General features: G+C 71.1%; 100 protein-coding genes, 1 pseudogene and 1 riboswitch (1 of these 102 running past the window's edge). Of the genes and pseudogenes, 47 read left to right on the top strand and 54 right to left on the bottom strand.

Features of this window, described 5'->3' with window-relative positions; genetic code table 11:
* The 11 genes from ACFYSH_RS18490 to ACFYSH_RS18440 all read left to right on the top strand — a co-directional run.
* On the top strand, positions 1-199 hold the 3' portion of the coding sequence (locus ACFYSH_RS18490; RefSeq protein WP_359478846.1) for an acyl carrier protein. The gene continues 83 nt to the left of window position 1, outside the view; 199 of the gene's 282 nt are visible here — the last part of the coding sequence; its start codon lies off the left edge, out of view; it ends in the stop codon at positions 197-199.
* A gap of 123 nt (positions 200-322) precedes the next feature.
* Complete coding sequence (gene fabG, locus ACFYSH_RS18485; RefSeq protein ID WP_359478843.1) at positions 323-1,108, top strand: 3-oxoacyl-ACP reductase FabG; 786 nt, start codon at positions 323-325, stop codon at positions 1,106-1,108.
* A gap of 45 nt (positions 1,109-1,153) precedes the next feature.
* Positions 1,154-2,098 (top strand): aromatase/cyclase, encoded by a 945-nt coding sequence (locus ACFYSH_RS18480; protein ID WP_359478840.1) that lies wholly within the window; start codon positions 1,154-1,156, stop codon positions 2,096-2,098.
* 2 nt (positions 2,099-2,100) lie between these two features.
* The gene (locus tag ACFYSH_RS18475; protein WP_359478838.1) at positions 2,101-4,461 is read left to right on the top strand and encodes an SDR family oxidoreductase; all 2,361 of its coding nucleotides are present in this window, start codon (positions 2,101-2,103) and stop codon (positions 4,459-4,461) included.
* A 132-nt stretch (positions 4,462-4,593) separates the two neighbouring features.
* Positions 4,594-6,006, top strand: coding sequence for an MFS transporter (locus tag ACFYSH_RS18470; protein ID WP_359478835.1), 1,413 nt, complete (start codon positions 4,594-4,596; stop codon positions 6,004-6,006).
* Between the two features lie 146 nt (positions 6,007-6,152).
* Positions 6,153-6,737, top strand: a complete 585-nt coding sequence (locus ACFYSH_RS18465; protein ID WP_388753634.1) for an NADPH-dependent FMN reductase — start codon at positions 6,153-6,155, stop codon at positions 6,735-6,737.
* Between the two features lie 9 nt (positions 6,738-6,746).
* Positions 6,747-7,544, top strand: a complete 798-nt coding sequence (locus ACFYSH_RS18460) for a 4'-phosphopantetheinyl transferase family protein (RefSeq protein WP_388753631.1) — start codon at positions 6,747-6,749, stop codon at positions 7,542-7,544.
* Between the two features lie 73 nt (positions 7,545-7,617).
* The gene (locus ACFYSH_RS18455; RefSeq protein WP_388753628.1) at positions 7,618-9,183 is read left to right on the top strand and encodes an acyl-CoA carboxylase subunit beta; all 1,566 of its coding nucleotides are present in this window, start codon (positions 7,618-7,620) and stop codon (positions 9,181-9,183) included.
* Between the two features lie 56 nt (positions 9,184-9,239).
* Positions 9,240-9,455, top strand: a complete 216-nt coding sequence (locus ACFYSH_RS18450) for an acyl-CoA carboxylase epsilon subunit (protein ID WP_388753626.1) — start codon at positions 9,240-9,242, stop codon at positions 9,453-9,455.
* Positions 9,452-10,036: a nuclear transport factor 2 family protein gene (locus tag ACFYSH_RS18445; protein WP_359478704.1), complete on the top strand. Its 585-nt coding sequence runs from the start codon at positions 9,452-9,454 to the stop codon at positions 10,034-10,036. Before ACFYSH_RS18450 ends, ACFYSH_RS18445 begins: the two co-directional genes overlap by 4 nt.
* A gap of 62 nt (positions 10,037-10,098) precedes the next feature.
* On the top strand, positions 10,099-10,977 hold the full coding sequence (locus ACFYSH_RS18440) for a hypothetical protein (RefSeq protein ID WP_359478707.1): 879 nt from the start codon (positions 10,099-10,101) through the stop codon (positions 10,975-10,977).
* Positions 10,978-11,040: 63 nt separating this feature from the next.
* Here ACFYSH_RS18440 and ACFYSH_RS18435 read toward each other — a convergent pair whose 3' ends face one another.
* Positions 11,041-11,712, bottom strand: a complete 672-nt coding sequence (locus tag ACFYSH_RS18435) for a hypothetical protein (RefSeq protein ID WP_388753623.1) — start codon at positions 11,710-11,712, stop codon at positions 11,041-11,043.
* Positions 11,713-11,907: 195 nt separating this feature from the next.
* Between ACFYSH_RS18435 and ACFYSH_RS18430 the strand changes: the two genes are divergently transcribed.
* The 13 genes from ACFYSH_RS18430 to ACFYSH_RS18370 all read left to right on the top strand — a co-directional run bounded on the left by ACFYSH_RS18430 (position 11,908) and on the right by ACFYSH_RS18370 (position 26,820).
* Entirely contained in the window at positions 11,908-13,404 is a 1,497-nt protein-coding gene (locus ACFYSH_RS18430) for an FAD-dependent monooxygenase (protein WP_359478713.1), read from the top strand.
* Positions 13,405-13,517: 113 nt separating this feature from the next.
* Positions 13,518-15,098: an MFS transporter gene (locus ACFYSH_RS18425; protein WP_359478716.1), complete on the top strand. Its 1,581-nt coding sequence runs from the start codon at positions 13,518-13,520 to the stop codon at positions 15,096-15,098.
* 82 nt (positions 15,099-15,180) lie between these two features.
* Positions 15,181-16,461 (top strand): nucleotide disphospho-sugar-binding domain-containing protein, encoded by a 1,281-nt coding sequence (locus tag ACFYSH_RS18420; protein ID WP_359478719.1) that lies wholly within the window; start codon positions 15,181-15,183, stop codon positions 16,459-16,461.
* Between the two features lie 57 nt (positions 16,462-16,518).
* The gene (locus ACFYSH_RS18415) at positions 16,519-17,196 is read left to right on the top strand and encodes a monooxygenase (RefSeq protein WP_388753620.1); all 678 of its coding nucleotides are present in this window, start codon (positions 16,519-16,521) and stop codon (positions 17,194-17,196) included.
* 189 nt (positions 17,197-17,385) lie between these two features.
* Positions 17,386-18,522, top strand: a complete 1,137-nt coding sequence (locus ACFYSH_RS18410) for a DegT/DnrJ/EryC1/StrS family aminotransferase (RefSeq protein WP_359478725.1) — start codon at positions 17,386-17,388, stop codon at positions 18,520-18,522.
* A gap of 76 nt (positions 18,523-18,598) precedes the next feature.
* Positions 18,599-19,666: a glucose-1-phosphate thymidylyltransferase gene (locus tag ACFYSH_RS18405; RefSeq protein WP_359478728.1), complete on the top strand. Its 1,068-nt coding sequence runs from the start codon at positions 18,599-18,601 to the stop codon at positions 19,664-19,666.
* On the top strand, positions 19,663-20,667 hold the full coding sequence (gene rfbB, locus ACFYSH_RS18400; protein WP_388753616.1) for a dTDP-glucose 4,6-dehydratase: 1,005 nt from the start codon (positions 19,663-19,665) through the stop codon (positions 20,665-20,667). The genes ACFYSH_RS18405 and rfbB overlap by 4 nt, the downstream gene beginning before the upstream one ends.
* A 17-nt stretch (positions 20,668-20,684) precedes the next feature.
* Positions 20,685-21,968 carry a lipopolysaccharide biosynthesis protein RfbH gene (gene rfbH, locus ACFYSH_RS18395; RefSeq protein ID WP_388753672.1) on the top strand — a complete coding sequence of 428 codons (1,284 nt, stop codon included), beginning with the start codon at positions 20,685-20,687 and terminating at the stop codon, positions 21,966-21,968.
* Positions 21,965-23,374, top strand: coding sequence for an NDP-hexose 2,3-dehydratase family protein (locus ACFYSH_RS18390; protein WP_388753613.1), 1,410 nt, complete (start codon positions 21,965-21,967; stop codon positions 23,372-23,374). Before rfbH ends, ACFYSH_RS18390 begins: the two co-directional genes overlap by 4 nt.
* On the top strand, positions 23,374-24,336 hold the full coding sequence (locus tag ACFYSH_RS18385; protein WP_359478739.1) for a Gfo/Idh/MocA family oxidoreductase: 963 nt from the start codon (positions 23,374-23,376) through the stop codon (positions 24,334-24,336). Before ACFYSH_RS18390 ends, ACFYSH_RS18385 begins: the two co-directional genes overlap by 1 nt.
* A gap of 59 nt (positions 24,337-24,395) precedes the next feature.
* Positions 24,396-25,307 carry an alpha/beta hydrolase gene (locus ACFYSH_RS18380; RefSeq protein ID WP_359478741.1) on the top strand — a complete coding sequence of 304 codons (912 nt, stop codon included), beginning with the start codon at positions 24,396-24,398 and terminating at the stop codon, positions 25,305-25,307.
* 38 nt (positions 25,308-25,345) lie between these two features.
* On the top strand, positions 25,346-25,825 hold the full coding sequence (locus tag ACFYSH_RS18375; protein WP_359478744.1) for a nuclear transport factor 2 family protein: 480 nt from the start codon (positions 25,346-25,348) through the stop codon (positions 25,823-25,825).
* 155 nt (positions 25,826-25,980) lie between these two features.
* Positions 25,981-26,820: an NAD(P)H-binding protein gene (locus tag ACFYSH_RS18370; RefSeq protein ID WP_359478747.1), complete on the top strand. Its 840-nt coding sequence runs from the start codon at positions 25,981-25,983 to the stop codon at positions 26,818-26,820.
* A gap of 67 nt (positions 26,821-26,887) precedes the next feature.
* On the opposite strand, the gene ACFYSH_RS18365 is transcribed toward ACFYSH_RS18370, so the two are convergent.
* Positions 26,888-27,562, bottom strand: coding sequence for a ScbR family autoregulator-binding transcription factor (locus ACFYSH_RS18365; RefSeq protein ID WP_359478750.1), 675 nt, complete (start codon positions 27,560-27,562; stop codon positions 26,888-26,890).
* A gap of 109 nt (positions 27,563-27,671) precedes the next feature.
* Here ACFYSH_RS18365 and ACFYSH_RS18360 point away from each other — a divergent pair, with 109 nt between their 5' ends.
* Positions 27,672-28,583, top strand: coding sequence for a ScbA/BarX family gamma-butyrolactone biosynthesis protein (locus ACFYSH_RS18360; protein ID WP_388753609.1), 912 nt, complete (start codon positions 27,672-27,674; stop codon positions 28,581-28,583).
* A gap of 93 nt (positions 28,584-28,676) precedes the next feature.
* On the opposite strand, the gene ACFYSH_RS18355 is transcribed toward ACFYSH_RS18360, so the two are convergent.
* The 8 genes from ACFYSH_RS18355 to ACFYSH_RS18320 all read right to left on the bottom strand — a co-directional run bounded on the left by ACFYSH_RS18355 (position 28,677) and on the right by ACFYSH_RS18320 (position 39,518).
* Positions 28,677-29,447, bottom strand: coding sequence for a glucose 1-dehydrogenase (locus ACFYSH_RS18355; protein WP_359478756.1), 771 nt, complete (start codon positions 29,445-29,447; stop codon positions 28,677-28,679).
* A gap of 390 nt (positions 29,448-29,837) precedes the next feature.
* A complete protein-coding gene (locus ACFYSH_RS18350) occupies positions 29,838-32,636 on the bottom strand; it encodes a hypothetical protein (protein ID WP_388753605.1) in 2,799 nt (932 codons plus the stop codon).
* On the bottom strand, positions 32,633-33,745 hold the full coding sequence (locus tag ACFYSH_RS18345) for an AAA family ATPase (RefSeq protein WP_359478762.1): 1,113 nt from the start codon (positions 33,743-33,745) through the stop codon (positions 32,633-32,635). Before ACFYSH_RS18345 ends, ACFYSH_RS18350 begins: the two co-directional genes overlap by 4 nt.
* Before the next feature lie 229 nt (positions 33,746-33,974).
* Positions 33,975-35,405, bottom strand: coding sequence for a VWA domain-containing protein (locus ACFYSH_RS18340; protein WP_388753602.1), 1,431 nt, complete (start codon positions 35,403-35,405; stop codon positions 33,975-33,977).
* Positions 35,402-36,793, bottom strand: a complete 1,392-nt coding sequence (locus ACFYSH_RS18335; protein WP_359475301.1) for a hypothetical protein — start codon at positions 36,791-36,793, stop codon at positions 35,402-35,404. The genes ACFYSH_RS18340 and ACFYSH_RS18335 overlap by 4 nt, the downstream gene beginning before the upstream one ends.
* Complete coding sequence (locus ACFYSH_RS18330) at positions 36,793-37,311, bottom strand: hypothetical protein (protein ID WP_388753599.1); 519 nt, start codon at positions 37,309-37,311, stop codon at positions 36,793-36,795. Before ACFYSH_RS18330 ends, ACFYSH_RS18335 begins: the two co-directional genes overlap by 1 nt.
* Before the next feature lie 139 nt (positions 37,312-37,450).
* Positions 37,451-37,960 carry a methylated-DNA--[protein]-cysteine S-methyltransferase gene (locus tag ACFYSH_RS18325; RefSeq protein WP_359475295.1) on the bottom strand — a complete coding sequence of 170 codons (510 nt, stop codon included), beginning with the start codon at positions 37,958-37,960 and terminating at the stop codon, positions 37,451-37,453.
* Between the two features lie 73 nt (positions 37,961-38,033).
* Positions 38,034-39,518, bottom strand: a complete 1,485-nt coding sequence (locus tag ACFYSH_RS18320; protein ID WP_388753595.1) for an AlkA N-terminal domain-containing protein — start codon at positions 39,516-39,518, stop codon at positions 38,034-38,036.
* A gap of 192 nt (positions 39,519-39,710) precedes the next feature.
* On the opposite strand from ACFYSH_RS18320, the gene ACFYSH_RS18315 reads away from it, so the two are divergent.
* Together ACFYSH_RS18315 and ACFYSH_RS18310 are read left to right on the top strand one after the other, a co-directional pair.
* Positions 39,711-39,899: a hypothetical protein gene (locus ACFYSH_RS18315; RefSeq protein ID WP_359475313.1), complete on the top strand. Its 189-nt coding sequence runs from the start codon at positions 39,711-39,713 to the stop codon at positions 39,897-39,899.
* Positions 39,892-41,364: a catalase gene (locus ACFYSH_RS18310; protein ID WP_359475310.1), complete on the top strand. Its 1,473-nt coding sequence runs from the start codon at positions 39,892-39,894 to the stop codon at positions 41,362-41,364. The genes ACFYSH_RS18315 and ACFYSH_RS18310 overlap by 8 nt, the downstream gene beginning before the upstream one ends.
* Before the next feature lie 84 nt (positions 41,365-41,448).
* On the opposite strand, the gene ACFYSH_RS18305 is transcribed toward ACFYSH_RS18310, so the two are convergent.
* Positions 41,449-41,826 carry an ankyrin repeat domain-containing protein gene (locus ACFYSH_RS18305; RefSeq protein ID WP_359475289.1) on the bottom strand — a complete coding sequence of 126 codons (378 nt, stop codon included), beginning with the start codon at positions 41,824-41,826 and terminating at the stop codon, positions 41,449-41,451.
* Positions 41,827-42,021: 195 nt separating this feature from the next.
* On the opposite strand from ACFYSH_RS18305, the gene ACFYSH_RS18300 reads away from it, so the two are divergent.
* The gene (locus tag ACFYSH_RS18300; RefSeq protein WP_388753592.1) at positions 42,022-43,569 is read left to right on the top strand and encodes a sugar transferase; all 1,548 of its coding nucleotides are present in this window, start codon (positions 42,022-42,024) and stop codon (positions 43,567-43,569) included.
* An 84-nt stretch (positions 43,570-43,653) separates the two neighbouring features.
* Here the strand turns inward: ACFYSH_RS18300 and ACFYSH_RS18295 are convergent, their stop codons facing one another.
* Entirely contained in the window at positions 43,654-44,637 is a 984-nt protein-coding gene (locus ACFYSH_RS18295; protein WP_359475283.1) for a GDP-L-fucose synthase, read from the bottom strand.
* 115 nt (positions 44,638-44,752) lie between these two features.
* Here ACFYSH_RS18295 and gmd point away from each other — a divergent pair, with 115 nt between their 5' ends.
* From gmd to ACFYSH_RS18270, 5 genes are read left to right on the top strand one after another with little or no spacing between them, the layout of a single operon-like run.
* Positions 44,753-45,766 carry a GDP-mannose 4,6-dehydratase gene (gene gmd / locus ACFYSH_RS18290; RefSeq protein WP_359475280.1) on the top strand — a complete coding sequence of 338 codons (1,014 nt, stop codon included), beginning with the start codon at positions 44,753-44,755 and terminating at the stop codon, positions 45,764-45,766.
* A gap of 35 nt (positions 45,767-45,801) precedes the next feature.
* Entirely contained in the window at positions 45,802-48,537 is a 2,736-nt protein-coding gene (locus ACFYSH_RS18285) for a DNRLRE domain-containing protein (protein ID WP_388753588.1), read from the top strand.
* Positions 48,534-50,789 carry a LamG-like jellyroll fold domain-containing protein gene (locus ACFYSH_RS18280; protein WP_388753585.1) on the top strand — a complete coding sequence of 752 codons (2,256 nt, stop codon included), beginning with the start codon at positions 48,534-48,536 and terminating at the stop codon, positions 50,787-50,789. Before ACFYSH_RS18285 ends, ACFYSH_RS18280 begins: the two co-directional genes overlap by 4 nt.
* Entirely contained in the window at positions 50,786-51,487 is a 702-nt protein-coding gene (locus ACFYSH_RS18275) for a hypothetical protein (protein ID WP_388753582.1), read from the top strand. Before ACFYSH_RS18280 ends, ACFYSH_RS18275 begins: the two co-directional genes overlap by 4 nt.
* Entirely contained in the window at positions 51,487-52,314 is an 828-nt protein-coding gene (locus tag ACFYSH_RS18270) for a glycosyltransferase family 2 protein (protein WP_359475270.1), read from the top strand. The genes ACFYSH_RS18275 and ACFYSH_RS18270 overlap by 1 nt, the downstream gene beginning before the upstream one ends.
* Before the next feature lie 4 nt (positions 52,315-52,318).
* Here the strand turns inward: ACFYSH_RS18270 and ACFYSH_RS18265 are convergent, their stop codons facing one another.
* Positions 52,319-53,479, bottom strand: a complete 1,161-nt coding sequence (locus tag ACFYSH_RS18265) for a glycosyltransferase (protein WP_388753579.1) — start codon at positions 53,477-53,479, stop codon at positions 52,319-52,321.
* A 107-nt stretch (positions 53,480-53,586) separates the two neighbouring features.
* Here ACFYSH_RS18265 and ACFYSH_RS18260 point away from each other — a divergent pair, with 107 nt between their 5' ends.
* Positions 53,587-55,128: a hypothetical protein gene (locus ACFYSH_RS18260; RefSeq protein ID WP_388753576.1), complete on the top strand. Its 1,542-nt coding sequence runs from the start codon at positions 53,587-53,589 to the stop codon at positions 55,126-55,128.
* Here ACFYSH_RS18260 and ACFYSH_RS18255 read toward each other — a convergent pair.
* From ACFYSH_RS18255 to ACFYSH_RS18245, 3 genes are read right to left on the bottom strand one after another with little or no spacing between them, the layout of a single operon-like run.
* Positions 55,097-56,338, bottom strand: coding sequence for a hypothetical protein (locus ACFYSH_RS18255; protein WP_388753573.1), 1,242 nt, complete (start codon positions 56,336-56,338; stop codon positions 55,097-55,099). The genes ACFYSH_RS18260 and ACFYSH_RS18255 overlap by 32 nt on opposite strands.
* Positions 56,335-58,023: a lipopolysaccharide biosynthesis protein gene (locus ACFYSH_RS18250; protein WP_388753571.1), complete on the bottom strand. Its 1,689-nt coding sequence runs from the start codon at positions 58,021-58,023 to the stop codon at positions 56,335-56,337. The genes ACFYSH_RS18255 and ACFYSH_RS18250 overlap by 4 nt, the downstream gene beginning before the upstream one ends.
* Positions 58,020-59,264: a glycosyltransferase gene (locus ACFYSH_RS18245; protein ID WP_388753568.1), complete on the bottom strand. Its 1,245-nt coding sequence runs from the start codon at positions 59,262-59,264 to the stop codon at positions 58,020-58,022. Before ACFYSH_RS18245 ends, ACFYSH_RS18250 begins: the two co-directional genes overlap by 4 nt.
* A 163-nt stretch (positions 59,265-59,427) precedes the next feature.
* Here ACFYSH_RS18245 and ACFYSH_RS18240 point away from each other — a divergent pair, with 163 nt between their 5' ends.
* Complete coding sequence (locus tag ACFYSH_RS18240) at positions 59,428-59,877, top strand: adenylyltransferase/cytidyltransferase family protein (protein WP_327113451.1); 450 nt, start codon at positions 59,428-59,430, stop codon at positions 59,875-59,877.
* Here ACFYSH_RS18240 and ACFYSH_RS18235 read toward each other — a convergent pair.
* From ACFYSH_RS18235 to ACFYSH_RS18205, 7 genes are all read right to left on the bottom strand, one after another.
* A complete protein-coding gene (locus ACFYSH_RS18235; protein ID WP_388753565.1) occupies positions 59,846-60,577 on the bottom strand; it encodes a CDP-alcohol phosphatidyltransferase family protein in 732 nt (243 codons plus the stop codon). The genes ACFYSH_RS18240 and ACFYSH_RS18235 overlap by 32 nt on opposite strands.
* Before the next feature lie 93 nt (positions 60,578-60,670).
* A complete protein-coding gene (gene mnhG, locus ACFYSH_RS18230) occupies positions 60,671-61,072 on the bottom strand; it encodes a monovalent cation/H(+) antiporter subunit G (protein WP_388753562.1) in 402 nt (133 codons plus the stop codon).
* Entirely contained in the window at positions 61,069-61,392 is a 324-nt protein-coding gene (locus tag ACFYSH_RS18225; protein ID WP_388753559.1) for a monovalent cation/H+ antiporter complex subunit F, read from the bottom strand. Before ACFYSH_RS18225 ends, mnhG begins: the two co-directional genes overlap by 4 nt.
* Positions 61,389-62,069, bottom strand: coding sequence for a Na+/H+ antiporter subunit E (locus tag ACFYSH_RS18220; protein WP_388753556.1), 681 nt, complete (start codon positions 62,067-62,069; stop codon positions 61,389-61,391). Before ACFYSH_RS18220 ends, ACFYSH_RS18225 begins: the two co-directional genes overlap by 4 nt.
* Positions 62,066-63,715, bottom strand: coding sequence for a Na+/H+ antiporter subunit D (locus ACFYSH_RS18215; protein WP_359475239.1), 1,650 nt, complete (start codon positions 63,713-63,715; stop codon positions 62,066-62,068). Before ACFYSH_RS18215 ends, ACFYSH_RS18220 begins: the two co-directional genes overlap by 4 nt.
* A complete protein-coding gene (locus tag ACFYSH_RS18210) occupies positions 63,712-64,305 on the bottom strand; it encodes a Na(+)/H(+) antiporter subunit C (protein WP_359475236.1) in 594 nt (197 codons plus the stop codon). Before ACFYSH_RS18210 ends, ACFYSH_RS18215 begins: the two co-directional genes overlap by 4 nt.
* Complete coding sequence (locus tag ACFYSH_RS18205; protein ID WP_388753553.1) at positions 64,302-67,205, bottom strand: Na+/H+ antiporter subunit A; 2,904 nt, start codon at positions 67,203-67,205, stop codon at positions 64,302-64,304. The genes ACFYSH_RS18210 and ACFYSH_RS18205 overlap by 4 nt, the downstream gene beginning before the upstream one ends.
* Before the next feature lie 510 nt (positions 67,206-67,715).
* On the opposite strand from ACFYSH_RS18205, the gene ACFYSH_RS18200 reads away from it, so the two are divergent.
* Genes ACFYSH_RS18200 through ACFYSH_RS18190 form a run of 3 tightly spaced genes read left to right on the top strand, consistent with a single transcriptional unit; the run spans position 67,716 to position 69,404 of the window.
* Positions 67,716-68,066 carry a PaaX family transcriptional regulator C-terminal domain-containing protein gene (locus ACFYSH_RS18200; protein WP_359475230.1) on the top strand — a complete coding sequence of 117 codons (351 nt, stop codon included), beginning with the start codon at positions 67,716-67,718 and terminating at the stop codon, positions 68,064-68,066.
* A 52-nt stretch (positions 68,067-68,118) separates the two neighbouring features.
* The gene (locus ACFYSH_RS18195; RefSeq protein WP_359475227.1) at positions 68,119-68,940 is read left to right on the top strand and encodes a GNAT family N-acetyltransferase; all 822 of its coding nucleotides are present in this window, start codon (positions 68,119-68,121) and stop codon (positions 68,938-68,940) included.
* On the top strand, positions 68,937-69,404 hold the full coding sequence (locus tag ACFYSH_RS18190) for a hypothetical protein (protein ID WP_359475224.1): 468 nt from the start codon (positions 68,937-68,939) through the stop codon (positions 69,402-69,404). Before ACFYSH_RS18195 ends, ACFYSH_RS18190 begins: the two co-directional genes overlap by 4 nt.
* A 70-nt stretch (positions 69,405-69,474) precedes the next feature.
* On the opposite strand, the pseudogene ACFYSH_RS18185 reads toward ACFYSH_RS18190, so the two are convergent.
* Positions 69,475-69,824, bottom strand: a pseudogene (locus tag ACFYSH_RS18185) (enoyl-CoA hydratase-related protein); the annotation flags it as partial.
* 289 nt (positions 69,825-70,113) lie between these two features.
* Here ACFYSH_RS18185 and ACFYSH_RS18180 point away from each other — a divergent pair.
* Positions 70,114-70,572 carry an ATP-binding protein gene (locus ACFYSH_RS18180; protein WP_359475221.1) on the top strand — a complete coding sequence of 153 codons (459 nt, stop codon included), beginning with the start codon at positions 70,114-70,116 and terminating at the stop codon, positions 70,570-70,572.
* Here the strand turns inward: ACFYSH_RS18180 and ACFYSH_RS18175 are convergent.
* The 16 genes from ACFYSH_RS18175 to ACFYSH_RS18100 all read right to left on the bottom strand — a co-directional run bounded on the left by ACFYSH_RS18175 (position 70,520) and on the right by ACFYSH_RS18100 (position 87,501).
* Entirely contained in the window at positions 70,520-71,998 is a 1,479-nt protein-coding gene (locus ACFYSH_RS18175; protein ID WP_388753549.1) for an amino acid permease, read from the bottom strand. The genes ACFYSH_RS18180 and ACFYSH_RS18175 overlap by 53 nt on opposite strands.
* Positions 71,999-72,183: 185 nt before the next feature.
* The gene (argF, locus tag ACFYSH_RS18170; RefSeq protein ID WP_359475218.1) at positions 72,184-73,200 is read right to left on the bottom strand and encodes an ornithine carbamoyltransferase; all 1,017 of its coding nucleotides are present in this window, start codon (positions 73,198-73,200) and stop codon (positions 72,184-72,186) included.
* Positions 73,201-73,306: 106 nt separating this feature from the next.
* Positions 73,307-74,539, bottom strand: a complete 1,233-nt coding sequence (locus ACFYSH_RS18165; RefSeq protein ID WP_359475215.1) for an arginine deiminase — start codon at positions 74,537-74,539, stop codon at positions 73,307-73,309.
* A gap of 80 nt (positions 74,540-74,619) precedes the next feature.
* Positions 74,620-77,163, bottom strand: a complete 2,544-nt coding sequence (locus ACFYSH_RS18160) for a polynucleotide kinase-phosphatase (protein WP_359475212.1) — start codon at positions 77,161-77,163, stop codon at positions 74,620-74,622.
* Positions 77,160-78,635 carry a 3' terminal RNA ribose 2'-O-methyltransferase Hen1 gene (locus ACFYSH_RS18155; RefSeq protein ID WP_359475209.1) on the bottom strand — a complete coding sequence of 492 codons (1,476 nt, stop codon included), beginning with the start codon at positions 78,633-78,635 and terminating at the stop codon, positions 77,160-77,162. Before ACFYSH_RS18155 ends, ACFYSH_RS18160 begins: the two co-directional genes overlap by 4 nt.
* Before the next feature lie 43 nt (positions 78,636-78,678).
* Positions 78,679-79,614: a homocysteine S-methyltransferase gene (gene mmuM / locus ACFYSH_RS18150; protein ID WP_388753544.1), complete on the bottom strand. Its 936-nt coding sequence runs from the start codon at positions 79,612-79,614 to the stop codon at positions 78,679-78,681.
* 110 nt (positions 79,615-79,724) lie between these two features.
* Complete coding sequence (locus tag ACFYSH_RS18145; protein WP_388753542.1) at positions 79,725-80,648, bottom strand: LLM class F420-dependent oxidoreductase; 924 nt, start codon at positions 80,646-80,648, stop codon at positions 79,725-79,727.
* Positions 80,649-80,741: 93 nt separating this feature from the next.
* The gene (locus ACFYSH_RS18140) at positions 80,742-81,266 is read right to left on the bottom strand and encodes a DUF6099 family protein (RefSeq protein WP_388753540.1); all 525 of its coding nucleotides are present in this window, start codon (positions 81,264-81,266) and stop codon (positions 80,742-80,744) included.
* Positions 81,267-81,401: 135 nt separating this feature from the next.
* Positions 81,402-81,761: a nucleotide pyrophosphohydrolase gene (locus tag ACFYSH_RS18135; protein ID WP_388753537.1), complete on the bottom strand. Its 360-nt coding sequence runs from the start codon at positions 81,759-81,761 to the stop codon at positions 81,402-81,404.
* The gene (locus tag ACFYSH_RS18130) at positions 81,758-82,966 is read right to left on the bottom strand and encodes an AAA family ATPase (protein ID WP_388753535.1); all 1,209 of its coding nucleotides are present in this window, start codon (positions 82,964-82,966) and stop codon (positions 81,758-81,760) included. The genes ACFYSH_RS18135 and ACFYSH_RS18130 overlap by 4 nt, the downstream gene beginning before the upstream one ends.
* Positions 82,967-82,973: 7 nt before the next feature.
* Entirely contained in the window at positions 82,974-83,381 is a 408-nt protein-coding gene (locus ACFYSH_RS18125; protein WP_359475191.1) for a cell division protein SepF, read from the bottom strand.
* Positions 83,382-83,456: 75 nt separating this feature from the next.
* Entirely contained in the window at positions 83,457-84,764 is a 1,308-nt protein-coding gene (locus ACFYSH_RS18120) for a cytochrome P450 (RefSeq protein WP_388753532.1), read from the bottom strand.
* Positions 84,761-85,375, bottom strand: a complete 615-nt coding sequence (locus ACFYSH_RS18115) for an ATP/GTP-binding protein (RefSeq protein ID WP_359475185.1) — start codon at positions 85,373-85,375, stop codon at positions 84,761-84,763. The genes ACFYSH_RS18120 and ACFYSH_RS18115 overlap by 4 nt, the downstream gene beginning before the upstream one ends.
* Positions 85,353-85,706 (bottom strand): DUF742 domain-containing protein, encoded by a 354-nt coding sequence (locus tag ACFYSH_RS18110; RefSeq protein WP_359475182.1) that lies wholly within the window; start codon positions 85,704-85,706, stop codon positions 85,353-85,355. The genes ACFYSH_RS18115 and ACFYSH_RS18110 overlap by 23 nt, the downstream gene beginning before the upstream one ends.
* Complete coding sequence (locus tag ACFYSH_RS18105; RefSeq protein ID WP_359475179.1) at positions 85,703-86,125, bottom strand: roadblock/LC7 domain-containing protein; 423 nt, start codon at positions 86,123-86,125, stop codon at positions 85,703-85,705. The genes ACFYSH_RS18110 and ACFYSH_RS18105 overlap by 4 nt, the downstream gene beginning before the upstream one ends.
* Positions 86,122-87,501, bottom strand: a complete 1,380-nt coding sequence (locus tag ACFYSH_RS18100) for an ATP-binding protein (protein ID WP_359475176.1) — start codon at positions 87,499-87,501, stop codon at positions 86,122-86,124. Before ACFYSH_RS18100 ends, ACFYSH_RS18105 begins: the two co-directional genes overlap by 4 nt.
* Positions 87,502-88,057: 556 nt before the next feature.
* Between ACFYSH_RS18100 and ACFYSH_RS18095 the strand changes: the two genes are divergently transcribed.
* The gene (locus tag ACFYSH_RS18095; protein WP_388753527.1) at positions 88,058-88,951 is read left to right on the top strand and encodes an SIS domain-containing protein; all 894 of its coding nucleotides are present in this window, start codon (positions 88,058-88,060) and stop codon (positions 88,949-88,951) included.
* Between the two features lie 69 nt (positions 88,952-89,020).
* Here the strand turns inward: ACFYSH_RS18095 and ACFYSH_RS18090 are convergent, their stop codons facing one another.
* Both ACFYSH_RS18090 and ACFYSH_RS18085 read right to left on the bottom strand, forming a co-directional pair.
* Positions 89,021-89,569: a hypothetical protein gene (locus ACFYSH_RS18090; protein WP_359475170.1), complete on the bottom strand. Its 549-nt coding sequence runs from the start codon at positions 89,567-89,569 to the stop codon at positions 89,021-89,023.
* A 217-nt stretch (positions 89,570-89,786) separates the two neighbouring features.
* Positions 89,787-90,644, bottom strand: a complete 858-nt coding sequence (locus tag ACFYSH_RS18085; RefSeq protein WP_359475167.1) for a transglycosylase SLT domain-containing protein — start codon at positions 90,642-90,644, stop codon at positions 89,787-89,789.
* 4 nt (positions 90,645-90,648) lie between these two features.
* A riboswitch (cyclic di-AMP (ydaO/yuaA leader) is annotated at positions 90,649-90,835 on the bottom strand.
* A gap of 355 nt (positions 90,836-91,190) precedes the next feature.
* Here ACFYSH_RS18085 and ACFYSH_RS18080 point away from each other — a divergent pair.
* Entirely contained in the window at positions 91,191-91,421 is a 231-nt protein-coding gene (locus ACFYSH_RS18080; RefSeq protein WP_359475164.1) for a hypothetical protein, read from the top strand.
* Between the two features lie 79 nt (positions 91,422-91,500).
* On the opposite strand, the gene ACFYSH_RS18075 is transcribed toward ACFYSH_RS18080, so the two are convergent.
* The 4 genes from ACFYSH_RS18075 to ACFYSH_RS18060 all read right to left on the bottom strand — a co-directional run bounded on the left by ACFYSH_RS18075 (position 91,501) and on the right by ACFYSH_RS18060 (position 94,946).
* Positions 91,501-91,692: a ferredoxin gene (locus ACFYSH_RS18075; RefSeq protein WP_359475161.1), complete on the bottom strand. Its 192-nt coding sequence runs from the start codon at positions 91,690-91,692 to the stop codon at positions 91,501-91,503.
* Positions 91,693-91,744: 52 nt separating this feature from the next.
* Positions 91,745-92,968: a cytochrome P450 gene (locus tag ACFYSH_RS18070; RefSeq protein WP_388753523.1), complete on the bottom strand. Its 1,224-nt coding sequence runs from the start codon at positions 92,966-92,968 to the stop codon at positions 91,745-91,747.
* Positions 92,969-93,018: 50 nt separating this feature from the next.
* Entirely contained in the window at positions 93,019-94,206 is a 1,188-nt protein-coding gene (locus tag ACFYSH_RS18065) for an NAD(P)/FAD-dependent oxidoreductase (RefSeq protein ID WP_388753520.1), read from the bottom strand.
* A gap of 92 nt (positions 94,207-94,298) precedes the next feature.
* Complete coding sequence (locus ACFYSH_RS18060; RefSeq protein WP_359475152.1) at positions 94,299-94,946, bottom strand: TetR family transcriptional regulator; 648 nt, start codon at positions 94,944-94,946, stop codon at positions 94,299-94,301.
* Positions 94,947-95,330: 384 nt separating this feature from the next.
* Here ACFYSH_RS18060 and ACFYSH_RS18055 point away from each other — a divergent pair, with 384 nt between their 5' ends.
* The 3 genes from ACFYSH_RS18055 to ACFYSH_RS18045 are packed head-to-tail and all read left to right on the top strand — an operon-like array spanning position 95,331 to position 98,529.
* The gene (locus ACFYSH_RS18055) at positions 95,331-95,726 is read left to right on the top strand and encodes a helix-turn-helix transcriptional regulator (protein ID WP_359475149.1); all 396 of its coding nucleotides are present in this window, start codon (positions 95,331-95,333) and stop codon (positions 95,724-95,726) included.
* A gap of 48 nt (positions 95,727-95,774) precedes the next feature.
* Positions 95,775-96,557, top strand: coding sequence for a molybdate ABC transporter substrate-binding protein (gene modA / locus ACFYSH_RS18050; RefSeq protein WP_388753516.1), 783 nt, complete (start codon positions 95,775-95,777; stop codon positions 96,555-96,557).
* A gap of 25 nt (positions 96,558-96,582) precedes the next feature.
* Complete coding sequence (locus ACFYSH_RS18045) at positions 96,583-98,529, top strand: ABC transporter permease (protein ID WP_388753513.1); 1,947 nt, start codon at positions 96,583-96,585, stop codon at positions 98,527-98,529.
* Positions 98,530-98,535: 6 nt separating this feature from the next.
* On the opposite strand, the gene ACFYSH_RS18040 is transcribed toward ACFYSH_RS18045, so the two are convergent.
* Together ACFYSH_RS18040 and ACFYSH_RS18035 are read right to left on the bottom strand one after the other, a co-directional pair.
* Positions 98,536-98,988, bottom strand: coding sequence for an NAD(P)H-dependent oxidoreductase (locus ACFYSH_RS18040; RefSeq protein ID WP_359475140.1), 453 nt, complete (start codon positions 98,986-98,988; stop codon positions 98,536-98,538).
* Positions 98,989-99,150: 162 nt separating this feature from the next.
* A complete protein-coding gene (locus ACFYSH_RS18035; RefSeq protein ID WP_388753510.1) occupies positions 99,151-101,424 on the bottom strand; it encodes a heavy metal translocating P-type ATPase in 2,274 nt (757 codons plus the stop codon).
* 176 nt (positions 101,425-101,600) lie between these two features.
* Here ACFYSH_RS18035 and ACFYSH_RS18030 point away from each other — a divergent pair, with 176 nt between their 5' ends.
* Positions 101,601-102,566, top strand: a complete 966-nt coding sequence (locus ACFYSH_RS18030) for a hypothetical protein (RefSeq protein ID WP_359475134.1) — start codon at positions 101,601-101,603, stop codon at positions 102,564-102,566.
* Between the two features lie 271 nt (positions 102,567-102,837).
* Here ACFYSH_RS18030 and ACFYSH_RS18025 read toward each other — a convergent pair whose 3' ends face one another.
* The gene (locus ACFYSH_RS18025) at positions 102,838-103,776 is read right to left on the bottom strand and encodes a LysR family transcriptional regulator (protein ID WP_359475131.1); all 939 of its coding nucleotides are present in this window, start codon (positions 103,774-103,776) and stop codon (positions 102,838-102,840) included.
* Between the two features lie 148 nt (positions 103,777-103,924).
* Between ACFYSH_RS18025 and ACFYSH_RS18020 the strand changes: the two genes are divergently transcribed.
* The gene (locus tag ACFYSH_RS18020) at positions 103,925-104,800 is read left to right on the top strand and encodes an SDR family NAD(P)-dependent oxidoreductase (RefSeq protein WP_359475128.1); all 876 of its coding nucleotides are present in this window, start codon (positions 103,925-103,927) and stop codon (positions 104,798-104,800) included.
* A 124-nt stretch (positions 104,801-104,924) separates the two neighbouring features.
* Here ACFYSH_RS18020 and ACFYSH_RS18015 read toward each other — a convergent pair whose 3' ends face one another.
* The 3 genes from ACFYSH_RS18015 to ACFYSH_RS18005 form a co-directional block, all read right to left on the bottom strand.
* Entirely contained in the window at positions 104,925-106,253 is a 1,329-nt protein-coding gene (locus tag ACFYSH_RS18015) for an enolase C-terminal domain-like protein (RefSeq protein ID WP_359475125.1), read from the bottom strand.
* A 34-nt stretch (positions 106,254-106,287) separates the two neighbouring features.
* Positions 106,288-107,625, bottom strand: coding sequence for a gluconate:H+ symporter (locus tag ACFYSH_RS18010; RefSeq protein WP_359475122.1), 1,338 nt, complete (start codon positions 107,623-107,625; stop codon positions 106,288-106,290).
* Positions 107,626-107,744: 119 nt separating this feature from the next.
* Positions 107,745-108,716, bottom strand: a complete 972-nt coding sequence (locus tag ACFYSH_RS18005) for a 5-dehydro-4-deoxyglucarate dehydratase (protein WP_359475120.1) — start codon at positions 108,714-108,716, stop codon at positions 107,745-107,747.
* 98 nt (positions 108,717-108,814) lie between these two features.
* On the opposite strand from ACFYSH_RS18005, the gene ACFYSH_RS18000 reads away from it, so the two are divergent.
* Positions 108,815-109,603, top strand: coding sequence for an IclR family transcriptional regulator (locus ACFYSH_RS18000; protein ID WP_359475117.1), 789 nt, complete (start codon positions 108,815-108,817; stop codon positions 109,601-109,603).
* Positions 109,604-109,910: 307 nt separating this feature from the next.
* Here the strand turns inward: ACFYSH_RS18000 and ACFYSH_RS17995 are convergent, their stop codons facing one another.
* Complete coding sequence (locus ACFYSH_RS17995) at positions 109,911-111,479, bottom strand: polysaccharide lyase family 1 protein (RefSeq protein WP_359475114.1); 1,569 nt, start codon at positions 111,477-111,479, stop codon at positions 109,911-109,913.
* A gap of 802 nt (positions 111,480-112,281) precedes the next feature.
* Positions 112,282-113,619: an allantoinase AllB gene (gene allB, locus ACFYSH_RS17990; protein ID WP_388753503.1), complete on the bottom strand. Its 1,338-nt coding sequence runs from the start codon at positions 113,617-113,619 to the stop codon at positions 112,282-112,284.
* Between the last annotated feature and the right edge of the window lie 197 nt (positions 113,620-113,816).

Genomic DNA, 113,816 nt, shown 5'->3' with positions numbered 1-113,816 from the left:
CGGCGACATCCTCACCACCGATTTCGAGGAACTGGGCTACGAGTCGCTCGCCCTGCTGGAGACCGGAAGCCGCATAGAGCGCGAGTACGGCATAGCCCTGGACGACGACGTCTTCACCGATCACCGCACGCCCCAGGCCCTGGTGGCGGCGGTCAACCGGTACCTCGACGACGCCCTCGCCCTTGAGACCTCGGGATGAGCCGCCGTCCGACGGCGACGCCGCGAGGTGCGACACCAGGGCACGCCGTGTCCGGCGTGATCCGCACGAGAGGCCCTGGTGCCGCGACCGGCACCGGAACCCGTCTACCCATGGAGAAGAAGGATGTCTGAGCAGGACAAGCGGGTCGCCCTCGTCACGGGTGCGACCAGTGGTATCGGTCTGGCCTCGGCCCGGGTCCTGGCGGTTCAGGGCCACCGGGTCTTCATCGGCGCGCGCGACGCCGAACGGGTCTCAGCGACCGTCAAGCAGTTGCGGGAGGAAGGTCACGAGGTAGACGGCGCCGCCCTCGACGTGCGCTCGGGCACCGAGGTGCGTGCGTGGGTTCAGGCCGCGGTGGACGCCTTCGGCACTGTCGACGTCGTGGTGAACAACGCGGGCCGCAGCGGCGGAGGCGTCACGGCCGAGATCGACGACGAGCTGTGGCACGACGTGATCGACACCAACCTGAACAGCGTGTTCCGGGTCTCCCGTGAGGTACTGACCACCGGCGGCATGCGGGACAGGAAGCGCGGCCGGATCATCAACATCGCCTCCACCGCGGGAAAGCAGGGTGTCGTCCTCGGTGCCCCGTACTCGGCGTCCAAGCACGGCGTGGTCGGCTTCACCAAGGCGCTCGGCAACGAGCTGGCACCGACCGGTATCACCGTCAACGCCGTCTGCCCGGGGTACGTGGAGACCCCGATGGCCCAGCGTGTGCGGCAGGGCTATGCGGCCGCGTACGACACCACCGAGGAGGCCGTCCTCGAGAAGTTCCGGGCCAAGATCCCGCTCGGCCGCTACTCCACCCCGGAGGAGGTCGCCGGCCTGGTGGGCTATCTCGCCTCCGACACCGCCGGGTCCATCACCTCGCAGGCGCTCAACGTCTGCGGCGGGCTCGGCAACTTCTGAGCCGGCCCGACCGACCCCCGCACCCGATGGAGAGGAGTTGCCAGCATGTCTCAGTCCGGCTCGCGTGAGGTGGAGCACGAGATCACCGTCTCGGCTCCGGCCACCGACGTCTACCGCCTGATCGCCGAGGTGCACCACTGGCCACGGATCTTCCCCCCCACCATTCATGTGGAACGGCTGGAGCACAGCAGGGAGGAGGAGCGCATCCGGATCTGGGCCACCGCCAACGGTGAGCCGAAGAACTGGACCTCGCGCCGCACCCTGGACCCCGAGGGCCTGCGCATCACCTTCCGCCAGGAGATATCCACCCACCCGGTCGCCGCCATGAGCGGGACGTGGATCATCGAGCCGCTCACCGTGGACACCTCGAGGGTCCGGTTGCTGCACGACTACCGGGCCGTCGACGACGCCCCGGAGAACATGGCCTGGATCGACGAGGCGGTCGACCGCAACTCGCGCGCCGAGCTGGCGGCGTTGAAGACGAACGTCGAACTCGCCCACGCGTCCGCCGGTCTGACCTTCTCCTTCGAGGACTCGGTCCGGATCGCCGGCTCCGCGAAGGACGCCTACGCCTTCATCGACGAGGCGAACCGGTGGCCGGAGCGCCTGCCGCACGTCGCCACCGTCCGCTTCTCCGAGGACAGCCCCGGCCTGCAGAGCCTGGAGATGGACACCCGGGCCAAGGACGGCTCGGTGCACACCACCAAGTCGTACCGCGTCACCTTCCCGCACCACAGGATCGCCTACAAACAGGTCACCCTGCCGGCGCTGATGACCCTGCACACCGGCTGCTGGACCTTCGAGGAGCGCGACGGAGGCGTCGTGGTCACCTCGCAGCACACCGTCACCCTCAACACGGCGAACATCGCACGGATCCTGGGCGGGACCGCGACGGTGGGCGATGCCGAGGAGTACGTCAGGACGGCACTGTCCACCAACAGCCGCGCGACCATGGCCCACGCCAAGGAGTACGCGGAAGCCAGGGCCTGACGATGGGCCGGGACCACTCCGGAACACGGGTGATCGTCGTCGGCGCCGGCCCGGTGGGCCTCATGCTCGCCGGTGAACTGCGCCTGGCCGGTGCGGAGGTACTCGTTCTCGAACGGCTCACGGAGCCGACCGGTGAGTCACGGGCGTCCACCCTGCACGCGCGGACCATGGAGATCCTCGCCGCGCGGGGGCTGCTCGAGCCGTTCGGTGAGATACCGGGCGAGCACATGGGCCACTTCGGGGGGATCCCGCTCGATCTCACCCTGCCCGGGCGGTATCCCGGGCAGTGGAAAGTCACCCAGATCCGGCTGGAGGAACAACTGGGTACCTGGGCCCGGGAGCTCGGGGCGGACGTCCGGCGCGGGCACGTCCTCACCGGTCTCGACGCCGGACCAGATGCCGTGATGGTCACGGCGCGTGGAGAGGACGGGGCGACGCGCCACTTCCGTGCCGCCTACGTCGTCGGCTGCGACGGCGAGACCAGCACGGTACGGCGCCTGGGCGGCTTCGCCTTCGTGGGCACCGACGCCTCGCGCAGACTGCTGCGGGCGGACGTGGCCGGTCTCGAGATACCCGGCCGCCGCTTCCAGCGGCTGCCGGGTGGGCTCGCCGTCGCCGCCCGGCGCCCTGACGGGGTGACACGGGTGATGGTGCACGAGTTCGGGGCGCCACCCGGCTGCGGCACTCCTCGGTTCGATGACATCACAGGCGCCTGGGCACGTGTCACGGGCGAAGACATCAGCGGCGGGACCCCGCTGTGGGTCAACGCCTTCCACGACGGCTCACGGCAGGTGACGGCGTTGCGGGACCGCCGGGTGCTGCTGGCGGGTGACGCGGCCCACCAGCAGATGCCGATCGGCGGGCAGGCCCTCAACCTGGGCCTCCAGGACGCCGTCAATCTGGGCTGGAAGCTCGGCGCGGAGGTGGCGGGTACGGCACCGGAGGGGCTGCTCGACAGTTACCACGCGGAACGGCACGCCGTCGGCCGACGGGTACTGGCCAACATCCGCGCGCAGGCCCTGCTCCTGCTGGGAGGCCCGGAGGTCGACGCCTCCCGTGCCGTTCTCGCCGAACTGATGGATGAGGAGCCCGTCCGCGCGCATCTGGCGGGGATGATCTCAGGTCTCGACATCCGCTACGACGTCGGTCCCGGCACCCATCCCCTGCTCGGCCGCCGGCTGCCGCACTGGCGACTCGGCACCCCTCAGAATCCCTTCACCAGCACCTCGTCACTGAACTCCGGGCGCGGGCTGCTGCTCGTGCCGGACGGCGGGGCCCGGGGCCGAGAGGATCCGTGCTCCCAGGCCGCCCCGTGGGCGGAGCGGGTGCGCACGGTCACCACCCCGTCCGTGCCCGGTGCCGTAGGACCGGACACCGCGCTCCTGGTCCGGCCCGACGGCTGCGTCGTATGGGCCGCCGGCGACGGTACGGACCTCACCCAGGCCCTGGAGCGCTGGTTCGGCGCCCCCGGGCCCCGGACCTCTGCCGCGTCCGACGGCCCGACGGCCCTGCGGACCCAGCACACGGACGGTGCCTCGCGGGCCCGCCCGGTCACTCGACGGGCTTCGGCCCCACCGACAGCACGGAACGGGAGAACCGACATGGACAGGCTCACGGGCAGGACCGCACTCGTCACAGGGGCGAGCCGGGGCATGGGGCGGGCTACCGCCGTGCGTCTGGCGGCCGAGGGCGCGCTGGTCGCCGTCCACTACGGCAGCAGTGAGGAGGCCGCGAACGAGGTCGTCGCGACGATAGAGAAGGACGGCGGACGCGCGTTCGCCGTACGGGCCAGGCTCGGCGTCGCCGGGGACGTCCACGAACTCTTCCTCGGACTGGAGGCCGGTCTGAAGGAGCGGACCGGCAGCACCGACCTGCACATCCTGGTCAACAACGCCGGTGTGATGGGTGGTGTGAAGGCCGAGGAGACGACGCCTGAGCAGTTCGACGAGCTCTACCGGGTCAACGCGAAAGCCCCGTTCTTCATCATCCAGCGCGCCCTGCGGAACATGCCCGACGGTGGACGCATCATCAACATCTCCTCCGGGTTGACCCGTTTCGCCAACCCGGACGAGATCGCGTACGCCATGACCAAAGGCGCCGTCGAGCAACTCGCCCTGCACTTCGCGAAGCACCTGGGCCCGCGGGGCATCACGGTCAACAGCGTCGCGCCGGGCATCACGCGTAACGGCAACCCGGTCTTCGACATCCCCGAAGCCGTGGAGCAGATGGCCGGGATGTCGGCCTTCAACCGGGTCGGCGAGCCGCAGGACGTCGCCGACGTCGTGGCCTTCCTCGCCACCGACGAGGCCCGCTGGATCACCGGCTCCTTCGTGGACGCCACCGGCGGCACGCTGCTCGGCTGAACCGCGCCGCACCACCACGCCCGGGCCGGGATCGCGGCGGACCGGCCGGGCCGCGGCCCGGACCTCCCCACTGCGCCGGGACACGCCCACACACCGCCTCAGCGCCCCACTCGCCGGGGGAAGGGAACCACGATGCCGTCGGAGCCTTCCGAGAGCCTTGCCCGTGCCGAGCCCGACGGCCGGTGGAGTCCCGCTCTGTGGGGCCTGCTGTTCGTCCTGGCCGGCAACATGCTGATCGACTCGCTCGAAGTGTCGCTCGCCCTCGTGGCCCTGCCGGCGCTCGGAGCCGCGCTGGCGCTGGACCTGCCCACCGCACAGTGGGTGGTCAGTGGCTTCGCCGCCGGTTTCGGCGGTCTGCTGCTCTTCGGCGGGCGGCTGGTGGCCGGCATCGGCCGCCGTCCGGTGTACCTCGCCGCGCTCATGGTCTTCGCCGCCGCCTCGCTGGCGGGCGCCCTCATGGACAGCGCGGCCCCGTTGATCGCCACCCGTGTGCTGAAGGGCTTCTGCGCGGCGCTGACCGCGCCGACCGGCCTCGCGATCATCGTGTCCGTCTTCCCCGAAGGGCCGGCCCGTCGCCGGGCGATCTCGGTGTACGCGCTGTTCGGCGCCTGCGGCCTGTCCGCGGGACTGCTGGTGTCCGGGGCGCTCACCACCGAGGCGGGCTGGCGCTGGGCGTTGGCCGCACCGGCCCCGGTGGCCCTGCTGCTGTTCCTGGCCGGGCTCCGGCTCATACCCCGTGACGCACCCGGTGGGACCCGGCCCCGCCCCTACGACTGGGCGGGCGCGCTCACCCTGACCGGGGCCGTCCTGAGCCTGGTGTACGGCATCGTGTCCGTACCCGATACGGGCTGGAGCGACCCGCGAACCGTCGGGGGCTTCGCGCTCGCAGCGCTGCTGGGCACCCTCTTCCTCCGTACCGAGTCGACGTCCCCTGATCCTCTTCTACGGTTCGAACTCCTGCGCAACGCCGTCCTGGTGCGCTCCGCCCTCGGCGCCGCTTCGCTCAACGGGTCCTTCCTCGGGCTGCTGCTCCTCAGTACGGTGCACCTCCAGCGGCACGCGGGGTGGAGCTCCTGGGAGACCGCGCTCGCCTTCCTGCCGGCCGGCCTGCCGCTCGTCGTCACCGCCCTGCACGGCGGGTGGCTGGCACAGCGGTTCGGCCCGGCACGGCTGATCGCGGCCGGGGCGGCCGCCGCCACGCTCGGCTACGTGCTCTACCCTTCCGATCCCGCGGCCGAGGTGCGGTACCTGACCGATGTGGCGCCCACGATGCTCCTGCTCGGAGCCGCGTTCACGTGCGCGTTCACCGCCCTGCACCTCCAGGCGACCGGTTCTGTGCCGAGCGGCCTCCAGGCGGCCGCGGGCGGGCTGTACCAGACGTCGGTGCAGATGAGCGCTGCAGTGATGGTGGCGCTCACCTCCGCGCTCAGCACAGCGGGCTTCCGCCCCGCACTCCTCCTCCTCACCGGGGTGGGGCTGTTCGGATGCGCTGTCGCACTTCACGGCCTCCTACCGCGCCGGCAGGCGGTGGCCGGGGTCCGATGACCCGTCCGTCCGACCCCCTCGACGAGCCCGGAACCCACCAACGACAGCCGGCGCCCCCATGGCCGCCGCGAAACCGACCCACCGGAGAAGTCCGGCAGCTCACCCACGAGCTGATCCGGAACCACCACTCACGAATCAGGAACACCATGTCGAAGGACACCCTGCATCTCGCGGTGATCGTCAGCAGCGTCCGCGAGGGGCGCTTCGGTCCTGTCGTCGGGCGGTGGTTCGCCGGCCGCGCCAAGGGCCGCGAAAACTTCACCGTGGACGTCGTCGACCTCGCGGACCACATGCTTCCGGCGGTGCACTCGCACACGCCCTCTCCCGACGCACTCTCCGTCCTGTCGGAGGTGTCCCCCCGGCTGGAGGCCGCGGACGCCTACGTGGTGGTGACACCGGAGTACAACCACAGCTATCCCGCCGCCCTGAAGCAACTGATCGACTGGCACTACACCCAATGGCGTGCCAAGCCGGTCGGTTTCGTCTCCTACGGCGGTGTGTCGGGCGGTCTGCGGGCGGTGGAGCACCTGCGCCAGGTCTTCGCCGAGCTGCACGCCGTCTCGGTCCGTGACGGAGTCAGCTTCCATTCGGCATGGGAGCGGTTCGACGAGGGAGGCGAGCCGAAGGACCCGGCAGGGCCCGAGGGCGCCGCCGAGGTCATGCTCGACCAGCTGGGCTGGTGGGCCTCCACCCTGCGCCGAGGCCGCGCCGCGGCGCCCTACCGGGCCTGAGCGCCCCTCGTGCCCAGGTCACCGGCCGCACGCCGCGGCGCGGACACCCCGGACTTCGCGGTGTCGCCGAACCGGCTCGATCTGTGGCTGCTGCGCAGCCCCGGGGGCGCCGCGGCCGACATGCTCGACCGATCGGAACTCGACCCGGCGGAGCGGCTCCGCGCGGCCGCCTTCCGACGACCGGCCGACGGCCTGCTGTATGCCGCAGCCCATGTGGCGCTGCGGCGGCTGCTCGCACGCTACACGGGGGTGCCGCCGCAGGCGCTGCGGTTCGTCCGCGAGCCCTGCCCGGGGTGCGGAGCGGCGCACGGGCGTCCGGCGGTGGACCACGGTACGCCGCACTTCTCCTTGTCCCACAGCGGTGGCCTGGCACTCGTGGCAGTGGCGGCGCGACCCGTCGGGGCCGACGTCCAGGCGTTGCCGCGCGAGGAGACCGTCGAGCTGTGCGCCTCCTCGCTGCACCCCTGCGAGCGCGCGGAGCTCGACGCCGCCCACGGGCCCGACAGACGCGTGCTGTTCGGCCGGATCTGGACCCGCAAGGAGGCGTACCTCAAAGGGCTGGGCACGGGGCTGAGCCGCCCCCCCGGCATGGACTACCTGGGCGCGGACACCGGCCGGCACCCGGACGGCTGGGCGGTGCTCGACGTTCCGTGCCCGGCCACCCACACCGCCGCCGCCGTCGTACGCGGTTCCGCTCCCGCGGTGGTGCGCGTCCGCGGCCTGGGCGGGGATTGGTTACGGGCCCGGGGCGGTGGGGGCGACCGGGTGCGGGGCCGTTCCCGCACCCGGCCGGCGCAAGGAAGGTGACCTCAGGAACCGCGCCGCCGCCTACGACTCCCCGGGCGCCGGACGTTCCTCGACCGACGGAGATTGGATGCACATGTCCGCAGCACAGGGAACGGTCCGCTCCCGGACCGACGAGCTCAACGGCATCAAGGACTCCGCGCGCAGCGGTCCGGACCCCGCTGCCACCGCCCGCCAGCATGCCAAGGGGAAACTGACCGCGCACGAACGCATCGACCTGCTGCTGGACAAGGGCTCCTTCAGCGAGGTGGAGCCGCTGCGCCGCCACCGGGCCACGGGCTTCGGCCTGGAAGACAGGAGACCGTACTCGGACGGTGTCATCACCGGGTGGGGCACGGTCGAGGGCCGGACCGTCTTCGTCTACGCGCACGACTTCCGGATCTTCGGCGGGGCGCTGGGCGAGGCGCACGCCACGAAGATCCACAAGATCATGGACATGGCCATCTCGGCCGGTGCCCCGCTGGTCTCGCTGAACGACGGGGCCGGCGCCCGTATCCAGGAGGGTGTCAGCGCGCTCGCCGGCTACGGCGGGATCTTCCAGCGCAACACCCGCGCCTCCGGTGTCATCCCGCAGATCAGCGTGATGCTCGGCCCGTGCGCCGGTGGCGCCGCGTACAGCCCGGCGCTGACCGACTTCGTCTTCATGGTCCGTGAGACCTCACAGATGTTCATCACCGGACCGGACGTCGTCAAGGCCGTCACCGGCGAGGAGATCACCCAGAACGGCCTCGGCGGCGCCGACGTGCACGCCGAGACCTCGGGCGTCGCGCACTTCGCGTACGACGACGAGGAGACCTGCATCGCCGAGGTCCGCTACCTGATCGGGATGCTGCCCTCCAACAACCGGGAGCAGGCACCCGCCGTCGGCGGGAGCGACCCGGCGGACCGGCTCACCGAGGCGCTGCTCGATCTGGTTCCGGCGGGGCCGGGGCAGGCGTACGACATCCGTGACGTGATCGAGGAGATCGTCGACGACGGTGAGTCCTTCGAAGTGCACGCCGCCTGGGCGCCCAACATCGTCTGCGCGCTGACGCGGCTCGACGGCCACGTCGTCGGTGTGGTGGCCAACCAGCCCGCCGCCATGGCGGGGGTGCTGGACATCGAGGCGTCGGAGAAGGGGGCACGCTTCGTGCAGTTCTGCGACGCCTTCAACATCCCGCTGGTCACGCTGGTGGACGTCCCCGGCTTCCTGCCCGGGGTGGACCAGGAGCACAACGGCGTCATCCGGCGCGGCGCCAAGCTGCTGTACGCGTACTGCAACGCCACCGTCCCGCGCATCTCCCTCGTGCTGCGCAAGGCGTACGGCGGCGCCTACATCGTCATGGACTCGCGCTCCATCGGCACCGACCTGGCCCTGGCGTGGCCCACCAACGAGATCGCGGTGATGGGGGCGGAGGGTGCGGCGAACGTCGTCTTCCGCCGGGAGATCGCGGCTGCCGACGACCCCGGGGCCGTGAGGGACCAGCGGATCGCCGAGTACCGGAGCGAGCTGATGCACCCGTACTACGCGGCCGAGCGCGGCCTCATCGACGACGTCATCGATCCCCGCACCACTCGAGCCGTGCTGATCAGGTCGCTCGCCATGCTGCGTGCGAAACACGCCGACCTGCCCGTGCGCAAGCACGGCAATCCGCCGCAGTGACACCAGCCCGGCACCGGGAGCGGACCGCCTCCGCTCCCCCGACGAACAGGATGGCCATGAGCAACGACGACGAACACCCCACGGACCGGATCTGCCGGGTGGAGAAGGGCGACCCGGACCACGTGGAACTGGCCGCGGTGCTGGCCGTGCTCCTCGCCCGCGCGCTGGCGGTACCCGGCGTCCCCGAGGTCCCCCGTACGGTGCCGGCCCGGTGGAGCCGTCCGGAGCCCGGGCCGCGGGCCATGAGCGGCTGGCGGAGCATCACGCCGTGAGGCCGTACGCGGCCCACCCGCCGGCGGCCGTGCGCGACGGCGGCGGCGAGCGGGCGCCGGAGGCGGGAGCGATGACATCGACCGGTGCGGCCGGCGGTACGGCAAGGCCGCAACAAGAGCTCGACGACCTTCTCGACCGGGCGGCGATAGCACGACTGATCGACCGCTACACCCTTCTCCTCGACACCCAGGACGAACCCGGAACCGCTCCCGACTGGCCCCGGTCGATCTTCACCCACGACTGCCGCCTGGTGTTCCCGATCGGTGAGCACCACGGTCTGGCCGGCCTCGGCGCCTTCCACGACGCGGCCAAACAGAAGTTCAGCGCGACGCACCACCTCAGTTCCAACCACGCGATCGTCCTGGACGGCGACCGGGCCGACATACGTTTCCAGATGATCGCCACGCACGTGCACCGGCCGGATACGCGGCGGCGGGCGGCACGGGATCCGGGGCCGCTGTTCCAGGTGGGCGGCTACTACGCGGGCCGGGCCGCGCGGACGGCGGACGGCTGGCGCTTCGCGAGCTGGTCGTTCCACGTCGTATGGACTTCGGGGACAGGACCGGCCGACCTCGATTGACCCACCGTTCTCGCACGACCTCTCAGCCACCCGTCCGACCCGCATCCTCCGAGGAGCCACCGATGCCACCGTTCGCCGGACATGTCGCGCGGCGCTGCCAGAGCGCACTCAACACGTTCCACAGCCTGACCTACTTCAGCCCTGACCTCGACAAGCAGCTGGCCGGCCTCGGAGTGGGAGATCCGATGGCCTGCTATCTCGCCGGCCGTGCCGCGGCCCTCGGCCGGGTCGGCCCCGGTGTGGTCACCGCCGCCTTCTACAGCTTCCGGCACGACCTGGTGGCCCGTCATGTCCCGGCGGTGTGGGACCTGGTGTCACCACAGCAGGCGTGGGCCGGGCGCGTGGCCGCGGCTGACTCCACTCTGAGCCGGTTGCTGGGCCCGGACGTGCTGCGCTCCCGACCGGTGGAGGAGGCGGCCCGGCTGGTGCTCCGTGCCGCCGAGGGCGCGCAGCGTCCCGGGCGCCCGATGTACGCGGCCCATGCGGACATGCCTGCGCCCCCGGCACCTCATCTTTCCCTGTGGTACGGGGCGACCCTGCTGCGTGAACACCGCGGGGACAGCCATGTCGCGGTACTGCGGGCGAGGGACCTGGACGGTCTGGAGGCCCTGGTCTCGCACTGCGCGAGCGAGGCGGGAATGCCCCGCGAGATCGTGATGGCCAAACGGGGCTGGACCGAGGAGGACTGGAGGGCTGCCGAGGAACGGCTGCGGGGGCGCGGTCTGATGGCCGCCGACGGTTCGTTGACCCGGCAGGGGCGGACGATGCGGGCCGACCTGGAGGAGGCGACGGACCGTGCGGACGCCGCGCCGTACCGGCACCTCGGCCAGGAGGGAGTCGTGGAACTCACCGCGTACGTCGAGGAGCTGGTCAGGGCCGCCATCGAGGCGGGCGGCATCCCCGCACCGCTCGCGGGGTTCTTCGCGCCGCCCGAGCGCTGACGGCAGGAGTGGGCCGGCGGGGGACGTGGCGCCGCCGGCTCCCCGCCGGACGGAGGCCGCGCGTCAGTCGGCCGGACCGGTGAGCCGCTCGTGCAGGAGATACCGCTTGCCGGCGAGGCCTCTGACACCCGCGACGGAGTGCAGGGCCTCGAAGGCGTCCCGGGACATCTCGTCGCGCAGGAACTTCTCGTGGGCCCTCTGGCTGGTCCACTCCGCGTAGTTCAGCACCCGGCTGCCGTCGCCGCTGAGCAGGAAGTGCATGGCTCTGAGTCCGGGGAAGCGCCCCTTCAGCGGGCCGTCGAGCAGTGTGTCGACGGCCCGCCGCTGGCGTTCGGGGCCGTCCACGTCGAAGGTGGGTGCCACGACGCAGACCGCCTCGCCCTCCTCCCGCGCCACCTTGCCCCGGTAGCGGTGGTAGAGCTCCGGCCTGAGCCTGCGGGCGTCGTCCGCCGTCTCCACGCCGGGAATCATGAACGGCTCATGCGACCGGAAGAACCGGTCCCAGGAATCCTCACCGTCCCACTGCACGACCGTCATGATGTTTTCCCCGTCCACGCTTTCGAAGCAATTCATGGAACGGAAACCGGACGGCAACGGAAGACTCTTCCAGTAGGCCGAGACGGCATTCACCGCCGCTTTCTGCTGTTCTCTTCCGCCGACGAAACGGCGGCTGATGAGCACCACATCGCCGTCACCCTGGTCCATGCCGGGCAGGGGCACTGTGCTGACGTCCATGGTCTCCTCCTGGGGTCGCGGCGTTCGCCGCGGTGAGTTCCTTTATGCCCCGGAAGCACCGCCCGGAGGGCCGCACCTCGGGTCCTTTTTCGAAGATTTGGGACTACTTGACATTGCTCTGTAGTGGAATCCGTTGAGTCCGCGGCGGAATTCGAGGACCGTATCGGCAACAGCGGTTGCTCTCGAAGGAGAATTATGGACGTGTCGGTCGTTGTGGCCGGTGCCGGTCCGGCGGGCCTCATGCTCGCCGGAGAACTGCGGCTCGCCGGAGTCGACGTTCTCGTGGTGGACAGGCTCGCCGAGCCGACCGCTGAGTCCCGGGGCATGGGGTTCACCGCACGGACCATGGAAGTACTCCGCCAACGCGGCCTGCTCCACCGGTTCGGCGGCGTCACCACGTCCATAGCCGGCCACTTCGGCAGCCTGCCACTGGACTTCACCGCGGACGACGGGATCCACGCCAGTGTGTCGGGTGTACCGCAGAGTTACACCGAAGCGGTGCTGGGCGCGTGGGCCGCCGACCTCGGCGTGAGCGTACGGCGGGGTCACGAGCTCATCGGTGTCACCGACGACGGCGACGGGGTCGACGTGGAGATCCGGGGCCCCGGCGGTACCGAGCGGCTGCGCGCGGCCTACCTCGTAGGCTGCGACGGCGGGCGCAGCACCGTACGCAAGCTGGCCGGGTTCGACTTCCCCGGAACCGACGCCACGGTCGAGCTCCTGCTGGCCGATGTGAGCGGCTGCGACATCCGCCCCCGTTTCACCGGCGACCGCACCGAGGCCGGGATCGTCCTCTCCGCCCCGCTGGGAGAGGACGTGAGCCGGGTCGTGGTCTGTGAGTACGGTGTGCCGGGCCGGCGTACGGAACCGGTCTCCTTCGAGGAGGTCGCGGCCGCCTGGATGCGCCTGACGGGCGAGGACATCAGTCGCGGCACTCCCCGCTGGGCCAGTTCGTTCACCGATGCCGCCCGGCTGGTGACCACCTACCGCCGTGGGCGGGTGCTGCTCGCCGGGGACGCCGCCCATGTCCACCTGCCCGCGGGCGGGCAGGGCATGAACGTCAGCATCCAGGACTCCGTGAACCTCGGCTGGAAGCTGGGCGCGGTGGTCAACGGCTGGGCGCCGGAAGGGTTGTTGGACACGTATCACAGCGAACGCTTTCCCGTGGGCCAGCAGTTGCTGACCCAGACCCGCGCCCAGGGGCTTCTGTTCTTCGGCGGCTGGGACATGCAGCCGCTGCGTGACGTGATGGCGGAGCTCATCGGCTTCGATGCCGTCAACCGCCATCTCATCGGCAAGGCCAGCGGTCTGGACATCCGGTACGACGTCGGTCCGGGCGACCACCCGGCGCTCGGCCTGCGCATGCCCGACATCGAGCTGATCACCACACGGGACGCGGCCGACACCGGCCGGACCGGCAAGACGACCGTAGCCCGGCTGCTGCGAGGGGCCCGGGGCGTACTCATCGATCTCGCGGACGACGCCGCGCTGCGCCGGACAGCCGCGGGCTGGAGCGACCGCGTCGACATCGTCACCGCCACCCCCCACGACCTGCCGTCCTACGACCCCTTCTCCGGCACCGCGGCCGTACTGCTGCGCCCCGATGGCCATGTGGTGTGGACGGGGCCGGGCGCGGGCGAGCTCACCACCGCATTGAGTGGCTGGTTCGGGCCGCTCAGGAAAGGCCTGTAAGCGCTCCGTCCAGCGGCTCATGAACTTGACCTCAACAGAAGTTGAGGTTCTAGCGTGCCTGGTGACGACCCGAACCGGGCCGTCATCCGCGCGTGAGAGAGGAAGACTTCACCATGGGAGTGCAAGCCCCGCCCAAGGCGGGCAAGCGGGAGTGGATCGGGCTGGCCATGCTCGCCCTGCCGACCCTGCTCGTCTCGATGGACCTGACGGTGCTGCACCTGGCCGTGCCGGACCTGAGCGAGGATCTGAGTCCGACCAGCACCCAGCTGCTCTGGATCGTCGACATCTACGGATTCATGATCGCCGGCTGGCTCGTCACGGCCGGAACGCTGGGAGACCGCATCGGCCGTCGCCGGCTGCTGCTCCTCGGTGCCGCTGCCTTCGGCGTCGCGTCGGTGCTGGCGGCCTTCTCCAACAGCGCCGAGATGCTGATCGTGACACGCGGGATCCTGGGTGTCGCCGGTGCGACGCTGATGCCGTCGACCATGGCGCTCATCCGCAACATGTTCCACGACGACGTCGAGCGTTCTCGCGCCATCGGTGTGTGGATGACCAGCTTCATGGTCGGTGGCACCCTCGGTCCGCTGGTCGGTGGCGTGCTGCTGGACGCGTTCTGGTGGGGTGCGGTCTTCCTCATGGGCGTACCGGTGATGCTCCTGCTCCTGATCTTCGGCCCCAAGCTGCTGCCCGAGTACCGCAGTGAGAAGGCGACCGGACCGCTGGACATCACCAGTGCGGTGCTGTCGCTGGTGGCGGTGCTCTCGGTGGTCTACGGCGTCAAGCAGGCCGCCGAGCACGGTGTCGGGCCGACCTCCGTGGGCCTGGTCGCCGTCGGCGCACTGGTCGGCTGGGTCTTCGTGCGCAGGCAGCGTTCGTCCCACGCCCCCTTGCTGGACCTGCGGCTGTTCAACAACGCCCGGTTCAGCGTCGCGCTGGTGGCGCTGACGGTGAACACCGGCGTCGTCATGGGCCTCAGCTTCTTCGCGGCGCAGTACCTTCAGCTGGTCGTGGGGCTCTCCCCGCTCGAAGCCGGCCTGTGGACACTTCCGATGACCATCGCGGGCATTCCCGCGGCCCTGCTGACCCCCAGCCTCGTGCGGTACGTCCGCCCCGCCTACGTCATGGCCGCCGGGCTCCTGGTCGCGGCGGTCGGTTTCGCGCTGGTCACCCAGGTCGACGGCTCCGGCCTGGCCATGCTGGTGAGCGGCACGGTGGTGATGTTCGTGGGTCTGGCCGTCATGGGCGTGCTCGGCACCGACATGGCCGTCGGAGCCGCACCGCCCGAGCAAGCCGGAGCGGCGTCCGCCGTGACGGAGACGGGCAACGAACTCGGCGGTGCGCTGGGTCTCGCGCTGCTCGGCAGCATCGGCGGCGCCGTCTACAGCGCCCGTATCGACGACAGCAGCCTCAGCGGGGTCCCCGAAGCGGCGGTCGAGACCGCCGGCGGCTCGCTGGGCGGTGCCGTGTCGGTGGTGGGGGACCTTCCGGCCCGTATCGGCGACGGTCTCCTGGAGACCGCTCGCGGAGCCTATCTGAGCAGCCTGCACGTCGTCGCACTCGTCTGCTGCGCCCTCGTCGTCGTCCTCGCCGTCGCGGTGGCCGTCCTGCTCCGGGGGATCGGGCGGCAGACCGAGGAAGGCACCGAGGCCGCATCGGCCCCGGTGCCCGCCACCGAAGGCGCGGCGGACCGGTGACCGCACAACGGTCCGCTGTCCGGCGACCGGCCGTGCGGGACCACACAGGCCCGACACCCCAGAAAACCGAAGGAGCATCCTTATGCGCGTCATGTTCACCGTCCTGCCGGTTACTTCACATCTGCTGATCATGGCGCCGATGGCGTCCGCCCTGCAGAGCGCGGGGCACGACGTCCGGGTGGTCACGCACGACCACCCCGAGACCGTGGCGTCGATCACCTCGGCCGGCCTGCCGGCCGTCCCCCTCGGCGAGGGGATCGACCTCGTCTCCGCCGTGCAGGACACCTTCGGCCACGAGGCCCTGGAGGACATCGCCCGCACGACGGGCGTGGACCCGGAGGACAGCAACCTCTGGCCCATGATCCGCAATTACCTGGTGGCCACGTACGCCATGTACTACCCGGCCGACCCGGACGCGCCCGGGGCCGCCGGCATCACCGACGAGATGGTCCGCTTCGCCCAGGACTGGAAACCGGACCTGGTCATCTGGGACCCGCTGTTCTTCCCGTCCCCGATCGCCGCCCGGGCCTGCGGCGCCGCCCACGCGCGCCTGCTGTGGGGACTCGACCGTTTCGGCTGGCTCCGCTCCCTCTACTCGCAGGGCCGCGCCTCCGCGGGCGACGACCGGCCGGATCTGATGGCCGCGATGATGCGCCCGCTCCTCGACCGCTTCGACATCGATTTCGGCGAAGACCTGATCACCGGCCAGTGGAGCATCGACCCCTGGCCCAGCCCCATGCGGCTGCCGCTGGACCTCGACTACGTCGCGGTGCGTCCCGTGCCGTTCAACGGCTCCGCCGTGGTGCCCGACTGGCTGCACGGCGCTCCCGAGAAGCCGAGGGTGTGCCTCACCCTGGGCACCAGCGGACGCGAGCTGTTCGCCGAGAACGGCATCTCCATCTCGGACGTGTTCGACATGGTCGCCGATCTGCCGATCGAGCTGGTCGCCACGCTCAACGAGGCCCAGCTGACGGGCGTCGACGCCATTCCTGACAACGTCCGCACCACGGACTACGTACCGCTGAATCTGCTGCTGCCGAGCTGCTCCGCGATCATCCACCTCGGCGGATCCGGGACGTGGGCGGCGGCCGTCGTCCACGGGGCACCGCAGCTGATGGTGCCCAAGAGCGGCTCCGAGTACGTCGACTTCGCCCGCTACACGGCCTCACGCGGCGCCGGGCTGGTCATCGAGGACGAGAAGCCCACCATCGAGGCCATGCGCGAGGGACTGCTGCGCATCCTCCACGAGTCCTCGTTCCAGGAGGCGACCACCGCACTGCGGCAGGAGATGCGGGAGATCCCCAGCCCGGTGGACATCATCCCGGAACTGGAGCAGCGCACCCGGCTCCACCAGGGCCGCTGACCCGGCCTCACCGTCACACCTTTCACACGCACAGCCGCACGCACGAAGGAGAAAACCATGGGCACCGCCACTCTTCCCGGTGTCGACCGCAAGGACGCCGGGCTGGCGCTGGTCGGCCCTCTCTATGTGGGCTCCCCGCACCTCCAGCAGAAGGTGGCGGACGCCATCGTGGCCGAATGGGCCGCAGCACCGCGGCCCGAAGGCCTGCTCTCGCAGAGCTGCTACGTCAGCACCGACGGCGAGAACGTGTGGACCTACGAACAGTGGACGGAGCTGTCCGCCTACCGGGCGACCGGGACCCAGGAGCCGCCTGCGCCGCTGCGGGGTCTGGGCCCGGACGGCGCGGACATCGAGCGCTGCGCCCCCACACCGTTCCAGCGCTACCGCAGCAGGGTCTACGAACCGAGCAGCGTCCCCACCCGTTTCGTGGCGCCGGCGTTCGACACCGACGGCAGGGCCCCGCAACGGGGAATCATCGACGCGCTGCTCGACGGTCCGCTGACCACGGCGACCCCCGGTCTGATCGCCGCGCACTTCCACTACAGCCTCGACGGCGGCAGGGTGCTGAACTTCGCCGAGTTCACCGAGGACTCGGCACACGAGTTCTTCCTCGACAGCCCGTCGGCCCAGGTGACGACCCGGATCACCCAGGACATGCCCGGAGTGCGCGGTATCGGCGGAAGGCGCTACGTACTGCATGGCAGCGTCGTCACCGTGCCGCCGGCCGCGGGCTGACGCCTCGCCCTCCCCCGCCCTCCCGGGGTGGGTCCGGAACCCCCCGTACGGACCCACCCCGGGAGCACCCACGCGCGTACGACCGTCCGCCCGGTCACACGCATGCGCTTGCGCACCTCTCCGTTTCCGCACCTTTCCGGCCGACGGGCACCGCATACCGCCCGTCGCCCCGACCTTCAGGAGACAGACATGATCGATCTCTTCCAGCCACAGGTGGGCCAAGAAGAACTCGCGGCCGTGGCAGAGGTGTTCGAGAGCAAGTGGCTCGGCCACGGTCCGCGCACCAAGGCGTTCGAGACCGCCTTCGCGGAACACATCGGCTGCTCGGCCGAACAGGTCGTCTTCATCAACTCGGGCACGGCCGGACTGTTCCTCGCGCTGGAGACGCTCGGCCTGGCCGAGGGCGACGAGGTGGTCCTGCCGTCGCTCAGCTTCGTGGCAGCGGCCAACGCCGTCGTCGCGACGGGCGCCCGCCCGGTCTTCTGCGATGTCGACGCCCGTACGCTCAACCCCACCGCGGCCGACGTCGAACGCGTGGTCTCACCGCGCACCAAGGCCGTGATCGTCCTGCACTACGGCGGCTGCCCCGGCGACGTCGTACGCATCGCCGACCTGTGCGCCGAGCGCGGCATCCCGCTCGTCGAGGACGCCGCGTGCTCACCCGCCTCACGCGTCGACGGGCGGGCCGTCGGCACCATCGGCGACCTCGCCATGTGGAGCTTCGACGCCATGAAGGTCATGGTGACAGGAGACGGCGGGATGCTCTACGCCAAGGATCCGCAGCAAGCGGCCCGCGCACGCCGACTCGCCTATCACGGGCTCTCCCAGCCCAGCGGCTTCGGGCACGCCAAGGTCTCGCACCGCTGGTGGGAACTGGACGTCCCGGAGGTCGGACGGCGTTCCATCGGCAACGACCTGACGGCCGCGATCGGCTCGGTGCAGCTTCGCCGGCTGCCCGAACTCGTCGCCAGGCGCCGCGAGATCGTCGAACTCTACGACCGGGAGCTGGCCTCCCTGGAGGGTGTGCGGACTCCGCCGCCCCTGCCCCAGGGGCATGAGTCGAGTTACTACTTCTACTGGGTCCAGATGAGCCCGGACATCCGCGACCAGGTCGCCTCCGACCTGTACGCCGCCGGCATCTACACGACGTTCCGCTACGCGCCGCTGCACAAGGTGGCCGCCTACGGGGCGACCGGCCGGGAACTGCCGCAGTCCGACCTGGCCTCCGGCGAGACCCTCTGCCTGCCGCTGCACCCCGGCCTGTCCGACTCGGACGTCCTCGTCGTGGCCACGGCCCTGCGCAAGGCGGTCGAGGCGCGGTGCTAGGGCGTGTTGCCTCACGGGCCGGCCTCGCCACCCGCGCACACGACACATACCGGACCCACCTCACGAGGAGAACCCCATGAAGGCTCTGGTGCTGTCGGGAGGGTCAGGAACCCGCCTACGCCCATTCAGCTACTCCATGGCCAAACAGCTGATCCCCATCGTCAACAAGCCGGTCCTGGAGTACGTACTGGAGAACATCCGTGCTCTCGGCGTCACCGAGGTCGGTGTGATCGTCGGCGACTGGGCGCAGGAGATATTCGACGTCGTGGGCCAGGGCAGCCGACTGGGTCTGCAGGTCACCTACATCCAGCAGGACGAGCCGTTGGGCCTCGCCCACTGCGTCACGCTGGCCCGCGACTTCCTGGGCGACGACGACTTCCTCATGTATCTGGGTGACAACATGCTCCCGGAAGGCATCGAGGAGATCGAGCGCGAGTTCCGCGCACGGCGCCCGGCCGCGCAGGTCCTCGTCCGCAAGGTGGCTGACCCGCGGGCCTTCGGCGTCGCCGAGACGGCACCCGACGGCTCGGTGATCCGGCTCGTCGAGAAGCCCCAGAACCCCCGGAGCGACCTGGCACTGATCGGCGTCTACTTCTTCACTCCGGCGATCCACCGCGCCGTGGCGGCGATCGAGCCCAGCGAACGCGGCGAACTGGAGATCACCGACGCCATCCAGTGGCTGGTGGCAACCGGCGCCGATGTCAGGGCGAGCGAGTACCACGGCTACTGGAAGGACACCGGACGGACCGAGGACGTCCTGGACTGCAACCAGAAGCTGCTGGCCGATCTGAGGCCGGAGGTCCTCGGCAGTGTCGACGACTTCAGCGAGCTGAACGGACAGGTGCTGGTGGAACCCGGCGCCCGGGTGGTACGCAGCCGTATCGACGGCCCCGCCGTCATCGGCGCGGGCTCGGTCCTGGAGGACTGCCACATCGGGGCCGACACGTCCATCGGCCGGGACTGCGTGCTGAGCAACACCAGGATCCGCGACTCCATCGTGATGGACGGCGCGCGGATCCAGGACGTGCCCGGTCTGCAGAACTCCCTGATCGGCCGTAACGCCGCCGTGGGCACCGGGCGTTCGGGTGCCGCCTGCCACAGCCTGGTCGTGGGCGACCACACGCGGATCGAGGTGGCGGCGTGAGGCTGCTGATCACCGGCGGTGCGGGCTTCATCGGTTCGCACTTCGTCCGTGGGGTGCTCGACGGCGCGTACGCCGGCTACGAGCAGGCCCGCGTGACCGTCCTCGACAAGCTCACGTACGCGGGTAACCGCGACAACCTCCCCGCCTCCCACCCCCGGCTGGACTTCGTGCGGGGCGACATCCGCGACCCGGCTCTGCTGCGCCGACTGCTGCCCGGCCATGACGCGGTGCTCCACTTCGCCGCCGAATCGCACGTCGACCGGTCCCTCACCTCCGCGTCCGAGTTCATCCGGACGAACGTCGAGGGCACGCAGATCCTCCTGGACGCCTGCCTCGCCACCGGGGTCGACCGCATCGTGCACGTGTCGACGGACGAGGTGTACGGCTCGATCGCCGAGGGCTCCTGGACCGAGGACCGGCCGCTGCTGCCCAACTCCCCGTACGCGGCGTCCAAGGCCGCGTCGGATCTGATCGCCCGGTCCTACTGGCGCTCCCACGGGCTCGATGTGTCGGTCACCCGCTGCTCCAACAACTACGGTCCCTACCAGCACCCGGAGAAGCTGATACCGCTGTTCGTCAGCCAGCTGCTTGAGGGCCTCCCCGTCCCCCTGTACGGCGACGGCGGCAACATCCGTGAGTGGGTGCACGTCGACGACCACTGCCGGGCCATCGCGCTGGTGCTCTCCAAGGGCGCCGCGGGCGAGGTGTACAACGTCGGCGGCGGGAACGAGCAGAGCAATCTGCGCATCACCGAACGGCTGCTGGAACTGTGCGGGGCCGACCGCTCCATGGTGGTGCACGTGCCCGACCGCAAGGGACACGACCTGCGGTACTCGCTCGACGAGACGAAGATCCGCGAGACCCTCGGCTACGCACCGCGGGTGCCCTTCGAGCAGGGCCTCGCGGACACGGTCGCCTGGTACCGCGACAACCCCGGCTGGTGGAAGCCGTTGAAACAGCGCGGCGCCGCCGCGGCGAACCAGGAAGGGATCACACAGTGAGCGTCCACAAGGGTGTCATCCTCGACGAGACCAAGCTGTTCCACTCCGACCGCCAGGACAACGAGCCCTTCGTCCCCGGCACGACCGAGATCTGGCCGGCGGGCGCGGTGCTCGACGAGGCGGACCGGCTCGCGCTGGTCGAGGCGGCCCTGGAGATGCGGATCGCGGCAGGGCCGAGCTCACGGATGTTCGAGTCCCGGTTCGCCCGCAGGCTCAAGCGCCGCAAGGCGCACCTGACCAACTCCGGCTCGTCGGCGAACCTGCTCGCCATGACTGCCTTCACCTCCCACCTCCTGGAGGACCGGCGGCTCCGGCCGGGCGACGAGGTGATCACCGTCGCTGCCGGTTTCCCGACCACCGTCAACCCCATCCTGCAGAACGGGCTCATCCCCGTCTTCGTCGATGTGGAGCTGGGCACCTACAACACCACTGCGGACCGGGTCGCCCAGGCCATCGGCCCGCGCACCCGCGCCATCATGATCGCCCACGCGCTGGGCAACCCGTTCGAGGTCGCCGAGATCGCCCAGCTCGCCCAGGAGCACGACCTCTTCCTCATCGAGGACAACTGCGATGCCGTGGGCTCCACGTACGACGACCGGCTCACCGGGACCTTCGGCGACCTCACGACCGTGAGCTTCTACCCGGCCCACCATCTGACCATGGGCGAGGGCGGCTGCGTCCTGACGTCCAACCTGGCGCTGGCGCGGATCGTGGAGTCGCTGAGGGACTGGGGCCGGGACTGCTGGTGCGAGCCGGGTGAGAGCAACAAGTGCCTCAAGCGGTTCGACTACCAGATGGGCACGCTGCCGGCCGGATACGACCACAAGTACATCTTCTCGCACGTCGGCTACAACATGAAGGCGACGGACATCCAGGCCGCCCTGGGGCTGACCCAGCTCGACAAGCTCGACGACTTCTGCGCGGCCCGCCGGCGCAACTGGCGCAGACTGCGGGACGGGCTGGCCGATGTCCCCCACCTCCTGCTGCCGGTGGCCACCCCGCGCAGCGATCCGAGCTGGTTCGGCTTCGCCCTGACGGTCGACCCGGAGGCGCCGTTCTCCCGGGCGGAACTGGTGGACTTCCTGGAAGGCCGGAAGATCGGCACACGCCGGCTCTTCGCCGGCAACCTGACACGGCATCCCGCCTACATCAACCAGCCGCACCGGGTGGCCGGGGACCTGACCAACAGCGACGTCGTCACCGAGCAGACCTTCTGGGTCGGGGTGTACCCCGGGCTCGGCGAGGAGCAGATCGACTACATCGTCTCCTCCGTCAAGGACTTCGTGGGGGCCCGCACATGACCCGGCACGCGACAGCGGACGTCGCGAGCGCGGCGACGCGACTGCGGCCCCGGCGCGACCCTGCGCTCGGGGAGCGTATCGCCGGGTCCGCCGCCACCACCGTGGGCACGGGGCCGCCGACCGAGGAGGTCGCCGCCTGGCTCGCCGAACGCCGCGAGGCACATCGCTTCCAGGTCGACCGCATTCCGTTCGCCCGGCTGGAGGGCTGGTCGTTCGAGGGGACGACGGGCAACATCCGGCACCGCACCGGCCGGTTCTTCACCGTCGAGGGCCTGCGGGTGAACGTCTCCGAGGGGCCGGTCCGGGAGTGGCACCAGCCGATCATCAGGCAGCCCGAGGTCGGCATCCTCGGCATCCTCGTCAAGGAGTTCGACGGTGTCCTGCACTGCCTGATGCAGGCGAAGATGGAGCCGGGCAACCCCAACCTCCTCCAGTTGTCGCCCACCGTGCAGGCGACGCGGAGCAACTACACGAAGGCGCACAGGGGTGCCGATGTGAAGTACGTCGAGTACTTCACCGAACCCGGCCGCGGCCGTGTGCTGTCGGACTCGCTCCAGTCCGAACACGGCTCGTGGTTCTTCCGCAAGAGCAACCGGAACATGCTCGTCGAAGCCTTCGACGAGGTGCCGTACGACGACGACTTCTGCTGGCTGACCCTCGGGCAGATCGGCGAGTTGCTGCGCCAGGACAACATCGTCAACATGGACGCCCGAACCGTCCTGGCCTGTGCCTCGTCCCCCGCCACGGACACGCACGCGCTGCACTCCGACACGGACCTGCTCTCCTGGTTCACCTCGGAACGCGCCCGCCACGACGTGTCGGCGGAGCGGGTCCCGCTCGCGGGCCTGACCGGCTGGGTCCGCGACGAGCACTCCATCGGCCACGAGGCGGGGCGGTACTTCAACGTCGTCGCGGTGGCCGTCCAGGCGGGCAGCCGCGAGGTCAGCGGCTGGACCCAGCCGCTGATCGAGCCGTGCGGAACGGGTGTCACCGCGTTCCTGTTCCGCCGCTTCGGGGGCGTACCGCACCTGCTGGTGCACTCCCGTGTCGAGGGCGGATTCCTCGACACCGTCGAACTCGGACCCACCGTCCAGTACACGCCGGGGAACTACGCCCATGTGACGGGCGCCGCCCGTCCGCCCTTCCTGGACACCGTGCTCGGCGCGGACCGGTCCGCGGTGCGCTACGAGGCCCTGCACTCGGAGGAGGGCGGCCGCTTCCTCAACGCCCAGAGCCGTTACCTCTTCGTCGAGGCCGACGAACGTGAGGCTCCGCTCGACCCACCCGCCGGCTACCGCTGGGCGACACCGGACCAGCTGACCGGCTTGCTGCGCCACAACCACTACCTCAACGTCCAGGCGAGGACCCTGCTGTCCTGTCTGACCACGGGAGCGGTGTGGCTCTGATGGAACCCGTACGCATCGGCGTCCTGGGCTGCGCCGATATCGCCCGCCGCCGCATACTGCCCGCGATGACGGCCTGTCCGGACGTCGACGTCGTCGCGGTCGCCAGCCGGCGGGAAGCGGCGGCATCCGAAACGTCCGAGCGTTTCGGATGCCTGCCCGTGCACGGTTACGCGGCGCTTCTCGCACGTCCGGACATCGACGCCGTCTACGTACCGCTGCCGACCGCCCTGCACGCCCGGTGGACACGGGCGGCGCTCGACGCCGGCAAACACGTCCTCGCCGAGAAACCGCTGACCACCGAACACGCGCTCACCCGGGAGCTGACCGCACTGGCCCGGAACACCGGGCTGGTGCTGATGGAGAACGTCATGTTCGTCCACCACTCCCAGCACGCGGCGGTACGCCGGCTCGTCGCGGACGGCGCGATCGGCGAGCTGCGTTCCCTGCACGCCGCGTTCGCCGTTCCCCGGCTGCCTGCGCACGACATCCGCCACCGCCCGGAACTCGGTGGCGGTGCGCTCCTCGACACCGGCGTCTATCCGCTGCGCGCTGCCGTCCACCACCTCGGTGCGGATCTACGGGTCGTGGGCGCCACTCTCACCAGCACGGCGGGGCACGTGGTCGACACCGCGGGCACGGCGCTGCTGACCACCCGGGAGGGCGTCGCCGCCCATCTGACGTTCGGCATCGACCACGCCTACCGGTCCGCCTACGAGATCTGGGGCAGCGAGGGCCGGATCACGGTGGACCGGGCATTCACTCCCCCGGCCGATCATGAGCCCGCGATCCGTCTGGAACGCCGGTCCGGCACCGAGACGGTGCGGCTGCCACCTGACGACCAGGTCCTGCGCACGATCGAAGCGTTCGCCGGCGCGGTCCGCACCGGATCGGACGCCGCCGGGGTGTCCGTACGCCAAGCGGTGCTGCTGGACGAGGTGCGACGGCGCGCTGTGCGGTACTGACCGGGAGCGCCGGACCGCACGGCGTCCCGTCCCTCCACAGGTTCCAGAAACGGCAGGTCATGACATCACCGTCGCAGTCCCTTCAGCCGGAGGTCCGCGGTATCACGCTGGACGCCGACGGGATCACACTCTCCGCCCTGCTCGCCGAACCGGCCCGGCTACCGCCTCGTGCCGTGGTGGTCGCGGTGCACGGGGGCGGTATGCGCGCCGGTTACTTCGACAGCCGTGCCCGCCCTGGCCTCTCGCTCCTGCGACTCGGCGCCCGGCTCGGCTGCACGGTGCTCGCGGTGGACCGTCCCGGCTACGGGGCGTCAGCCGTGGAGCTGCCCGAGGGCCAGCCGCTCGCCGCCCAGTCCGTGACGTTGCGGGCGGCACTGGCCGACTTCGCCCGGTCCCACCCGACCGGCGCGGGCTTCTTCGTCCTCGCGCACTCCTACGGGGGGAAGCTGGCCCTGCGTCTTGCGGCCGACATGTCCCGCGAGGATCCACCGGAGAACGGTCTGCTGGGACTCGACATCTCCGGACTCGGCAGCCTCTTCGCCGTCGACCCGGCCGAACTGCCCGGCCCGGCGGGCAACGGCACATGGCGGCGCCACTGGGGAGCCCTGCGGTTCTATCCTCCGGACGCGTTCCGGCTCGGCGGCAGCCTGGTGGCACCGGTGCCCGCCCGGGAGGCGGAGCAGGTCCTGCTCTGGCCGGAGCTCTACCCCGCCCTCGCCGCCCGGGTGCGGGTTCCGGTCCACTTCACCTTCGCCGAGCAGGAGCAGTGGTGGCGGCACGACCCCGAAGCCGTGCGCCTGCTGCTCGCACCGCTCGCGGGGACCCAGGCACGGGCCGCCCACCTGCCGCACGCCGGCCACAACATCAGCCTGGGGTGGGCGGCGCGCACCTACCATCTGCGCGCTCTGGCGTTCCTGGAGGAATGTCTGCTGGCCCGCGACACAGCGGCCGCCGTCGGCTCCCGCCGGTGAGCGCGGGAGGAACGCCACTCGGAGCGGAGGCCGTCCCCATGGCCCCACCCGGCAGGGCGATCACCGGGTCGAAGGCGCTGTCCGACCTCGCCGATCACGCGGAGATCACCGCGCTGACCGACCGGTTCCTCGCGGGGCTCGACGCACCACGGGCCGCCGGGTGCGACAGTGCGTGGGCCCGGTCGCTGTTCACCGGCGACGTACGGCTGGACCTTCCCAGCGGTTCGCACCGGGGGATCACCGGAGCCGCCCGGTTCTGCGCCGGGCCGAAACCGCTGTGGGCCAGGACCCACCACATCGCCATGACGTGCGCCGTCGATCTGGCGGGAGACCGGGCACGGGCATGGACGAACGTCCACGCCGCCCATGTCGCCCACGACACCGGCAACGACGTGTCGTTCGCCGGCGGTGGCCGCTACGAGATCGACGCCGTACGCACGACAGACGGCTGGCGGATTGCCGCGCTGCGGGTGACCGTCGTATGGACAGCGGGCCGGGACGACGGGACCGAGCCGTGAAGCGCGGCCGACCGGGCCCGGACCGACGGGTGCCGTGCTCGCTCCGTGGAGCACCGGAACCCCGGCCCGCCTCTTTGACCTCGACCGAAGTCGAGGTTCTAGGTTGTTGCCGCGAGCAGTACTCGGCAAGGCGACGGGCAACAGGAGAACCGATCATGATCCTTGTAACCGGTGCGACCGGAAACATCGGAAGCGCTCTCCTGGAGGGGCTGCACAGGGACGGGGTACGGCCCGTGCGGGGATTGACCCGCGACACCGCGCGGGCCGACTTCCCCGACGGTGTGGAGGCGGTACGGGGAGACCTGTCCCGACCGGCATCTCTCAGCGGCGTGTTCAGCGGTGTGGAGGACCTGTTCCTGGTGACGGGGGTGTGCACCGAGGCAGCCGTGGTGCGCGCCGCCCGGCAGGCGGGCGTACGGCGTGTGGTCCTCGTGTCGTCGATCACGGTTCGGACCCACCCGCACCTGCCCGCCGCGCAGGAAAACCTGGCCGTCGAGACCTCCCTGCGCGCCAGTGGTATGGAGTGGACGATCCTGCGGCCGACGCAGTTCGCCTCCAACACGCTGCTGTGGTCGCGGTCCGTCCGCGACCGGGCCGCTGTGCACGCCCCCTACGCCGACACCGGCCTCCCCACCATCCACCCCGCGGACATCGCCGATGTGGCACGGGCGGTGCTGAGGGAACCAGGCCACGCGGGCCGGATCTACGAACTGACGGGCCCCGAGCGCATTTCCGCCCGGCAGCAGACGGCCGCCGTCGCGAAGGCCATCGGCCGGGAGCTGGCGTTCCACGAGATCGGCCGAGAGGAGGCCCACCAGCAGATGACGCCGCACCTGGGGGCTCAGACCGCGGCCGCCGTACTCGACCTGCTCGGCGGCGATGTCAATGACGAGCTGCTGGAGGTGCGTGACACCGTCGAAAGGATCACGGGAACTCCCGGCCGTACGTTCCAGCAGTGGGCGGCGGAGAACGCGGCGGCGTTCGGCGCCGGGTGAACCGGGGTCTGTGACGGAAGCGGCCGCGACGTCGACGAGCTCGCCCACCCGGCGGGCTCCCGTACTGTCAGCCGAGTTCCAGCGCGTCGCCTTCGGCGTCCTCGGGCCCGCGGGGCGGCAACTGCTCGCAGAGGGATTCCGCGCGCTTCGCCGAGACGTCGAGCCTGGCGAGCACCGCGGGTACGACGAGGCCCGGCAGGAGCATCCGGAGCAGGCGGGCCACCTCCTCGGTCAGGTCGTACTCGTGCGGCAGCCCTTCGGTCACCACCCGTACGCCGGTCCACGCGCTCGTCAGGGTGCGCCCGACTTCCTGCGCGTCGATGTAGGGCAGGGCCTCGCCCCGTTCCCGGGCCTCCGTGACCAGACCGGCGAGCAGTTCGCTCCAGGCCGGCCACCGGGTGCCGAACAACAGCCGCGACGGGACGTCGACGGACAGCCTCAGGGCGGCGCTGAGCATCGGCTCCCGAGGCAGCCGGTAGGCCATGACCAGCAGAATGTCCACGACCTCCTGGAACTTGAGCTCCTGCGGCTGGATCCCCTCCGTGGTCACGGCCACCTCGAGGATGGCGCGCGCCAGCTCCTCCTTGGAGCGGAAATGAAAATAGAGCGCGCCCTTCGTCATACTGGCCCGCTCGTACACCTCCGTGATCGTGGCCCCTTCGTACCCCCGTTCACCGAAGACATCGGCGGCGGCTTCCAGGATCGCGAACCGCGTCCGGAGCGCACGTGATTGCCGTCCCACAGTGTCCTACCTCTTTCTTGCCCGGACCCGAAAAAAAAGACCAGCGTACCGGTATGTTAATTCCGAAGGTAACGCCTCCGACTGTCCTACGGCCCGCCTGAGGGGAATCATGCCCAACTCTTTACTGGCAGCTCACCACTCGGACCTGCACGACATCCGTTCCTCCACCCCCACCTCGCCGCCGCCCGGCGACACCCTCAAGAGGTACGTTCATCTGCGTCATGAGGACTCCGTACTGGTCACAGGCTGGTCGGCACGCGGTGGCCACCACTACGAAGTCACCGTGAGCTGGCCCGTCCTCGCGGAAGGCACGGCGTACGACCCCAGACTGCTGACCCAGACGATCCGGCAGAGCTGCCTGGTGATCGCCCATGCCGAACGCGGAGTGCCACTCTCGCACCAGACGTTGATGGAGCGCATGGACGTCTCCGTGGTGCCGGAACACCTGGCGCCCCGGGGCGGAACGACGAACCTGTCGGTGGAGCTGGAGTGTGACAGCACCGGCCGCCGCTCCATGCGCACGAAACAAACCGTCCTGCACGACCACAACGTGGTCGCGGAGTCCCTTGTGGACTTCAGCTGGATAGCCCCGTCGGTCTACAGACGGCTGCGGGGTGAGCAACTGGACGCCCCGTGGGGCGAAACGCCGGTACGGCCTCCCGTGGCCCCGAGTACCGTCGGACGGGCGGACAGCTCGGATGTCGTCCTGGCACCCACGGACCGCCGGCACCACTGGGAGCTGCGCGTGGACGTCCGTAACACCGCCCTGTACGACCACCCCGTCGACCACGTGCCCGGCTTGGTCCTGATCGAGGCGTCCTACCAGGCGGCTCACGCCGTGAGCGGCCCACTCGCTCCGCAGCCCCGTACCCTGACCAGTTCCTTCGACCGCTACATCGACTTCGGACGCCCCTGCTGGATCGACGCCTCGGCCATCTCCACCACCGGGGACGGCCGCACCGTCGTCGAGGTCGTAGGTGTCCAGGACGGTGAGAGGGCCTTCCGTGTGACCCTGGTCTGACGACCTTCACGTCGTCCCCGGTGAGCGCAGGCGCACCGGAACCATGGTCAGGGGGGAGAGCCTTGTGGACCAGGTCCTCCCCCCTGACCGCGTTCAGCGGTTCACATATCCTCCGTCCACCGGCAGCACGGTGCCGGTGACGTAGGAGGCCCTGTCGCTGAGGAGCCAGGCGGCCGCCTCTGCTATCTCCTCCGGATCCGCGGTGCGTCCCTGCGGGGTGACCGCGTGGATCGATTCCTCGAGTCCCGGATTGCGCCCGTACCAGTCGTCGGTGATCTCACTGCGGGTCGACCCCGGCGCCACGGCGTTGACCCGGATCCCCTGACGCGCGTACTCCTCCGCGGCTGCTCGGGTGAATCCGACGACCGCGTGCTTGGAGGCCACATAAGGAGCGGCGGCCGGAATCGCCACCAGGCCACCGACACTGCTGTTGTTGACGATGGAGCCGCCGCCGGTCTCCAGCATGGCACCGATCTGACCACGCAGGCAGTTCCATAACCCGCGCACGTTGGTGGCCATGATGGCGTCGTAGACATCGTCGTCCATGAGATGCAGAGGTTTCTGGTCACCACCTATACCCGCGTTGTTGAACGCCCCGTCCAGCCGCCCGTGCAGCTCCATCGTCCGCTCCACAGCCCGCCGGGCACTCTCGGCGACGGTCACATCGGCGACGACGTAGGAGACGTGGGCACCCTCGTCTGTCAACGCCCGCGTGATGGCCGCCAGTTCCCGCTCGCGCCGGGCCACCAGGACGACCTTCGCGCCCTCCCGGCTGAACACTCTTGCCGCCGCCGCGCCGATACCGCTGCTCGCGCCCATGACGAGAACGGTCTTGCCACTCAGGATCGCATCAGTACGCATCATGCGGATCATTGAAACAGCTCCGGCCTTGCCACTTCGGGTAGTTGACGAAGCGCCGCCACTCGGGCAACCCGGCTGCCGGCCGCTCCGTACGGAGCGGGTCGTCGCTGGCCTTCCCGGACCTCGATGGATCGGTTGATCACCTGCCGGCCGCCTCCCTCCCCTTCCGGAGAGGAGCCCGGCTCCCTCGGGGGCCACCAGGTCGAGGACGCTCACCGGGGGAACGCTCGGCCGTACTCCGGTCGCGGGAGCGAGCGGGTCCGGGCGGCGGGACGAGATCGAAAATCGTCGTTGTCCTTTTCGCCATGCCTCAGAAGGTGCGGGGGAGGGCCGACGACCATGTGCGTGTGCCTTCCTGGCGGCCACGTGGGCCGCGGCCACTCCCCCACCGTGTCAGACTCCCGCCAGCAGCGCCTCCAGTGCCGCCGCCGTCTCCGGGTGGCGGCCGACGAGGACCGCGCCCGAGGGTGCCGGCGCCTCCGTCTCCCACGTGCCCTCACAGCCCAGCAGCTCCGCCACGCTGTCGCACGTCTCCGGGTGGGCGGCGAGCAGAACGGCTCGGCGGCCCGTGCCGCCACCGGACGCCACCGGGGCGGCAGGCACCTCGACGGCGCCCTGCCACGGTGGGACCCAGGCGTCCAGTGCCGCGAGGCGACCGGGGAAGACGCGCCCGGCCTCGCGGATCAGCAACGGGGCCAGGTCTGCGCCCTCGGACCGCAGGGTGGTGATCAGAGTCGGCAGCCAGGGCAGCAGCACCGGGTCCGGCAGCCGCGCGAAGGCGTTCGAGACCGCCTCCACGACGAAGTCGGCCAGCTGGGGCACCGGCTCCAAGGCGTGCAGGAACCCGCTGAGGTGGAGCGGATAGGAGGACAGCACCAGGGGGTCGGCCAGCAGCCCGTCACACCGCTCCCTCAGCTCGGCGCGGGAGAGCTGCCCGAGCTGTACCTGGGCCGCCCACAGCAGCGCGGTCCTGGCGGGCTCCCGCGGGTGCGACTGCGCGAAGGCCAGATCCAGCTGGGTCCGGTCGCAGCCGAGCGACAGGGCCAGGCTCTCCATGCTGAAGAGGAAGCCCAGCATCGCGGCGACCTGCCGGACCGTCGCGTCCTCGTCGGTGAACGCCGTCGGCAGCAGCGTGCAGTAGTGCGCGTAGCCCGTCGAGGCGAAGGACTCGATCCAGGACGGCAGCACCGGCCGGCTGATCCGGTAGTACGCCAGGAGCCTGCGCACCCTGCGCAGGACCTCAGGTGCTCCGTCGACGCTGCGTTCGGTGGCCAGCACCTCGAGGGCGCGGGTGCCCAACTCGTCGGCGAGGCGGCCGCTGCGCAGATGCAGCACGGCGTCCTCCACGGCCGCGAGGACCTGCGCCGTGGTGGCGTTCGGCGCGTACGCGGCGCGGCGCAGGCGCTGCTCCAGGACCTGCTCGATACTGACGCCCTCGTAACCGAGCTCGATGAGGGCCCGCTGATGGGTGCCCAGCGCCAGGTCCCAGGACTCCTGCACCGACTGTTTGCCGAGCTCCCGCTCACCCATGATGGGCCGTGCCGCGCCGTGGGGCATCAGGTGGCGCAGCATCCACAGCACGTCGGAGCACTGCCGTAGTTCCGGCTGGGACGTCATGTCCAGCAGCGCACGCTGCACCCCACGCTGCTGGAGCTTGAGGTTCAGCGGTGCGAGACGGTCGTGCACGTCCCGGGCCAGCGGCGGCAGCGCGTCGTAGCCGACCTGGCCGATCCGGTCGCCGCCCATCAGGATCTCCACGAGACGGCGGACGTCGCGCCTGCCCGGCACGGTCTCCTTCTCGATGCAGGTGACCGCCGCGTCCTGGAAGTCGTACGGGGTGGGCCTGGCCCGGTCCCGCATGCCGGCGAGCAGGATCGACGTCTCGAACACCGCGATGGCGTCGGCGGTGGAGGCGAGGTAGCCGTTACGGCGGGCCGAGCGCACTATCTCCACCGACCAGCCGAGGAGTTCGGCCTCGTCGAGCCGGTCGAGGGCGGGCGGGCTCCGCAGAAAGCCGGTGAGTTTGTCGGAGGGGGCCTGCGGGGTCACCGGGACGGCCGCAGCGGCGTTCTTCCTCGGTCCGGCGGCCTTCTTCACGCCCGCCTGGCCCGCGAGCCGGAAGGGCTGCACCCGGGTGCGTTTGAGGTTCTTCGCCCACTGGGTGGCGGCGATCGACACGGACCCGGCCGCCAGGCCGAACTGCGCCTCGATCGCCGCGTGGCTGGACGGGATCAAGCCGTACTGCCAGGTGCTCTCGCTCGGCGGGCTGATCTCGAAGGTGTCGCTGCCGCGGACGCCGAACTCCTCGACGCGGCTGGAGGCGTGGAACGCGCCGCAGACGTAGAGGCAGTCCTCGGGGTCCGTGCCGGTCGTGGCGAGGTGCTCGCGCATGCGGGTCCACATGTAGCGCTCGCGGTCCTCGTCGACGCGGACCCGCTCCGTGTCCCCGGGGGCCAGTCTGCGGAACAGGCTGCCGATCAGCAGCATGACCTGGCGGTAGGTGTCGTGGTCGCTGTCACCGAGGGGCAGTTCGACGTACTGGTGCCACCATTCCGACCAGTGCCGGACGCGGCCGTGGTGCAGGAGGTGCTCCTCCAGTTCCGCGAAGCGCGGACGCAGGTCGCCGATCTCCACCCCGACGGCGTCGCCGTGCAGCGCCGCCTCCTCCTCTGCCGGCGGCGCGTCGGGGTCCGTCGGTTCCGTCGCACCGGCCTGCCACTGGAACACGTGGTCCGAGGACCGGTCGACGAGGACCAGCTCGACACCCGGTGTGTCCAGGGCGTAGGCGATGGCCTGGTATTCGGCCGACGCCTCGGTGATCGGAGCGACGACCGACAGCGGTGCCCACTCCGCGGGGAAGCCCTTGACCTCACTGGCGAACGCCTGGACGGCCACCGGGAGCCGGCAGTTCTTCAGCTCCGACAGGAGGGGCGCCATGTCCTCGCACAGCTCCAGGTACACCACCTTCGGCTGCTTCTCACGCAGCCGCCGTGCCATGGCGACCGCCGAGGCGGGCGAGTGGTGACAGACGGGGAAGATCTCCAAGGGCTCCCGCACGGCGCGGTCGACGTCGTCGACGATGCCGAGGAGGATGCCCTGCAGGGCATCCGGTCCGTCCGCGAACTCCGACGCCGCGTCCTGCAGTTGCCCTCGCAGCGCGTCGAAGGGCGCCTCTTCGTTCAGGGCGCTCATGACAGGGTGGCGATCGCGTCGCGGCCGCCCTCCAGGAACTCCGGCCAGGAGCCGCCCTGTTCCTTGCTGCGCGGCTCGACGACGCCGTGCAGGTACTTGTTGAGGATGGCGAGGTCCTCGGGTTCGCGCCGGGCCAGTGAGCCGACGAGCGAGGAGGCGAGGGTGCGGGCGGTCAGCTCGCGTTCGCCGAAGAAGTTGCTGTGGAGGATCGCGTCCTCCAGTACGCCGATCTGCTCGGCGCTCGACAGCGCGGACTCCAGCTTCTCGTCGTCGCTGCCCGCCGCGGCGGCCGATGCCCGCAGATCGGCGAAGCTCTGCAGCAGCACGTCGAGCAGGGTCGGCGGCACGTCCAGCTCGATCTGGTGGCGCCGCAGCAGCTCCTCGGTCCGGAAGCGGACGATCTCCGCCTCGCTCTTCTTGTTCGTCACCACCGGGATGCGGACGAAGTTGAAGCGGCGCTTGAGCGCGGAGGACAGGTCGTTGACGCCCCGGTCACGGCTGTTGGCCGTGGCGATGACGGAGAAGCCCGGCTTGGCGAAGACGATGTTGTCGCTGTCCATCTCCGGGACCGAGATGTACTTCTCCGACAGGATCGAGATGAGGGCGTCCTGGACGTCACTGGTGGAGCGTGTGAGCTCCTCGAACCGGCCGATCGCGCCCGTCTCCATCGCGGTCATGATCGGTGAGGGGATCATCGACTCCCGTGACTGGCCCTTGGAGATCACCATGGACACGTTCCAGGAGTACTTGATGTGGTCCTCGGTGGTACCGGCCGTGCCCTGGACCACCAGGGTGGAGTTACGGGAGATGGCGGCCGACAGCAGCTCGGCCAGCCAGCTCTTGCCCGTGCCCGGGTCGCCGATGAGCAGGAGGCCCCGGTCGGAGGCCAGGGTGACGATGGAGCGCTCGACGAAGCTGCGGTCGCCGTACCACTTCTGGGGGATCTCCCGGTCGAGACCGTCGGAGCGCTCGGATCCCAGGATGAACAGGCGGACCATCTTCGGGGACAGCCGCCAGGAGAACGGCTTGGGGCCGTCGTCGACCGACTCCAGCCAGTCGAGCTCTTCGGCGTACTTGATCTCGGCGGGGGCGCGCAACAGGTCGGACATGTGTGTGGGCCTTTCCAGCGTTTCGGGTTCTACTGCGTCGGGCGGGACGGCCCTAGGGCGTGTTTCGAAAGTAGCGCCGTCCGCCCGAAGGGCGGGCCTGGCGGCGTCTGGTGCGTGCGATCGCAAGGCGGAGGGTCGCCCCGATACTGGATGTATCGGGGTGATCCCGACAACGCGGCGAGCGTGCGTGCCAGACGTCGCCAGGCAGGCGGGACTTTCGAAACACGCCCTAGGTCAGGAAGGTCTTGAGCTCGTGGACGAGCTTGCGGATGTGGCCGGAGAGCACCGGCGTCCCCTGGTCCTTGAAGCGCTCGCGGAACCACGGGTTCACGCTGGCGCGGCCGGAGCTGGTCACGGACCCTACGGGGATGAACTTGGCCCCGGAGCGGTGAATGGCGGCCATGCTCTCGAACAGCGGCTCGGTCTGCCATTCGTAGAAGTCGGAGATCCACACCACGACCGTGTTGCGGGGCTCGGCGATCTTCGGCTGGGCCAGTGCCATGGCGACCGTGCCGTCCGTGCCGCCGCCGAGGTTGGTGCGCAGCAGGGTCTCGAACGGGTCGTGCACCCATGGGGTCAGGTCGAGCGCCTGGGTGTCGTACGCGATGAGGTGGACGTCCACCTTGGGCAGGCCCGCGAAGATCGAGGCGAGGATGGTGCAGTTGACCATCGAGTCCACCATCGAGCCCGACTGGTCGACGACCACGATCAGCCGCTGGGGCGTCGTCTTGCGCGCGGTGTGGCGGTAGAAGAGCCGGTCGACGTAGAGCCGTTCCTCTTCGGGGCTCCAGTTGGTGAGGTTCTTCCAGATCGTGCGGTCGAGGTCCAGGTTGCGGAACACCCGCTTCGGCGGGACCGAGCGGTCCAGTGCGCCGACCGTCGACTTCTCCACCTGCGTACGCAGCACCTCGGCGACTTCGTCGACGAAGCGGCGGATCAGTGCCTTGGCGTTGGCCAGGGCCACACCGGAGAGGTTGTCCTTGTCGCGCAGCAGCTGTTCGATCAGCGACATGCTCGGTGTCAGCCGGCCGGCCAGCTGGGGATCGGCGAGCACCTCGCGCAGCCTCATCCGCTTGACGAGGCCGGCCTCGATGGAACCGAGCTCCGGGCCGATCTCCGGGATGAGCCGGCTGAGGTCGGGGGTCCGGCCGCCGCCTCCCGTGCCGGTCGGGCTGACGCCCGCGCCTCCGGCGCGGCCGCCGCGCAGCGCGCCCGGCTCGCAGCCGAGCGCACGCTCCAGCCAGCCCGCGTCGGACTGCCACCGCGACAGCTGGCCCGCGGTGACGGTGCCGGGAGGGTTCTGGAAGACGTTCAGCAGCACCTTCGACGCGAGCGCGGCACGCCGCACCTCCGCGGCCCGGTCGCGTGTGCCGTCGGTCGCCCCGCCCCCTTCGGCGTTCTCCTCCGGAACCATCAGGCCGTCGAATTCCGCGGCGAGCTCGGGATGGCGCTGCACCACCGAGTCGACCGATGCCTGCGGATCCAGCAGCTTGGCCGGCAGTCCGATGTCCTCCACCACGGCAAGGCTCGCCGACTCCAGGCCTGCCTGCTCCTCCGGGTCGAAGAGCCTCGCGAGGAGGCGCCAGTACAGGACCTGTCGGCGGCTGTCGTGGGAGACCCCTGTGGGCACTTCGGGACGCGCGTTCTGCTGTCCGGTCACTTCCGCAGCAGCCTTCCCGCTCGCTCGCTCAGCACCTTCGCGGCGTCGGTGGCGGCCTTCTCCGCTCTGACCCCGGCTTTGTCGGCCGTGCCTCCGGCCCACGCTCCCGCGTGCACCGCGGTCACCTTCTTGCGCACCGTGGTCTCCACGGCGAGCGGCTGCACGCCGAACGTACCGGCGTCCCAGCGGATCAGCGCGATGCAGGCTCCGGACCTGGCGACGGCCTCGGGGGTGAGCGGCCCGGCGGCCGGGATGCGGTCGGTGTCGACGACCAGGTCGGACCCGGCGACGGTGAAGGTCAGCACGCCGTCGTCATCCGTCCGAGCGGTGTAGCCCTCCAGGAAGACGGGTACGGCGATGCGCGCCGGATGCCGGTCCAAGGGGGCGGTCACCGCAGCGGTCGCGGTCGGCAGGGCCACACGGGCGGTGGCGAACGCCTCGGCCGGTGCACCGGGGCGGGCGTGTTCGTCGCTCCAGACCAGGTCGCCCTCGGCTGTGACCGGCATACCGGTGAGGTCCATGGACAGGCCCTCCCCGGCGGCCGCGAGGAGCGACATGTGCGGACGCAGCAGCTGCCAGATCCCGGCTCCGACGACCGTGTCGGGCTTGGGCACCGACACGCTGGCGCGCACGAGGCGGGAGGCCGAGCCGTCAGCGGGCTCGAACACCGCGTGCACCTGCGCCTGTGCGGCGGTGGCGTGTTCCTGGACGTCGATGCCGAGGGGCAGCAGACGTCCGTCGGCGGTCCCGGTCACCGGTGCACCGGCCGCGCCGGGCACCGTCAGCAGCATCCCGCGCGACCAGAGGTCGGCCCAGCGGCGTACGGGGAACCGCTCCATCGACGCGCCGGGGCAGGACGCGGCGAGTTCGGCGGCGAAGCCGTCGAGGAGGGTCGCGAGGCGGCGCAGGGACGGGTCGGGAAGCAGCGCGGAGACGACCTCCGCGGCCCCGGACACCACCTCGTGGTCGAGGCCCTGCCATCCGCTGCGTGCCAGATCGGAGAGCCAGGCCCGGGCGGCGTTCAGCAGATTCACCGTCGGCTGCCCCGCGACCGCCGGTGCGGCCTCCGCGCCGGGCGCACGGCCTGCCGCGTCCTCGACGAGAGTCAGCAGCGCGTCGTGGACGGAGCCGAGCAGCGCGGTCCGCGCGGCGGCCAGGGCGACGAAGTGGTCCTCGCCGGCTGCGCCGGCCGCTGCCTTCGCGGCTGCCTCGGCGACTCTGGCGGCCAGTGGGGTCCCCGTCACGGCGTCGGCGAGCCGCGTCGGGCCGGCGGCTTCGGCGGGCTGCGGACGGAGCAGGCCTGCGACGAGAGCGCGGTCGAAGGCATCGACGGCTTCCAGGGCTTCGTCCAGCCCGTCCACGGGTTCGGCCAACAGGTCGGCGCGCATCACGCCACCGCCCTGGTCGGCGGGAAGAACTGCATCTCGGGCAACGGCGCGGTGACCGGGGGGTGTTCGAGGTAGGCGAGGTGACGCAGGAACCGGCTGAAGACGGATGCGGCAGCCTTCGTCCCGTCCGCCGGCGGGCGGGTGCTCCGCATGACCGAGGTCAGCGCGGCCCCGTCCGCATCCCCTTCCGGGATGTCGATCTTCAGGTACCGGACGACGCGCTCGGCGCCGTACTGCAGGACCGCCTCGCCGATCAGGGCGCCGATGTGCTTGCAGAACGATCCGTGCGCACCGCCGCAGGGCCGGTTGTTGTTGGTGCTGCAGGCGAACGCGTACGTGCCCGCGGCGACGGACGAGACGTAGACCCGTCCGATGTCCGAGCCGCTGGACACCACGCCCTGCAGGCGTCCGTCCGCCAGCTCGACGAACGGAACCTTGGCGAGCTTACGCGGCCGCGCGGGTGGTATCACCCGTGCCGTGCTCGACCTCTCCCAATCCGACAACGCGCCATCTCCCATGCACAACTGAGGGGTTGTCCCCGCCGGATCGGCGGGACACGACAGAACCTACTGGCGCCCACTGACAACGGCGTTCGCGGAGGCCCTCGCACGAGCCCGGTGCGCCGCACCTCGCGGGGCGAGGGCGGGGTGGGAGCGGTCAGACAGCCTGGTGACGGCTCTCCAGGTCCAGGAGCTGCCGTTTGCGGTCGAGGCCGCCGGCGTAGCCGGCCAGGGCGCCGCTCGCACCGATCACGCGGTGGCAGGGACGTACGACGAGCAGCGGATTGGCTCCGATCGCGGTGCCGACCGAGCGCACCGCCGCGCGCGAGGCGCCGATCCGGGCGGCGATCTCGCCGTAGCTGAGCGTGGTGCCGTACGGGATGTCCTCCAGGGCCTTCCACACGCGCCGCTGGAAGTCGGTGCCCCGGCCGCCGGTGTACTCGATGCCGAAGCCAGTCCGGCTCCCCTCGAAGTAGGCACGCAGTTCGGCGGTGATCACGGTGAAGGCGTCCGCGTTCGCCGTCCATCCGTCCTGGACCGTCGCGCCGCCCTTCTGGCCGGGCACGGAGAGCGAGGCGAGGGCGGTGCCGCCCTGTGCGGTGGCCGACTCCTCGCCCACCAGCAGCAGCTCACCGAGCGGGCTGTCGATCGTGGTGTAGAGCGTCATGGTCGGGGTCCTTCCGGGTTCTTCGTCGTCCACGTCAACTGTGCGGTGCCGGCGGCGTCGCGGGATCCGGACGTCACGCTGCCGCACCGGGCCGGTGCGCCGCCGCGTTCCAGTAGTGGTGCATGGCGTACGTGCGCCAGGGGCGCCACGCCTCGGCGTCCACCGCGTCGGCGCCCGCGTCCCGCATGCCCGCCCGGACGGCCACGTCGCCGGCCAGCAGCACATCGGGGTCGCCGAGCGCCCGCATGCGGATGTAGCCGGCGGTCCTGGGGCCGACGCCCCGCAGGCTCAGGAGTTCCTTCTCGGCCTGGTCGCGGTCGGCGCCCGGGTCGAGCCCGATCCGCCCGTCGGCCAGAGCGGCGGCGACGGTGCGCAGGGTGGCACGCCGCGAGCCGGGCACACCCAGCTCCTCCAGGCCCGCTCCGGCCAGGTCGCCAGGGTCGGGGAACGTACGGGTGAGAGCGCCGCTGGGCACCTGGAGGGGCGCTCCGTAGGCCGTCACCAGCGCGTTGCCCAGCCTTCGCCCGGCCGCGACCGGGACCTGCTGGCCGAGGACCGCCCGGACCGCCAGTTCATGGACGTCGGCGGTGCCGGGAGCCCGCAGTCCGGGTGTACGGGCCACGAGCGGGGCGAGCGAGGGATCCGCGCCGAGGCGCTCGGTGACCGCCTGAGGGTCGGCGTCCAGGTCGAAGAGGCGGCGCATCCGCTGGGTGGCGGTCGTGAGGTCGCGCAGATCCCCCAGGTGCAGCCGGCAGTCCAGCCAGCCGTCGCCGGTCCGTTCGCGCACCTCGGCGATGCCGGTGCCGTGCGGCAGGCGCAGGGTACGCCGGTAGAGGCGGTCACCCGGCTCGCCGGTCATCTCCTCGACGCCGGTGAGGGCGCGGGCCGCGAGGTGGTCGAAGATCTCGGCCGCGGCGTACGGCCCCCGGTGGGCGAGCCGCAGCGGTACTCCCCCGGCCCCGTCGACGGTGCCGACGGGGCCGAAGCGGGAGGAGCGGCCGGGACGGGTGGTGCGCAGCTCGCCGGGGGTGAGGGCGTAGATCTCCCGGATCGTGTCGTTGAACTGGCGGACGCTGGAGAATCCGGAGGCGAACGCGATCTCGGCGGCCTGCAGGGGGGTGGTCTGCAGCAGGACGCGCGCGGTGTGGGCCCGCTGGGCGCGGGCGAGCGCGATGGGTCCCGCGCCGACCTCCGCGTTCAGCTGCCGCTGCACCTGGCGGGCGCTGTAGCCGAGGCGCGCGGCCAGTCCGGCCACGCCTTCGCGGTCGACGACCCCGTCGCCGATCAGCCGCATCGCCCGGCCCACCAGGTCGGCGCGCGCGTTCCAGTCGGCGGAGCCGGGCACCGCGTCCGGCCGGCAACGACGGCACGCCCGGAATCCGCCGCTCTGAGCGGCGGCCGCGGTGGGGAAGTACGTCACGTTCCGGCGCTTGGGGGTGGTGGCCGGACAACTCGGACGGCAGTAGATCCCGGTCGTGGACACGGCGAAGAAGAACTCGCCGTCGAACCGGGCGTCGCGGCTGGTCACCGCCTCGTACCTGCTGTCGTCGCTGGTCATGCTCCAAGGGTGCGACATCACGCACGCCGACGCTGGCGGAAATCGGACGCCGCGCCACGGCGGGGCCCACGGCAGGGCCCACGGCACAGCTCTTAGCGCGGTTCTTATATTGGAATCATTCCAGATAAGTGGTTGACTGCGTGGGTGATCGAAACCGAGGCCAGGACCCTCCCGCGCGGAGTGTCATCGCGAGTGACCCACCACCGGGTCGCCATGCCCTCGTCGGTCCATGAGGCCCCGCACTCCGATGTCAGTACCCTCCTCACCCCGGTACGCACACGCATCGGCACGGTCTCGGCCCAAGCCGTCCACGACGTACGCACGTCCCTCGTCGACGCCGGACCGGCGCGGCGGATCACTGAGGAGCAGGACAATTTCTGACAACACGAAGCCGCTGACCACCGCCGCCGGCGCACCGGTCGCGAACAACGAGAACGCCGTCACGGCCGGCCCGCGCGGGCCGATGCTCCTCCAGGACGTCTGGTTCCTGGAGAAGCTGGCCCACTTCAGCCGAGAGGTCATCCCGGAGCGTCGTATGCACGCCAAGGGATCCGGCGCCTTCGGCACCTTCACGGTGACGCAGGACATCACCCGGTACTCGAGGGCGGCGCTCTTCTCCGAGGTCGGCAAGCAGACGGAGCTCTTCGCCCGCTTCTCGACCGTCGCCGGTGAGCGCGGCGCGGCCGACGCGGAGCGCGACATCCGCGGATTCGCCCTCCGCTTCTACACCGAGGAGGGAAACTGGGACGTCGTCGGCAACAACACGCCGGTCTTCTTCCACCGCGACCCCCACCACTTCCCCGACCTGAACCGCGCGGTGAAGCGCGACCCGCGCACCAACCTGCGGTCGCCGGAGAACAACTGGGACTTCTGGACCAACCTCCCCGAGGCTCTGCACCAGATCACCATCGTCATGTCGGACCGCGGCATCCCCGACGGCTACCGCCACATGCACGGTTTCGGCTCGCACACCTACTCGTTCATCAACGAGAGCAACGAGCGCTTCTGGGTGAAGTTCCACTTCCGTACGCAGCAGGGCATCAAGAACCTGACCGACGCCGAGGCCGCCGCGATCGTCGCCGACGACCGCGAGTCCTCGCAGGCGGACCTCTTCGACGCCATCGAGCGCGGTGACCACCCGAAGTGGACCTTCTTCATCCAGGTCATGCCGGAGGCGGACGCCGCGACGTACCGCTACCACCCGTTCGACCTCACCAAGGTCTGGTCCAAGAAGGACTACCCGCTCATCGAGGTCGGCGAGTTCGAGCTCAACCGCAACCCGGAGAACTACTTCGCCGACGTCGAGCAGGCCGCCTTCACGCCGGCCAACCTCGTGCCCGGCGTGGGCGCGTCGCCCGACCGCATGCTGCAGGGCCGGCTGTTCTCGTACGGTGACGCGGCCCGCTACCGCGTCGGCGTCAACCACCACCAGATCCCGGTGAACCAGCCGCGCGGCGCGAAGAACGTCAACACCTACCACCGTGACGGCCAGTTGCGGGTGGACGGCAACCAGGGCGCCGTTCCCGGCTACACGCCGAACAGCTACGGCCGCTGGGCGGAGCAGCCGCAGTTCGCCGAGCCGGGTCTGGCGCTCGACGGCGCCGCGGCGGACCGGTTCGACTACCGCGAGGACGACGACAACTACTTCGAGCAGCCGGGGAACCTCTTCCGGCAGATGACCCCGGACGAGCAGGACGCCCTGTTCGGCAACACCGCCCGGGCCATCGACGGTGCCTCGCAGGCCACCGTCGAGCGTCACATCCACCACTGCACGCAGGCCGACCCGGCCTACGGCGAGGGTGTCCGCAAGGCCATCGAGGCCCTGCAGGCCGCCAAGCAGGCCTGACCGACCCGCTGTACACGAGGGGCTCCGGGCGACAGCACGTCGCCCGGAGCCCCTCGTGCTGCGACCGGCCCTCCCACGGCGCGCCTACTCCAGCAGCGCCGTCCTCCCGAACATCTCCGCCGTGGCCCGAGCGCTGGGGGTCCCGGCGTCGAGGTCGGCGCCCGCGGCGACGAGCGCCGCGACGATCGCGTCCTCACCCTTGAACAGGGCCCCCGCGACGGGTGACTGGTCCCTGCCGTTGCGCCGGTCGACGTCGGCGCCGCGTCCGATGAGCGCCCGCACCGTCCCGGTCCGCCCGTGGTACGCGGCGAGCATGAGGGCCGTGTTGCCCTCCCGGTCCTGGACGTCGACCGGCAGCCCGTGGTCGAAGAACTCCAGGAGCTCGTCGGTGCGACCCTCGCGGGCCAGATCCATCACGATCGCGACGAGTCGGCCGGTCTGTTCCTCGGAAAGCGGATCCATGCCCTCACCTTAAAGGGCTGTCCCGGCCGGGCGGCGCGACAGGGATCACAACGTCCGCCCTGTCTGAACTTCACGGGAACTCCAGCGAAATAGCACGTGTGTGGATATCGTGCACCGAGCGAGGGCGCATCCGTCAGTCCATGGGATCGGCGGATGCGCCCCGTTTGTGGGGATGCAACTGTGGCTGGGGGGTTCATGGGGCATGTCGAAACACCCGAATCGGATATATCCGGTCCCGTCGGGCTCGCGGGGGCACCACGACCGCGTGCCGCCGGGACCGAGGACCGCGTGGTGGCTCCCGGGCGCTCGTGGAGAGCCCCGACGACCGCCGGGCGCGATCACGTGGAGAGACCGCGGGCGAAGTCGCCCGATCCGCGTGTGCCCCGCCTCGTCCTGACCGATCTGGTGGGGCTGGGAGTTCCCGCCTGGCTCGTGCTGCGGGCCGGTGAACAGCCGGGGCCACTGACCGCCGCGGTGTCCGCCGCCGTCGTGTGGGCCGGTGTGCGCGCGGTGCGCGGCCGGTACGCCGAACGGCTGCCGGGGGAAGCCGGCGGGGCGGCCCACGCCCCGTTCGGCGACTGGCTGGCTCTCACAGGAGTGCTGGCCGTGCTGCTGGCCGTGACGGGCAGGGGTCTCGACCCTGCGACCGCCGTCGCCGCGCTGGTACCCGGCCTCGCCCTGGCCGTCCTCGCCAGGACGGTCGGCCGGCTGCGGCGGGTCACCAGGCGCCGAGGTGCGCGCCGGGTCCTGGTGGTCGGCGAGGCGGCGGGCCTGGACCGTGCGGTGCGTCTGCTCAACTCCCGTGACGATCACCCGTACACCGCGGTGGCCGTGGTCCCCGTGGGGACGGCGGCACCGGACTGCGGGACGCCGGTGCCGGGGCGGCTTGCGCCCGAACCGGCAGATGACGATGTGTCCACGGTGCTCGGGGGCGCCTTCGCCCATGACGCGGATCTGGTGCTCGTCGCGCCGGGCCCGGAGCTCGAGGACGACCGGCTGCGCCGACTGGCGTGGGGTCTGCACGACGGCGGACTGGCGCTCTGTGTGCTCTCGGACCTGTCGGGGGTCGCCGCGAACCGGGTGCGGCCGGTTTCCGCGGCCGGGCTGACGCTCCTGCACGTCGCGCCGCCGCTGCGGCGCGGCCCGCAGAGCGTGCTCAAGACCGTCGTGGACCGGACCGGTGCCGCGCTCGGACTGCTGGTGCTCGCGCCCTTGCTCCTCGGGGTGGCTCTGGCGGTGCGGTTCTCGTCACCCGGCCCCGTCTTCCACCGCCAGACCCGCCACGGCCGGCACAACAGGCCGTTCACCATGTGGAAGTTCCGCACGATGGTTGCGGACGCGGAAGCCCGCAGGGAGCACCTCTCGCCGGCGAACGAGAGTGAGGGGCCGATGTTCAAGATGCGTCGTGATCCACGGGTGACGCGGATCGGCCACACCCTGCGCCGGACCTCCCTCGACGAGCTGCCGCAGCTTCTCAACGTACTGCGGGGTGACATGTCCCTGGTGGGTCCGCGTCCGCCGCTGCCGGAGGAGGTGTCGCGCTACGACGAGCGGGAGCTACGCCGCCTGGCGGTCCGCCCGGGACTGACCGGTCTGTGGCAGGTCAGCGGACGGTCGGACCTCTCCTGGCAGGAGACGGTCTCGCTCGACCTCTGGTACGTCGACAACTGGTCGGTGGCCACGGACATGGGGCTCCTCGTCCGTACGGTGCGCGCCGTCACCGACGGCCGCGGGGCGTACTGAGACGTGATGGGGGGACACATGGAGCGTCGCGAGACGGGTCGCGTGCACGGGCTCAGGACGTACCACGGCCGTCAGGCCGGACGGTCAGCCTCGGGGGGCCTGCCGGCCGAGCCACCACGCGTAGGTGCGGGCGATGCCCTCCCGCAGAGGTGTCTGCGGCTTGAAGCCGAGGGAGGAGAGCCGGGACACGTCGAGGAGCTTGCGCGGGGTGCCGTCGGGCTTCGAGGTGTCCCAGACGATCCGCCCGCGATACTCCGTCACCTCGCTGATCGTCTCGGCGAGTTCCCGGATGGTGAGGTCCTCCCCGCAGCCCACGTTGACGGGCTCGGGGCCGTCGTACACCTCCAGGAGCCTCACGCAGGCCGCGGCGAGATCGTCGACGTGGAGGAATTCGCGGCGGGGACTGCCGGATCCCCAGAGGGTGACCTCGTCCGCGCCGTCCCGCTTCGCCTCGTGGAACCGGCGGATCAGGGCCGGCAGCACGTGCGAGGTCTCCAGGTCGAAGTTGTCGCCGGGGCCGTAGAGATTGGTCGGCATGGCGCTGATGTACGAGGCGCCGTACTGCCGGCGGTAGGACTGGATCTGCACGATGCCGGCGATCTTGGCCAGTGCGTACGCCTCGTTGGTGGGTTCGAGGGGTCCCGTGAGCAGGGCGTCCTCGGTGATCGGCTGCGGGGCGTGCTTGGGGTAGATGCACGAGGAGCCGAGGAAGAGCAGCCGCCGGACCCCGGCGGCGTGCGCGCCCGCGATCACGGCGAGCTGGATGCGGAGGTTGTCCTCGAGGAACTGCACCGGACGTGTGCTGTTGGCCATGATCCCGCCCACCTTGGCGGCGGCGAGCACCACCGCGTCCGGGCGGGCGTCACGCAGAAACGTCTCGGTCGGCGCGGCCTGGCGGAGATCCAGCTCGTCACGGCCGCGGGTGATGACCTCGTAGCCGTCGGCGGTGAGACGGCGCACCAACGCCGAGCCGACGAGGCCGCGGTGGCCCGCGACGAATATACGGGCGCCGGGGGGCAGCAGGGGGCGGACGGATTCCTGGGGTGGGCCGGGGACATCAGTCGTCATGGCACGGATTGTGCCAGCAGCGCGCAGCCCCGGTGACTCTTTACGGTATTGCGCCCAGATCCAGATATGTCGGTGATTCACATCGCCCGTCGGGCGACACACAGAGGGGGGAGTCATGGCGAAGACCGCACTCATCACGGGTGTGACCGGACAGGACGGTTCATACCTTTCGGAGCTGCTGCTCGAGAAGGGCTACACGGTCCACGGCCTGGTCCGCCGTTCGTCGAGCTTCAACACCGAGCGCATCGATCACATCTACCAGGGGCCGGAGGAAGCGAATCGTTCCTTCGTGCTCCATCACGCGGATCTCTCCGACGGCGTCGCGCTGGTGAACCTGATGCGCGACCTACGGCCCGACGAGGTCTACAACCTCGGCGCCCAGTCGCACGTCCGGGTGTCCTTCGACGCCCCGCTCTACACGGGTGACGTCACCGGGCTCGGCACCGTGCGACTGCTGGAGGCGGTCCGGGCCAGCGGCATCGACACCCGTGTCTACCAGGCGTCGTCGTCCGAGATGTTCGGCGCGAGCCCGCCCCCGCAGAACGAGAAGACCCCGTTCCACCCGCGCAGCCCGTACAGCGTGGCCAAGGTCTACTCGTACTGGGCGACGGTCAACTACCGTGAGGCCTACGGCATGTTCGCCACCAACGGCATCCTGTTCAACCACGAGTCCCCGCGCCGCGGCGAGACCTTCGTGACCCGGAAGATCACCCGCGGGGTGGCCAGGATCAAGGCGGGCTTGCAGGACCGGCTGCATCTGGGCAACCTCGACGCCGTACGCGACTGGGGGTACGCCCCCGAGTACGTGGAGGCGATGTGGCGGATGCTCCAGTGCGACACCCCCGACGACTACGTGGTGGCCACCGGCGAGGGGGTCAGCGTCCGCCAGTTCCTGGAGTACGCCTTCGAGCACGCGGGCCTCGACTGGGCGGAGCACGTCCGCTACGACCCGAAGTACGAGCGTCCCAGTGAGGTCGACGCGCTGATCGGTGACGCGTCCAAGGCGGAGGAACTCCTCGGCTGGAAGCCGGAGGTGAGGTCGCGCGAGCTGGCCCGGATCATGGTGGACGCGGACATACGGCTGCTGAGCGACCAGCTCGCGGGTTCCGCGGTCCGGGTGGACCGGTGAGCGGGGACAGACGTCCCGGACGGACCCGGGCCGGCGTGTCCGCCGCTGTGCTGGGGCTCGCCGCGGGCGCTCTCACCGCGCTCCCCGCTCCCCCGGCCGCCGCGCTCACCCCGCCTGTCGGCTTCACCGCCGACGCCCTGTCCACGTACCAGACCAACGGCATCGTCTGGTCGCTCGCCGAGGCGAACGGGGTCGTCTACGCGGGCGGCACCTTCTCGGGCATCAGGCCCGCGGGTTCCCCCGCCGGGAGCGGCACGACCCCCGCCGTGAACTTCGCCGCCTTCGACGCGGCGACCGGCGCGCCCACCGGCTGCTCGCTCTCCTTCACCCGCAGCAGCGGCACGGCGACGGTGCGGGCCCTCGCCGTCTCGCCCGACAAGTCCACGCTGTACGTGGGCGGTTACTTCAACGCGGTGAACGGGACGGCCGTCAACGGGCTGACCGCGGTCGACACCGCGACCTGCCGGCCGCGCACGGGCTTCTCGCCGCAGTTCGGGGCGACGGTCCGGGCCCTCGACGTCGCGGCGGACGGCACCGTCTACGCGGGCGGCGACTTCCAAACCGTCAACGGGACGGCCCGGCGCTTCTTCGGCGCCGTCACCCCCGCGGGGGCGCTGACCGGCTGGAATCCGGACGCCGACGAACCTGGCCGCACCCTGAGGGTGACCCCGGACGGGGACAGCGTCCTCATCGGCGGTGACTTCTTCACCGTCGGCGGCACCGCCTCGCACGCGCTCGCGGTGACCAGCCCGGCCACGGGCGCGGTCACCCACGCCTACGGTGCGACGTTCATCCCGTCGTCCGCCGTCATCAAGGACATCGTCACGGACGCGGCCTCCGACGGCTGGTACGCGGCGGGCGAGGGCTCGGGTCCCACGTCGTTCGACGGCCGGCTCGCCATGGAGCTCGACGGCTTCGGCCAGCGCTGGCGGGACACCTGCCAGGGCGCGACGCAAGCGGTCCGGGTCCACGAGGGCGTGCTGTACGCGGGCAGTCATGTGCACGACTGCTCGAGCATGGGCGGCTTCCCCAACCAGGGCCGCAAGCATCTGACCGCGCAGTCCGTCGACAGCCCGGATCTGCTGGGCTGGCTCCCGGACACCAATGACGGCGTCGGTGAGCCGGTCGGTCCACGGGCCCTGACCGTGTCCTCGAAGGGAGGCCGCGACTTCCTCTGGGTCGGCGGCGAGTTCACCACGGTCAACGGGACCGGCCAGCAGGCGCTGACGCGGTTCGCGAACACCCCGGACACCGGCGCGCCCCCGGCACCCGCGGTCAGCGTCTCCGCACCACGGGCCGGTGAGGTCGAGGTCCGCTGGCGCAGCAGCCTGGACCTGGACGACAGCCTCCTGACGTACAGGGTCTACCGCGACGGCGGCGCGACGCCGGTGTACACGGCGACGGGCACCTCGTTGTTCTTCAGCAGGCCGCAGCTGACCTTCACGGACCGGAACGTGGTGGCGGGCCGGTCGTACAGCTACCGGATCACTGCGAGCGACGGCACCAACACCAGCGCGCCCTCCACCGCCGTCCCGGTGACCGCCGCGTCCTCGGCCTCGCCCTACCAGGAGAAGGTGCTGGCCGACGGGGCCGACCTGTACTGGCGCTACGACGAGGCCGGTGGCGCCTTCGCCGCCGACGCGTCGGCGAGCGGCAACGGCGGGGTGTACATGAACGCGCCGTCCTACCGGGCCACGCCCTCCGCGGTGGCGGGTTCGGCCGCGCTCTCCCTCAACGGCACGGACGAGTACGTCTACAGCGACCGGCTGCACCGCTACACCTCCCCCACGCCGTACTCGGTCGAGACGTGGTTCCGCACCACGTCCTCGAGCGGCGGGCGGATCGTCGGCTACGGCAACAACATCGGTACCGAGCGCGGCCACACGAGCGGCCTCTCCGACAAGCTGCTCTATCTGACGGACGACGGCCGGCTGGCGTTCGGCGTGCAGAGCGGCAGCACCCGGCCCACCATCACCTCGGCCGTCTCCTACAACGACGGTGCCTGGCACCACGCCGTCGCCACCCAGGGCCCGTCAGGCATGGTGCTGTACGTCGACGGGGAGGCGGTCGGCACGAATCAGGCGACCGGTAACCGCTCGTACAACGGGTTCTGGCGGGTGGGCGGGGACGCCATGAGCGGCGCCTGGCCGAACCGCCCCACCAGCGTCTACTTCGCCGGGCAGGTCGACGAGACCGCGGTCTACCCGTCGGCGCTGACCGCCGCACAGGTCGCCGCGCACCACGCGCTGGCCGGCACTCCGCCGGGCCCCGGGGACAGCACCGTCACCCTCACCCCTGACGAGGACGCGTACGTCAACAGCGTGGCGGCGAACACGAACTACGACGACAGCCAGCTCGCCTCCCGGGGTACCACGGCCTACCTGAGCTATCTGCGCTTCACGCTGCCGTCCGCCCCGGCCGGCCGGGTACTCACGAGCGCACGGCTCACCTTCCGTACCTCGTCGGACTCCACGGCGGGGTCGGCCGACCGCCACAGCATCGTGCCGGTCACCGGCGCGTGGACCGAATCGGCGGTCACCTACACCACCCGGCCGGCGCTCTCCACGTCCGCGCTGGGGACCATCACCGGTGCGGCCTCGGTCTCCACCGGCTACGCGGCGGAACTGGACGCTTCCGCTCTGGGCGGGGCCCTCGGCTCCGCCACCTCACTCGCCCTGACCAGCAACGGGACGGACAGTCTCCGCATCTGGTCGAGCGAGGCGACCACGGCCTACCGGCCGCAGCTCGTCCTCACCTTCGGAGTTGAATGATGAACACAAGTACGGGGCGGAGACCCGGGGGAAGCGGCCGTGTGCGGGCCGCGTCCGCCGCGCTCTGTCTGTTCGCCGGAGCCCTGACCGCGACAGCGGCCGGGACCTCACCGGCGGCGGCGCTGACACCGCCGGTGTCGATCACCGCGGACGATCTCACCACCTGGCAGACCAACGGCATCGTCTGGTCGATGGCCGCGGCGGACGGGGTCGTCTACGCGGGCGGAACCTTCTCCACCATCAGGCCGCCGGACGCGGCGGCGGGCACCGCGGAGGAGCCCGCGGTCAACTTCGCGGCGTTCGACGCGGCGACGGGCGCGCCGGTGGGCTGCGACCTGTCGTTCACGATGTCCTCCGGGACGGCCACCGTGCGGGCCCTCGCGCTCTCTCCCGACGGTCAAACCCTGTACGCGGGCGGACAGTTCGGGGCGGTGAACGGGGTGGGTGTCAGCAACTTCGCGGCCGTCGACACCGCGACCTGCACCCCGCGCCAGGACTTCAAGATCGCCGTCTCGGCGACGGTTCGGGCCCTGGACGTCACGGCGGACACCGTCTATCTGGCCGGTGACTTCAACAGCGTGGGCGGCGAGACCAGGAACAAGTTCGCCGCCGTCACCACCGGCGCGGATCTCCTGCCGTGGACGGCGAACGCCGACGAGGTGGCCCGGGCCGTCCAGGTGACCCCCGACGGACAGCACGTGGCGCTCGGCGGTGACTTCTTCACCGTCAACGGCACCACCTCGCACGCGCTCGCCGTCGTCGACACCACCACGGGCGCGCTCACCAAGAGCTATCCGGGCTTCATCCCCAACACCTCCACGGTGCAGGACCTCACGACGGACGCGACCGGGCTGTACACCGCCAACGAGGGCACGGGCGGTGGGGTGTTCGACGGCCGCATCGCCATCGACCTCGACGACTACCAGCAGCGGTGGCGGGACACCTGCCTGGGCGCCACCCAGGCCGTCCTGGTCCACTCGGGCGTGCTGTACAGCGGTAGCCACGCCCATGACTGCGCCAGCATGGGCGGGTTCGCCGACCAGCCGCGCAGGCACCTGCTGGCCCAGTCCGTCGACGACCCGACGCTGCTGCCCTGGTTCCCGGACACGAACGACGGCATCGGTGAGCCGGTCGGGCCCCGGGTGATGACGCAGACGGACAAGGGCGGCCACCACTACCTGTGGGTCGGCGGGGAGTTCACCACCGTCAACGGAGCCGGGCAGCAGGGGCTGACCCGGTTCGCCGACGGACCGGACACCGGGGCGCCCTGGGTACCCAACGTCAGCCTGTCCACGGTCACCGCCGGGCAGATCGACGTCCAGTGGCAGACCAGTTACGACACCGACGACGGGGAGCTGACCTACCGGATCTACAAGGACGGCGCGGCCACGCCCGTGCACACCGTCACGGGTTACTCGCTCTTCTGGGACCGCCCGCAGCTGAAGTGGACGGACACCGATGTGGCGGTGGGCGAGACGCACTCGTACCGCATCACCGCGAGCGACGGCACCAACACCAGCGCCAGGTCCCCGGCGCAGTCGGCCACCGTCGCCGCCTCCACACAGGGCTACCCGGCGCGGGTGCTGTCCGACGGTGCCTCGCTCTACTGGCGCTACGACGAGGGCGCCTCCACCTTCGCGGCGGACACCACGGGCGGCCTGAACAACGGCTTCCTGCGCAACGCGCCCGCCTACCGGCAGACCCCGGCCGCGATCGCGGGCGACTCGACCGCCATCGGTTTCGACGGGGCGAGCGAGTACGCGTACAGCAACAAGCGCCATCCCCAGCCCACCCGTTTCTCGGTGGAGACCTGGATCAGGACCACCACCTCACGGGGCGGCAAGATCATCGGCTTCGGCAATCTGAGCATGCAGAACAGCACCCGCTTCGACAAGCACGTGTACATGGCCGACGACGGACGGCTGGTCTTCGGTGTCCACAACGGCGGTCGCCGCACGGTGACCACGGCCGGAACCTACAACGACGGCAACTGGCACCATGTCGTCGCCACACAGGGCACCGGCGGCATGAGGCTGTACGTCGACGGGCAGCTGCGCGCGTCGAACATCCTCTACACCGGCAACGAGAACTACCCGGGCTACTGGCGGGTCGGCGGGGACAGCGTGGGCGGCTGGGCCAACCGCCCGACCAGCTACTTCTTCGCCGGTCAGATCGACGAGACTGCCGTGTACCCGACCGCGCTGAGCGCTTCCCAGATCAGCGATCACTACGCCCTGAGGACGGGTGAATGAGACATCCGTTCCTGGCCGGTGCCGCCGTCGCCCTGGCGACGGCGGCACTGGCCGCCTGCGGCTCGTCCGACGGGTCCGGCGACGGAGGCAGGGAGGCCGCCGCGGCCAGCAGCACACCGTCCGCCGCGGTCTCCCCCGCACCTCCCGTCGCCGGACCGGCGGTCTCCCCTTCCGGCACGCAGGCCACGAAGCCCAGCACCGCGCCGAAGGCGCCCGCCGGGGACATCACCCCGGCCACGGGTTCCTTCACGAAGAAGCAGAAGGAGTACCTGACCGACCGCGTACCCGAGGGGATGGACCCGGCCGCGGTGCTCCAGACGGGCCAGGAGACCTGCGACAGGCTCCGCTATCTGGTCAAGGCCGACCGGGACATCGCGGTCGGCGCCATCGTCTCCGGCGAGGTCGCGGACGCGAAGCCTGCCGCGGCGCACCTCTGCCCGCAGCACCAGGACGTCGTCGACGAGGCCGCGCTCGGGTACGCCGACGGCACACACACCGGCAAGGAGCTCAGGCCCGGTGACTACCGGGCCCCCTCCCCCACGAAGGCCTGCGACTGGCAGCTGACCGGGGCGAACGGCAAGGAGCTGGCATCGGGCTCCTCCGACACCGGCAAGGCGGTGGAGATCACCGTCCCCAAAGCCGCCCGCACCTTCACCTCCACAGGCTGCTACGCCTGGCTGCCACAAGGAGACAACTGATGCGCAAGCTGCCCATCGCCGTCGCGATCCCCACGAAGAACGAGGGTCTGAACATCGCCGAGGCGGTGAAGTCGGTCCTGGGGCACTTCGAGGCGGTCGTCGTGGTGGACTCCCACAGCACCGACGACACGGCGAAGATCGCCGAGGAGTGCGGGGCCGAAGTGGTCACGTACACCTGGGACGGAGGACATCCGCGCAAGAAGCAGTGGTGCCTGGAGAACGTCCGCACGGACCTGGACTGGATCCTGCTGCTCGACGGTGACGAGCGGATCAGTCCCGGACTGCTGGCGGAGCTGCGGCGGATCTTCGCCGACCAGGACGGCCCGAAGCCGGCGGCGTACGACATTCCGCTGGGTTACTGGTTCTCGGGGAAACGGCTGCGGCACGGCTACACGATCCGCAAGCGGTCCCTGACCGACCGGACCAAGTGCTTCTACCCGGAGGTCGGCGATCTCGCCGCGCCGGGGATCGGGGAGGTCGAGGGGCATTACCAGCCGGTCGCGACGACGGCCGAGGCGCTGAGCAACCCCATCGAGCACCAGGACCTGGACCCGGTCACCGCCTGGTTCGAGCGGCACAACCGCTACTCGGACTGGGAGGCGTGGCTGGAGCACCATCCCGAGGTCAAGGAGCAGGTGAGGAAGGTGAAGTCCCGTCAGGGGCAGCTCTTCCACAAGGCACCGTTCAAACCGCTGGTGTCCTTCGCCTACATGTACGTCTACCGGCGGGGCTTCCTCGACGGACGTGCGGGCCTGGACTTCGCACTCGCGATGAGCTTCTACCGGTGGCAGATCGCGTTGAAGTCCCGCGAGCGGCAGCCGGGGTGAGGCGTCACGCCTTCCGGCGGACCACGTCCTCGTAGGTCCGCCGGAGGGTGGCGGTGACGGCCTCGATGGTGAACTGGTCGTTCACCAGCCGCCAGGCGGCCTTGCCCGCCTGTTCGGCGGCCTCCGGCTCGAGCAGCTCCAGGATCGCGTCGGCGACCTTACGGGCGTTGGCCGCGTCCTCGCCGACCCGGCTGTCGATCACCCGGCCCGCACCGGCCCCCGACACATCGGGGCCCTGCCCGCAGGTGCGGGTGATGACGACCGGAGTGCCGACCGACATCGCCTCCAGGACCGAGACCGGGAACGGCTCCTCGATCGCCGGCAACACGTACACATCGGCCTCGCGTCCGGCGGCGAGGACCTCGTCGTGCTCCAGCGGGCCCACATGGTCGAGGGAGTCCGTGACGCCCAGCTTCCGGGCGAGGGCGAGGGTTGCGCCCAGTGCGCCGGTGTCCGGGCCGGCCAGCACGAAGCGGGCGTCCGGGTGGCGGGCGAGGACGTGCGGCATCGCGGCGATGAAGTCCTCGGGCCGCTTGCGCTCCTGGATGCGGGCGAGGTACAGCACGGTCGGCGGGCGGCCGGGGTCGCGGGCGGGCTTGCGCTCCTGGGGGCGCACACCGTTGACCAGCCGTACGGTACGGGCGAGCGGTACGGGAGCTGCGACGGCGTTCACATCGACCCGTTCCCTCTCGGTGAGGTGCAGGACGGCGTCGGCGTCGCGCAGCACCTTGCGGACCCCGAGGACGTCGGTGAGCCGGGCGACCCTCTTCTCCGTGGGGTCGATCATGCCGTGGGTCTGGACGACCAGGGGTGTACGGGTCGCGAGCGCGAGGAGCGCCGCCGGCAGGGTCACCAGGTCCCGCATCAGGTGGACGTGTACGAGGTCGGCGCCGCGCATCATGCGGCGTGCGGTGCGCAGCAGCGCGCCGGAGGTGATGCCGCTGACCTCGAACATCGGGAGCAGATGCCGTGCCTGGAAGAGGTGGACGGGAACCCCTTCCACGTGGCTGGGCAGTTCGCCGTCGGGGAAGCCGTCGCCGAGGGCCATGACGCGTGCGTCGTCGCCGTTGGCCCGCTGGACCTTGGAGAGGTTGAACGCCACCCGGGTCGGCCCGCCGAAGGCATGGTCCGGAGTGTGGAGCGTGACAACGTGCAGGAGTTTCACCAGAGTTCCCCTCGACTGCGGCCAATAATTCACAGGGTAGTCATCGCGCCCCCTCAAGTGGGCTGATTCGTTAGAGTGTTCAGCGGTTCACTGATCCTGGGGGGGGCATGACGTCGGTGCGCACATCGGCGCGGGAGCAGGCCGCCCGCGCGGTCGCGCGTCCGGGGTGGGCACGGGCCCGGGGCGGCGTCCCGGAGCCGCCCGAGCGGCCGATCGTCTGGTCGATGCTGTCGCGGGCCCTGTCCGTGCCGCTCGTCCTCGGTCTGGTGTGCTTCCTGCCCGCGGTGATCGCCGCCCAGCCCGGTAACGGGGTCCGGGACACCGCGTACTGGCTCCAGCTGGTGCTGACCTGCTATGCGGGGGCCCGGCTGGCGACGATGATCCTCTCCACCCGGCGGCGGCTGCTCCAGGGCGTCTTCTGGATGTTCGTGTACATCGCCATGGGTGTCGCGCCGTTCGCGCAGGTGGTGATCGGGCAGACGCCGACGCCGATGGTGGGACCGCGCCAGGACCTGGTCACGGCCATCGCGATGGTTCTGGTGGGGTGTGCCGCCTTCGACCTGGGGGCGCTGCTGGCCTCGCGCCGGCCGCTGCGGCGCCGTACGCCCTCCACGCGGAGCCCGGGCGGAGGACCGGCCGTGGCACATCCGCTGCGGCTGCGACTGCTGGTGCTGCTGGCGTTCGCGGCGAGCGCGTTCTACGTGCTCAAACTGGGCGGGCCCTCGGTCTTCTTCTCCAGCCGGCAGGAGATCAACGAGACCGTCGCGGCGAGCGGGGTGGCCTCGGAAGGGTCCAATGTCGGCTCGGCGTTCGTCAAGGGCTTCGGCCAGGTCCCGGCGCTGCTGGCGCTGCTCTTCTACACCCGCCGTCTGGCAACCTCCTACCGGGCCCGGCGCACCCCGTCGACGGCGCTGGTGTGGGTGGCGCTGATGGCGTTGAACCTTGTGGTGAACAACCCGATCTCCAACGCCCGTTACTGGTTCCTGACGGTGTTGATGGCCTTCGTGTTCACCGCGTTCCCGAGCAGTGCGGCGATCTACCGCATGGTGCTGGCGACGGGGGTGGTGGGGGCACTGGTGGTGTTCCCGTACGCCGACAAGTTCCGGTACGACGACGAAGGACAGCGGCCCGCACAGTCGGCCTCGGTCTTCGAGCCGCTGGTGACCAAGGACTACGACCAGATGGTGATGTTCGCCAACACCATCTCGTGGGTCGACACCCGGGGCCACACCTACGGACGCCAACTGACGGGCTCTGCCCTGTTCTTCGTGCCGCGCGCGGTGTGGAGCGGGAAGCCGGAGGACACCGGGGTCCGGGTCGGGCAGTGGATGGGGCTGCGGATGACCAACCTCTCGGCCCCGCTGTGGACCGAGTTCTGGGTCGACTTCGGCGCCTCCGGGGTGATCGGCGGGCTCTCACTGATCGGTTACGCGGTGGCGCGCACCGACCGCCGGTACGCACTGGCCGTCACCCGGGCGGGGCCCGGCCCGGGAAGTGTTCTGGCGATCGCGGCGCCGCTGATCGCCGGGTACACCTTCATCCTGTTGCGCGGGCCGCTGCTCCAGGCTGCGGGGAAGCTGGCGATCGGCGCCATGTGCCTCGTGCTGATCACGACGTTCAGGGAGCAGAGGGCAGCGCGTCGGCGCTGACGGTCTCCCCGGCCGGCCTCCGGCGGCGCAGCCCTGCCACCCTGGTCCAGGTGGCGACGGCCTTGCAGAACGAGCCGAGGCACAGCCCCCAGGCGGCCCCGGGGACACCCCCGAGGGCGTAACCGCCGGCCATGAACGCCACCGCGGTGAGCGAGAAGACCACCTGGATGCTCAGCGTCGTACGCGGGTCGAGCATGCGAAGGGCGAGCAGTCCGCAGGTACCGGCGGCCATCGCCGCGTACTGGCTGCCGGTGGCCGGGAGCAGCGCGGCGGCTGTCGGCCAGGTGTCGCCGAGCAGTTCGCGTCCTGCTCGCTCGGGCAGCAGGGCCAGCGCGGTGGCCCAGAGGGCGGCGGTCGCGGCGAGTGCGGCGGCGAGGACCGCGGTCGCGCGGACGCGGCGCCGCTCGTCCCGGATGCGGCGGAGCAGCGGCGGGCCGAAGGAGGTGGCGGAGGTGAACAGCACGTTGAGCGGCCCGAACAGGGTGGTCGCCCCGCGCAGGGCTCCGACCAGGAGCGGGTTGCCGACGGCGCCGAGACCGAGGACGGAGAGCTGACTGGCCGCGTTGCCGACACCGAACTCGACGACGAAGCGTTGCCCGAGGTGGCCGCGCCTCAGCATCGGCCGTATCCGCAGCGGGGCCCCGGCGGTCGAGCGGTGCAGCAGCACGGCGGACATCAGCAGAGCCGGCAGGGCGGACAGTCCCCAGAGGGCGATCAGCCGGGCGGGGGTGGCGCCGTACTCCTGGGGGGCCAGGGCGCCGAGCACGCACACCAGTCGCAACAGGTCCGCGGCCAGCGCGAGATGGGGTCGCTGGAGGGTGGAGAAGGCGTAGCGCAGGGCGTCCTGCCCCAGCACCACCGGCAGGACGAGGCCGAGCATCAGCAGCGCGCGGGCGGTGTCCCCCGGGACGAGCCGGCAGACAGTGGCCAGCAGTGCGCCGAGGGCCGCCGAGGCACCGACGGTGAACACGACCGCCGAGCGGCAGGCCCCCCGGGTGTCCTGGCCGGCGCCACGCCGGAGGACCAGCGGCTGCCCGGTGTACGCGCCGGAGACGCCCAGCAGCACGGTGAAGACGAGGTAGACCGCGGAGAAGCGGGCGAAGTCGGCCACGGTGGAGAGCCGGGCGGCGGCCACGAGCACCAGGATGTTGGTGAGCGCCGCCACGCCCTGGTCCGCGACCGAGCAGACGATCGCGGTGCGGGCTCTCACCGGCGCGCCCCCGGGAGGGTGAAGGAGCGCAGCCCCATGGTCTCGTCGGGGTTCCCGGTGACCTCCGGGGCGTCCGCTTCGAGGGGCGGCCCGTCCGGTCCACGGCCTGAGCGGCGCCGGCCTGACCTGGGCCGGCGGTCCGCGCGGCGCAGCCGGCCCCGGCCGGGGTGGAGCAGGGCGCCGAGCACCGAGCCGCCGGAGGCACCGATGATCTCGCGGATGCGTTCCAGGTCGCCGCGGTGCACCTCGCGCGGATCGCAGACGATCATGACGCCCTCGACCCGGTCCACCAGGGCGACCGCGTCGGCGTACGACAGCACGGGCGGGGCGAGGACGATGACCACCGCGCCGGGACGGTCGGCCTCGGCGACGGTCCGTGCGACGGACGCGGAGGTCAGGGCGCGCGGCACGTTGTCGGCGGTGGTCCCCGCCACCAGGGCGAAGGCCCCGGAGCCCGGTACGTCCACGTTGGAGCGGCCGCCGGCCGGCCAGCCGCGGTCGCCCTCCTCGGCGGCCCAGCGCGGCGGCCGGACCTCATGGGCGGCCGACCCCAGGTCACGGGCCAGCGACGGCGTGCGCAGATCGGCTTCCACGAGCAGGACGTCGCGGCCCATCTCGGCGAAGGCGGCAGCCAGGTTGACCGCGGCGGCGGCCGCCGCCGCGTTGTCCCCGCGCGGGGCGGTGACCAGGAGCCGGCGCCGCTCCGCGAACGACGGGTCGTAGGCGAGCCGGAAGGCGACCGCACGGTATTCCTCGGCGAGCCGCGAACCGCTGCGCCCGATCGCGAGCAGGCTGTCCGTGGCCGCGCGCTCCCGGGGCAGCGTGCCGAGCAGCGGGGCCCCGAGGGAGCGGACGAGTTCGCGGGGGGAGCGTACGGCGGGGTCGAAGACGAGGCGCACCCACGACATCAGCAGTCCGAGGGCGAGACCGACGACCGCGCCGAGCCCGAGGAGCAACGGCAGGCCTGCGCCGGCGGGCTCGGTGGGGGCGACGGGCTTCTTGTTGAGGTAGCCGGGGGTGGTGTCGAGTGCCTGGAGCTCGGAGATCTTCCGGCTCAGCTCGGAGATGGAGACGATGATGTTGGCGCGGGCGCTGCTGACGTCGTCCGCGGCATCGACCCCGGTGCTTTCCTCCAGCAGGTCGCGCTTCTCCTCCAGTGGGTCGAGCTGCGCGCGGTAGCCGTTCGCCATGTTGTCGATGCTTTCCTCGGTGCGGGCCTTGCGGTGCGCGAGGTAGGCGTTGGCCAGGGCTTCGGCGCGGGACCGGGCCTGCTCGGGGGTGGCCCCGGTGTACGAGAAGCGCAGGGTGAGGGTGTTGGGCGGGTTGGTGACCTGGAGGCCGACGAGCAGTTTCCGGGCGGTGACGTCGTCGCCCTTCTTGAGCAGGGTCCCGGCGGCCAGGTCGCCCACGGTGTCGCTGACCGCCGTCTGCCGCTCGGAGCCGATGTTGATGCCCTTGTCGGCGGACGCGCCGGTGGCGAACGGGTCGGCGGTCGCGGAGCGTACCTGCACCTCGCCGGTGGCCGTGTAGGTGTCGTCGCCGCTCAGGGCGAGGAAGCCCCCGCCCAGGAGGCCCACGGCGACGCCTCCGGCGAGGAGCAGGCGGTAGCGCAGGAGCTGGCGGAACTGGTCGCGGAGCAGCGCCGGCTCGTCCTGGTCGTCCAGGGGACGGATCTGATGCGTCATCGGCGTGCTCCCCCTTGGGTGTCCCCGGTTCGCGTGTCCCCGGCTCCCACGTTCCCGAGTGCCTCGACGAGCAGGGCGTCGAAGCGCGCGAGGCCCGCCTCCCGGCTCAGGTGCTGTGCGACGTACCGCGGACCGTGCGCACCCAGTGCGTCCGCCTCCACCGGATCGGCGGCCAGCCGGCGTACGACGGCGAGGAGCGCGGCCGGGTCCTCGGGGGCCACGAGGATCCCCGCACCCGACCGGCGCACCTCGTCCGCCGTACCGCCCTCGCCTGAGACAGAGGCGACGACGGGGCGCCCGGTGACGAAGTACGAGGTGAGCTTCGACGGCACGCTCATGTCGAGCACCGAGGCCCGCTGGGTCACCGCGAGCACATCGGCGGCGGCGAGCACATCGGTGAAGTCGTCCGCGTCGGCCGGCGGGAGGACGTCGATGTTGGGCAGCGCCCCGGCCCGCTCGCGCAGTCCTTCACGCTGGTTGCCGTCACCCATCAGGACGACCCGGATGTCCGGGGCCAGCCGCGCCAGACCGACCAGGACGTCGAGGCCCTGCTTGAGACCCATGTTGCCGGAGTGCAGCACTACCAGGGTGTCCTCCGCCCAGCCGAGCCGGGCGCGGGTAGCGGCGCGGTCGGCCGACGGGCTGCGCACATGGGTCCAGTTGGGGACCAGTCGAATGCGTCCGGGGTCCACACCGAGGGCGGTGACCCCCTCCACGAAGCTCTCGTGGATGACGCCGACCAGGGCCGCGCCGCGCAACGCGTGACGCTCGGCCTTCGCGGCGACGGCCGCCGCTCGGCCTCCCCCTCGGATGCCGCTCTGCGCGGCGGCGGCGCCCATCAGGTCCTGGACGACGGGTATGTGGGGTACACGGTGGCGGCGCGCCAGCCGGGCGCCGATCACACCGCCCGCGAGGCTAGGCATCTGGGAGATCACCGCGTCGAAACGGCCGGGCGGCGGTGCGAGGACCCCGTGGACGAGCACGGACGCCTCGAACGCGCCCCGGCGCAGCGCTGTCTGCCGAGGAGGCACGTAGTGCCGTCGACGGTGCACGCGCACCCCCTCGCGGCTCTCCTCCTTCCGCCACACCCCCCGGTACCGCTCGTCCACGCGCCAGGAGGGGTAGTGCGGCATCCCGGTCAGGACCTCGGTCCTGGCGCCCGACGCCGCCCAGTGCTCGGCGAGCTGTGTGGCGTACGGGCCGATGCCCGTCAGCTCGGGCGCGTAGTTGGTGGAGACCACGAGAAGTCTGCGATGTGCGAACGGTCTGTGATGCTCAGCAGCGGACAACGGATGATCGCCTTCCCCCCGGAACAACCTCTCCTTTGAGCTTATCCGTTCACGCGTTGCACAAGTGTTCTTCACAGTAAGGTCGTTGAACCAGTTCCGCCGTGGGGGGAGAGAAATGGTGCAGCACAGGGTCGGTTACGCGCCGGGGGTGTACGACCTGTTCCACGTCGGCCACCTGAACATCCTGCGGCACGCCCGCAGTCAGTGCGACTACCTGGTGGCCGGGGTCGTCTCCGACGAGATGGCCGCGCTGGCCAAGGGCCACAAGCCGGTGATCCCGCTGCCCGAGCGGCTGGAGATCGTCCGCAGTGTGCGCCATGTGGACGCGGCGTTCGTCGAGACCGTTCCGGACAAGGTCGAGACCTGGCAGCAGGTCCGCTTCGACGTCATCTTCAAGGGCGACGACTGGCGGGGGACGGAGAAGGGCGAGCGCCTGGAGCGGGACTTCGCCGAGGTCGGGGTGGAGGTCGTCTACTTCCCGTACACGGTGCACACGTCCAGCACCCAGCTCCGCCGGGCACTGGACGTGCTCGTCAGCCGGCCCGGAGCGCTTTCAGCTCCCTGAACCACTTGACCAGGAACGCCACCAGGAACAGGGCGTGCACCGCCGCGAGCACGGCGTACCCGGCCCGGAAGGCCCCGGGTGCGCCGAGCAGCAGGAAGACCAGGCAGAAGATCCCGTAGTCCGCGGGCAGCAGCGCCACGGCCCGGACCCGGGACGCCGCAGCGGCAGGGCCCACCGCGGCCGGTGCGGTGCGGGCCGCCGCCTTGCCGAGCTGTTCCCGCAGCAGCCCCGCACAGAAGGTGAGCACGGCGACGAACAGGAAGCCGAGCGGCAGAAGGAGCCAGCCCTCACCGGGCAGCCCGTCGTACCGGTAAAACGAGATCAGGACGGCGCTGTGGACGAGGATCATCTTCGCGCAGTCCACGACATGGTCGAGCCACTCGCCGTCCGGCCCGCCCCGCCCGGTCAGCCGGGCGAGCTGTCCGTCGGCCGAGTCGAAGGCGAAGCCGACGGCCAGCCCGGCCCAGACCAGCACCCCGAGCCACCAGGCCGGCTCCGCGAGCGCCACGGTCGCGATCGAGGCGAACGTGAACCCCGCACTGACCGACGTGACCTGATTGGGCGTCAGTCCGACGCGGTGGGCACCCGCGGCGAGCAGGCGTCCGGCCGGCCGGTTCACATACCGCGAGTAGAGCGAGACACCCTTGGACGACTTCTGCGCGCCACGCAATTCACGCAGCACCGTACCCGTGCTCGACATACGCCCCCCAGCGCCCGATGGTTCCCCGCCGCATCATCGCAGAAACAGTGCGGGACTCGTGGCGATACGGAGACGCGGCGCGGGCGACGGACCTCAGGTCCGCTCGGACCCCGGGCCGGGTTCCTGTTCCGCACCGGGCTCCGGCCCCGGCTCGGTGAGCTGTGCGTCCAGGTCGTCGAAGAGCAGCTCACCGTGTTCGATCTGCCCCGTGCGGTACGCGGACCGCGCCACCAGGTGCGCGGCCACCGGGCCGGTCATCAGCTGGAAGAAGCCGATGAGGGCCAGCGTCGCCAGGTCCATGCCGCCGCGCAGCCTCAGCGCGACCCCGGCCAGCACCAGCAGCAGCCCGAGGGTCTGCGGCTTGGTCGCCGCGTGGCTGCGCGACAGGACATCGGGCAGCTTCAGCATGCCGACCACGCCGAGGAGGGAGATCGCGGCACCGAAGAACACGAGCACCGCCCCGGCCGTATCGGTGATCTGCACCCAGAGACTCACTCCTGCGACTCCTTCGCGGCTGATTTCCGGCGCGACAGCGGCTTGTCGCGTACGGCGATGAAGCGGGCGATGCCCACCGATCCGGTGAAGCCGAGGAAAGCGAGCACCAGCATGATCGGGAAGTAGAACGCGTCCCGGGCGAAGGCGGACTTGGCACCGAGGCCCGCGATGATCACCGCGGCGAGGACGTCCAGCGCGATGGCCCGGTCCAGCATCGAGGGGCCACGGCTGATCCGGACGAGCAGCAGTGCGCCCGCGACGACGACGAGGACGACGGCTGCGATCATCAGGACCCGGTCGACGGTTTCGGGGCCGCTCACGATTCCTCCTCCCCCGCACCGGGACCGGCACCGGAATCGGAGTCGGAGTCGGAACCGGGACCGGAGTCGGAACCGCCGACCGACGGTGGCGGCCCGGCCACCCGGCGGATCTCCTCCGGGGTGCCGAACGCCCGTACCGTCAGCTCCTCCAGCTTCCAGACGGAGCGCCGGGCCGCTTCCAGCTCCGCCGGCCGGTCCGCGTCCAGGACGTGCAGGAAGAGCGTGGCTGTGGCCCTGCGCACCTCGACGACGGAACCGCCCGGTACGTTCGACACGGTGACGGCGGTCGCGGCCAGCATCAGATCGCTGCGGCAGCGCAGTGGTACGCCGATGACGGCGGGCCGGTGCGGTCGGTCGGCGAAGATCTGCCGGGTGACCTCCACTCCCGAGGTGTACATGTCGTAGAGCAGGTAGCCGGCGAGCCGGAGAATGCCCCAGGGGTGCAGCCGCAGCCCGAGGTCGACCTGGGGCAGCGGGAAGGCCAGGCAGACCACGACCGCGACGACCGCGCCGGTGACGACGTTGGCCCAGGTCAGGGTCGACCACAGCAGAACCCAGATCAGGGTGAGCCAGGCGATCAGCGGAAGGTCGAGCACACGGCGCCTGCGCCCGGCGAACTCGACGCTGTACGGCGGGAGATCGGGGTTGCGGTACGACAGGGTGATCAGGCGCCTCACCGGCCGAGCACCTCCTCCACGTAGGGGCGGCGCGCGATGAGCTCCGCCGCCGAACGGTCGGTGTAGGCCGTCAGTGGACCGGCCAGGACGGTGAAGGCGAGTCCGAGCACGACGGCGCCGGCGGTGGCGGCGGTCATGGCCGCGGGCGGGCGGATCGTGGTGGTGACGGACCGCCCCTGCAAGGTGGCGGCCACGGCCTGGCCGGCCGGGGCCCGGGGCGGCCCCACTCCTTCGTCCCCCGTGCCGGGGATGCGGTCGGGCCCGGCATCGTCCTCGTCGCTGTCGTCGGCGGTCTCCAGGACGGTGCCGTAGGCGGCCTGGCCCGGAGGCTCCGTACGCCAGAAGGCCAGATTCCAGATCTTGGCCATCACGTACAGGGTGAGCAGGCTCGTCACGGTCGCGCCCGCGACGAGGATCCAGGCCATCACACCGCCGTCGGCGACACCTGCGCGCATGAGTCCCAGCTTGCCGATGAAGCCGGAGAGCGGTGGGATGCCGGCGAAGTTCATCGCGGGGACGAAGAAGAGGACCGCGAGCAGCGGCGCCGCCCGGGCCAGTCCGCCGAGCCGGGTGAGCTCGTTGGTGCCGCCCCTGCGCTCGATGAGCCCCGCGACGAGGAAGAGGGTGGTCTGGACGGTGATGTGGTGGGCGACGTAGAAGATCGCGCCGCCGTACGCCTCCCGGGTGGCCAGGCCGATACCGAAGACCATGTAACCGATGTGGCTGATGAGGGTGAAGGAGAAAAGCCGCTTCAGGTCGGTCTGGGCGACCGCACCGAGGATCCCCACGATCATCGAGGCGAGGGCGACGATCATGAGCAGATCGCCGAGCCGGTTCCCGGGGAAGAGCAGCGTCTCCACGCGCAGCATGCAGTAGATGCCGACCTTCGTCAGCAGGCCCGCGAAGACGGCGGTGACGGGTGCGGGCGCGGTCGGATAGGAGTCGGGGAGCCAGGCGGCGAGGGGGAAGACGGCGGCCTTGATGGCGAAGACGGTCAGGAGCATGGCCTGGATCAACGTCTCCACACCGAGGGGGAGATCGGGCAGCCGGCCGGCCAGCTGGGCGAGGTTGGCCGTGCCGGCGGCGGCATAGGTCATGGCGATCGCCGTCAGGAAGAGCATCGAGGAGAACAGCGAGATGATCACGTACGTGGAGCCGGCCCGGATCCGCGGGCCGGTGCCGCCGAGCGTGAGCAGGACGAAGCTGGCGACCAGCATGATCTCGAAGCCGACGTAGAGGTTGACGAGGTCCCCCGCGATGAAGGTGAGGGAGACCCCGGAGACCAGGATGAGATAGGCGGGGTGGAAGACGGCGACGGGCGTCTCCTTGTCCCGGTCCGCCATGCCCTGACCGAGCGAGTAGACCAGGACGGAGAGGGTGACCGCCGAGGAGACGGTCAGCATCAGCCCGGACAGCCGGTCGGCGACGAGCGTGATGCCGAGCGGTGGGGCGAAGTCACCCAGATGGACGGAGAGGGGCCCTTGCCGGTCGGCGGCGACCATCAGCACCACCGAGAGGCAGAGGACCGCGCTGAGTACGGCGACGCTGATGAAGCGCTGGAAGCGCGCGAGCCGGGTGCCGAAGGCGAGGCTCAGCCCGGTTGCGCAGAGCGGCAGCAGCACCGGCAGCGGTACGAGGGCGTTCATCCGGCGGCTCCTCGGTCGTCGTCCTTGTCGTTCACGTAGTCCTCCGGGTCGGCTCCGAGCACGTCGTGCCAGAGGTCCCCGCCGGCGTCCCGACCCCGGGCCTGCAGGGCGCGGTCGGCCCGCAGCCGGGCGCGCAGCCGGCGGTGTTCCTGGCGGTAGCGGGCACGCTCCTGCCGGGTACGTCCGGGCTCCGCCCGGTACTCCTCGCGGAGTTCGGCACGCTGCCCCATCACCTCGGCGCGCAGGTAGATGCGCCGGTCCTCCAGGTCGTCGTGGACCTCGTCCGTGCCGGTCAGCTGGTAGCTGCGGTAGGCCATGGCGAGCAGGAACGCCGTGGTGGCGAGGGTGATGACGATGGCGGTGAGCGCGATGGCCTGGGGCAGCGGGTCGGTGATCCGGCGATGCGGCACCCCGTAGAGGAGCGGCGCCGCGCCCGCCGGGCCGGTGGCCGAGAGGACCAGCAGGTTGATGCCGTTTCCCACGATCACCGCGCCGAGCAGGATGCGGGTGAGCGGCCTGGTCAGCATGAGCATTCCGCCGACCGCGCAGAGGACGACGGCCGTGGCGAGGAGCGAGGCGCTCATGGTCATCGGTTCGGCTCCCCCGCCCCGGCGCCGGGCGCGGGGGTCAGTGCGCCCGCCTCCCTTTCGATCTGCCGGTCGACCTTCGCGCCCAGGGCGCGCACGATGTCCAGGACCACCCCGAGGACCAGGAGGTAGACGCCGAAGTCGAAGAGGACCGAGGTGCTCAGGTGGTAGTCACCGAACACGGGCAGGTGCCCGTGGTAGGTCCAGGCGTGCAGGACCGTCCCCTCCGCGAGGCCGCCCAGGGCGACCGCGGTGGAGACGAACAGTCCGAACCCCGTGAAGAGTCCCGGCTGCAGCGGCGCGGCCTCCGCGAGCTCGAACCGGCCGCCCGCCAGGTAACGGGTGATGAGGGCGAGTCCCGCCACGAGCCCGGCGACGAAGCCGCCGCCCGGCATGTTCTCGGCGCAGAACAGCAGATACAGGGAGAGCACCAGGATGGGGTGGAAGAGCAGCCGGGCGACCACCTCGAACACGACGGACCGGTGTTCGGGCGCCAGGGTGGATCCGGCGGCCAGCCAGTCGCGTTCGGGCGCGTTGTCGTCACCTTGCGGCAGACCGCTCAGCTCCCTGGTCGAGAGCGTCCAGGCGGTCTCCCCTCGCAGTTCCTGTCTGTTCATGGTCGCCTCGCCACGGCGGTGCAGATAGATGAGGCTGGTCACGCCGATCGCCGCCGCCGCGAGGACGGCGGACTCCCCCATCGTGTCCCAGGCCCGCAGATCGACCAGGATGGTGGCCACCACGTCCTTGAGTCCGTGGTGGGCTACCTCCTCGATCATCGCCGCGCCGGCCGGTTCGGCGACGCGTGCGGCGCCCGCAACCCAGACGGCCACGCCGACCGTCGCCGCGGCGGCCAGCGCCACCGGGATGCGTAGCGCCCGCCGCCAGGTGCCGATCGACTCCTCGAAACGCACCGGCATCCGGCGCAGGACAAGCACGAACACGATCATGGACACGGTCTCCACGCAGAACTGGGTGAGTGCGAGGTCGGGCGCGCCCTGTACGACGAAGAGCAGCGCCGTCCCGTACCCGGTCAGTCCCGCCAGGACGACGGCCTTCATCCGGCGGCTGACGGTCAGGCAGGAGAGCGCGGCCGCGCAGGTCAGCAGGGCCACCGCTCCCTGCAGCGGGGTGTCCCACACCCGGGGGGCGGCCGCTCCCGCCCAGGGGCGGTCGGTGACCAGGACCGCCAGCTGGCCGACCAGCATCACCATCAGGGTGATGGCCAGGTAGCCGGACAGGGAGCCTCGCTGGACGAAGCCGGTGATCTGGAGGGCGACCCGTTCCAGGCCGAGCAGGAGGTGCCCGAAGACGCTGTCGGCGGTCGGCCAGGCGATGCGCCGGGAGATCCGGGTCACCGTGGCTCGGCCCGCGAAGAGCGCGGCGCCGGCCGCCCAGGTGAGGGCGGACAGCCACAGGACCATGCCGAAGCCGTGCCAGAGCGCGAGGTGGTACGGGTGGGCGGGGGCGGGGAACACGTCGGCGTAGGCGGCGAACAGACGGTCCGTCCAGCCGACGCCGGGGCCGAGCACCAGCCCGGCGACGGCGAGTACGGCGGGTGGTGCCAGGAGGGCGGCGCCGACACGGTGGACGGGGGTGTCGGCGACACCGGGTTTACGGGCGAACGCTCCCCAGACGAAACGGAGGGTGTACGCGACGGTCAGCACGGAACCGACGACGGTGACGGCCAGCACCCAGCGGTCCGCGGTGTCGCCGTGCAGCAACGCGTCGAAGGCGGCTTCCTTGGCGGCGAATCCGAGGAACGGCGGCAGGGCCGCCATGGACGCGGCGGCGAGCACCGCGACCGCGCAGACGTACGGCATGGTGCGGCCGAGGCCGGAGAGGCGCCGTAGGTCCCGGGTGCCGGCCGCGTGGTCCACGATGCCGGTGACGAGGAACAGCGCGGCCTTGAACAGGGCGTGTCCCAGGATCATCGCGACGGCTGCGAGTGCGGCGTTCCGGTTACCCGCCCCGGCGAGCACGGTCAGGAAGCCGAGCTGGCTGACGGTGCCGTAGGCGAGGACGAGCTTCAGGTCGTTCAGGCGCAGGGCCCGCCAGCCGCCGAGGAGCATGGTCGCTCCCCCCAGCACCAGGACGACAGGCCGCCACACGGGTACGTCGGCGAAGGCGGGGGCGAGCCGCGCCACCAGGTAGACACCGGCCTTGACCATGGCCGCGGCGTGCAGATAGGCGCTGACAGGGGTGGGCGCGGCCATCGCGTTCGGCAGCCAGAGGCTGAACGGCCAGATCGCCGACTTGGACAGCGCCCCGCACAGCACGAGGACGACGGCGACGGACACGGCGAGGGTCGGCTCCGGCGGATGGGCGACGATCGCGGAGATCCGGTAGGTGCCCGCCGCCTCACCGAGGATCAGGAAGCCGACCAGCATGGCGAGACCGCCCAGCGTGGTGACCGTGAGCGCCTGGAGAGCGGAGCGGCGGTTCTTCTTGCGTTCGTTGCCGTGCCCGATCAGCAGGTACGAGAAGACGGTGGTCAGTTCCCAGAACACGTAGAGGGAGATCAGGTCGTCCGCGAGGACGAGGGCGAGCATGGCACCGGCGAAGGCCAGCAAGTTCCCGGCGAAGGGCGCCAGTCGGGGCGAGTCGTCGGTGAAGTAGGACGCGCAGTACAGCAGGACGAGCGCGCCCACCCCGGCGGCGAGCAGCACCATCAGCTCGGCGAGCGCGTCCAGGCGCAGGGCGATCGACACGTCGTACGTACCGATCCACTCCCAGGACCAGTCGACCGGCCGGCCGGCCTCCGCGCCGCTCCACTCGGTGACCGCCCACACGGTGGTGGCAGCGGGAGGCAGCGCGAGCACGACGAAGGCGTACCTGCCGAGCCGCCGTACCAGCGGCACCGCGCACGCCGCCAGGACGAAGTGGCTGAGGACGAGCGCGATCACGACAGGAGATCCGGAACAAAGGGCACCGAATACAGATATATCCCTGGGCGCGGTTCACCCGTCCGGCGCGCCGCGATGTGTCCGGCCCGCTGGTTCCGGTCCGCGTCGGTGGTGGTCGGTGCTCGTCCCGCTGTGGTCACAGAACGGCGCCTGCCCGCTGCGCCCGTGGTCACACGGCATGACGTGGGGCGAGTCCCTCCCGGCCGCCCGGGGCCGCCTCTCCGTCCGGAGCACCCGGTCGGCGTTCAGGGGCAGATGCCGCAACGCCTCCGGGACCTCGTCGGGCATCCCGTGGGCACCGGCGACGCGGGGATGCCCGTGCGCGTCGTCGCACACGGTGAAGCCGTCACCGTCAGGTGACGTGTTCACGGCACCAGGTAGCCGTCCGTCGGTCACGGCCGTCACCTCCCCGCGCGCCGCGGAAACACTGCGCGCCTCTTCAGCCTCACTCCGGAGCGTGCGCACCGCTACTGGGCACGACGGGCTGCCCCCGACCTTTCGACTGGTCGCATGCGCAGCGCGCGTGAACCTGCCGTGCCGCCCACGTGCTGGTCGAGCCGGCGTCGACCGCCGCACGCGCCATGCCGACGGCGAACGCCCCGACGCTGGGCCTACTTCCTGGAGCAGCAGGAGCCGGTGCTGCGGTCCTGGGAGGAACGTGCCGAAGGGGTGGCGCCCGATCCGGAGGAGGCCTGCCGGGACCACCTCCGTGCGCTGGACACCTGGCGGCAGCTGCCGTACGCGGACCCGGGGCTGCCCGGGCCGCAGGACTGGCCGGGCGCGCGCCCGGCCGAGGTGTTCGGACTGCTCCACGCGCGACTGCGGGACGCGAGAGCCCTGTTCGTCCGGGAATGCGCCTGATCCGCCGCCGAAATCGGGGTGACCCGGCGCCACCCGAGCGACAGGATGAAGCATGACCTGGACCTTCACCGATGACGTCGGCGCCTTCCTGGACGCGGCCGGAGCAGCCCTGGCCGCCCGGCCCGCCGAGAACACCCTGCTGCTGACCGTCACCGCCACGCTGCGGGACAGGGGGCCGCAGGCGTACGGCGCGGAACCGCCGTTGCTGGGCTGGTGGCGCGGGGCGGACGGTGAGGTGGGCGGGACCCTGGTGCGCACACCTCCGTACGTGCCTCTCCTCGGTACGGCGTCCCCGGAGGCGGTCGGTGCCCTGGCTGACGTGCTGCCTCTGCCGGGCGTCGACGCGGACCGCGACAACGCGCGGGCTCTGGCCGCCCGTTGGCCACGGCACCGGGTCGACGGGGAGCACCGGCTGTACCGGCTGGGCACCTTGGTGCCGCCCTCTCCCGCGCCCGCAGGACGGCCCCGGACCGCGTCGGCAGCCGACCGGGCGCTGCTGGTCGGCTGGATCCGCGCCTTCGGTGCCGAGACCGGCCAGGCGGGCGACAGGGCCGAACGGATCGTGGACGAGCGGACGGCGCACGGCGGGTTGACGCTCTGGGAGGCGGACGGGGAGCCGGTGTCGATGGCGGGCGTCTCCCGGATGATCGCGGACACGGTGCGGGTGGCGACCGTCTACACGCCGCCGGAGCACCGGGGCCGGGGGTACGCGGCGGCGGTGACGGCGGAGGTCAGCCGCGTGGCACGTGAGGAGGGCGCCAGGGAGGTGTTGCTCTTCACGGACCTCGCGAATCCGACGAGCAACGGTGTGTACGCGCGCCTCGGTTACGAAGCCGTCGGCGACCGGCTGCTCATCACCGCGGAGCCGGTATGACGGCCGAGGCCCCGGATGTACCGGACACACCGGCCGCACAGGCGTGGCTGATCGCCGCGAACGTGGTGCGGTGGCGGCGCTACGGGGAGGGCGGCCAGGAACTGCGGCCGGGCACCAAGTCCTACCGGGGCGGCTCCAAGGTCCATGTGATCCAGACCTACGCGGGGACGGGTCACGAGCAGCTGACCACGATCGGGCGCGGGCGCCGCACCGGCACGTACATCACGATCGACATGGCGACGCGCAATCTGCACACCTTCCGGGCCGTACCGGTCCACAGCCCCGCCATGCTGCGGCTGTGCGCGGAGGCGGACGTGGGTGGCTGCTGGACGGCCCGTCAGGACGCCGAGGAGGTCGCGGCCCTGCTCGGCCGGCTGTCCGTGGCGTACCGCGCCACGCACTGGGTCATGCCCCATCCCAGGCCGTGCCGCTGCCACGAGTGTCTGACGCTCAGCTCGGCGTGAGCCGGGGCTTCGGGGCGTCGGTGCGGCCCGTCGGCGGGGTGCGGCTGCCCGCGCGGTACGGGAGCGGCCAGGAGACGGCGACGGGGAAGGGGCACTCCCGCAGAGCGCGTACGACCTGTCCGGTCGTCCGGTTGCAGTCCAGGAACTGCGCGGTGTCCAGCGCGAGCGTGGCGCCGATGCCCTCGTCGGCATCACCGCCGGAGCAGAACCCGCGCCCCTCACCGCCAGGACGAGGGCGCGCACGGAGCGTTCACGGGAGAGCTCGGCGAGGAGATCGCGCAGGTCGGCGTGAACACAGAAGGTGAGTGCGTTGAGCTTCTCAGGACGGGTGAGGGTGACGCCGGCCACATCGCCTTCGGTGGTCAGACGCAGTTGCTGCCGGCGCTCCGTGCGCGCGGCGGAGCCGGTGGACGGGATCATGGAAGGGGCCCCTCCAGCCGTCGGGCTGCTGCTGAGGCCCTTCGACGTCATCACCTGCTCGTGACTGCCGTCACGAACACGCGATACGCCGTGCGGCCGATGTGGCGAAGGTCCCTTTTGCACCTGTCGGCTGCCCCTATGTCTGGGGCGGCGGGCTTCGTATGGTTGAGCGCAGGAAATCCTGGTACAGACCTCGCGTCCTTCGATGACGGAGGACGCGGTCCTCGGCACAGCCGCCCCGGAACGAAGGTCTCCGCCGGATGCCACTCCCCCGAACGGAACCTCCGCCTTGCCGCCCGACATCCCCGCGCAGCCACCACCCTGCTGGCGTATCGCCCTGCCGCACTCCACGGCCGCGGTGCCGATCGCCCGCGCCCTCGTCCGTACGGCGCTGGCGGAACTCGACACGCCCGCCGACAGCGACACCGCCGAGCTGTTGACCGCCGAACTGGTGGCCAACGCCGTGGAGCACACCGACGGCTCGGGACCCATCGAGCTGGTGGTCGAGCTCCTGGCGTCCGGCTGTCAGGTGGAGGTCCACGACCACGACCCGGGACCCCCCGGCGGCCTGTCCCGCCTGCTGGCCGGCAGTACGCCGGACCCGTGGCAGGAGCACGGACGCGGACTGCTGCTGATCCGCGCCCTCAGCTCCGCCTGCGGTCACCGCCCCACCGAGCACGGCAAGGCGGTCTGGTTCACCCTGCGCCCGGGCCTGACGCCGCCCGGCCCTGCGGCTCCGCAGAGCTGACGAGCCGGGAGCGGCTGCGGCCGTACCCCGCGTACACCAGTGCGCCCACCGCCAGGAAGGCCATGAACTGGAGCCAGGTCGTCCAGCCCGTGCCGTACATCAGGTACACGCAGAAGCCGACACCCAGGATCGGGCTGACGGGGTAGAGCGGCACCCGGAAGGACCGCTTCAGCTCCGGGTTGCGTCGGCGCAGCGCGATGACGGCGACATTGACCACCGCCATGGTGGCGAGCGTGCCGATGGTCGTCAGGTTCACGACCACGTCCAGGGACGAGAACGCGGCCGGCACCGCGAACACGGCGGCGACGATCCAGGTGTTGGCGACCGGCGTGCGGGTCTTCGGCGACACCCGCTCGAAGACCCGGGGGATCAGGCCGTCACGGGACATGGACATCAGGATCCGGGTCTGGCCGTACATCACCGCGAGGACGACGGACGCGATGGCGACGACCGCGCCGAAGGCGATGATCCCACCGCCGACGCTCGACTCGGTGACCTTGTCGACGACCAGCGAGAGCGCGGCCGGCTTGTCCCCCACGGCGTCCGCGCCCAGCGCGCCGATGGCACCGAGGGCGACCGCGCAGTAGAGCAGCGTGACCACACCGATGCAGATCATGATGGCGATCGGGATGTTCCGGCGGGGATTCCTGACCTCCTCGCCCGCGGTGGTGATGGCGTCGAAGCCGATGTACGAGAAGAACGCCACCGACGCCCCGGCGGTGACCCCGGCCATGCCGTGCGGCGCGAACGGCGAGAGGTGGCCGTCCTGGAACGCGGTGAAGGCGATGGCGCAGAAGGCGATGAGGATGCCGATCTTCAGCACCGCCATCGCCGCCGTGGCCCCCGCGCTCTCCCGGATGCCGCGCACCAGCAGGGTGGCCGCCATCATGACGACGACGACCGCCGGCAGGTTGATCACACCGCCGTCGCCGGGTCCGGAGGACAGCGCGGCCGGCAGGTTCCAGCCGATGAGGCTGTCCAGCAGCTCGTTGACGTACTGGCTCCACCCGACGGCGACGGCGGAGACCGAGACGCCGTACTCCAGCAGCAGGCACCAGCCGACGAGGAACGCGACCCGCTCCCCGAGCGTGGCGTACGCGAAGGAGTAGGAACTGCCGGAGACGGGGATGGCACCGCCCAGCTCGGCGAAGGAGAAGGCGGTGAAGATGCAGGTGACGGCGGCGAGGACGAACGAGACCACCACGGCGGGGCCCGCCTCGGCGACGCTGTCGGACAAACCGACGAAGATCCCGGTGCCGACGATCGCCCCGACTCCGAAACACACCAGCTGGAACAGCCCCATGGTGCGCCGCAGGCCGTGCCCTTCCAGGTCGGCTCCGGACTCGGCGAGCAGCAGGTCGGGGCTCTTGATGCGCGCCCCCGTCATGCGTGCGAGGGCTTGCGGGGTGCGGGGAACGGGTCTCATGGGGGAAGGGGGTCTTTCTCTGGCGGTGCGGGGGATGAGCCGTGGGGGCTCGCACCTGGCCTGCGCTCCGGACCGGGCACATGAGAAGGGGTTCGGACGTGCGAGCCCGAACCCCACCAAGTGGCACCATTGTAGCCACTCGCATGCATGTGCACCCAATCGGGTGCATGTTCATGCGGCCGGCTTCATGCGGTCGGCGCGCTGCCCGCCATGGTGGCGACGAGCACCGCCTTGATCGTGTGCATACGGTTCTCGGCCTCGTCGAAGACGACGGAGTGCGGGGACTCGAACACCTCGTCGGTGACCTCCAGCTCCGCCAGCCCGTGCCGCTCGTGGATCTCCCGGCCCACCTTCGTGCCGAGGTCGTGGAAGGCGGGGAGGCAGTGCAGGAACTTCACGTCGTCATTGCCCGTGGCACGCAGGACGTCCATGGTCACGGCGTACGGCGCGAGGGAGGCGATGCGCTCGTCCCAGACCTCCTTGGGCTCGCCCATGGAGACCCAGACGTCGGTGACGACGAAGTCCGCTCCCCGGACACCCTTCGTGACGTCCTCGGTGAGGGTGATGCGCGCGCCACTGGACTCCGCGAGGGCGCGGGCCCGGTCCACGACGTCCTGCTCCGGCCAGTAGGCGGCCGGCGCGACGATCCGGACGTCCATACCGAGCAGGGCACCGGTGACCAGGTAGGAGTTACCCATGTTGAAGCGCGCGTCGCCGAGGTAGGCGAAGGTGATCTCCTCCAGGGGCTTCGCACTGTGCTCGGTCATCGTGAGCACGTCGGCGAGCATCTGTGTGGGGTGCCAGTCGTCGGTGAGTCCGTTGAAGACCGGCACACCGCCGTACGCCGCCAGCTCCTCGACCGCCTGCTGGCTGTCACCCCGGTACTCGATGCCGTCGAACATCCGGCCGAGCACCCGTGCGGTGTCCTTCACCGACTCCTTGTGTCCCATCTGGGAGCCGGAAGGGTCGAGGTAGGTCGTGGACGCTCCCTGGTCCGCGGCGGCCACCTCGAACGCGCAGCGGGTCCGCGTCGAGGTCTTCTCGAAGATCAGCGCGATGTTCCTGCCGCGCAGCCGCTGCACCTCCTCGCCCGCCTTCTTGGCGGCCTTGAGCTCGGCGGACAGGGCGATCAGGCCGCGGAACTCCTCGGCCGTGAAGTCCAGCTCCTTGAGGAAATGGCGGCCTGTGAGGTCTATGGCCATGGTGACGCTCCTGGGTCGGGCTGAGGGCATACGGACAAGCGCCCTGGAAGTCTATACGAGACTCCGTATTGCTATACGGGACCTGCTGGAGGCCCTCCGCCCCTGCTCACACGGGATCGCGCACCACGGGACAGCTCATGCAGCGCGGTCCGCCCCTGCCCCGGCCCAGCTCACTGCCCCGGATCTCGATGACCTCGATGCCTTCCTTGCGCAGATAGGTGTTGGTGGTGGCGTTGCGTTCGTACGCGACGACGACCCCCGGCTCCACTGCCAGCACGTTGCAGCCGTCGTCCCACTGCTCCCGCTCGGCGGCGTGCACGTCCTGGGTGGCGGTGAGCACCCGGATCGTGTCCAGGCCGAGCGCGGCAGCGATGGCCCGGTGCATGTGCTCCGGGGGATGATCGGTGACCTTCAGCTCACGTGGCCCGACGCCGGGCTCGATGGTGTAGGAACGCAGCATGCCGAGTCCGGCGTACTTGGTGAAGGTGTCCCCGTCGATCATCGTGAGCACCGTGTCGAGGTGCATGAACGCCCGGCGCTTGGGCATGTCGAGCGCGACGATCGTCCGGGCCGAGCCGGCGTCGAAGAGCCCTCTGGCCAGCATCTCGACGGCCTGGGGGGTGGTGCGTTCACTCATCCCGATCAGGACGGCCCCGTGGCCGATGACGAGGACGTCGCCGCCCTCGATGGTGGACGGATAGTCGTCCTGGCCCTCCGACCAGTGGTGGAAGACGCCCGCCTCGGGTCCGGTGAAGAGGGGGTGGTGCCGGTAGATCGCCTCGAAGTGCACGGTCTCGCGCTGTCTGGCCGGCCAGCGCATCGCGTTGATGGACACGCCGTCGTAGATCCAGGCGGAGGTGTCGCGCGTGAAGATGTGGTTGGGCAGGGGGCTGAGCAGGAAATCGTCCAGGTCCATGACGTGGAAGCGGACGGAGGTCGGCTCGGTGTGCCGTTCCAGGAACTCCCGCTTGGTCATCCCACCGACCAGGGCCTCGGCCAGCTCCGCTGCGGGCAGCCCGTCGAAGACGGCGCGCAGATGCTCGGTGGCGAGCGGGCCGTACTCCTTCTCCGCGAAGACCCGGTCGAGGACGAGCCGCCTCGCCACCGGGATGCCGAGCGCCTCACGGAGCAGCTCTCCGAAGAAATGCACCTCCACACCCCGGTCGCGCAGCACATCGGCGAAGCCGTCGTGCTCCTCCCTTGCACGGCGCACCCACAGCAGGTCGTCGAACAGGAGCGCGTCCTTGTTGCTGGGGGTGAGCCGCTTCAGCTCCAGATCGGGGCGGTGCAGGATGACGCGGCGCAGCCGCCCGGCCTCGGAATCGACATGGAATCCCATGCCTTCATCCTCACCGCGCGGGGCGCCGTTCACCCTGCGAACCGCCAACGGATTCCGGTCGGTGCCCGTCGGAGCACGCCCTACAACCGCGGGTCGACGGGCTCCGACTCCAGGGCGAGCACCGCGAAGACCGCCTCGTGGATCCGCCACAGCGGTTCCCCGTCGGCCAGCCGGTCCAGCGCCTCGAGCCCGAGGGCGTACTCGCGCAGGGCCAGCGACCGCTTGTGGCCGAGGAACCGGGAACGCAGCCGCTGCAGATTCTCCGGCCGCGTGTACTCGGGGCCGTAGATGATCCGCAGGTACTCCCGGCCGCGCACCTTGATGCCCGGCTGGACGAGCCTGCCCTTCGCGTCCCGGACGAGGGCGCCGAGCGGCTTGACGACCATGCCCTCGCCGCCGCGGCCGGTCATCTCCAGCCACCAGTCGATGCCGGAGCGCACGGAGGCCTCGTCACCGGTGTCGACGACGAGCCGCCGGGTGACCTGGAGCAGACCGGTCGGGTCGTGCTCGACGAGGCGGTCGAGCCACGCCAACTGCTCGTCGTGCGGTACGGAGGCGAGCGAACGGCCCTGCACCGCGAGGATCTGGAACGGCGCGAGCCGGAGGCCGTCGAGCCCTTCGGTACTCCAGCAGTAGCGGCGGTACGCCTCCGTGAAGGCGGCGGCGTCCTCCGCGCGCCCCCGCTGACGGGCGGCGAGGCCGCCGACGTCGACACCACGGGCGGCCGCCGCGGCCAGGGCGTCCTCGGCCACGGGCAGGACCGCGCCTGCGGCGGCGCCCACCGCCGCGTACTGCGAGCGCAGCAGCCCGGCGGCCTTGAGGGACCAGGGCATCAGCTCGGTGTCGAGGACCACCCAGTCGGTGTCCCACTCCTCCCAGAGTCCTGCGGCGGTGAGGGCCGTGCGCAGCCGGCCGAGGAGGACCTCGGTGAGTGCCGTGTCGTTCAGGAACGGCCGCCCGGTGCGGGTGTGCAGGGCGCCGGTGGGGCCTGCGGTACCGAAGCGCTCGCGGGCGGTGCCGGCGTCGCGGCAGACCAGCGCCACCGCCCGCGAACCCATGTGCTTCTCCTCGCAGACGACCGCGGAAACGCCGTCCGCACGGTACTGCGCGAAGGCCTCGGCCGGGTGCTCCAGGAAACCCTCCTCGTGGGAGGTCGCGGTCGGCGCCATCGTCGGCGGGAGATAGGTCAGCAGCCTGGGGTCGACGGCGAAGCGGCTCATGACTTCGAGTGCCGCCGCCGCGTTCTCCTCGCGCACCGCGACACGGCCCATGTGCCGGGTCTCCACGATGCGGCGGCCCTGCACGTCGGCGAGGTCGAGCGGCCTGCCCTCCCGGCCTCCGGGGGCCTCGGTGACCAGCGGCTTCACCGGCTCGTACCAGACGCGCTCGGCCGGTACGTCGACGATCTCGCGCTCCGGCCAGCGCAGCGCGGTCATCTTCCCTCCGAAGACCGCTCCGGTGTCCAGGCAGAGGGTGTTGTTCACCCAGGACGCGGTGGGCACCGGTGTGTGGCCGTAGACCACCGCGGCGCTGCCCCGGTAGTCCTCGGCCCACGGGTAGCGCACGGGCAGGCCGAACTCGTCGGTCTCGCCGGTCGTGTCCCCGTACAGCGCGTGCGACCGGACCCGCCCGGAGGTGCGCCCGTGGTACTTCTCGGGCAGCCCCGCGTGGCAGACGACCAGCTTGCCCCCGTCCAGGACGTAGTGGCTGACCAGGCCGTCGATGAACTCCGCGACCTGCTTGCGGAACTCGGGGTGATCGGCGTCCTCCCGCTCCAGCTGCTCGACCGTCTCCGCCAGACCGTGACTGTGCTGGACCCTGCGCCCCTTGAGGTAACGGCCTAGCTTGTTCTCGTGGTTGCCGGGGACACACAGCGCGTCGCCCGACGCCACCATGGACATGACGCGGCGCAGCACACCGGGGCTGTCGGGGCCGCGGTCCACCAGGTCGCCCACGAACACAGCGGTACGGCCCTCGGGGTGGGTGCCGTCCTTGTAGCCCAGTTCGCCGAGCAGGGTGTCCAGTTCTGAGCTGCAGCCGTGGATGTCGCCGATGATGTCGAAGGGGCCGGTGAGGTGCCGCAGGTCGTTGTAGCGGCGCTCCAGGACCACTTCGGCGGTGTCGGCCTCCTCCTCGGTGCGCAGGACGTGTACCTTGCGGAACCCTTCGCGCTCCAGGCCGCGCAGCGAACGGCGCAGCTCACGGCGGTGGCGCTGGACGACATGGCGGGGCATGGCGGCGCGGTCGGGGCGGGTCGCGTTGCGTGCCTGGCAGAGCTCTTCCGGAAGGTCCAGCACGATGGCGACGGGTAGCACGTCGTACTGCCGGGCCAGCTGGACGAGCTGCTTACGGCTCTCGGCCTGGACGTTGGTGGCGTCGACGACGGTGAGCCGGCCCGCGGCGAGGCGCTTGCCCGCGATGTGGTGGAGGACGTCGAAGGCGTCCCGGCTGGCGCTCTGGTCGTTCTCGTCGTCGGCGACGAGGCCCCGGCAGAAGTCCGAGGAGAGGACCTCGGTCGGCTTGAAGTGCTTGCGTGCGAAGGTGGACTTGCCCGAGCCGCTGGCACCGATGAGCACGACGAGGGACAGGTCGGTCACGGGCAGCGTGCGAGAGGTACCGGTCATGCGGCCTTCGCCTCCTTCGTCGTCTCCTGGGCGGTGGTCATCGTGAACACGGCCATCTGTGTGGGCGGGCCGACCTCGGGATCCTCCGGCCCCACGGACACGAACGCCGCCTCGTAACCGTGACGTCCGGCCACCTGGCCCGCCCAGTCCCGGAATTCCTCCCTGGTCCACTCGAAGCGGTGGTCACCGTGGCGGACATGTCCGGCGGGGAGCGTCTCCCAGCGGACGTTGTACTCGACGTTGGGCGTGGTCACCAGCACGGTCCGCGGTCGCGCGGAGCCGAACACCGCGTACTCCAGGGCGGGCAGCCGTGGCAGGTCGAGGTGCTCGATCACCTCGCTCAGCACGGCGGCGTCGTACCCCTTCAGCTGCTTGTCGGTGTACGTGAGCGCACCCTGGCGGAGGGTGATCCGCCCGGCCTGCCGTTCGCCCATCCGGTCCAGTTTCAGCCGGCGTGCGGCGACGGTCAGGGCCCGCATCGACACGTCGACGCCGACGATCTCCGTGAACCGCACGTCCTTGAGCAGGGCCTGCAGCAACTGGCCCTGTCCACAGCCCAGGTCCAGCACCCGGGCCGCCCCGGCGGCGTGCAGTGCCTCCAGGACCGCCGCGCGGCGCTGCTCGGCGAGCGGGACCGGCTTCTCCTCCGTGTCCGTGGTCTCGTCCACCGCGTTGTCGACGCTCTCCACCTCGAGGTCGTCCGACTCGGCGAGCCGGACCAGCTCGAGCCGCTCCATCGCCTGCCGCGTGAGCCCCCAGCGACGCGAGAGGTAACGGCTGGTGATCAGCTTCTGCTCGGGGTGACCGGCCAGCCACCCCTCGCCCGCGCGCAGCAGCTTGTCCACCTCGTCGGGTGCGACCCAGTAGTGCTTGGCGTCGTCCAGCACCGGCAGCAGCACGTAGAGCTGCCGCAGGGCGTCGGCGAGCCGCAGCTCCCCCTCCAGCACCAGCCGCACGTAGCGCGAGTCGCCCCACTCCGGGAACCGCTCGTCCAGCGGTACGGCCACGGCGTCCACCCGTGTCCAGCCGAGCGGCGCGAAGAGCTTGTGCACCAGCCCCGCACCACCGCGCGCGGGCAGCGCGGGCACCTCGATCCGCAGCGGGAGAGGCTCCTCCACCCGCTCGGGCATCGCCCGGCACACCCCGTTCAACGCGGACTTGAACACCGTCGCCATCGCGACCGAGAGCAGCGACGAGGCCGCGTACGGGCGGTCGTTGACGTACTGCGCGAGCGCCGCGTCGGGGGCCCCGCCCCGGCCCTTGCCCTTGCCGCGCCTCACCAGCGCCACCGGATCCACCTCCAGCAGCAACGCCGCCGTGCAGCGCTCCGCGGACGCCTCGGGGTAGAAGACGTGCGCGGTGCCGTGCGAGGTCGGATACGTCTGCGCCTTGTCGGGATGCTTGTGCAGCAGGTAACCGAGATCAGTGGCGGGACGCTCAGGGGTGCCGGTCGTGCTGATAGTCAGGAACACCCGTCCGAGTATGGTCCGGTGGCCTGTCCCCCACCAGGCAATTTCACGCTTTTGTGGAGTCCAGCCACGTCGCCAGCGCGGCGATTTCGGACGGGCCGACTCGACAGCAGCCGCCCACCAGCCGTGCACCCGCCCGCTGCCAGTCACGCACCCTGCCCGGTTCGAACGTGCTTCTCCCGACCCAGTCCCGGCCGTCGGCGTCCCAATCCTCACCACTGTTCGGATAGACGACCACGGGCTTGCCGGTCGTCTCGGCCGCCGCCTCCACCGCACGGTCCGCGTCGGCGGGATCGCAGCAGTTGACCCCGACGGCGACCACCTGGTCGATACCGGCGACGAGCCGGAAGGCCTCCGCCAGGGGCTGCCCGGCCCTGGTCCGGTCTCCCACCACGCTGTACGAGAGCCAGACCGGCACATCGAGGTCCTGGACCACGTGCAGCAGGGCCTCTGCCTCGTCGATGTCCGGCACCGTCTCCAAGGCCAGCACATCGGGGCCCGCCGCGGCCAGCGTTTCGGCCCTGGGCCGGTGGAAGCGCGCCAGTTCGCGCACGGTCAGTCCGTACCGGCCGCGGTACTCGCTGCCGTCCGCGAGCATCGCCCCGTACGGCCCGACCGAGGCGGCGACCCAGAGCTCCCGGCCGGCCGTCGCTCCCGCCCGGCGCGCAGCCTCCACACTGCCGGCCATCAGCTCCGCCGCCCGGGCCCGTCCGATCCCGCGCCGCGCGAACCCCTCGAAGGTCGCCTGGTAACTGGCGGTGATGAGCACCTGAGCACCCGCACGCGCATAGGCGGTGTGGGCCGCCTCGATCTGCTGGGGCGCTTCGCTCAGCAGCCGGGCCGACCACAGGGCGTCGGACAGATCACAGCCCTGTGCCTCCAGTTGGTTGGAGAGCCCCCCGTCCAGCAGTACGGTCCCCTCGGCGAGCGCGTCGCCGAGCGTACGGCGGGGCGGGTCGTACGGTGTCCGGGCGGAATGCACAGGTGCTCCTTCGAGATCAACTGGTCCCGGTCGGTCCCGCGGGTCGTGCGGTGGCGCGGGGTCGACCGGTTGCGCGGGGTCGAGCGCTTTCGTTGGGTCGAGCGGTTCCGTCAGCCCAGCTGGGACTGGACCTGCGACGAGATGAGTTCCAGATGGTCCAGGTCGTCCAGGTCCAGCACCTGCAGGTAGACGCGGGACGAGCCGATGGCGGCGAAGCGGCCGATCTTCTCGACCACCTCGTCAGGTGTGCCCGCCAGTCCGTTCGCCTTGATCTCCTCGACCTCGCGTCCGATCGCGGAGGCGCGCCGCGCCACCTCCGCGTCGTTCTTCCCGACACAGACCACCAGGGCGTTGGAGTAGACCAGATCGTCAGGGGCCCGGCCGGCCGCCACAGCGGCGTCCCTGACCCGGCCGAACTGCTTCTCGCTGTCCTCGATCGACGCGAAGGGGATGTTGAACTCGTCCGCGTACCGCGCGGCCAGCCGCGGGGTACGGACCGCGCCGTGGCCACCGATCAGGACCGGCACCTTCGCCTGGGCGGGCTTGGGCAGTGCCGGCGAGTCGGTGAGCTGGTAGTACGTCCCGTCGTAACTGAACGTCTTACCCGTCTCGGTCTCCCACAAGCCGGTCACGATCGCCAGCTGCTCCTCCAGCCTGCCGAACTTCTCCTTGGGAAACGGGATGCCGTACGCCTCGTGCTCCTCCTCGAACCAGCCGGCGCCCAGGCCCAGCTCGACCCTGCCGCCGGACATCTGGTCGACTTGGGCGACCTGGATGGCCAGCACCCCGGGCAGCCGGAAGGTGCCCGCGGTCATCAGCGTGCCGAGGCGGATCCGCTTGGTCTCGCGAGCCAGGCCGGCCAGGGTGATCCACGCGTCGGTCGGGCCGGGCAGCCCGTCGCCGGAACCCATGCGCAGATAGTGGTCCGACCGGTAGAAGGCGTCGAAGCCCAGGTCCTCGGTGGCCTTGGCGACGGTGAGCAGGGTGTCGTAGCTCGCCCCTTGCTGGGGCTCGGTGAAAATTCGAAGATCCATGCCTCCATCCTGCACCTTCCGAACGACGCCGCCCCTCCCCCGGGCCCTCTCCCGCATGCCGGGCGGGGCCGGGCACTTCCCCGGCCGCCTGCGTCAGGGCTGGCCGGTGACGAAGCCGGCCGGTCCGTGGATCACGCCGAACGGACCGTCGTGCTCACGGTGCGCCTCGTGCTCACGCTCCTGCTCCGCGAGGCGTCGCAGCATGCCGTGGATCCGGTCCACCGATTCGTCGACGGCGTCTATCGCCTCGATGCACTGCCAGTAGAGAGCTTCCTCCTCCGTGCCGCAGGCGACGCCGACCAGCGCGATGCCCGCCTCACCGAGAAGCAGCGCGAGGGCCGCCAACGCCCCTGGGACATCCGCCACTTCCGTGAGCTGCGCCGCCCTCACACCGCCGGCCGGCACCAGCGGGTGGTCGAGCACGGCGCTGCCCAGAGCACAGGTCTCGCTGAGCTCGCGGGCCTCCGTCCGTAACTCCGGCGGTCCGCCTCTCACCAGCTGCCCGCCGACCGCCCGGGCGAGCGCTTGGGCCTGCCACGCCTCCGCCATGACAGCCGGAACTCCCCGGCTTCCCGCCAGTGCGCTCCGCCCCGCCGCGATCAGCCGCTCCGCTTCCATGCGATTCCCCCGTCGCCGTGACCATCCGTGTGAAAACCCGCTCACCTCTTCATTACCCACAGTGAGGGTCGCGGCACACGAAAGCCAGAGGAAATCGGAAATCTGTGGACAGGAAGTCGATTGTGCACAAGTCGATCACTCCGAAGAGTGACGATTCGTCGACTCACCGCTGTCCGCCACGGGGAAGCGTTCCTCATTCCGGTCGATCTTGGCCGCCAACGCCGCCAGCGCGTCGATGCCCAGGACCTCGCAGAACTGCAGCAGGTACGCCAGGACGTCAGCGACCTCGTCCGTCACACGGAACGCCGTGCCGGGATCTTCCATCACCCGCGCCGACTGCTCCGGGGTCAGCCATTGGAAGATCTCCAGAAGTTCGGAGGTCTCCACGCTCAGCGCGACGCAGAGGTTCTTCGGCGTGTGGTAGGGCTCCCAGGCCCGGGACGCCGCGAAGTCGGCGAGTCTCCGCTGCAGTTGCGCCACATCCAGTTCCGTCACGGTGCCAGGTCTACCACGGTCGCACCGGCCGTCCCGCGGGCCGCCACCGCGGTCGCCTCACCGACCGTCCCCAGCAGGCGCACGTGCCCGCCCGCGCAGACCGACGCCGCCAGCGCCAGCAGTTCTCCGGTCTGCCTCGCGTCCAGGCTCCGGTCGATCCCGTCGGCCAGCACGGTGAGGGCCTGCATGGCCGACGGCACCTCCGCCGCCGGATCCACCGCCAGGACATGAGGTCCGGTCAGCAGCACCAGTGCGAGTGCGAGGTAACGGAGTTCGCCGTCGCCGAGACGCCCGACGGGTGTGCTGCGGCCCGGGCCCCGACCGGCCAGGGCGCGCACCGTTCCGTCCTGCAGACGCTCGATGGTCAGTCCCGTCACCTGCCCCGCGCACCCGGCGTCCGCGCCGGCGACCAACCGGGCGTGCCGTTGTGCGCACTGGCCGCGGGTGCGGTGCAGAACCTCCGCGAGGTTGTCGCAGCTCGAGGTCAGCCGCCCTTCCCCGACCGGCACCGCCGCACGCATCCGCCGAGGCTCCGGATCGCAGACGAAGGCCGACCGCAGGGCCACGACCACCTGCTCGGCGGCGGCCAGCACCCTCAACTGCCCTTCGGTCGTCCCCGCGACCCGCAACGGCAGCAATGCCGTGCCGAGCCGGTCGTCGGGGAGCGGGGCCCTGGTCACCGGAACCGCCCCGGCGGTGTGCCAGGCCGCCTGGACGGAGGAACGCCGTGGATCCCGCAGCGCCGTGCTCAGCAGGGTCTCGCCACCGTCCCTCAACCGCTCGCCGACGATTCGGAGCGCCGGCTCGGCCTGCACGGCGAGGTCCAGCCTCACCGGGCCGGCCGGGCCCTCCACGGTGCAGCCGAGCCTGAATCCGCGCCGCCCCTGTGTGTCGGCCCCGGCCCCTTCGGGCACCCAGGCCGCCGGATCGGGGAACACGTCCTCCAGAGGATCACCGGCGGCCAGCCGTGCCAGCGCCTCGTACCCACGCAGAACCGTCGACTTACCGCTGCCGCTGCCCCCTGCGAGCAGCGTGAGCGGCCCGAGCGGGATGACGGTGCGCCGGTGCGAGGCGAAGGCGTCGAGCCGGAGTTCACCGACGAAAGGACGGGCGGGGCGGGCCGTGCCGGACGGCCGCCCCGGGGAGATCGCTGTCATGAGCGGACCGTACGCACGCCCGTGAGCGGCGAACCGTTCCGCCCGCACGACCTTCCTACGTATGAGGTACGCCCGCCGCGGTGACCCCCTCGACCTCCATGCCGACCGGCGCGAGCAGGAAGACGTTGCGGTCCACCCGGTGCATGCCGCTGCCGAGCCCGAAGACGACGCCGCTGCTGAAGTCCAGGATCCGCTTGGCCACATCGCTCTCGGCACCGGTCAGGTCCAGCAGGACCGGGATCTGCGCCACGAGGTACTCGGCCACCTCGCGCGCGTCGGCGAACACCTGGACCCGTAGAACGACCAGGCGCCGCTGCTCGGCCGCCTCCCGCTGCTCCGGGACCGTCCTGTGGTCGACCCGGGAGGGCCATTCGTTACGGCCCCTCAGGGGTACGACCTGGGCGAGCCCTTCCCATTGCTCGTCGGTGGCGTCGTATCGGTCGTACCTGTCGTACCTGCTCACAGAACCACCCCGTCCGTATGCCGGTTGGCTGTGCGCCGGCTGCGCTCGCTGTTCATCGGGCAATTCTCTCGTCCCTCACCCGTTCGGCGTACCACCGACACGGATCGCAACATGATCGACGTCGTCCGGTGCGCCCGCGACGGGCGGTTCGGGGAACGTGTCGAGCGGTGTGAACCGCACCGGGAGATGCGCCGGGGCACGGTGGAAGGGGCCCGGACGCCAGACCAGCGCGCCGGGCTCGACGGCCAGTTCCACATCGCAGAGCTGGCTGGTGAGCTGTTCGATCGCGGTCGTCGCCATCAACAGGGCGGGCTGCTTGGCCGGGCAGCGGTGCGGCCCGGCCGACCATGCCAGATGGGCGCCGTCGCCGGAGCGCACCGCGGGATCCGAAGTGGGGGGAGGCGACTGGGTGTTGGCGGCGGCGAAGGAGACCAGCAGCAGTTGTCCGGCACGCAGCGGCACTCCGTGGAACTCGGTGTCATGGCGCGGGAAGTGCGCCCCCATGTTGGCCAGCGGAGGATCACGCCAGAGTACGTCGTCGATCGCCTCGTGCGCGGTCATCGCGCCGCCGTGCAGGGATCTTCCGTATCCGGTGTCGCTCAGCATGCGCAGCAGCGCGTTGCCGATCAGATTGGTCGTGGGGTCGTGGCCCGCGCTCATGATGAGTGTGATCTGCCGCACGGCCTCGTCGTCGTCGAGACCTGCCGGATGCTCGAGCAGATAGGTGGTGAGGTCGCGGCCCGGCCGGGCCCTGCGGGCGGCGACCAGGCCGGTGACGACGCCGACGAGGTCCTCGTACGCGGCCGCCGCGTCCCCGTCGGAGTCCATCATCCCGCCGATGCCCCGGACCACCCGTTCAGTGTCCTGCGGCGCCACACCGAAGGAAGCGGTGAACACGTGCAGGGGGAGCCTGCGGGCGTACTGCGAGATCAGATCACCGGTGCCGGCGGCCGAGAACGCGGCGATGAGCCGCTGAGCGACCCGGGCGACCTCCGCACGCAGCAGGTGGGGTTCGATCAGTGCGAGGGTGTCGTTGATGGCGTCGCGGTAGCGGGCGTGGACGGCGCCGTCGGTGAAGGCCGCGGTGGGCCGGTAACCGAGTGCCGGCAGGACCGGTGAGTCGGCCGGTACCCCGGCCTGCCAGGCGCGCGGGTCCTTGGTGAAGGTCTCGGTGTCCCGCAGCAGGTCGACGGCCGCGTGGTAGTCGGTGACCAGCAGTGCGTCGACGTCCGGGGCGATGCGCACCCTGGCCAGCGGCCCCTGGGCCCGCAGGCTGCGGTAGTGGCCGTGCGGATCGGCGGCGAAGCCGGCGCCGTACAGCGCGAGCGGCTCGAGGATCGAGGGGCCGGTTCCGGGCGATGTGCCGGGCACGGGAGGGGTCATGACGATTCCTGGGGCGCGGGAAGGCAGGTCAGCGCGTGCTCGGCGAGGGCGATCAGGGCGTCGATGCTGCCACGGCGTTCGCGGGCGTCGCACTGCAGGAGCGGGGTGCGGGGGTCGAGGTCGAGGTGCTTGCGCAGGACCTCGTCGGCGTGGGCGGGGGCGTCGGGAAAGCGGTTCACGGCGACGGCGTACGGGATCCCGTGCTCCTCCACCATGTCCATGACGGCGAAGGAGTCCTCGAGCCGACGGGTGTCGACCATGACGAGGGCGCCGAGCGCACCGCGCGCGATGTCCTCCCAGAGGGGGAAGAAGCGCTCCTGGCCCGGGGTGCCGAACATGTAGAGCACCAGGTCGTCCTGGACGGTCAGCCGCCCGAAGTCGACGGCGACCGTCGTCGTGGTCTTGTCCGGAAGTCCGGCGGTGTCGTCGAGTCCGGTGCTGGACTGCGTCATCGCCTCCTCCGTGTGCAGGGTCGGGATCTCCGACAGGGTGCGGATCAGGGTCGTCTTGCCCACCCCGAAGGGACCCGTGACGACGAGTTTCATCAGGGTCTCGGCGGCACTGGGCAGATAGCCGATGGCGCCTCGGTCAGTGGAGGGAACGGAGTCCAACGAGCAGCCTCTCGACGAGCGACCGGTCCATCTCACCGGCGCTGGGGATCGGTGGTCGAGCGTGCAGATGTCCTGCGGCCACGAGGTCCGTGGCCAGGAAGACCGTGGCGCTGACCGGAAGGTCCAGATGGGCGGCGCATTCGACGACGGTGAGGGCTCCCGGCTCCAGGAGCTCGCACAGCCTGCGCTGCTCCGAACCGCCGTCCGGCGGCAGGGCCGAGTCCGTGCGCAGCAGCACGGCGAGCCGGTCGAGCGCGGGGCCGGCGGGCGCGGGGCGGCCACCGGTGACCAGGTAGGCGGGGATCAGGCGGCGCCCTGGGCCGGGGGTCATGGCCGGGTGGCAGCGTCCGGTCGGCGGGTGGGGGCGTGCATGGCCCGGGTCAGCGCGGTGACCTGCACCTGCATCTGGTAGGCGATGTTGCCCAGGTGGGCGTCGGGGGCCGCGAACAGGGCCAGCGTGGTGTTCTTGCCGGCCGGGACGACGACGGCGAAGCCCAGGTCCGACTCCACGACCGTCTGGGCCAGCCGTGGGGACTCGGCCTCGGTGAAGGCGGTGGTGAAGGCACGGGCCGCCGCGTGCAGGGTGGCCGTCATCGCGGCGACGCGCTCGGCGGACGCACGGTCCAGGCCGGGCGACGCGCCTTCGACGAGCCCGTCACCGGTGGCGACCACGGCGTGCTGCACGCCGGGCAGCTCCAACAGGGGGGTCAGCACCCAGGCGAGGTCACCGGCGGTGGGGGTGGTGCTCACGTCTCGTCGTCTCCTTGGTCGTCCGATGGGAATGCTGAGGGTGCTGGGGGCCCGGACGCCTTCCTGCCGCTGAGGGTGCCCTCCTGGAGGGCGGCCCAGGCGGCCCCGGCCTGTTCGGGGGTGCGGGGCGCGTGCTGCTCCTGGGCCTGCTGCCGAGCCGTCGGCGGAGGCGGGAGGGCTGTCCGGGGGGATCTGCGCCGCCGGGTGGGCAGTTCCGCCGTGCCCGTCGTGTCCCGGACGGCGGGAGCGGGGGCGTCGGGGGCAGCGGGCGCGTCGGGCCCCGAGGGTGCGGGTGCGGGGCTCTCGGCACCGGCCCCCCGCGCGTGCACCGGCTTCGGCGCGAGCACGGACAGGGTGCGGTCGTCGTCCATCACCGTCAGCAGATGGGCCGGGATACGCAGCATCGTGCGCATTCCCCCGTACGGCGACGCCTCGATGTGGCAGCTGAAGCCGTACCGCGCGATGAGCCGCCCGACCACGGCGAACCCGGTCTGCGGCGGGTCCCCCAGCTCGGTGAGCAGCACCTCGGAGGGGCCGGACAGCAGCGCCCGGGCCCGCTTCAGCGCGTCGTCGTCCATGCCGATCCCGGCGTCGTCCACCAGGATCAGGGCCCCGCGCCCGGCTGTCTGCTGGACCGTCACCGGCACCTCGGTGTCCGGGTGCGAGTACGCCGTCGCGTTGGCCAGCAGCTCGGCGAGCGCGATCGCGAGGGGTTCGGCGGCCCGGGCGACCAGGGCGAGCCGCTCCTGGCGCAGATGGTTGGCGACCTTGATCCGTTCATACCCCGCGACCCGGGACTGGGCGCCGAGCACGACTTCGACGAGTGAGGACTTCTGCCGGGCGAGGCCCGGCCAGGCGTCGCAGAGCACGGCTGTGGCCTGGGTGCGGCGCAGCGCCAGTTCGTTGCGGAAGTCGAGCTGCAGGATCCGCGGGTCGTCGTACTCGTGCTGGAGTTCCTGCAGCAGGTGCTGCGACTGGTTGAGCAGTGACTGGATCTTGGCGGAGGTGCCGCGCATGGCCGAGCGCGCTGCCGCGTCGACGCGTCCGCGCTCCTCCAGGACCGCCGTGCGCGCGGCCTGGACTGCCTCGGTCAGCAGACGTGCGGCGTCACCGTCTATCTCGGCGGCCTCCCGGAGACCGGGAACGGCCGCGGTCCGGTGGGAGAGTGCGGTCGCCACGGCGGGTATCCGCTTCTGGCCGAGCTGGCGGATCTCCTCGGTGAGGGCGAGGGTGCGGGCCTCGGCCGCCTTGGCCTGACGCTCGAGCAGCTCCATGCGGGCGGAGGCGGCGTACACGTCCCGCGTGGCCTGCTGTGCACGGACGGCCGACCACAGCGCGGCCGCGACGGCGATCAGGGCCACGATCCATGCCACCACGCCGTCACCGCGTCCCTGTTGTCGTCGGGGCCGGTGTGCCGTTCCACGGTGCGCCGTGCGGCGGCACGGGGAGCCCGCAGCCCCGCCTCGGTGGCGACCAGGCGCACGGCCCCTCGCCGAGGTCCACGACGTCCCCACCCCTGTTCGGCATGGGCCGATTATGCCGACCGAGATCCGGCCGCGTGTTCGGACTTGGTTACTGCGCACGCCTCTTGGCGAGAAATCGACCCTCGACCGGACCGCCTGCCGCCCGTAGGCGATCGCCCGTGGCTGTCACAGGTACTCCTCGCGGGGGATCTCCTGCCTGATGTACGGGAATGTCACCCACCGGTTCCCCACCGAACGGTGGATACCCAGACGGGGATGACAGAACCGGATGGGGCCGACTACCCACCGAGCTTGGCTGAGAACCGCCGTCATACCGACCAGAGACAAGCACCCTGTTTGCTTGTTCTTGCTCGATTACCCCGCTTAACATGCAGCATTGAACACGCGGGCATCGATATCACCCAGCCCGACCCCACCAGGTGCGCACAGCAACGGAAGCGGAGCGGACATGTCGCATGTCGAGACCGAGACAGCAGACCAGCCGGAGTGCTGGCGCCGTGCGACGGAGGTCGCCGTCGGCCGGAAGGGCGCGCTGCCCGCCGCCGGTGAGCGCGTCGCCGTCGTCGGCTGCGGGACGTCCTTCTACATGGCGCAGGCGTACGCCTCACTCCGTGAGGCCTCCGGCCAGGGCGAGACGGACGCGTACGCGGCCTCGGAGTTCCCGTTCGGGCGGGCGTACGACCGGGTCGTCGCTCTGACGCGTTCGGGTACGACGACCGAGGTGCTCGGTCTGCTGAACCGGCTGCGGGGTGCCACCCGGACGGTCGCCGTGACCGCCGATCCGCACACCCCCGTGATGGCCGCCGCCGACGACGTGGTCGTCCTCGACTTCGCCGACGAACGGTCCGTGGTCCAGACGAGGTTCGCGACCACCGCGCTGACCCTGCTCCGCGCCCACCTCGGGCTGCACACCGAGGACGTCGTACGGGACGCGGAGACCGCCCTGGCGGAGCCGCTGCCCGAAGGGCTCCTGGACTGCACCCAGTTCAGCTTCCTGGGGCGCGGCTGGACGGTCGGGCTCGCCAACGAGGCGGCGCTCAAGATGAAGGAGGCGTCCCTGTCCTGGACCGAGTCGTACCCGGCGATGGAATACCGCCACGGCCCCATCAGCATCGCCACGGCCGGTACCGCGACCTGGATGTTCGGCGCCGCCCCGGACGGGCTACGGGAACAGGTGCAGGCGACCGGGGCACGCTGGGTGGAGAGCGGCCTGGACCCGCTTGCGGACCTGGTCCGGGTCCAACGGCTGGCGATCGCCCGCGCGGCCGCCCGCGGCCTCGATCCCGACCTTCCGCGCCATCTGACCCGCTCCGTGGTCCTCGACACCGCAGCGGGGTCCTGAAACCGTCAGGGCATGCCGCGTACCGGGCCGACGTCCAGCCCGGTAGGCGGCCCTGGCTGCGGACGCGCGTCAGGCCTCTTCGAAGTACGCGTCCAGCGCCTCGTCGAGCTCCGCCGTCCACGTCTTCAGGTCACCGCGGGCGCCGGCCTCGACCTCCGCGTTGAACCACCGGCGGCTCGACAGGTGGACGGTCACGGTGAACCGGCGCCCGAAGCGGCCGGTCCTGACCTCGACCGCGCCGATCTCGGCCCAGTCGAACTCCGCTTCCTGGTCGTCGAGCCTGAAGCGGACGCCCTCGGCGTCCACCCTGATGGACCCGCGCCGGTCGCTGACCTCGAAGACGGGGCCGTCCCCGCCGTCGGGAGCCGCGTCGGCATCCGGGACGGCGTCGGCGTCCGGGACGGCGTCGGCAGCGGCCTCGGACGCTTCCACCGACTCCTCGGCGGCACCCTCGGCGGGCGCGTCCACGGCCTCGTTCTCCGGGCCGCCCTCGGGCTCCGCCTTCTCCGCTTCCGCCTCCGTCCGCGCGGGGGCAGGGGCCGTCAGGCCGGGGATGTACGCCGGGTCTGTCCCCGCGGCGAACTCGGGCTTGGTCTTCGAATCTATGCGCTGCTCCACGGCGGGCAGTATGGACGACGAACCTGTACGAGACCAGTCAGCCGGCTCGGCGCGGCCTGTCGTCGGCGCGTCGGCCGCCGTCACACGGCTGCACGACCTCCCTGTGAACGGCTGACGGGTGGTACGGGTTCCGCCGAACCCGTACCACCCGTCAGTGCTGTCCCTCCGTCACACGCCCGTACGCCGGCGCCTGTGCCCCGGCGAGGACGGTGAGGACTCAGTAGGCCCCGAAGACGTTGTCGATCGAGCCGTACTTGTCCGCGGCGTAGTTGCACGCGGCCGTGATGTTCGCGACCGGGTCGTAGCTGTCCGTCGACGTACCGGGCACGTGGTAGGCCTCGAAGGTCGGGTCGATGACCTGCAGCAGGCCCTTGGACGGGATACCCGCAGCGGCGTTGGAGTCCCAGTTGTTGATGGCCATCGGGTCACCCGCGGACTCGCGGATGATGTTGCGGTGGATGCCGTCGTAGCTGCCGGGGATGCCGTGCTCGGCCATGACGGCCAGCGACTCCTTGATCCAGCCGTCGAGGTCGTCCGTGTACGCGGCCGGTTCGGCGGCGGGAACGGCTTCGGCGGCGGGCGCGCCCTCCGCGGCGACGGTGGTGCTCGTACGCTCCGAGCGGTCGGCGCGGTCAGCGCTCTCCTCGGCACGGTCGGACGAGGCGGAGGTCTTGGTCTCTGCCTTGTCCGCCGACGTGTTGTCGGCCTCGGCGCCGATGGTCAGCTGAAGACCCGGACGAATCAGGTCGGGATTTCCTCCGACGACCTTCTTGTTGTCCTCGTACAGGGCCTTCCAGCCACCACTCACGGAATGTTCGCGGGCGATCTTGGCAAGGGTGTCACCCACGACCACGGAATAGGTGGCGTTCTCCGACTTCTGCGCGGCAATTGCCTTGCCGGACACCGCAGTAGACGTCGCCACCTTTTCGACGGAGGCCGGCTGGGCCGGGGCGGCGAAGGCACCGGTCGCACCGATCACGGGGAGGGCCAGGGCGGCTCCACCCGTGCTCACGGCAATGATGCCGCGGGTCAGCGAACTGGTCCTGAAACGACGGTGCTTACCGTTTTCGGGCATGCTGCATTCCTCTCCGTCGCCTGCGAAGTGAGCTGTCGGGTTCGGGCTGGAGATGCCCGGCCGCACGCGAATGCGACTTCACCCCGAGCCGCTCCGGAAACCGGATCGGCGCTTACCTGGGTCCCCCGCTCCTGCCGTACGAAGAAGTAGTCGGGTCACCGGGCGGCGGCAGGATTCGGCGTTCCGTCCGGAGTGATGGTGACCGTAGGCGAGAAATAGGGAAAGGAACAAGCCTGGCGCAGTGATCACAATTCATTCGCAAGATCAATTCACCGGAATTCATGTAATCCACCCCACATCGCGTCAACCGTTTCCGTTGGCACAGAAGGGAACCGACTCCCGAACCCCCACGTCCGAGGCCCACGAAGTGACCCTGGTCACCGAGTCCGATTCGGGCGATTTGCTCCCGCCCGAAGGGGTCAGGTCGCATGAAATGGCCTTTTATGGATTACGGGATTATTTTCAAAAAGCAGAGCAAATCGGGCATAAGGCTCACGGGAAGGCTGTCTGGCATACCCGGAGCGCCCGCGTGGAACCGATGCAGCCATGACTGACAACCCGTACACCTCGGTCCCCCGGATCACCGTCCTGCCCGTCCAGCCCGGGGATCCGCCCTTCCGCATCGTGGAGATCGACGGCGAGGTGATCGGCAGTGCGACCGCCATGACCGATGTCCTGCTCGCGGCCGCAGCCGCCGGCATTCCGGTCCATGACCTCGACGACCCGGAGGCCGTGCGATGGGTGGGTGGCGGCAAGCTCAGCTGGAAGCCGCGCTGAGCGGCCGTCCGGTCGCGCCGCGGCAGAGAAATGGCCCGCAACAGCCCGTACGGGGCTGCTGCGGGCCGGGGGTCTCGGGTCAGTCCTGGATCAGGATGGCGAGTGCCGGGCAGACGGCAGCGGCCTGCTGGACGTCGTCGGCCCGGTCCGAGGACGGCGTGGGGTCGAGCAGTACGGCGATGCCGTCGTCGTCCTGGTCGAACACATCGCCGGCGGCGACGACGCACTGTCCGGATGCCACGCACTTGTCCTGGTCGAGGATCACCTTCATGAGGACTCCTTGGTCGTCGGTGTCGCTGCGGAGCGGGCGCGGGGGTGAGAAGTCACCAGGCCACGGGCAGTTCGTGGACGCCGTAGACGGACCCGTCGTGCTTGAACGACAAGGCCTCCAGAGGGGCGTCCAGCCGCAGCGTGGGGATGCGCCGGTAGAGGGTGCTGTAGACGACCTGCAGTTCCATGCGCGCCAGCGGCTGGCCGAGACACTGGTGCACTCCGAAACCGAAGGCCACATGGCGCCGGGCGTCGCGCCGTAGGTCGAGCCGGTCGGGGTCGGCGAAGACCTCGGGGTCACGGTTGCCGATGTCGTTGGGCACGATGATCCCCTCGCCCGCCCTGATGACCTCGCCCGCGATCTCGATGTCCTCCAGGGCCACCCGCCGGCGGCCCGTGTGGGTGATGTTGAGGTAGCGCAGCAGCTCCTCGACGGCGCCGGAGACCACCTTGGGGTCCTCGGTGTCCCGCAGGAGGGCGAGCTGGCCGGGATGTTCGAGCAGGGCGAGGGTCCCCAGAGCGATCATGTTCGCCGTGGTCTCGTGTCCGGCGAGCAGCAGAAGGACGCCCATGTCGGCCGCGTCGCGGCGGGACAGTTCCCCTGCCTCGACGCGGGTACCGAGCCCCGACAGGAGGTCGTCCGCGGGCCGGGCGATCTTGTGGCCCACCAGCTCGTCCAGATATCCGAGCAGGTTGCCGTGGGCGGTGGCCCGTTCCTCCGGAGCCGCGCCGCGGCTGATGATGGTGCTGCTGTTCTCCTGGAAGAAGTCGTGGTCGGTGTACGGCACTCCGAGCAGTTCGCAGATGACGAGCGAGGGGACCGGGAGGGCGAACGCCTGGACGAGGTCGGTCCGCGGGGGGCCGGACAGCATGTCGTCGATCAGTCCGTCCACGATCTTCTGGACGGCTGGGCGCATCGCCTCGACCCGCTTGATCGTGAAAGGGGCCGTCACCATCCGCCGTTGGCGGGCGTGTTCGGGGTCGTCCATGAGGATGAAGCTGAAGCCGGCCCCCTTCACCGGCGCCGAACTGGGGTAGCCGGGCCGGCCGATGTCGGCACTGACCCTCGGGTCGGCGAGGAGGGCGCGCTGGTCGGCGTGACGAGTCACCAGCCAGGGGGTGGTCCCGTCCCACAGACTGACTTTCCTGAGCGACCCCTGTTCCTGCTCGGCCTTCAGGGCGGGCGGAGGGTCGAACGGGCAGCCCGCTGCCCGGGCCATCGGGAATTGCGGAGCCGAGGGCGCGGGCGTCTCTTCGGTGCGTACGGTGCTGGTCAACGCATCCTCACTTCGTCGTGCGGTGGGGGGTGACGTGCCGTCGGCCGCTGTCACGGGGCGGACGGTTCGAGGTACGGGACAAGCCCTCCGATCTCCTGGCGGCGCAGCCGCGCCTGCTTGGGCATGTTCCAGCCGAGGACCCCGGTGACCCTGCCGTCACGTTCGTAGCGGACGACGAACCGTCCGCTCGTGGGATCGCCGTCCACGACGGTCACCCCCGCGTCCGGGCCGAGTCGGCCATGGGCCTGGATCCTGGCCTCGAACTGGTCGGTCCAGAAGTAGGGCACGGGAGTGTAGGGCCGGTCGGCGCCGAGGATGTTGTCCGCGACGGCGAGGGCCTGCTCGGTGGCGTTCGTACGGTTCTCCAGGCGCATGGGGGCGTCGAACAGTTCGTGGTGCCAGGCCGCAACGTCCCCCACGGCGTAGATGCCCTCCGCCGCCCGGCACCGGGAGTCGCAGGCGAGGCCGTTGTCGATACGCAGCCCACTGCCCGTCAGCCATCCGGTGGCGGGCGCGCCCCCTATCGCGACGACGACCACATCGGCGGGGAGCACCTCTTCCGTGTCGAGACGGACTCCGGTCACCCGGCCTCGGGCGACGGTCAGTCCACCGACCGCGTGGCCCAGCCGCAGACGCACGCCGTGCCCGGTGTGCAGCGCGGCGAGCAGGTCCGACACCATGGGACCGAACTGGTCCAGCAGCGGCGCCGGCCGGGGCCCGGCCAGGGTGACGTCGAGCCCCATGGAACGTGCGGTGGCGGCGATCTCGGAGCCCAGTACGCCTTCCCCGACCACGACGAGCCGCCGCGACGTCAGAAGCGTGGCCCGCAGCGCGAGGGCGTCGTCGAGCGTCCGCAGTACATGCACGCCTTCGGCGTCCGGCTGCCCGGGCAGGGTCCTCGGCCGCAGTCCGGTGGCGACGACGACGGCGTCCGCGCTCAGTTCGCGGCCCGACGCGGTGCGTACCGTACGGCTCGCCGGATCGAGGCCGGCCGCCGGGTCGCCGAGGAGGAGTTCGGCGTCCAGGGCCGCCAGCGCTTCGGGCGTACGCAGACGAGCGGTGTCAGGGGTCCTGGTGCCGGCCAGCACCTGCTTGGACAGGGGCGGGCGGTCGTACGGCAGGTGCCGCTCGGCGCCCAGCAGCGTCAGCTCGCCCTGGTAGCCCTTGCGGCGCAGTGCTTCCGCGGTGGTCAGCCCGGCGGCGGACGCGCCGACCACGAGTACGCGGGAAGGGGTCATGGTGGATGCCTCTGTTCTCGGCCCGGCAGCGTGGATGCGGGCGCCGGATCGCGGGTGGGGATCGGCTGGGGCCGATCGGGGTCGGAGAGCCGTCAGCGGCAGGGCGTGACCGGTGCCGCCCAGAGCCCGACGACCGCGTCGATCAGACCGGTGGCGGTGTCGTGCCAGGTCGTGCGGGGCGTGGAGGTGTTCCCGGCGAGGGCGCGTTCGCGCTCCGCGCAGGTGTGGAGGATCAGGTTGCGCGACATGGCGGCCCGCTCGACGTGGACGTCGGCCGGCAGGTCGGGCAGGCACCGGTTCAGCCCTTCGAGGGCCCGTAGCGTCGGCGGGCAGGCGAGGGACTCCTCGGCCACGATGTCCTGCAGCGCCGGGTCGGTCATGACCTGGGAGCAGAACCGTGCGAACCAGCTGGGGCTGCCCAGCGCGGCCAGGTGCTCGGTGGTGGGGCGCACCAGGCAGGCCACCCACTCCCCTACGTCCGTGGAGCCTTCGATGCGGACCAGCAGACGGGCGCGGGCCTCCTCGATCTGCCGGCTGTGCTTCCGGGTGATCGCCCGGACCAGGTCGGCCTTCGTCCCGAAGTGATAGCCGACGGCGGCGTTGTTGCCCTGGCGCGCGGCCTCACTGACCCGGCGGTTGGACACCGCGTAGACGCCGCGCTCGGCGAACAGCCGCTCCGCCGCGTGCAGGATCCGTTCCCTGGTCTCGCTGACCTGCTCGGCCCGCGCCGTCCGTTCCATTCGCCGTCTCCTCGGCCGAAGGCGTCTCGCGGCGTCCAGGCAATCCGCCGTCGACTCGTCGGTCAAGCAGCTGACTTAAAGATGGCCGAGATGCTCGCACTCCCGCCACGGAACGGTTGCCGGAGCCCCGCGGCGCCCCTGTCACCTGCGGCGATCAGCCTGCGGGCGGCGGTGGTCCGGCCCCCGGCGATCGTCGCCCCGGCATGCCCTGTCGGCTCCGGGAGCCAGGGCGCCCGGCTCCGCGCAACCCCGGAATTGGCGCAAAGCCGCTGCGGCGCGCGCCTGCCCGGGGAGCGTCCGGCTCGACACACCGGCATCGCATCCGCGAGGAGAAAAGCGTCTGCGCGTTGTAAGTGCGCGCGTGTTCCTCCTATCGTGTCGCACATGCAGTCCTACACCATCGGCCAGGCAGCTCGTCTCCTCGGCGTGAGCCCGGACACCGCCCGCCGGTGGGCGGACGCCGGCAGGGTCGCGACCCATCGCGACGAGGGCGGGCGCCGTCTCATCAACGGCCGTGACCTGGCCGCCTTCTCGATCGAGGTCGCCCAGGCAGGCCCCGGCGAGGAGGAGGCCCCCTACACCTCCGCGCGCAACGCCTTCCCGGGCATCGTCACCGCGGTGAAGCTCGGAGACGTCGCGGCCCAGGTCGAGATCCAGGCCGGCCCGCACCGCCTCGTCTCGCTCCTCACCCGGGAAGCCGTGGAGGAGCTGGGACTCGAGGTCGGCATGCGGGCCACGGCCCGCGTGAAGTCGACCAACGTCCACATCGACCGCGCCTGACGCGGCAGCCGCCGTCGGCGTGCGGCGCCCTACCGAGGAGCTCCTCCGATGCCCTTCCCCCTCACTCCCACCGGCCGCCGGGCCGGCGCCGCGGTCCTGTCGGCTGCGGCTCTGCTCGCCACCTCGGCCGCGTGCGGCGACGACGGCAGGGACTCCGCGGCATCGGAGACCGGGCTGACCGTGTTGGCCGCCTCCTCGCTGACCGACGTCTTCGCGACCGCGGGTGCCGCGTACGAGAAGGAGCATCCCGGCACGAAGGTGACGTTCTCCTTCGCCGGGTCGCAGGAGCTCGCCGCCCAGGTCGGGCAGGGCGCTCCCGCTGACGCGCTGGTCACCGCCGACACCCGGACGATGGACGGGCTGACGGCGGACACCGGCAAGCCGGTGGTCATCGCGAAGAACCGCCTGGTCATCGCCACCGGCGAGGGAAATCCCGAGAAGGTCCAGAGCCTCACGGATCTCGCCGATCCCGCGCTCAAGGTGGTCCTGGCCGCACCCGAGGTGCCTGTCGGCCGCTACGGCAAGGAGATCCTGGACGCCCGGAGGATCGACGTGAAGCCCGTCTCCCAGGAGCCCAACGTCCGTGCCGTCCTCAGCAAGGTCGCACTCGGGGAGGCCGACGCCGGCCTCGTCTACCGGACGGACGCCGCCACCGCCACCGACAAGGTCGACGCGATCGACATCCCGGACGCACAGAACGCCATCGCGTCCTATCCGGCCGCGACACTGAAGTCGTCCGGGAACAGTGAGGCCGCAGCCGCCTTCGTGTCCTGGCTGTCCATGCCCGAGGCACAGAAGATCCTTCAGGCCGCGGGCTTCCAGAAGCCGTGACCAGGCCGGACCGTAGGGAATCGCGTTGACACCGATCCGCAGCCGCCCGTCCGGCCCCCGCGCCCCGCTCGTGCTGGCGCTTCCTGCCCTGCTCGCCGTCGTGTTCCTGGTGCTGCCGCTGGCCGGCGTCCTGGCGCGGACGTCCTGGGGTGAGCTCGGCGCGCATCTGACGAGTCCCGGCACCACACAGGCCCTGAAGCTGTCGTTGCTCGTCTCCGCCTGGGCTCTCGGGCTGTCGCTCGTGCTGGGAGTGCCGCTGGCCTGGTTGCTGGCCCGCGTCGACTTTCCCGGCAAGGCCCTCGTACGCTCACTCGTCCTGCTGCCGATGGTGCTGCCGCCGACCGTCGGCGGGGTGGCGCTGCTGCTGGCGTTCGGCCGACGGGGGCTCCTCGGGCCCTGGCTGGAAACCACCTTCGGCGTCACCCTGCCGTTCCACACCTCGGGCGCGGTCCTCGCCGCGGCCTTCGTCGCGATGCCGTTCCTCGTCATCAGCCTCGAAGGTGCCCTGGGCGGCCTGCATCCACGCTACGAGGAGACGGCCGCCTCCCTGGGCGCCTCCCCGGTGCGGGTGTTCTTCACCGTGACCCTGCCCATGGTCGCCCCCGGCCTGGCCGCGGGCGCGGCACTGACCTGGGCCCGGGCGCTGGGTGAGTTCGGCGCGACCATCACGTTCGCCGGGAATCTGCCGGGCACCACGCAGACCCTTCCCCTCCAGGTGTATCTGCTGCTCCAGGACTCCCCCGAGGCGGCCACCTCGGTCTCGCTGCTGCTGCTCGCCATCGCCATGGCGGTGCTGGTCGCCCTGCGGGGACGCTGGACCGGCGCGCCCGGCGCCGTCGCTGCCGCGCGCCGCCCCGTCACGACGCCCGATGAGCCCGGTACGGAGCCGCCCGCGGACGGCCCGCCGGCCTCCGCCGCGCCCCCGGCCCCCCGCGAGAGCTGGCCTCTGCACGCCGAGGTCACCGGTTTCACCCGGCTCACCCTCGACGCGGAACCGGGCACGACGATCGCCGTCGTCGGTCCGAACGGTGCGGGCAAGACGACTCTGCTGCGCGCACTCCTCGGGCTGACGCCACGCGCCCACGCCGCACTGCGTCTCGGGGACACCGACACCGGCGGCCTGCCCCCGCACCGGCGGGGCGTGGCGTGGGTCCCGCAGGACGGCGCGCTCTTCCCTCACCTCTCCGCGCTGGCCAACACCGCCTACGGGCTCCGCGCCCACGGGGTCCCGCGCGCCGAGGCCCGGCGCAGCGCCCGGCAGTGGCTCGACCGCCTCGGAGTCGGACACCTCGCCGACCGTGCACCCGCCCAGCTCTCCGGCGGCCAGGCCCAGCGGGTCGCGCTCGCCCGCGCGCTGGCCGCGCGTCCCCGGCTGCTGCTCCTGGACGAGCCGCTCGCCGCCCTCGACCAGACCACCCGCGCCCGGGTACGCCACACCCTGCGCACCCACCTCGACGGCTACGGGGGCGTCTGTCTGATCGTCACGCACGATCCCGTCGAGGCCGTCTCGCTGGCCGACCGCGTCCTCGTACTCGACGAGGGCCGGGCCCTGCAGGACGCACCGCCGGGCGAGGTCACCCGTCATCCGCGCTCCCCGTGGGTCGCTCGGATGCTCGGCCGCAACGCCTGGCCCGGCACGGCCACGGCCGAGGGTCTCCGGCTTTCCGGCGGGGGTCGTCTCGTCGCGGCCGAGCCACTGTCCCCCGGCACTCCCGCCCTCGCGGTCATCGGCCCCGAAGCCGTGTCCGTCCACCGCGAGAGGCCGGGCGGCAGCCCGCGTAACGTCTGGTCGGGTACGGTCCGCGAGATCACCGCCAGCGGCAGCCGGCTGCGTGTCCTGATCTCCTCCGCGGAGGCACCCGATCTCGTCGCGGAGATCACTCCGCAGGCCGCCGCCGAACTGGGTCTGGCGGAAGGGGTGCCCGTCTGGACCGGGGTGAAGGCGACCGAGGCGACCCTCGTCCCGCGATAGTGCCCCTCAGTCCATCAGTCCGGCGGCGAGCGTCGCGCCGAGTTCCCAGCAGGCCTCGGTGTCGGCCTTGCCCGGCTCGCCGGTGACGGTCACGGCGTCGGCCGTACGGCGCCATCGGAGACCCGTGGTGATCGTCTCGATGCCCCGTACGGCGCCGGTGACGTCGTTCCCGCCGTGCACGTAGTAGCCGAAGGGCCGGCCCTTCGTCCCGTCCAGGCACGGGTAGTAGACCGTGTCGAAGAAGTGCTTCAGGGCGCCGGACATGTACCCGAGGTTCGCCGGGGTACCGAGCACATAGCCGTCGGCGGCGAGCACGTCGGACGCCGTCGCGGAGAGCGCCGCCCGTCGCACGACCCGCACGCCTTCGATGTCCTCCGTCGTCGCGCCGGAGACCACCGCTTCGAAGAGGGCCTGGCAGTTGGGCGAGGGCGTGTGATGGACGATCAGCAGAGTGGCCACGCCCGAACCCTGCCGCCCGGGCCCGCCGGACGCAAACCGCGACGCGCCGCGCCGTCGCCGCGCCCCGCCGTCGCCGCGCCCCGCCGTCGCCGCGCCCCGCCGCCGCCGTGCGGCGTCGGGGCACGGGGTGCCGGGCACGGGCACGAGGCACCGGGATCGGCCTCAGGCGGCGGGGCGGAAGCCGCGCAGGCGCAGGCTGTTGCCGACGACGAAGACCGACGAGAAGGCCATGGCCGCTCCGGCGATCATCGGGTTGAGCAGGCCCGCCGCGGCGAGCGGGAGGGCTGCCACGTTGTAGGCGAAGGCCCAGAACAGATTCGAGCGGATCGTGCCCAGTGTCCTGCGGGAGAGCCGGATCGCGTCGGCCGCGACCCGCAGGTCGCCGCGTACGAGGGTCAGGTCTCCGGCCTCGATGGCGGCGTCCGTGCCGGTCCCCATGGACAGGCCGAGGTCCGCCTGGGCGAGTGCGGCGGCGTCGTTGACACCGTCGCCGACCATGGCGACGCTGCGGCCCTCCGCCTGGAGCTTCCTGACGACGTCGGCCTTGTCCTGCGGCATGACCTCGGCGATGACCTCGTCGATACCGACCTCGGCCGCGACGGACGCGGCGACCGCCTTGTTGTCGCCGGTCAGCAGGACGGGTGTCAGCCCGAGAGCACGCAGCCGCCGGACGGCTTCGGCGCTGGTCTCCTTGACCGCGTCGGCGACCTCCAGGACCGCGCGCGCCTCACCGTCCCAGGCCACCGCGATCACGGTCCTGCCGTCCCGCTCGGCCTCGTCCTTGGCGTCCCTGAGCTCTTCGGGAAGCTCGATGGCCCATTCGGCCAGCAGCTTCTCGCGGCCGACGAGGACGGCGTGGCCCTCGACGACGCCCTGGACACCGAGGCCCGGGACATTGACGAAGTCCTCGGGAGTGGGCAGCACGCCGACCTTCCCGGCGGCGCCCTCGGCGACGGCCCGGGCGATGGGGTGCTCGGAGGCGTGTTCCAGGGCCCCCGCGAGCCGCAGCACGTCGGCCTCGTCCGTGGACCCGGCGGTGTGGACCTTCAGCAGCGCCATGCGACCGGTGGTGACGGTGCCCGTCTTGTCGAGAAGGATGGTGTCGACCCGGCGCGTGGTCTCCAGGACCTCCGGCCCCTTGATCAGGATGCCGAGCTGGGCCCCTCGTCCGGTACCGACCAGCAGGGCGGTGGGTGTGGCCAGGCCCAGGGCGCAGGGGCAGGCGATGATCAGTACGGCGACGGCCGCGGTGAAGGCCGCGGTGAGTCCGGCACCCGAGCCGAGCCAGAAGCCGAGTGTCGCGAGCGCCAGGCCGATGACGACCGGCACGAACACCGCGGAGATCCGGTCGGCCAGGCGCTGGGCCGCGGCCTTGCCGCTCTGGGCCTCCTCCACGAGCGCGGCCATACGGGCCAGCTGGGTGTCGGCGCCGACCCTGGTGGCCTCGACGACCAGACGGCCGCCGGCGTTGAGGGTCGCACCCGTGACGGAGTCACCGACGGTGACCTCGACGGGCACCGACTCGCCGGTGAGCATCGAGACGTCGACGGCGGACGCACCCTCGACCACGATCCCGTCCGTGGCGATCTTCTCGCCGGGACGGACCAGGAAGCGGTCCCCGACGCTCAGACCGGCGGTGGGCAGGGTGATCTCACGGCCCTCGCGCAGCACGGTGACTTCCTTGGCGCCCAGCTCCAGGAGCGCCTTGAGCGCGGCGCCCGCCTTGCGCTTGGAGCGGGCCTCGAAGTACCGGCCGGCCAGGATGAAGGCCGTGACACCGGCGGCGGCCTCCAGGTAGATGTTGCCCGCACCGTCGCTGCGGGAGATCGTGAACGCGAAGGGGTGCGTCATGCCCGGCATTCCGGCGGTCCCGAGGAAGAGGGCCCACAGGGACCACAGGAACGCGGCCGACGTACCGACCGAGACCAGGGTGTCCATGGTGGCCGCACCGTGTCTGGCATTGGTCCAGGCCGCGCGGTGGAAGGGCCAGGCCGCGTAGGTGACGACCGGGGCGGCGAGCGTCAGGGAGAGCCACTGCCAGTACTCGAACTGGAGGGCCGGGACCATCGCCATCGCGATGACCGGCGCGGCGAGCAGGGCGGCGGTGAGGAGCCGCTGGCGCAGGGTCCTCAGCTCGACGTCGGCTCGCTCGTCCTCACCCTGGCCGCCGGCGGGCGCACCGGCTTCGCCGGGCTCCGGGCGGGGCGGGGCGGGGCGCTGAGCGGTGTACCCCGTGGCCTCGACGGTGGCGATGAGGTCGTCGACCGAGACGTCGTCGCAGAAGGTGACCCTGGCCTTCTCCGTGGCGTAGTTGACGGTGGCCTCCACGCCCTCCATGCGGTTGAGCTTCTTCTCGATCCGCGCCGCGCACGAGGCACAGGTCATGCCCCCGATGGCGAGCTCGACCCGGGCGGCGCCAGATGTCGTGGGCATCATTTTCCTGCTCCTCGTCCGAACGGCATCCAGTATACCCCTCATGGGTATTCATCTCGACTCCAGGTATACCCCCCACCCGTATGTGGCGCAAGCCCCGGAGAGGCGCGTACACATACCCCCTAAGGGTATACGCTCATGGTGTCGGACCTCGGCCTCGCAGAGACACAGGAGCAGTCATGAACCCCGCCGCGAAGATCACCGCGTTCACCGCCGCGCTCGCCGCGTCCTTCGGCGGCGCCTACGGCGTCGGACTCACCTTCGGCCCCCACCCCGACACCGGCGCCCCCGAGCGCTCCGGCCATCCGGTGAGCGCCGCGCCCCATGCGGACGACGGCCGCACGGACCCTCCCGCCGGGGGGCTCCAGATCTCCGAGGGTGGCTACACGCTCGACCTCAAGACCCCCCGCGTGAAGGCGGAACAGCAGAGCGAGCTGCGCTTCGCCATTCGCGACCGGGCCGGCCGGCAGATCACGGCGTTCCAGCGCGAGCACGACAAGGAACTGCATCTGATCCTCGCCTCACGCGACCTGCGCACCTATCGCCACCTGCATCCCACCCGGGCTGCCGACGGCACGTGGAGCACCCCTGTCGAGCTGCCCGCAGCGGGCGACTACCGGGTCTTCGCCGACTTCACGCCCGCCGGCAAGAACGCCGACGACCTGACCCTGGGCGCGGATCTGGCCGTCTCCGGGACGTACAAGGCGGCGGAACTCCCGAAGCCCGCCCTGACGACCTCGGTCGACGGGTACACGGTCTCCCTGAACGGAAGCCTGCGTCCCGGCACAGCGGAGCGCATCGCCTTCACCGTACGTAAGGACGGCCGGCCCGTCTCCGACCTGCAACCCCATCTGGGCGCGTACGGCCATCTCGTCGCCCTGCGCGCCGGCGATCTCGCCTATCTCCACGTCCATCCCGACGGAGCACCCGGCGACGGCGCCACCGAACCGGGGCCGGACATCTCCTTCACCGCGACGGCGCCCAGCTCCGCCGCCTACCGGCTGTTCCTGGACTTCAAGCACGACGGGGTCGTCCGGACAGCGGCGTTCACCGTCCCGTCCGGAACGGCGATGGGAACTCCTTCCCCCAGCGAGTCCGCGGACGGCTCCTCGGGCGGGCACGGGACCGGCGGCCACGGGCACTGACGAGCCTCAGCTCCAGTTCCTCGCGCGGCGTGCGGCCTGCCGCGCCCCCGTCCCCCGGGTGACGGCGTCCACCGGTGCGGCATGGCCGTCGTCACCGTGATTCGGGTCGTCATCGGAGGGCAGCTCGAGCAGGTCGGTCAGCCCCCGGCGCAGCGCGGACGAACTCGGTGAACAGCGCCGGGAGTACGGGATTGTGGGCCGCCGCGACCACGGCGGCGTGCGGGGCGATGTCCGCGTCGACGAAGGCGGCGTCGTCCGCAGCTCCTGCGGCTCAGCCGGCCGACGCGGCGGGCCGGGCCTCCCGGGCCCCGTCCGGCGCCCTCCCGCCCCGCTCGGACGCCCGGAACGACGCGACCGTGTGCCTGACGAAGCGCCGGATGCCCAGCGTGGTCCGCTCCTTCGGCCAGACCAGCCGCAGAGACACGGCCGGCCCGTCCTCCAGGCGGAGACTGACGGTTCCCTCGGGCGCGCCGATGCCGTCCGGCAGCGATGCCGCGAGCGCGACCGCCTGTCCGAGCCTGACGACTGCCAGCATCTGCAGGCCGTCACTCACCTGAGGCCCCGGCGCGCCGGGCCGTCCGTCCGGCCAGAGGCCCGGGTCGTTGAGCTGGGGCCCCGGGCCCACCCAGTCGAGCACGGGTTCACCGGCGAGATCGGCGACCGTCAAGGTGCCGTTGCCGGCCAGCCGGTGCCGGGCGCCGACCAGCACACTGACGCTTTCGCGGCGCAGCACCACACTGTCCAGCCCCTGCTCACGCAGCGGAGCCCGCCAGAGTGCGAGATCGGCCCGTCCGGAGCGCAGCCGGTCGAGCTGGTCGTCGATCGTGCCGACGGTCATCCGGGCCGGGTGCGGCGGGCCGGCTTCGTTGTACGACCGGATCATCCCGTCCAGCAGCACCGCGTCGCAGCCGGGGCCGGTCACCGTGACCGAGGCCTGCTGCTCGGCCGCCCGGCGTACCCGCGAGGTGACGTTCCCCGCCTGTGCCAGCAGGGACCTGCCCTCTTCGAGCATCGCGTGACCGGCGGCGGTGAGCGTGACGCCCTTCGGGGTACGCAGCAGCAGCGCGGCGCCCATGGTCCTCTCCAGGGCCAGGATCGCCCGGGAGAGTGCGGGCTGCGTCATCGCCAGGCGTTGCGCGGCACGGGTGAAGTTGCCCTCCTCCGCCACGGCGATGAAGTAGTGGACCTGCCGGATCTCCACGTCACCCATGGGGACATCCTGCCACCTGGTGCCATGCCGGTGCGGCATCGGGCCATGCCGGATCGGACCTTCCATGACCGACGCCCAGGCTGTCTGCTGGAGGGACGGACGGAGGGCGGCACCCGCTCGCCGACGGAGCATCGAACGGGAGCACGGCATGACTGAGCACACCCCGAAGGCAGTGGTGACGGCCGGCACCGGCGGCATAGGGCTGGAGACGGCCCTCGGACTGGCACGTCAGGGATGGGACGTCACCCTCGTCGCCCGCGACCAGGTCCGTGGGGAGGCGGCGGTGGCCCGCATCGACGAGGCCGCCGGACGCCGCGCGGGACGGTTCGTCCGCGCGGAACTGGTCTCCCTCGCCGAGACCCGGCGGCTGGGAGAGCGGCTCGCCGGCGAAGGTGCCCTGGACCTGCTGGTGAACAACGTGGGCGGCATGTGGACCGAGCGGTGGGAGAGTCCGGAGGGCATCGAGGCGAGCATCGCCCTCAACCACCTCTCGCCGTACGTCCTCACCGAGGCCCTTCTCGACGCGCTCGCCGCCGCGGCTCCCAGCCGCATCGTGAACGTCACGTCGAGCGCCATAGCCGCGGCGCAGACCGTGTTCGACGACGCCGAACCGCCGGGCCCCCACTACGGTCTGGCCGCCACGGGGCGGGCCAAACTGGCCCACCTCGCACACACGGTGGAGCTCGCCGAGCGTCTCGCACCCAGAGGCATCTCGGTCCTCGCCGCGGATCCCGGCGCCGCCGCGACCGACAACGCCGCACACATGACCATCGACATCCTGCCGCCGGCGCTGCGGCCCCACTGGGAACAGATCCAGCAGGGCGTCTCGGCTCCCGTCACCTCTGCGGCGAGGGGCCCCCTGGCCGCCGCGACCGACCCGGGCCTGGCAGGACGCACCGGCCTGGTGATCGGGCCCGACGGCGCGGTGGACGACACGCTCCTGGCCTTCGTCACACCCGGACTCACCGAGGCGGTGCGCGTGTGGACGAAGGGGCTCATGGTGGCGGCGGACCACGTTTCCTGACGACCCATCAGCACCGGGGGGGCGACCCGGCGGGATCCGGGCCCGCCCGGGGCGCCGGCCATCAACAGGCGGTGCGCGTCCCCGCCACACCGCAGGCGGCGCGCGGGCAGGGACCGGCCCGCGCCTACCGCACCAGGCAGGGCCGCTTGGCGTCGAACGTCCAGCCGGGGACGAGGTACTGCATGGCGTCGGCGTCGTCCCGCGCGCCCAGGGCCTTCTCCAGGTAGAGCTCGTGGGCCGCCAGAAGGCGGTCCATGTCGAGCTCGACACCCAGGCCGGGGGCGTCGGGGACGGCGATCTCGCCGTCGGTGACGCGCGGCGGGCTGACGGTGAGCCGCTCCAGCCCCTCCTGCCAGATCCAGTGCGTGTCCAGGGCGTTGTACTCGCCCGGGGCGGCGGCACCGCAGTGCGTGATCATGGCGAGCGAGATGTCGAAGTGGTTGTTGGAGTGGCACCCCCAGGTCAGGCCCATCGCGTTGCACAACTGGGCCACACGCACCGATCCCTGCATGGTCCAGAAGTGCGGGTCTGCCAGCGGGATGGACACGGACTGCAGGGCCAGGGCGTGGGTCAGTTGCCGCCAGTCGGTGGCGATCATGTTGGTCGCGGTCGGCAGTCCCGTCGCACGGCGGAACTCGGCGAGGACCTCGCGCCCCGAGTAGCCGTCCTCCGCGCCGCAGGGGTCCTCGGCGTAGGCGAGCGTGCCCACCAGGGGCGAGCACAGCTCCACCGCCTCGCGCAGTGACCAGGCGCCGTTGGGGTCCAGGGTGATGCGCGCGGCGGGGAAGCGGTCCTTGAGCGCGCGTACGGCCTTGACCTCTTCCGCGCCCGCGAGGACTCCGCCCTTGAGCTTGAAGTCACGGAAGCCGTAGAGGTCGTGGGCGGCCTCGGCCTGCCGGACGATCGCCTCGGGGGTGAGGGCCTCCTCGTGCCGGACGCGGTACCAGTCGACGTCGGAACCGGGTTCGCGTACGTACTCCAGGTCGGTGCGGCCGGGGTCACCGACGTAGAAGAGGTAGCCCAGCACCCGTACGGAGTCCCGCTGTTGGCCGTCGCCCAGCAGCTCCGCCACCGGTACGTCGAGGTGCTGGCCGAGCAGGTCGAGGAGGGCCGACTCGACGGCGGTGACGGCGTGCACGGTGGTCCGCAGGTCGAAGGTCTGGGCGCCTCGCCCGCCCGCGTCGCGGTCCGCGAACCGGCGCCCGACATCCCGCAGGACGCGCTTGTGGTCGCCCAGCTTCGCTCCGACGACCAGCGACTCGGCATCCCGCAGGGTCCGGGTGATCTTCTCGCCACCGGGCACCTCACCCAGCCCCGTACGTCCTTCGGAGTCCTTGAGGACGACGATGTTGCGGGTGAAGAAGGGGCCGTGGGCGCCGGAGAGGTTCAGCTCCATGCAGTCGCGGCCGGCGACGGGATAGACGGCGAAGTGGGTGATGGTCGGCTGGTTCATGCTCTTCGGTTCCTTGGGTGTGAGAGGCGGGGCTTCAGAGGTTCAGGACGTCGAGGGCCCATTCGGCCGCCAGGACGCCGCCGAGACCGAGGACGGCGAGCACCGTCGTGTAGCCGGTGCGGACCTTGATCGCCTGGATGACCGAAAGGTTGAAGTACTCCTTGAACAGCCAGAACCCCGGGTCGTTGACGTGGGAGAAGGCGATCGATCCGCAGGAGACGGCGAGCACCATCATCTCGGGGTGGACACCGCTTCCCGCCAGGAGCGGCAGCACCACACCGGAGGCGGTGACCACGGCGACGGTGGCGGAGCCGAGCGCGATGCGGAGGATGGCGGCGATGAGCCAGGCCAGGATGATCGGCGAGACCGCCCAGTGCTCGGTGATGTCCTTGATGTAGTCGGATATCCCGCCTTCGACGAGGACGTTCTTGAAGGCGCCGCCCGCCCCGATGACCAGGAGGATCATCGCCATCGCCTTGGCCGCCGAGGTGCAGGAGGCGCTGACGTCGGCCAGGCTGCGGCCGATCCGGGGGCCGAACGCCCAGGCCGCCAGGAGGAGGGCGAGCAGGAGCGCGATCGGTGCCGACCCGATGAAGGCGACCGCGTGCAGGAACGGGCTCTCGCCGGACGTGAGCATGTCGGTCACGGCCGCACCCGCGATCAGGACCACCGGGAAGAGGGCCACGAAGAGCGACCAGCCCATGCCGGGCATCTCCTCGTCGGTGAACTCGCGCTCGCTGACCAGGCCCGTGGGTATGGAGGGGTTCATCGCCTTGACGAACGGCAGGCGCGGCCAGAGGAGCGCGATGAGCGCACCGGCCGGTACGGCGATGAAGAGGCCGTAGAAGAGGGTGTGGCCGACGGACGCGTGGAAGGTCGCGGCCACGGCGGTGGGTCCGGGATGCGGCGGCAGGAAGCTGTGCATCGTGGACAGGGAGATCGACATCGGCAGGCCGACCCAGAGCAGGTTCACCCCGGTGACGCGGACGAGCGTGAACGCGATGGGCACGATGATGATGAAGGCGACCTCGTAGAACATGGTCACGCCGATGAGCATGGACGTGACCACCATGGCCAGCTGGACCCCGCGCGGCCCGAAGGCGTCGAGCAGCTTGCCCGCGATCCGCTGAGCCGCTCCGGAGTCGCCCATGACCCGGCCGACCATGGCGCCGAGGCCGATGGTGAGCATGGTGTCGCCGATCTGGTCCCCGATGCCCGCGGAGAGGACATCGGGGATCTCGATCGCCGGGATCCCCTGGACGAGGGCCACACCGACCGCCACGAGCAGGAGGGCGGCGAAGCCGTTGAGTTTCATGCGGGTCATCAGGAGCAGCAGCACCAGAACGCTGATCCCGACCACGAGGAGCGGCATGTCAGTTCCCCTTTGAACTGTCGGACTGTGGGGGTGGGTTGGGGCTGTGGGGGGGGTGAGGTCGTGGGGGCGTGGGGGCGAACCGCCGGCCTGCCTCGGCCGAGCGGTGGGGGCACGGTTCAGGCGGTACGGCGGCGGGTGGCGCCGACCAGGTCCAGCCCGGCGTCGAGGACCTTCTCCAGGTCGGCGAGGTCGGCCGGGCCGGGGTCGGTGAGCGGGGCGCGTACGGGGCCCACCGGCAGTCCGCGCAGCCGGGCCGCGGCCTTGACCAGGGACACGGCGTAGCCGGGGACCCGGTCACGCAGCTCGACCAACGGGACGTAGAAGTCGCGCAGCAGCTTCTGTGTCACCACGTCGTCGCCGGCCCGCAGGGCGGTGAAGAACGCGTCGGCGATCTCGGGCGCGAACGCGTGGACGGCCGAGGAGTAGGCGGGGACGCCGACGGTGGCGTAGGCGCGCGCCTGGATCTCGGCGGTCGCCGCACCGTTGAAGAAGAGGAAGTCGTCCGGTGCGGCGAGGGTGAGGCGCTGGAGCCGGTCGAGGTCGCTGTGCCCGTCCTTGAGGCCGATGACGGTGGGGATGCCGGCGATCCGCCGCACGCTCCCGGCGGTGAAGGTGACCTGGCCGCGCTGGTACGCGATCAGCGGCAGCCGGGTGCCGGCCGCGATTCGGCTCAACTGCTCGACCAGACCGTCCTGCGGGGCCGCGACCAGGTAGTGGGGCATGACCAGCAGGGCGTCGGCTCCCGCCTCCTCCGCGATGCGGGCGAAGCGAAGCGCCTGCGCCCAGCCGTATCCCGTACCCGCCACCACGGGCAGCCGGCCGTCGGCGGCCTCGACCGCGGCCCGGACGACCGCGCGGTACTCGTCCTCGTCCAACGCGCCGAACTCGCCCGTCCCGCAGGCAGGGAACAAGGCGCCGGGGGCGGTGGCCACCTGGGCGGCCAGATACGCCCGGTACGAGTCCAGGTCGAGGCTGCCGTCGTCCCGGAAGCTGGTGAGGGGGAAGGACAGCACCCCGCTCACCATGCCCTCCCGCAGCCGCTGGGTGACGTCGTCGGCGTCCGTACTGAACCGCTCCACAGAACTCATCCCCATATGCAGATGGCGTATACGTATGAGAACGGAGGCTAGGCGGGTGAACACAGCGGGGTCAATGGGTGCGACAGCGCGGATTTAAGATGAGGAACATGCCGGAGAACAGCGGGGTCCGTGGGGTGAAGTCGGCGTCCCGCACGGTCGCGCTGCTCGAGCTCCTCGCCGCCCGGGGCGACCGTCCGGCCCGCCTGGACGAACTCGCCGAGGAACTGGGCGTGCCGCGCAGCAGCATGTACCAACTCCTGCGGACCCTCATCGACTGCGGCTGGGTGCGTACGGACACGACGGGCTCGCTCTACGGCATCGGCATCCGTGCCCTGCACACGGGGACGAGTTATCTCGACAGCGATCCTCATGTGCGCGCCGCGCGCCCCTACCTGGACGAGGCCTCGGACGCACTCGGCGAGACGATCCACCTGGCCCGACTCGACGGCCCCAACGTCGTCTACCTCGCGACACGCGAGTCGCACGAGTACCCGCGCACCATCAGCCGGGTCGGCCGCCGGATCCCGGCACATGCCGGAGCACTCGGCAAGGCGCTGCTCGCCGAGCGCTCGGACTATCAACTACCCCTCCCCGAGGGGCCGTTGGAACCCCGCACAAAGAACACGCACGTCGAGCGCGCCACACTGCTCACCGACCTCGCCGGTGTGCGGGATCGCGGTTACTCCATCGACCGCGAGGAGACGGTGACGGGCATCGCCGGCTTCGGCTTCGCCCTGCGGTACGACTCACCGGCCGTCGACGCCATCAGCTGCTCGGTGCCGGTGGCGCGGCTCAGCGAGGAGCACGAGGCCCGGGTGGTGGCGGTCATGCGGGAGATCCGGACGAAGATCGAGAGCGTCCTGTCCCCCGCCTCGGGCGCCCCCGACTGGCGCTGACCACCGGCCAGGCGCCCATGGAATGCGGCCGGTCACGGTCAGTTGTCGCGGCGCCCCGGACGCGGGCAGCGGATCGGGTTCGCCGGCAGGTGGTGCAGGCTGCCCCGGGCTCAGCCATCACCCTCCCCCACGAGCGACCCGGCCCGGCTTCTGCCGTGACGGAACGGGGGCCGTCGCGTTCGGCGGCCCCCGTTCCGAACGTGCGGCAGCGACGCCGGGGTCCCGGCGTCGCTGCCTCATGCGTGGATGGCCGCCCCGGAGGATTCCGGGACGACACGCGGTCCCGGGTAGGGCCGGGACCGCGTGACTATCCGGCGTACGTCTCGAACTCGGCGACCTTCGGCGTCCCGGTCGCACCGGTGATCTGAAGCGTGATCTTCTTCAGCGAGGTCTGCGGCACCGCGATGACGCCCGCCCCGCTGCCGGAGGTCAGGACGGCACCGGTGTCGCCGTTGAGGATCCTCCAGGATCCGATGCTGCCGGCGGAGCCGGACGCCTCACGGACGTTGATCTTGGAGACGGAGGTGGCGGTGCCCCACTTGACCGAGACGGAACCCGTCGAGCCGGCCGGCGACCAGTAGGTGCTCATGTCACCGTCCCGCACGTTGCCGTAGCTCGTGCCACTGGCCTTGCTGGAGCCGTCGGCACCCGCGCCGATGCTGAGGTTGGAGCCGGTGGGCGGGTCGGTCGGGTCCGGCGTCGGGTCCGTCGGGTCCGGCGTCGGGTCCGTCGGGTCCGGTGTCGGGTCGGTGGGGTCCGGCGTCTGCGGAGAGCAGTTGCCGTCCGACACCTTCAGCCCCTTGTTGGCCCCCGCCGTCTCGGCCACGATCCCCGGCACACAGCTCGCACCGTCGAGCTTGAAGGAGTAGGGGATGCTGACAGTGGTGTTGGACGTCGGGTTCGGCCCCGCGGGCTGGTTGTCGCCGCTACGGGCCGACCAGGTCACGTTGTCGAAGGTGTTCCCGCTGACCTGCCAATAGCCGGCCGCGTCGGTGTAGAACGTGCCCAGGACGTCCTTGGAGTCCTTGAAGTAGTTGTTGTCCACCTTGGCCTTGGCGCCGGCCCGGGAGTTGATGCCGGACTCGTTGAGCTTCACGTAGTAGTTGTTGTAGATGTGCGCGATGCCGCCCCGCAGCAGAGGTGCGCGCGAGTCGAGGTTCTCGTACAGGTTGTGGTGGAAGGTGACGTAGCCGTTCGAGACGTCGGACTCGCTGGACCCGATGAGGCCACCGCGGCCGGAGTTGCGCAGGGTGCTGTAGGACAGCGTGACGTACTGGGTGTTGTCCTTCATGTCGAAGAGGCCGTCGTATCCCTCCGACTCACCGCCCGACGCCTCCAGGGTCGTGTGGTCGACCCAGACGTTGCGGACGTCGCTCTCCATGCTGATGGCGTCACCGCCGTTGGAGGTGGGCGAGCCGGACTTCTTGACGTTCTTGACCGTCACGTTCTGGATGATGATGTTGCTGGACTGCCGGATGTGGATGCCCAGCTGGTCGAAGACCGCCCCGCTGCCGACGCCGACGAGCGTGACGTTGCTGATCTGCTTGAGCTCGATCACACCGGCGGCCGTGTTGCAGCTCTCGCCCGACACCTTCGCGGTGTTGCCGTGGTTGATCGTGCCCTCGACCTCGATGGTGATCGGGGTACTGCTGCTGGCCCGCCCGCACAGAGCCGCGTGGATCGCGGTGCCCGTGGTGGCCCGCACCGTCTTCCCGCCGGCACCACCGGTGGTCCCGCCGTTCTGGGTGGCGAAGCCGGTGGCACTGCCGGTCACCGCAGCGGACGCCTCGGGCATCGACATCACGACACCGGTCACGGCCGCCACGGCCATCGTGGCCAGCGCGGCGTTGAGTCGCAGGGCGACTGGTCGTCTCATCTTCGTGTCCCCATTCGTCTTCACATGCTGTGTTGCTGCTCCATGCCGCGGTCGCAACGGCGAACCGGCGGAGCTGAGGGCATGACACCGCACAGCTTCCGTCGGCCGGTTGTGCACGTTCGTTCCGAGCGGTGGGGCGGCGATGTCCGCCGGGCCCCGGATGTGGCGCGGTTGCCGGCCGCAGCAGCGGCCGACGTCCCGGATGAAGCCCTGGGCCGGACCGGTGGCGGCTCATGCGCGACCGCCGCGACGGCCGACGCGACGGACGCTTCCACCGGAGGTGACCCAGAAGGGGAAAGCGCTTTCTTCCCGTGACAATAGAGCGCCCGTCATCAAACTGACAAGGTTCATGACACTTGAGAATCGAGCTGCACCGTGCGACACCCGCGCGTGCCGGTGGACGGCTTCACGACCGCAGCCCGGGCCCCGGACACCGCACACGCCCGTCGACGGCCACAGGGCCCACAGGCCGGTACTCGATCGCGCCCGGCGTCCCCCAGGAGGATCAACTCGGCGCTCTGCGAACTTGGTTCAGGCGTCCCCGGCCCCGGCGGGCCCGCTTCCGTGCATGGTGTGGTTCCCATGGCCCGGTTCGGGCTACGCTCCCGCCGATGACTACTCCATGCGTACACAGATGGGGGGTCCCGACCGCGCAAGGTGGATGCTGATGCTCACCGATACCGCGTTCGAGTATTCCCGCCTCTCCTTCTGGCTGGGCGTCCGCGGGATCGCCGTGCCGCCGGGCCACCCGGGTGGTCGCGGGTGGTGTCCATCGGCTGAGGCCGGAGGCCCCGCGGACCTGTCAGCCGTTCCTGTCGAGGAGGCGTCCGGTGGGCTCGGTGAGGGTGCCGTGGTCGAGGATGCGCTCTCCGCGCAGCCAGGTGGAGGTGACGACACCGTGCAGGGTCTTGCCGGCGTAGGCGGTGACCCGGTTACGGTGCTCCAGCTCGGCGGGGTCGACCGTGAACGTCGCCTCCGGGTCGAGGACCGCGAAGTCGGCGTCCCGCCCCGTCTCGATCGCACCCTTCCTCTCCAGACCGGCGAGGAGCGCGGGCCCCGCGGACATCCAGCGCACGACGTCCTCCAGGCCGTGGCCGCGGCGGCGTGCCTCGGTCCAGATGGCGGGCAGCCCGAGCTGCAGGGAGGAGATGCCGCCCCAGGCGGAGGCGAAGTCGGGGGTCTTGAGTGCGGCGGTGGAGGGCGAGTGGTCGGAGACGACGCAGTCGATCGTCCCGTCGGCGAGCCCCTCCCACAGGGCGTCCTGGTTCGCCGCCTCACGGATCGGCGGGCAGCACTTGAACTCGGTCGCACCGTCCGGGACTTCTTCGGCGGTCAGCGTGAGGAAGTGCGGGCAGGACTCGACCGTCACCCGGACGCCCTCCGCCTTGGCTGCCGCGATCAGCGGCAGCGCCCCCGAGGACGACAGGTGCAGTACGTGGATGCGGGCGTCCAGCCGGCGGGCCTGGGCGATCAGGTTCTCGATCGCCGTGTTCTCGGCGTCGCGGGGCCGGGAGGCGAGGAAGTCGGCGTACTTCCCACCGCTGCGCCGGGGGGCCGCGGCCAGGTGGTGCGGGTCCTCCGCGTGCACGATCATCAAGCCGCCGAAGCCCGCGATCTCCGCGAGGGAGTTCGCCAACTGCTCCTGGTCGAGCTCGGGGAACTCGTCCACTCCGGAGGGCGAGAGGAAGCACTTGAAGCCGTAGACACCCGCGTCGTACAGCGGGCGCAGGTCCTTGACGTTGTCGGGCAGCGCGCCGCCCCAGAAACCGACGTCGACGTGCGCCTTGGCGCGGGCGACCTCCTGCTTGATCCGCAGGTGCTCGACCGTGGTGGTCGGCGGCAGCGAGTTCAGCGGCATGTCGAGGAGGGTGGTGATGCCACCGGCGGCGGCCGCGCGGGTGGCGGTCCAGAAGCCCTCCCACTCGGTGCGGCCCGGGTCGTTCACATGGACGTGGGTGTCGACGAGTCCCGGCAGTACGACGTGGTCACCGACGTCCTCCAGGCGGGCGCCGGCCGGTACCTCGGCGTCGTACGGCAGCACCGCCACGATGGTGCCGCCGGAGACGGCGATCGACGCGGGGCGCGTCCCTCCGGGGGTGATGACACGCGTCGAACGCAACACCAGCTGTACGTCGGGCACGGATGCCCCTCCTCTTCTGAGCTTGTTCTTCGTGCGGGACCGGGGGCCGGCCCGCTCCTTCTGTCGTACTTCGAGGAAGGCTGCGCGCCACGGACCCTGGCGACCGGGAGAGGTTTCAGAGGTTTCCATCAAGTGGAAGTTGATTTCCGCACACCAAAACGTAGTTTTCACCGGAGGCCGGCGTCAAGGGTTACGGG

The organism is Streptomyces sp. NPDC005791, from assembly GCF_042871485.1.
Lineage (GTDB): Bacteria > Actinomycetota > Actinomycetes > Streptomycetales > Streptomycetaceae > Streptomyces.
Note: the sequence above shows the minus strand (reverse complement) of the source record. Positions and strands in the feature narration are given on the sequence as shown.

Excerpts from the sequence above, each read along its gene's own strand:
- fabG (WP_359478843.1), top strand. The coding sequence starts at position 323 with ATGTCTGAGCAGGACAAGCGGGTCGCCCTCGTCACGGGTGCGACCAGT.
- ACFYSH_RS18480 (WP_359478840.1), top strand. The coding sequence starts at position 1,154 with ATGTCTCAGTCCGGCTCGCGTGAGGTGGAGCACGAGATCACCGTCTCG.
- ACFYSH_RS18475 (WP_359478838.1), top strand. The coding sequence starts at position 2,101 with ATGGGCCGGGACCACTCCGGAACACGGGTGATCGTCGTCGGCGCCGGC.
- ACFYSH_RS18470 (WP_359478835.1), top strand. The coding sequence starts at position 4,594 with ATGCCGTCGGAGCCTTCCGAGAGCCTTGCCCGTGCCGAGCCCGACGGC.
- ACFYSH_RS18465 (WP_388753634.1), top strand. The coding sequence starts at position 6,153 with ATGTCGAAGGACACCCTGCATCTCGCGGTGATCGTCAGCAGCGTCCGC.
- ACFYSH_RS18455 (WP_388753628.1), top strand. The coding sequence starts at position 7,618 with ATGTCCGCAGCACAGGGAACGGTCCGCTCCCGGACCGACGAGCTCAAC.
- ACFYSH_RS18450 (WP_388753626.1), top strand. The coding sequence starts at position 9,240 with ATGAGCAACGACGACGAACACCCCACGGACCGGATCTGCCGGGTGGAG.
- ACFYSH_RS18440 (WP_359478707.1), top strand. The coding sequence starts at position 10,099 with ATGCCACCGTTCGCCGGACATGTCGCGCGGCGCTGCCAGAGCGCACTC.
- ACFYSH_RS18435 (WP_388753623.1), bottom strand. The coding sequence starts at position 11,712 with ATGGACGTCAGCACAGTGCCCCTGCCCGGCATGGACCAGGGTGACGGC.
- ACFYSH_RS18430 (WP_359478713.1), top strand. The coding sequence starts at position 11,908 with ATGGACGTGTCGGTCGTTGTGGCCGGTGCCGGTCCGGCGGGCCTCATG.
- ACFYSH_RS18425 (WP_359478716.1), top strand. The coding sequence starts at position 13,518 with ATGGGAGTGCAAGCCCCGCCCAAGGCGGGCAAGCGGGAGTGGATCGGG.
- ACFYSH_RS18420 (WP_359478719.1), top strand. The coding sequence starts at position 15,181 with ATGCGCGTCATGTTCACCGTCCTGCCGGTTACTTCACATCTGCTGATC.
- ACFYSH_RS18415 (WP_388753620.1), top strand. The coding sequence starts at position 16,519 with ATGGGCACCGCCACTCTTCCCGGTGTCGACCGCAAGGACGCCGGGCTG.
- ACFYSH_RS18410 (WP_359478725.1), top strand. The coding sequence starts at position 17,386 with ATGATCGATCTCTTCCAGCCACAGGTGGGCCAAGAAGAACTCGCGGCC.
- ACFYSH_RS18405 (WP_359478728.1), top strand. The coding sequence starts at position 18,599 with ATGAAGGCTCTGGTGCTGTCGGGAGGGTCAGGAACCCGCCTACGCCCA.
- ACFYSH_RS18390 (WP_388753613.1), top strand. The coding sequence starts at position 21,965 with ATGACCCGGCACGCGACAGCGGACGTCGCGAGCGCGGCGACGCGACTG.
- ACFYSH_RS18385 (WP_359478739.1), top strand. The coding sequence starts at position 23,374 with ATGGAACCCGTACGCATCGGCGTCCTGGGCTGCGCCGATATCGCCCGC.
- ACFYSH_RS18380 (WP_359478741.1), top strand. The coding sequence starts at position 24,396 with ATGACATCACCGTCGCAGTCCCTTCAGCCGGAGGTCCGCGGTATCACG.
- ACFYSH_RS18375 (WP_359478744.1), top strand. The coding sequence starts at position 25,346 with ATGGCCCCACCCGGCAGGGCGATCACCGGGTCGAAGGCGCTGTCCGAC.
- ACFYSH_RS18370 (WP_359478747.1), top strand. The coding sequence starts at position 25,981 with ATGATCCTTGTAACCGGTGCGACCGGAAACATCGGAAGCGCTCTCCTG.
- ACFYSH_RS18360 (WP_388753609.1), top strand. The coding sequence starts at position 27,672 with ATGCCCAACTCTTTACTGGCAGCTCACCACTCGGACCTGCACGACATC.
- ACFYSH_RS18355 (WP_359478756.1), bottom strand. The coding sequence starts at position 29,447 with ATGATGCGTACTGATGCGATCCTGAGTGGCAAGACCGTTCTCGTCATG.
- ACFYSH_RS18350 (WP_388753605.1), bottom strand. The coding sequence starts at position 32,636 with ATGAGCGCCCTGAACGAAGAGGCGCCCTTCGACGCGCTGCGAGGGCAA.
- ACFYSH_RS18345 (WP_359478762.1), bottom strand. The coding sequence starts at position 33,745 with ATGTCCGACCTGTTGCGCGCCCCCGCCGAGATCAAGTACGCCGAAGAG.
- ACFYSH_RS18335 (WP_359475301.1), bottom strand. The coding sequence starts at position 36,793 with ATGCGCGCCGACCTGTTGGCCGAACCCGTGGACGGGCTGGACGAAGCC.
- ACFYSH_RS18330 (WP_388753599.1), bottom strand. The coding sequence starts at position 37,311 with ATGGGAGATGGCGCGTTGTCGGATTGGGAGAGGTCGAGCACGGCACGG.
- ACFYSH_RS18325 (WP_359475295.1), bottom strand. The coding sequence starts at position 37,960 with ATGACGCTCTACACCACGATCGACAGCCCGCTCGGTGAGCTGCTGCTG.
- ACFYSH_RS18320 (WP_388753595.1), bottom strand. The coding sequence starts at position 39,518 with ATGACCAGCGACGACAGCAGGTACGAGGCGGTGACCAGCCGCGACGCC.
- ACFYSH_RS18305 (WP_359475289.1), bottom strand. The coding sequence starts at position 41,826 with ATGGATCCGCTTTCCGAGGAACAGACCGGCCGACTCGTCGCGATCGTG.
- ACFYSH_RS18300 (WP_388753592.1), top strand. The coding sequence starts at position 42,022 with ATGGGGCATGTCGAAACACCCGAATCGGATATATCCGGTCCCGTCGGG.
- ACFYSH_RS18295 (WP_359475283.1), bottom strand. The coding sequence starts at position 44,637 with ATGACGACTGATGTCCCCGGCCCACCCCAGGAATCCGTCCGCCCCCTG.
- gmd (WP_359475280.1), top strand. The coding sequence starts at position 44,753 with ATGGCGAAGACCGCACTCATCACGGGTGTGACCGGACAGGACGGTTCA.
- ACFYSH_RS18280 (WP_388753585.1), top strand. The coding sequence starts at position 48,534 with ATGATGAACACAAGTACGGGGCGGAGACCCGGGGGAAGCGGCCGTGTG.
- ACFYSH_RS18275 (WP_388753582.1), top strand. The coding sequence starts at position 50,786 with ATGAGACATCCGTTCCTGGCCGGTGCCGCCGTCGCCCTGGCGACGGCG.
- ACFYSH_RS18270 (WP_359475270.1), top strand. The coding sequence starts at position 51,487 with ATGCGCAAGCTGCCCATCGCCGTCGCGATCCCCACGAAGAACGAGGGT.
- ACFYSH_RS18260 (WP_388753576.1), top strand. The coding sequence starts at position 53,587 with ATGACGTCGGTGCGCACATCGGCGCGGGAGCAGGCCGCCCGCGCGGTC.
- ACFYSH_RS18250 (WP_388753571.1), bottom strand. The coding sequence starts at position 58,023 with ATGACGCATCAGATCCGTCCCCTGGACGACCAGGACGAGCCGGCGCTG.
- ACFYSH_RS18240 (WP_327113451.1), top strand. The coding sequence starts at position 59,428 with ATGGTGCAGCACAGGGTCGGTTACGCGCCGGGGGTGTACGACCTGTTC.
- ACFYSH_RS18235 (WP_388753565.1), bottom strand. The coding sequence starts at position 60,577 with ATGTCGAGCACGGGTACGGTGCTGCGTGAATTGCGTGGCGCGCAGAAG.
- ACFYSH_RS18215 (WP_359475239.1), bottom strand. The coding sequence starts at position 63,715 with ATGAACGCCCTCGTACCGCTGCCGGTGCTGCTGCCGCTCTGCGCAACC.
- ACFYSH_RS18210 (WP_359475236.1), bottom strand. The coding sequence starts at position 64,305 with ATGACCATGAGCGCCTCGCTCCTCGCCACGGCCGTCGTCCTCTGCGCG.
- ACFYSH_RS18200 (WP_359475230.1), top strand. The coding sequence starts at position 67,716 with ATGCGCAGCGCGCGTGAACCTGCCGTGCCGCCCACGTGCTGGTCGAGC.
- ACFYSH_RS18195 (WP_359475227.1), top strand. The coding sequence starts at position 68,119 with ATGACCTGGACCTTCACCGATGACGTCGGCGCCTTCCTGGACGCGGCC.
- ACFYSH_RS18190 (WP_359475224.1), top strand. The coding sequence starts at position 68,937 with ATGACGGCCGAGGCCCCGGATGTACCGGACACACCGGCCGCACAGGCG.
- ACFYSH_RS18175 (WP_388753549.1), bottom strand. The coding sequence starts at position 71,998 with ATGAGACCCGTTCCCCGCACCCCGCAAGCCCTCGCACGCATGACGGGG.
- argF (WP_359475218.1), bottom strand. The coding sequence starts at position 73,200 with ATGGCCATAGACCTCACAGGCCGCCATTTCCTCAAGGAGCTGGACTTC.
- ACFYSH_RS18165 (WP_359475215.1), bottom strand. The coding sequence starts at position 74,539 with ATGGGATTCCATGTCGATTCCGAGGCCGGGCGGCTGCGCCGCGTCATC.
- ACFYSH_RS18160 (WP_359475212.1), bottom strand. The coding sequence starts at position 77,163 with ATGACCGGTACCTCTCGCACGCTGCCCGTGACCGACCTGTCCCTCGTC.
- ACFYSH_RS18145 (WP_388753542.1), bottom strand. The coding sequence starts at position 80,648 with ATGGATCTTCGAATTTTCACCGAGCCCCAGCAAGGGGCGAGCTACGAC.
- ACFYSH_RS18140 (WP_388753540.1), bottom strand. The coding sequence starts at position 81,266 with ATGGAAGCGGAGCGGCTGATCGCGGCGGGGCGGAGCGCACTGGCGGGA.
- ACFYSH_RS18120 (WP_388753532.1), bottom strand. The coding sequence starts at position 84,764 with ATGACCCCTCCCGTGCCCGGCACATCGCCCGGAACCGGCCCCTCGATC.
- ACFYSH_RS18110 (WP_359475182.1), bottom strand. The coding sequence starts at position 85,706 with ATGACCCCCGGCCCAGGGCGCCGCCTGATCCCCGCCTACCTGGTCACC.
- ACFYSH_RS18095 (WP_388753527.1), top strand. The coding sequence starts at position 88,058 with ATGTCGCATGTCGAGACCGAGACAGCAGACCAGCCGGAGTGCTGGCGC.
- ACFYSH_RS18085 (WP_359475167.1), bottom strand. The coding sequence starts at position 90,644 with ATGCCCGAAAACGGTAAGCACCGTCGTTTCAGGACCAGTTCGCTGACC.
- ACFYSH_RS18080 (WP_359475164.1), top strand. The coding sequence starts at position 91,191 with ATGACTGACAACCCGTACACCTCGGTCCCCCGGATCACCGTCCTGCCC.
- ACFYSH_RS18075 (WP_359475161.1), bottom strand. The coding sequence starts at position 91,692 with ATGAAGGTGATCCTCGACCAGGACAAGTGCGTGGCATCCGGACAGTGC.
- ACFYSH_RS18065 (WP_388753520.1), bottom strand. The coding sequence starts at position 94,206 with ATGACCCCTTCCCGCGTACTCGTGGTCGGCGCGTCCGCCGCCGGGCTG.
- ACFYSH_RS18060 (WP_359475152.1), bottom strand. The coding sequence starts at position 94,946 with ATGGAACGGACGGCGCGGGCCGAGCAGGTCAGCGAGACCAGGGAACGG.
- ACFYSH_RS18055 (WP_359475149.1), top strand. The coding sequence starts at position 95,331 with ATGCAGTCCTACACCATCGGCCAGGCAGCTCGTCTCCTCGGCGTGAGC.
- modA (WP_388753516.1), top strand. The coding sequence starts at position 95,775 with ATGCCCTTCCCCCTCACTCCCACCGGCCGCCGGGCCGGCGCCGCGGTC.
- ACFYSH_RS18035 (WP_388753510.1), bottom strand. The coding sequence starts at position 101,424 with ATGATGCCCACGACATCTGGCGCCGCCCGGGTCGAGCTCGCCATCGGG.
- ACFYSH_RS18030 (WP_359475134.1), top strand. The coding sequence starts at position 101,601 with ATGAACCCCGCCGCGAAGATCACCGCGTTCACCGCCGCGCTCGCCGCG.
- ACFYSH_RS18025 (WP_359475131.1), bottom strand. The coding sequence starts at position 103,776 with ATGGGTGACGTGGAGATCCGGCAGGTCCACTACTTCATCGCCGTGGCG.
- ACFYSH_RS18020 (WP_359475128.1), top strand. The coding sequence starts at position 103,925 with ATGACTGAGCACACCCCGAAGGCAGTGGTGACGGCCGGCACCGGCGGC.
- ACFYSH_RS18015 (WP_359475125.1), bottom strand. The coding sequence starts at position 106,253 with ATGAACCAGCCGACCATCACCCACTTCGCCGTCTATCCCGTCGCCGGC.
- ACFYSH_RS18010 (WP_359475122.1), bottom strand. The coding sequence starts at position 107,625 with ATGCCGCTCCTCGTGGTCGGGATCAGCGTTCTGGTGCTGCTGCTCCTG.
- ACFYSH_RS18005 (WP_359475120.1), bottom strand. The coding sequence starts at position 108,716 with ATGAGTTCTGTGGAGCGGTTCAGTACGGACGCCGACGACGTCACCCAG.
- ACFYSH_RS18000 (WP_359475117.1), top strand. The coding sequence starts at position 108,815 with ATGCCGGAGAACAGCGGGGTCCGTGGGGTGAAGTCGGCGTCCCGCACG.
- ACFYSH_RS17995 (WP_359475114.1), bottom strand. The coding sequence starts at position 111,479 with ATGAGACGACCAGTCGCCCTGCGACTCAACGCCGCGCTGGCCACGATG.